This is a genomic window from Quyinboa ferrireducens, assembly GCF_042436675.1.
Lineage (GTDB): Bacteria > Bacteroidota > Bacteroidia > Bacteroidales > UBA5342 > JBHJHP01.
Genome location: NZ_JBHMVA010000009.1, coordinates 1 through 115,343, shown reverse-complemented (window position 1 = coordinate 115,343; position 115,343 = coordinate 1). Strand labels below are relative to the sequence as shown.

Sequence of the window (115,343 nt, the reverse complement as noted above, 5' to 3'; positions counted from 1 at the left end):
ATGCATAATTCCACCGGGTATGAACCAAAACATAACGTTGATTTACGATCAACAGGCTAATGTATTTATTAATAAAATAGTAGGCAAAGTTGATCTGAACCATATTCTGGATACCTGGCAGAATGCCCTTGAATCTATGAATATTCCTGGTAACTTTAAAGGGTTTATTATTGACTGTGAATTCGGTCATTTTGATTTCTCTCTGAAACATTTCGAAAAAATGGTTATGATTTACCGCGCACATGTTTCTAAACTAAGAAATAAAAAGGTGGCCATCGTATCGAACGATCCTCACGATGTGGTATTTTCTACCCTCCTTGAATTTGCCAATAAATACAATACCAAAACATTTTCAACCCACGAAGCAGCACTCCATTGGATGCACGCATAACAGGCCTTAATGTGGCGCTGTGATACGAATCGCCGGAATCTTCAGGGAAGCTGTGGGTCTTCCTCCTTTGCTGACAAAGGAGGTGGGTTTGTCGAAGACGAAGCCGGAGGATTTTAAAAAAACAGTATCCAATCTTTTGTCTTATAACGGTAAATTGTATGTTGTCGTAGCGATTTCGAAGCTCTTTCGTATCAAGCCGTTGCTGCCGTTTATAAAATGTTATGTCTTTCAAATTTAGCACAATCCATGCAATGTTTTATGACCGGCTGGTAGCACCAGTTATTTTGTCATTTTTTCAAGGTAATCTAATAATCCTTTTTCTTTGTCAGGTTTAAATCCAATCATTAAGTTTTGTTTGTATTTTTCTATTACCTCAGTATTTTTTTCGAGATCATTTTGTTCTTTATAATGGTTTGCTAAAATGAAATATGCAGATTGATAAAGTCCGATGATACCAGAAGCTCTTGGCTGGTCGTTGTCAATAATTGTCTTAAGTTTTGGAAGCTCTGTGACAAAAACTAAGGTTTCCAAAGCAGATACATTGATTTCAAATGGAGTATCTTTTGTATTTATAGGAGTTAATTTTGAGACTAATCCACAATTTTGAAAGTATTGATCTAGTCCTGCCAAATAGTATGATTCAAATGTATTGGTAAAATAAATTGGCCGTGTCCATTTGTTTGTTTCAACGATATTTAAGAGCATTGCTCTCGTTGAACTAAGATAAGCTTGCTTTTTTACATCAGCACCTTTAATCCTTGCAACAGTCCGTTCTGAATATAAATCGGGTTCAATTACCCAGTCCATTGTATAATTGGGAGGCATTGAATATTGATTAATTAGCGTAGAAGGAACTGTCAGGTTAACAGTAGTTGTATCCCATTTATAAGGATGCATGTCAAGTATCTGTTCTTTTGTTATCCCCAAATCAACACCTCGCAAAATATCTGAATTTTTATTTTCATTTATTACTAAATCAAAAGAGGGTCTATCGAGTAATGACAACGGAATAAGAGAAACATCTTTCCTATAACCATAATGTAACTGTACGAACAAACATATATTTAAAGAATAATCTCCATGTGTAAATAATATTGCGTCTTTATCACAAGAATTAAGTATTGTTTTCCCTAGTTCAATTGCCCATTCGGGAATTACTCCTTTTTGATAAGCTTTTTCAACCTGTTCTTTTACTTTGTCTATATTATTTCGTTGATACTCCGTAAATGCAACAGCGAAGCATTCAACAAAATAGAAATATTTTGCATCACCATAATTCGGGTTTAATTCTAAGGCTTTGTCTAAATAATTAAGAATTTTGTCTGAATAGTCGGAATTGTATCCTTTTAACGGTCTGCTATCGTATGCATTAAAATGATTAAAAAAGCCTAGATAATAATATACATCTGCATCATTGGGATTTTCATTTAATGCTTTTTCCATAAGTTCAATTGCTGATGCATAATTTTCATTTTTAAATTGCTCAATTGCCTGATCTTTAAAATTATTTTCTTGCGCAAAAATTGAATTTATAGTAAAGACAAATAGAATTAATAAGGTTATATGTTTCATTTTTTGTGAGTTAGTTGTTGTTTAATTGGTGCTAACGTTGATAATATGGGGCGTTTGGCATTTCAAAGCTCCATAGTATCAAACCGCTATATTTTTTATTAAATGTAACCATGTTCAAAATTAGCACTATCCGCCAAAATGAGCAATATTTATTGTTACCAACTGGGCGTTTTTATTACATATCTTAATTGCACTTTCTGTTCATAGCATAATCTATTTCATTCTTGAGAATATTTTCTGGAAATTCAGGGAAATTATTTATGTTAGTTTTAAAGATTTCGAGAAGTTTTGCTTTATAGTCATAATAGAAATTGTAGGTTAATAACTTAAAATTCTTTGGCAATATTATTTCACTTTTGTTTTCCTGAATATCAAGTATCTTTATATCATTCTCACAAGTAAAATTGTAATCATCTAAGTTTATTTTCCTAACAACCTTATTGTTGAGAGTTTTATAATTGATTTCCCGATTCTTAATGTCAAAAACAATACTCCACTGTGTTTTGTCTTCAGAACCAATTGCTTTAAGTATTTCGAAACTATAATCAATCGGATTATAAGAACTTCTATAATCCAAGATCATGGCATTGGCAATAGCGATTATATCCGGAATGTTATCCCACCTTTCGGGAATTTCCTTATCTCCTCCGAATGGTTTATATTCTTTGGTTGTAATTAATGATTGATAATAGGGAATATTACTGCAAACAGGTATTGAGAAATCTTTTCCTTTTACAACAACAAATTTTCCATTTAGAAATTCTATAACGCCTTTATTACCCAGACTATCACAAACTAAATAATGAACAGGCATGATTTCTACAGGATTGATATTTACTTTTTCACTATTTTGAATTACTTCGTCTAAAGTTGATGAATTGTCTAATTGGTACTGAATCCACTCTAAAACATTTACAACATTTTCACCTTTAATATCGGGATATTTTGTTTCGAACAATCCCATTTGGGCAATCACTAATCCCTTTTCATTCATACCACCCATTGGAGCGTCAACGCCAATCTGGTTAAAAGTTATGCTTCCATATTTGGATTCCCAACTTGCAGGTTTGTAGGGAGCTTCGACAATTGCATGTTTTTTTATTCCTCTATTATTAATTACAATGAAACCCCACCCAAGATCAAAATCGAAGTTTCTTCCAAATACTAAACTATTCGAATCACTTAAAACAAAGGTTGAGCATGCAAACAGAGAGTTTGCAACTAATAATCCAATTACTATAATCACGCTAATCTTACGATTGTTCTTTTTATTTAAAATCATGTTAAAATATTTAGAGATTAATAACCGTCTCAAAAATATTTTTGATTGTAAATAAGTGCAATTTTATGGGATGACCTGAAAGATTTTGTGGTGAATTGAAACCGGTTTATCAATCTTTTGAATTTAATCTATCTAATACGAGTTGGATTTTCGGGCGTGCTATTGGAATTGTAGATTCAGAATAAAGTAAAATACATCTTTTTGAAAGTGCATTTCCTTTTACATTTTCAACATGATTTAAGTTAATAAGATAACTTCTGTGACATTGAATTATGCTATCATAGCCAGACAAGGCAGAAATTGCAGAGTTAAGCGTAGCTCTTATCATGGATGTTATTACTTTGTCTTCGCTGTTTTTCCACTCTACTTTTATGTAATTATCCTGCGATTGAATATAAATTATATCATTTGATTTTACCATTAAACTTTTCTCTGGATTTTGGTCATGAAAAGTAATTAGCTTATTTACATCCTTTAACTTTTCAGAGTTTCCTGTTACTATTTTGAGGTAATAATTTGTTTCTATAAAAAGAATTAAATAAGCACTGGGAATGATACCCATCATACAAACTACAAATTGAAACTGTAGAAAGAATTCAAAATATGATGGATTTTTAAAGACAATATTGTTGTAAATCATATTGAATACACCAGAGAAAAACTGTATGATTAACAAAGCAATTAATATCTGCCATAGTTTTCCTTTATTAGATTTTAACAACTTAATTGAAATTAATCCTAAAAACCATACTAGGAACGCAATGAATCCATACCCCAGAGCAATAATAATTTTTTCAGAAAAAGACTTAATATTATGGAAACCAAAAGGTGAAAATAGCATTAACATTAGAAAAATTACAAAACCAAATCCAGCAGATAGAATCAATCTGATTTTCCTGGTTTTAGGTAAAAAATATTCTCTATTTATTATTGATAAAAAACTCATTGTTTATTTTGTGTACGATGTTTTTTCGCCTTGTTGGTAACGTTCCCGCGGTATGGTGTCGTGCGGTTGACTGTCCCACGCAGTGGAGACTGTCAAGCCGAAAACGACGCCAGAATGCATAGGGGTTTGCAAGTTAAAAGAACCGCATGCACTATACCGTGTGTTGGCAAACGTTATTTTTTTAATTTTCAAAATAGTCCGACAAATGAGATTTCCAATCAAATATCTCAAATCTGTCAACGATGCGACCTTTCGGATTAATAAGAAAGCACGTTCTGGAACAAAACTCCGGTCTGTAAGCCTTTTGAATTATTGAATTATTTTCGGCAATTATAAACTTCCCTGTAAGCTTTAAATCCTTAATATTTTGACGAAGCATATTTGGTGAATTATCTATTCCTAGAAAATAGAACTTTCCTTTATATGCTTCAGTTAAATCTTTATAACATTGATAACTACTCACTTTAGACCAGCAAGAAGAAACGTTAATCAGCAACAAATACCTGCCTTTATAATTCTGATAGGAAATCGTGTCTCCATCCATTGTTTGACCATTGAAAACAGGGGCTATCATACCAATCTGGGTTCCAATCAACGTATCGGGCCTATTATTTTTTGTTAATATAATTGTTCCGCTACCGTTGTAAAGTTTATGAAATTTGTAAAAATGATCTCCCAGTATTAGATACTCACCTAGCTCAAACTGATCATTCTTTAATAGTGTATCTTTCCTAACACTGTTGCTTTCCAATACACTTAAAACTGGGCTATAAAAACAAAAAGAAGATGGGCTATAATCATTTACAGCAATTTGATAGTTGACATTGTCAATATAAATATCTGCAAGTAAATGTTGAGCCCCAGATGCAATTATTTGATTATTAATCATTCCTATTTGAAACCAGCCTGAATCTTCAATTCTTTTATCACCATAGTCAATCCTATAAGTACATTCAATCAGATTATTTTTAAAGAACCTGTCAAATTCTCCCATTGTCCTAATAGAATCATCAGTTAAATCTTTATTATTGTTATTATCAACAATAAATACTTCCTTATTATCAACATTTCCGGTTATCATCAATATCTGACGATCGGCTAATGCTGTGTTTTTTTGTACAGAAATTTTATTTGATTTTTCATCAAAATAACGAAAGGGATAAAACCATATGTAATGAAAACCAAGCTTTAAATCTTTAATATTAGGAGGGTAATTTATTTTATAATCAGGATAGTCTTTAAACCATTCATTCTTTTTCCATTCATTGGTATCCAAAAAAGTAACATTATATGCATATTGATGAAATATACCAATTCCTTTTTGTTTAGTTGATTCGATTACCAGAGTGTCACTGTAAGTTGAGAAATGATTAATTTGATCGTGTTTCTCAATACAACTATGAACGATTACAATAAAAATAGCAACGTAAATTAATTGATTAATTTTCATAGGAATCATTTTTATCATTGGTTTAAATAGTTTTTTGAAATAAAACTAATCTCTTCAGAATTAGAATTAAATATTAAAGAATCCCTTACAAATATCATTTGTGTTATAACGATAACGAACTTCAAATTAATTTGTTACAATATTTTAATCCTTCACTGGTTAGAAATAATGATTTAGGTGAATTTATATAATGTTTGCCAACTAGTATATATACTTAACTTTATTCCGCTTTATCGCGCAAACAAGGTAATAATGCGGTATTTGTTTCAGCTTTATTTTTAGTGATTGCTATGTAAATCATGATATTTTCAGAATTATTCCAAACCAAGAACAGGCACATTTCAATTTTGGTGGATTAAAGATATGGAATTGAGGGGAATAAAGCAATAGTTTAGACACAAGACATAAGAGCCAAGATATAAGACTTGGTTTTTGTTTTTTGAAAAGTGAGGTGTAATAGTGAAAATCCTGTGATCCTACACTTCGGTCCGTACTGGATGAGACAGAAAAATAAATCCTCCGATCCCGACCGGCAAGTGCCCTGCGATCTGTGTTCCTTTGGAAAAGGAGGACATCAGGCCATTTGAACTTGCTACATCTGGATGGACATAAGGTTCGTTTTAACTTTTAACAGGAATCCTGTTAAAAGTAACCATACAATACTTCTTTGGTGTAGGCTGATTTTTTGTTTCGGATCTCGACCAATAATTTTTTAACGAATCCGCCAATATCATATTTCTCAATATCATTTAAATGCACCCATTTATATTCCTCCGCTTCATCGTTCAGAACAACATGATTCGAATCCGTTCTGCAGATAAAATCAATAAAAATAAAATGTTTCCGTTCATGAAATACTTTATTGAAAACGGTTTCCGTTAAGCTTACCAACTGAATATCGTAGATTTCCAGTCCGGTCTCTTCAAGTATTTCACGCTTCAATGCCTGCTCCATTGTCTCACCCAATTCAATATGACCACCTGGAATAACATATTGATCATTCCATTTATGCGATTTACACAGCAGCACTTTATTGTCGGGATTAAATATAACTGCACCTACAGTCGGTTCCGGATATTCCATAATTCAAGTCTTTGTTATACATAACATCTCTACAACTAAAATGGTTAGAATTACAATCTGCAATTCCAATATAATATTATGTAGTTAAAAGGGTAATCCCAGATAAATCTGCTTTACCGCTTTTAAGAAATTCGTATGTCATACGATCTGCCTGGCAATCTTTAAACTGAATGCCTTTTAAATTTCTGCCTTTAAAAAAATTATTTATCAGTAAGGCATGCTGAAATGTCACCTTTTTAAACGCGCAGTTTTCAAAAGCACAGTCCTCCAATGTACCTTCAAAAACGATATTCGTTAGTTGACTTGCATTAAACAATGTGCGGTTCCACACGGCATTACTTAAAGTGCTCTTTGAGAAATCGCACCCTTTAAATGTTGCGCCGGAAAAATCAGCCCCTGAAAAATCACAATCGCTCATATGATTTCCCGTAAATTCAGTATTCTTCAATGAGCAATCAATAAATTTATTATCAACCAGATGAGATCCTTTAATGTGACTGCCGGTTAGTTCGGAATCAGAAAAGTCGCAGTTCACCACATGATTACCCTTAAGCAGCAGGCCCGACAAATCTGAACCGACAAACAAACAGTTTTTCATGTTGGAAGCACTGAATTTTTCGTGCAGATTCTTTAGTCCGGAGAAATCAGCATCCACCCAGTTTCCATGCGACATATCCCAGCTGTTTTTATTTACCAGAACTTCATCATTCCGTTCTTCCTGCTTATCAACAACAGATATGTCCTGCGCGGAGGTTATTGGTTGATTGCTTTCCGAAAAATAATTCAGATCTACATTCAGCATCTCTGCCAGACGATTGAATGTTACGATATCAGGCATGGACTCTCCCCGCTCCCATTTTCCCACAGCCTGAGAACTGATAAACAAACCTTGTGCAAGTTGGGCCTGCGACATATTCATTTTCTTACGTGCTTCAGCAATTTTATTGCCAATGATCTTTGCGTTTAACATGATTGTTTTATTTAAGTATTCGACACAACAAAGATACCGGGTCCGGTTTTCGGCGTCAAAAAATTCCCTTTACCTTTAGTTGTATTTCCACTACTTATAGTTGTTTTCCGGTTACATAAGGTTGTATTTGCAGGATCACAAAATAACTGATTCACTTATGTCATAGTTTGAGCTTGAACCCCGGCAATGCACTCAGGCTTTGGTTTTAATTATGAATTAGCAGTTATTTCTGCATTCACTCTGCAACTGACTGCTTTCAATTTGAAATGTGGTATGTCCGATCCCGAATTCATGCGAGAGCTCATGTTGCAATTCACTGATAAAATCATCTTTATAGCCCTCAGGCATGATAAGGTGAACCGTCAGGGCAATCTGCGTTGTACTCATGGCCCAGATGTGCAAATCATGCACGTCGCGAACCCCCTTTTTACCCAAAAGGAAATTCCTCACTTTTTCAAGATTAATTTGTTTGGGAACCGCATCCAGTGCAAGATCAATGGAGTCTGTGAACAGTTTCCAGGTTCCCAACAATATGACCACGATAATGACACAACTGGTGACAGGATCGATCCATAACTTTCCGGTGAAATTTATAAGCAGACCTGCAACCACTACACCCAACGACACACCTGCATCAGCTGCCATATGCAAAAATGCACCTTTTATGTTCAGATCATCTTTCTGTCCTTTCATGAACAACAGTGCGGTTGACGTATTTATAAATACGCCAATGCCGGCTACTATCATTACCTGAGAACCTGCTACGGGTTCAGGATTACTGAATTTACGGAAGGCATCCCAGGCAATCAGGCCCACAGCTACAAACAACAATAAGGCATTCAGAATAGAGACAAGAATCGTTGTTTTACGTAATCCATAGGTATATTTTCCTTTAGGCTTCATGGTTGCCAATCGGGCGGCAACCCATGCAAATACAAGGCTCAGCACATCGCTGGTATTGTGACCGGCATCTGCAAGCAAAGCCGATGAATTTGCGATCAGCCCGTAAATAACCTCAACAGCAACAAATGCTATGTTCAGTCCAATTCCAATCGCAAAGGCTTTACCGTGATTGTTTTGATGCGCGTGTGAATGTGTATGCTGATGTGCCATAAAACTTTTCTGTATCTGTTATTCCCCTTCTGTCGTCTGCCTCTTTAACAGATGAATGCTGCCAACTGTTTTAAATTTTCTCTGCATTGCGTCATTTTTTTAAGATCAATACCCAGTCTGAAGCATGATCCGGTGCCATGAATTCAACAGGTGGTTCATCTTCCACGACAGTGATTAAATCCAGTTTTATCCTTTCACCAGATTCGGCATTGAGCCAAAAGTTATCCGCATAATTCCCCGGTTCAATGTTAAGCGCAAAAGATACACCATCAGGGTCAAATACCAGATACTGTTGTCCCGGTTCGGCCAATGCATAAACCCGCAACGCAGGATGGCGGGATAACAATTCATCGTGTGGCTCCATCCGGTAAAATTTAACATCTTCGAGCATGGTCCGGTTCAGGATTGAAATATACCTTTCTGAAAGACTGTATGGATTATCATCACTAAACGGAAGACCATCAGGTCCAGCCGCTACCAATTCATACTCACCGGCATGCCCGTTCCATGTAAAAGATGCACCAGCCGTTGCACAAGCCCAGGCCGAGCGCCGCAAATCGTCCTGAGTTGCATGTGTTCTTTCCTGCCAGAAGCGTCGCCAAAGTGCATTCCCTTCAATCATATAAACCGGTTTATCCCTGTATCCCAGTAAACATGCCATATGATGTGTCCATGGTTCCTTCCACAGATGCCGTTCCATATCTTTATCCGGTGCAGCAATCTCATGATTCTCCACCGCGGCAAAGGTATATTCTGGCAAATCATAATGATTTTCACGCGGGAACTCATCTTCATACGTTACCAGATGTTTAAAAATGTCGTATCGTTGTATGAGCCTGGCAAATCCCAGCTCCAGATCTTCCCTGTCTCCCGGAACTTCCCATACATAATTCCAGCCTGCCAGATTCGCAAAGGGAGCAAGCCGTGCCACCATATATTTTACAAAGAAATCTTTTTGCTGATTTGTAAGGTCTACCCATGCCGGACCGTCATTTTTGCTGCCATCCACACCCAGAAACATATGAACGCCAATATCATTGTTATTGAACCAGGCCAGATGCTCTTCCATCAAATGCCAGACCTTAAGATTCATGCTTTCATAGAGTTCTCCTTCGCGATACAACTTGAGATCCTGTGTTTCCGGCTCAGGGCCATCGTGATAATACTGCCCGAAACAGCACAAGGACAGTAACCAGTTTACCTGAACATGATTATATCCATTGTCCTGCAGCTTCTGATACACATTTTCCACAATCCATTCAAAGTCCTGTCCAATTGATCCATGGCCTGTTTCATAATATGATTTGAGCCAGACCGGATCGGTTTCGTTATATGCAAACCAGTGCGGATTATTTTTATAGGGTTGCAATATGCCTTTGCCGGCATTTTCAGCAATACACTCAAAAGATCCCTTACCTCCTTTGGTGCTGTCGGACCAACTGTATTCATAAGTCCATTCTCCGGTTTCATTTGGCATGAACCGGATCTTCCAGATATTTCCTACATTAAAATTACCGCCTCCCTTACCATCACCGTCGTAAAAACCCCAAAAGTTTTTAATCTCTCCAGAAGGCGATCTGAAGATTACGTTCAGCTCCACGTCCGTAAACTTGTTCTCATATTTTGTACGATTAATAACCCGGGTTTCGAACATACGGAAAAGGCTGACCTGTTCTGCAGCAAATAAAATGCCTGTGAATGAGCAAAGTATTATAAGAAATAAGAATCTTTTCATAGGAAATGTTTCAATTATTATCTGGGAAATGCTCCGTTATTAATGTCAATACAATGGCCGTTTACATATTCCGGACTTTCCGTTCCCAGCCAGAAAATAACTTTTGCCACTTCTTCCGGTTGCGCAAACCTGCCTGAATATACGTTGCCAAGGAATGCTTTCTGGCGGCTTTCAGGAATGCTGTTTTTCATTTCTGTTTCCACGATGGCCGGAGCTACCGAATTAATAAGAATACCATGCTTACCAAGTTCTTTAGCATAACTTTTTGTCACATTAATCAGACCTGCTTTAGAAATACCGTACCAGATATCAGGATGGCCTATATGACCCGCAATGGAAGCCACATTAACGATTCTGCCACCACCATTTTTTATCATATTTCCGGCAACACAGTTCATGAGTTCCACAGGCGCCTCAAGGTTCACTTTTAACAGATCGTTTTTAAGCGTTTCGGGATATGCGCTATAACTTACCGTATTCATTATGCCCGCATTGTTGATAAGCACATCTACCGGATCAAGGCCTTCTATTAAATCTTTAATCCTATTTGTTTCGCGAAGGTCAAAAGCCACATGAGTACAGTTTGCCTGTTCTTTCAATCCTGAAAAATCGCGCGCTACAATCGTAACGCGATATCCTGCATTCATAAAAAGCTTTGTGGTCTCCAGACCAATTCCTTTATTTCCTCCTGTAATAAGTACATGTTGAACATTCATATATCGTTTATTTTGGGTTCATGCCTGAGTCAATTCTGATCAAAAATTTTCGCAACACATAATTCAGTCACACAGATTGCTAAATTTAATCAAATTATATAAAACAGGAATTTCCCTTAAACAGAAAAAGAATGAAATGTAACTATTGGTTTAATATCCAATGCAGGGCAGCTTCCTCAGAAGAAAATGGTTTTGACTGGTAGCCGTCATCCATGGTTTTTACCAAGGTAGTTACTACAACATCATGAGGATTATTGGTAAGAATTGCTATTTTTTTTTCATAAAAATATTCCAGATTATCCTTGTAAAATTCAGGAATCTGATGATACTCATTCAGATTAAATGCAAAATGAGCCAAACGATAATCCAGAATGAAACCTTTAACATCTTCAGGAATCAGGCTTTTTCTGAAAATATTCTGCCATGATTCAAAAATGTTTTCAAGTTGGACAGTACCGGAATATCTTTTATAAAAGATTTTGTTCTTTACATTGTATTCAACTGAATATGTTGAATTTTCCTGCATAATTGAAGTATTATATGAGCTTATTCAGTGGCCCAAAATTAATAAATTTGGACAGAATCAATGCTAATCTAACTGTTTTAATTTTCCGACACAATAAAAGATACTTATCCCTTATATTTTCAAAAGATACTCTCTTAGTTTTTGATGCAGTATTTTTTTATTCACCGGTTTTGTGATAATATCCCTGCAACCGGCATCGATAGCTTTTTGCCTGTCAGTATCGAAATTATAAGATGTTAACGCCACAACCATAAGGTCAGGATGCCTGGCGCAAATTTTTTCTGTAGCCTCAAATCCATCCATCACGGGCATTTTAAGATCCATCAGAACCAGGTCAAGGTCATCAACCGAATCTGTTATTTCAAGAGCCATTCTTCCGTTTTCGGCAGTAAATATTGTTGCCGTTGTTTCTGAAATCAATCTGGATGCCAACTGCATACTACCAGGATCATCTTCCACCAGCAAAATGTTAAATCCGTGAAGGTCTAATTCCGGTTTTTTGCGTTTTTTCTCATTGTCCGTTTCTGCCTCTTCCACTTCAACAGGAAAAGAAAATGTAAACATGGCACCTTCACCATAAACAGACTCAACCCCTATACTTCCCTTCATGGCATCTGCTATTTTACGTGAAATAGCCAGACCAATCCCCACACCGCCAAATTGACGGCTGTGTGTTTCATCGGCCTGCCTGAAAAAGTCAAATATCATGTTGATCTTATCTGCAGGAATACCAACCCCGGTGTCTTTTACATAAAATGCCAGGTTTTTTGTATCTGTTTGATAAAACCCGAACTCAATGGATCCTTCCTCAGTAAATTTAACGGCATTCTTAAACAGGTTGACAATGACCTGTTTTACCTTGTTCTTATCACATTCGACGTATGAGCCTAATAATCCTGATTCAGGATTGAAACGCAGTTCAATATTCGATTCCTTTTCTGAAGCATTCAAAATCTCCTTTAACTGATCCTTAAGCTCTATATAAATATTCATTATCTTGTAGCTCTCAACCCTTAAATGAAGCTCACTCTGTTCGTAAAGTGCAAGATTGAAGATATCCTCAATAATTTCGAGCAATCCGGTTCCGCTTGAGTTTATTGTACGGGCAAATTCCACAATTTCTTCATCATCCGAAATATCCTGAATAATTTCACTGAAACCAATTACATGATTCAATGGCGTACGCAACTCATGGCTCATGGTGGCCAAAAAAGTTGACTTCAGTTTATTGCTCTCTTCTGCTTTTTCCTTTGCAACAACCAGATCCTCCCACATTTTTTTCTTTTCAGTAATATCTTCCCGGGTGAACACAAAATGTGTCATTTCTCCCTTATCGTCATATACTGGTGATACAATATTATTGATCCACACCTTTTTTCCATCTTTCGCAATGTCCAGCACTTCACCAGTCCAGCTTTTGCCTGCCATCAAATATTGCTTCAAATCCGTTATAAGCGCATCCCTTTTTTCTCCTTCATCTGCTAACAAAAATTCAGGTGTTTTACCTTTAATCTCATCCAAACTATATCCCATGGTCTTCGTAAACTGGGCATTGACATATTCAATCTCTGCTTTTGTATTATTAATTAATATACCAACAGGACTTTGCTCAACTGCCGCACTCAACAACCTGATCTCCTCCTGGTATTCTTTTTTATCTGTAATATCGAGCAGGGAGCTCAACAGGGCATAACCTGCTCCGGTTTCGTCTCTTAGAACTGTCTCTGTTACAATAAAAGTTCGGGTACAGGAATGCAAATTGAATGCCTGTTCATAAGTTCTGCTATCGCCGGTTTCGATAAATTCCTTTGTTCTTTTTATGATAACCTCAGCCTCTTTTTTTCCTAAATAATCTCTTATCGATAGTCCTTCAATATTTGCATTCTTATCACCTGTAGCTAAAACAGAGGCTTTTGTATTTGCAAGAATTATCTTACCCGATTTATCAACCACGGTTAGATAGGTGCCCGAATTTTCAAATAAAGTTTTATAGAACCGTTCTGAATCGGCCAGCTGTTTTTCCGCTTCTTTCTTTTCCGTGATATCAATGTTGGTACCTAAAAGTTTTACGAGTTTATCATTCTTAAATACAGGAACAATATCGTTCTGAAACCATTTGTAGGAGCCATCGGCTGTTTTAAACCTGAAATCAAATGTTATCTGCGTCTTTTCTTCTTCTATTTTAATACGGTTATCATTAAAAAGATGCCTGTCTTCTTCATGTACCAAACTCATGAAATTATCAAATGTCGGATCAAATTCTTCCATCTTGTAACCAACCAGATTAAAGAAATTTTCAGACCATTTATTCTCACTTTTAATAACATTGTATTCCCAACTACCCATCTTGGCAATTTGCTGTGCAAATTTCAGTCTGGATTCACTTTTAATTAAATCCTTCTCTGCCTTTTTACGTTCAGATATATCACGGATAACCCCAATTACTTTTAAGGGCTTTCTGTTTTCATCAACCATCATTCTGGCCGTTATGGCCACAGGGATATAGGATCCGTCCTTGTTCTTAAGGATCAGTTCATGATCCGAAATTCTTTCATTCTCTGCAAATTTCTGGTATAAAATATCCCTTTGCTTTGGTTCTGCATACATCTCAATAATTGATCTGCCAATTAATTCTTCCCGTCTATACTGACCTCTTGAAAGATGTTCAATGGATGGACTGATTTCCAGAATTTTCCCCTCTGCAGAAGATTCGTAATAGGCATCCTGAATATTATCGAAAATGGAGCGGTATTTCTGTTCCCTAACTTTTAGTTCTTTTTCAAAATTCACCAAATCGGTGATATCCTTGTCAGAACCTCTGTATCCAATAAACTTGCCTTCAGTATCAAATACGGGAGCTCCATTGGTTGTAACCCAAATCAATTCACCATCCTTCTTTACAATTTGGTTATGTAGATTATTGATTTTTTTTCTTTCAGAAAAAACCGCCAATGCTTCTTTTTTAAAATCATTCCGACCTTTTTCCGGATGAATGTCGTAAAAATATTTTTTCCCAATAAGTTCATATGGTCTGTATCCCCAGGAACTTTCGGCTAACGGACTAACAAAAGTATATAATCCGTTTTCGTCAACTTCCCATATAACCGTCTGACTCTGATCGGTAATTTGCTTGAACCGCTGTTCACTTTGTTCCAACTCGATTTTGTTAATGTAACGTTCGGTGACATCTGTAACGAAACCTTCAATGTAAATTAACTTATCATTTCTGTATACTCCTGCCCCCCTTTCCCAAACATGTTTTATGGCTCCAGCCCTGGTAACAATCCTGTATTCAAGCTCAAAAGGCAACTTATCCGCAAAGGCTTTTTCAACTTCCGATTTTACATAGCTTCTATCTTCGGGATGTATGACCTGATTATAAGAAATGTGCTTGTTTTTTAACAGATCCACCGTATCATATCCCGTAAGTTCTTTACATCCCTGACTTAAAAACAACATCGTCCAGTTCGCGTCATTTAAACAACGGTATACCAATCCGGGCAGGTTATTCATAAGTGTGGAAAGTTGTCGTTCTGATTCTTTGATGGTCTTTTCTGCCTGTTTGCGCTTTGTTATATCCAGATGAATACCTGCTGCTCCTAATGGTTTACCATCTTTATCAAATGAAGCGATTTTACCTGTCGAATGGATCCAAACCATACATCCTGTTTTGGTTTTCATCCTGTAATCTGCAGAATACTTATCTGCCTTGTCATGCAAATGCAGGTTCATAGCATCATTGACTAACTCCCGGTCTTCAGGGAAAATATGATCGTGCCATATCTGTACAGCATTATCACCCAACTCTTCCAGCGTATATCCAATAATGTTGGCAGATTTCTCATTCAGAACGAACTTACTCTCTTTTATATCCATTTCCCAGGTACCAAGATCGGCACTCTTTACAACATCATTTAATCTACCAGACAGATTAATCAATTGGATAGAGCTTTGTTTTAAATCTGTTACGTCATGTATAAATACAAATATCTGTTTAATTTCTGCTTCATATTTTCCTGATATCTCAAAGTACTTATCCCGCCACTTAACAACATCGGGAGATAAATTTTTACCTGCAAAAAGATGCCGGTACATCTTTGTCAGCTGTACTAAAAGTGAACCATCCGCTAATTTTTTAAATACATGTAACACATTTTTTCCGATAATCTCATTCGGACTTATGCCTGTTATCTCCGAAAAAATATTATTCACATAAACGATCCGTCCCTTCAGATTCACTGTGACAATCCCCTGGTCGATGGAAGCTACGATGGTTTGGTACTTAATCTCACTCTGCTCCAATTCTGCACGGGCCTTAATTTCCTCATCGATATCATTCATCACAACCATCTGTGATGGTTTGTTCCGGTAATTAATATTAGAAACTGCAACATCTACATTGATGCAACCACCTCCCTGCTTCAAGGCTTTACTTCTGTAACGATCTGGAATAGACATGCCTGCCAGGCGTTTCAGGTACATACCCCTGATTCTGTTTCGTTCAGATGGGTGTACAAATTCAAGGAACCTTTTACCTATAATCTCCTTCTCTTCATATCCTGCAATTTCCAGCAATACCTTATTAACATATACAATTCTTTTATCCTGAATTATCATTAATCCCGAATGCATATTATCAACAAGCGCCTTATGAATATTTTCTTTTTCCTGCAGACTTCGGATTTCATTTACCCTGTTCGAAATGTTCTTAATAACAATAACAAGCCTGCTCTTATCCTCATCCTGCTTATCCGGCTTCGGAGTGACAGAGAAATTAACCCATACTATTCTTTTTTCATTTTTATGTTGCAAACCAACGATTGCATCTTCAATAGATTCTCCTGTTCTCAGGGCTATTTTATGAGGACGTTCATTTTCCGGAACGGGGGATAAATCAGGCCTTAATAAATTCCATTCATCAAAAAACACATTGCCCGTGCTCGTGTTTCCACTATTTATACCAAGAATTTTATCAGCTTTGTCATTTCTTAAAACAAGTCGTTCTTTAAAATCCAGACAAATAATTCCTGCCGGTATTGCATCAAGCAAAATACTTTGTTCAGTTTTGATTTCAGTAAAATTCATGCTCCCCCCGAGTATAATTCATAACAAATATATGTTATTTTAGTGTTAATTAAAAATACATCTATTATTAATTGAGAAATTAATACCCAATATAAACAAACAAAAAAACCAGCAATTATGCTGGTTTAATTATTTCGTATGCAGTATGTTATGTGCTAACTCAGGAACTTCTTCCGCAGATCCTCTACCTGGTCATCATTTATTGGGTGCATTTCACCTAGCGGAGCACCCAAAGTAAGCGATTTGGCGCTGAATTCTGCTACTTCCAGGCGGTCAAAGGTATTCAATAATTTATCACCAGTCACAAGCACAGAATCGTTCTCGATGATCACTGCCGGTGTTTTACCCGATATCAGGTTCAGAATAGTTTCATTACCTTTAAAATGTGAACCAAAGGGCACACTGGGAACATCCTGTAAGAATATCCAACTCTCCGGAATGGTTCGCACATCGAATTTATTTCCGGTTACACCGAATGCCATTAAATAGGGTGATTGTGTAAGTATAATTGAGTTGATATTCGGATTGCGTTTATAAATTTCCTGATGTAACCAAACCGAACGGCTTGGAATTTTTCCCGGCTCACGCTTTCCGTCTTTTATCTGTACAATATCTTTTCGCTCAATATCCCATCGGTTCACGTTGGTTGGCGTTATCAGAAAATCATTACTGCGCCAACGAACAGAAACTGTTCCGTACGTACTGATCATCAAGCCCTGCTTACAGGCACGTCTTACAATCCTTACAATTTCATCACGAACAAATCTTTCATCAGAAGGATAGCTTACATGATCCAGTTCAGGTAGCAGTACCGGAATCTGTGAATCAAACGCTTCGATATCCTTATCGGACAAATATCTTGGGTCACCTATTGATTTGGCATTAATTAATGTTCTGGAGCAAAATTCCATAGCTTCGAAACGTTCAAATGCATCGACAAGATTGCTTCCACCAACCACAACACCGTGGTTTTCCATGATGACCGAATTATGACCTTTTGCAAATACATCGGCAATACTTTCTCCTAATGCTTCACTTCCAGGTAATGCATATGGCGCAAACCCAATAGGTCCACATACATGTTTAGCCTGAGGAATCACATTTGTGTTTGGGATCTGTCGTACAATGCTAAATGAAACAAGCCCCGGCGGATGAGCATGGACCACCGATTTTATATCCTTTCTGATCTCATATATGGCTTTATGGAACGGATATTCCGATGAGGGCTTATGCTTTCCGATGATCTCGCCGGTCTGTTTTACACAGATGATATCCGAAGGACGTAAAGATCCTTTATCTATGGCAGATGGAGTTACCCACATGTCACCATTATCATCCATTATCGAAATATTACCACCCGACGTAGTCGTCATACCACGGTTATATATACGGCTGATCACCAAAATGATCTGATCGCGGGGATGCATAAATCTGGTTTCCAGAGCTTCCATGTTACACGGTTTTTATTGTTTACATAATCGGGGCTAATTCCGGTCAATGTGCTTTAATGCTAAAGCATTTACACCACGTTCAAATTTACATCTTATACCATTACCAGTCAATAAATTCATATAGTAATTCCCGTTACATGAAACAGATAATTACTTTGTGGTTATGGCAAATCCCTCCCATCTTTTTAACCCAAGGTCCAGTGACGGTAAATCATCTGAAATTGCATTCCAGACTACCAGGGCAGCACCAAGTGCTGATGAGTTATCGATTTCTGAAGTATATACTGTTTTATCGGGAAATGTTGTTGCCATCTGCCTTACATAAATCTCATTGCGGGCAAACCCTCCTGATACGTAGATGTTTTTAACCTCATCGGTAAGAACCAGACTAAGTGCTTCACACTCTACATCTGTTAAATCCAGCATTAATTTATGATATGCCTCTTCAAAAGAATCAAAAACCTGTAGATCGGCCTCAATATCTGTAAAATCAGACGGAACACCTTCTTTGAAAAAATGTCTTTTGTGACCAAACTTATGATCCAGCTCATCCAGCACATCCTGATCGCAGCAAACGGTTTTATAACGGTTCGGATCAACTTCGAAATATGCATTTAAACGCTCTGTATTCACATCGTGAATATGTCCCATAAATAACCTTGAAGACTTGACAGGCTGCCGGTTAATACTCATAAAGCTCAGGCAATCACTTTCAAGTTGATCCATGGTTAATGGTTCAAAATTAAATGGATTCATGTTGATGCACCACGTTCCGGTTGAAATCAGCACGAACTTTTCTTTTGAAGCCAGAATATATGGTGCCAGAGACGCAGAACTGTCATGAATTCCTATTCCGCACCTGTAGTTTAAACCGTTTAATTCTGCATCAACCAACGTTTCGTTTGCAACGGGTTCAGGCAGCTTAAGTCCCTCATCCACGCACCACTGATGGTACTTCATATTGTCATAGTCCCAAAGAGCAGTGTGACAACCAATGGATGTATATTCAGAAAATACCTTACCTGTTAATGTATGGCAGAGATACTGCGGAAAATGAAGGATATGTTCAACCTGTTTAAATATCTCAGGTTTTGTTTTCTTCAACCATAATGCCTGCAAACCGGAATTCAGCATATCTAAAGCCGGAGAGGCTGTTTTACGACTGAATTCCGCAACACCCCCATACGTTTCGTATAAAGGCCCGGTAATACCTTCCGGCATTGGTTTTAAATAATTGTAAGCAGGTGTTAAGCGCTTTCCTTCGTTATTAAGATACATGAGGGTAGCACCATAGGTAGAAAAATTGACTGCTTTAACTTCGTATTTTTTATTAAGGTCGGTTAATGTGTCTTTCATCCAGGATTCAATTTTTTCAATATCATCACATTCGAAACCTTCATCATCGGTGATGCAATTAAATTTATGTTCCTGTTGAAAAACCAGTTTAAGCTGCTTATCAAAGAGTAGAACTTTTTTATTGGTTTTCCCGATGTCAAATACAACAATTACCTCCATCATATATGCGGTTAATTATAACGTAAAAATCCCCCGGGAACCAGGGGATTTTCTTATTATCGTTTACTTAAAACTTCTTTTTCGTATTTCTGTATTTCTCCGATATAATCCATTCCGGTCGGTACACCTTCCTTCAGACAATAAAAATCCCAAACAGCAGCGAAAGGCATAGTTTTTAATTCTTCCAACACAGCTAAACGTTCGAAATTTTTACCGGCTTCTTCAAGCGCTACCAAATCTTTAGTTGGTTCCAACATGGCAATTAAGAATGCTTTTTGTGCCGCACGCGTACCGGTTACATACGCACCAATACGGTTGATCGATGCATCAAAGAAATCGAGACCAACATTTACACGGCTCATAAAATCATTACGCACAATTTCTGATGCAATTAGCTGAATCTCTTCATTAAGTGTTACAACATGGTCAGAGTCCCAACGCACAGGACGGGTTACGTGTAGTAATAATCCGTCAACATACTGAAGAACAGCCGAAATTTTATCACCTGCAATTTCTGTTGGATGGTAGTGACCATTATCAATACACATCAAAATGTTATTCTTTACGGCATAGCCAACATAGAACTCATTGGAACCAACAGTCATTGACTCAAGGCCGATACCAAAAGTTTTACTTTCAACGGCATCTTTCATGTGTTCTTTCGGATATTTTGTAGCCATACCTTCATCCAATGACTTTTGTAACAATGTACGATATCCGTTTCTGTCAATCGGTGTATCTTTTGATCCGTCCGGCACCCAGGTATTGTGTACACAAGGAGTTCCCAGTTGCTTTCCGGCTTCTGCCGAAATTGCACGGCAACGTTTTAAATGTTCAACCCAAAACTGACGGGTTTCTTCATCTTTGCTGGACAGTGTAAATCCTTCTGCAGCTTTGGGATGCGCAAAGAAAGTTCCGTTAAAATCCATTCCAATTCCCTGTTCTTTACACCAATCTATCCAGCCTTGAAAGTGCTTTAATTCAATCTGGTCACGGTCAACAATTTCGCCCTGAAACTCGCCATAAATTGCATGTAGATTTACACGCTGTTTTCCCGGAAGTAATGACATTACCTTTTCAAGGTCCTGACGAACATCAGCAACCGATTTTGCTTTACCAGGATAGTTACCTGTAGTTTGAATCCCACCACCAGACAATGTTGCATCAGGAGTTTCAAAACCACCTACATCATCGGTTTGCCAGCAGTGGAGGCTTATAGCTAGCTTGTCCATATCTTTTAATACCTGCTCGGTATCAACGCCAATTTCGGCATACTTCTCCTTTGCTATTTGATAAGCATCATCAATTTGTTTGGCTTTTTTCATAATATTATTACTTTAAATAAAATACTTCACGCAGTGGTACAGATACAGGTGAATTATCCTCATTGACCTCCATAAGATCCTTATTATAATCCCACCATTTTTTCACCACAGGATTTGTACCTAAATCCTGTGAGTTGCTGTCGCCGCTGAGTAACTGGTAAGCAAAAAGTGTATGTGTTTCCTCGTCCAGAAAAATCGAATATTCCGAAATTCCAGCGTCTTTGAGCAGCTTCTTTAACTCCGGCCATAATTCATCGTGGCGACGTTTGTACTCCTCAACATTACCGGGCTTCAGAAACATTTTAAATGCGACTCTTTCCATTATCCTAAAGCATTAAGTTCCGGATACAACCATTTTGCGACACCAATAACTATTATAGATAACAGTATGGCTCCAATTCCAAAAAGAATTGTGTTATACGATTTTTTGGAAACCCCTTTCCATTCTTTACGATAGAAACCCCACATATTGGCAGTAAGAATAATGGTTGCCATATGCAAGGTCCAGGAGCTTGCTCCATTGCCTATTTTAGTTTCTCCCATGCCGTAGAAAAAGAACTGCAAAAACCATGTTGTACCGGCAAGTGCACAAAGCAGATAGTTACTCACAAGAGGTGTTTTCTTATCCACAAAGTCTTTACCTGTTTTGTTTTTAATAATCAATCCAAGCGACCAAATAAGATTGGTTGTCAAGCCTCCCCACAAAATCACAAAAAAGATAATATTATTTTCAAATAAATATTTGAATCCTCCGTTTGCCTCTGAAATAAAAGGATAATTTGCTTCAACAGCCAAAGCTCTTACGGCTTCTCCCATTTCTTTACCTGTATCTATACCAAAACTAAAGAATGCACTTAAAACACCCGACACAATGGCAATCAGCAAACCTTTGGCCAGTTTAAACTCCTTGTTTACACCTTCCTTGCTGCCACCCAGGTCTTTATCCTTTAATATTCCGGCACGACCACTCAGAATGATACCTACAAGCAGAATTAAAATACCCAACAATACTATTCTACCACCACCACTATTGAACAAGTCTGTAAATGCCAACCCTGACGGAAGAAGTTCCCCTAATCCCGGAATATTCCTTAATATTGGTAATCCTAAAGAACCTACTACAGAAGTTATCCCAAGCAGCACTGAATTTCCAAGTGACATTCCCAGGTAACGGATAGCCAAACCATAAGTTAAACCACCTACTCCCCATAAAAGCCCCATAATATAAGTGTTGCGAAGCACACTCCATTCAGCAGACTGCAATACTTCCTGCCAGTGAGGAACTGTTAAAGCAACAGCAATATACGGCATTATAAGCCATGAAAAAAGTCCGCCTGTAATCCAATAGATTTCCCAACGCCACTTTTTTACCCAGTTAAATGGCATATACCAACTCCCGGAAGATGCTCCTCCCAGCGAGTGAAAAATAATACCCAATAATGCATTCATAGTTACCGATAAGTATTAGTTGTGTTATGAGATTTTACAATGTTCAAAATTAGAATGAAAAAATTATGCAGACAATGAATATAATGGCTTTAGTTTTGCACTTTTTGATACTCTGTAAACATTTTTTTGTATTTTTCAGAAAACATATCACACTGTTATGTTGACATTTAAATACTTTCAATGTATTTGATTCGGTATTAATGTTTACATTTTTGATTTTAATTTATAGTTTTACTGACGAAAAAAATCAGCTGCATGACGGAGGTAAATGAATATTTCAAATATCTGACCATTAGTGATGAAGACAGAAACTGGGGTGTACACCTAAATGTTACCGGTTTTGCCATGATTAATCCAGGTATTGTGTACCCCCCATCGGGCCACCCTTCCGGTTATTTTTTCACGTGGGAACGTGGCAGGGTAATGGATGAATACCAGATAAACTATATTACAGAAGGTTCAGGAATTATAGAAACACGTCATGGAACTTTTCCAATTATACCCGGAACAATCATCGTGATCAGACCCGGAGAATGGCATCGTTACAGACCATCGAAAGAAACCGGATGGAAGGAACACTACGTAGGATTTCAGGGAGAATATGCGGATCACATATTTTCAAATGGCTTTTTTCATGATTCCAAACCTGTTATTCACATAGGATTTCAGGACCAGATATTAAAATCCTTCTACTCAATTTTTGATGTTGTACGGGATGAAAAAGCAGGCTATCAGCAGGTGGCATCCGGAATATTGATACAACTGCTTGGCAGTATCATATCGTGCGTAAAAAACAAGGATTTTGAAGGAAAAGATATTGAACGTAAAATCCGAAAGGCCAGACTGTATTTCAGGGATAACCTGAATAAAAATATTGATGTGGAGGAACTGGCTGCAGAGCTAAACATTGGTTATTCGTATTTCAGAAGGATGTTTAAAAAGTTTACAGGCATTTCTCCGGTACAGTATCATCTGATGTTACGATTGCAGCGTGCCAAGGATCTTTTGGTATCAACAGATATGAGTGTTAAGGAAATTGCACTTGGATTGGGATTTCAGTCCATCTTTTATTTCACCCGAATTTTTAAGAAAAAAATGGGCGTCCCTCCCACTGATCTCAGGAAAAAACTTTAATCAGAATCAAGAACCAGGATACATGAATCAGGCTTTTCGCGGATTATCGAAAAAGTCCTGTGATTTATGTTCTGTGACCGTAAAGAATATTTTTGTACTTTGGCTTTTGTAAACACACACTAATTATGAAGAACTTAATTTACATTTTAATTGCAGCAGTTATGGTAGCCTGTGGTAATGATGATAAAAAAGAAGAAAAACACGAGTCGTATAACAACCTGGAATTCAAAGTTCCTGCAAAAAAAATGACCCCTGAGACCCTGTGGGCATTGGGAAGAGTTGGGAATGTGACTGTATCTCCGGACAAAACGAAGGTATTGTATACTGTTTCGTGGTACAGCGTGGAGCAAAATAAAAGCTTTAGCGACATTTATATAAAAGACATTAATATCGGAGACATCAAACAACTTACTTTTTCCGACGATGTAAAGGAACAAAATGTCATCTGGAGACCCGACGGGAAGAAAATTGGGTTTATATCCGGGAAAAGTGGCCGGTCCCAGATATGGGAAATTGATCCCGATGGTAAAAATGCCCGAATAATAACAGATATTCCGGGCGATGTGGACGGTTTTATTTATGCACCGGATCAAACTCACATTGCTTATGCTAAAAAGGTTAAGGTTGAACCTAATGTGCACGACCTTTATCCTGACCTCCCCAAAGCCAATGCCAAATTAATGGATGACCTTATGTACCGTCACTGGGACGAATGGGTAAATGGAGAATTCTCACATATTTTCATAACTAATTACAATTACACAAATAAGGAATTAATTGGTGAGGGAACAGATATTATGAAAGGTGAACCATGGGAGTCACCTATGCGTCCATTTGGAGGTATGGAACAGCTAAGCTGGAGCCCTGATGGTAAAAAACTGGCATACACGGCCAGAAAAAAGAAAGGAATTGATTATGCCACATCAACAAACTCTGATATTTACCTGTATGATCTGGAATCCGCTTCAACTACTAACCTGAGTGAAGAAAACAAAGGATACGACAAAAATCCGGTGTTTTCCGGCAGCGGTAATATGATTGCATGGGAAAGTATGGAACGTGATGGTTATGAAGCAGACGTTAACCGGCTGGTGATACATGATTTTGTGGCAGAAACAGATTTTATATATGAAAACGACGATCTGAATGTTTCGTCTTTAACGTGGGATGCCAATGATGAAGGAATCTATTTTATTTCGGACTGGCATGCACGTGATCATATTTACAGATTTGACTTACTCAACAAGGAAAACACACAACTTACAAAAGGTGATTTCGATTATACCTCTATCCATGTTGGAGACGGGAACCTGATAGCAACCAGAATGTCTATCTCTCATCCTACAGATATCTACCTGATTAATAAGGAAACCGGTGAGGCGAAAAACCTTTCAAATATTAACAAGCCCATTCTGGATCAGCTGACCATGGGTAAAGTTGAAGAACGCTGGGTGAAAACTACGGATAATCAGGATATGCTGGTATGGGTTATTTACCCGCCAAATTTTGATCCGAATAAGAAATATCCAACCCTGCTTTACTGCCAGGGAGGACCGCAGGGAACTGTAAGTCAGTTCTGGAGTTATCGGTGGAATTTTCAGATAATGGCTGCTAATGATTATATCATTGTGGCTCCGAACCGCAGAGGACTGCCCGGCTTTGGCAAACGCTGGAATGAACAGATTTCTGGCGATTACGGAGGTCAGAATATTAAAGACTACCTTTCTGCCATCGATGCTGTTGCTAAAGAAAAATATGTGGATAATGATAAGCTTGGTGCTGTAGGTGCAAGTTACGGAGGCTATTCTGTACTTTATCTGGCAGGACATCATGAGGGTCGCTTCAAAGCTTTCATTGATCATGATGGCATGTTTAATTTTGAATCAATGTACCTTGAAACAGAAGAACTATGGTTTCCAAACTTTGATATAGGTGGCCCGTTCTGGGAAAAAAACAATTACAGGGCCCAACGTTCATACAGATTCTCACCTCACAATTTTGTGGACAACTGGGATACTCCGATTCTTATCATCCAGGGAGGCAAAGATTTTCGTGTTCCTGAAAGTCAGGGTTTTATGGCTTTCACTGCTGCTAAAATCAAGGGGATTCCTGCAGAACTGCTGTATTTTCCTGATGAGAACCATTGGGTATTATCGCCACAGAATGGCGTTTTGTGGCAGCGCACTTTTTTTAACTGGCTCGACAAATGGCTTAAATAGATTTACTTAGGTCGTTTTTAAAATTTTATGCATCCAGTCCGGGCCGGATTGTAAGTTGTCTTCTTTAGATTTATCCTTAATTACAGAAAAAAATCTTTAATCAAGGACACTCTCTTCAAAAAAGCATTAATTTTGCCCCCGCTAAACAAGGAAATATATTAAATAACTTATAATTATGGCTGATAATAAAATGAAGTTGTTTAGTGACTTTCCGCCCGTATCCACACAGGAGTGGATGGACAAAATTGTTGCCGATCTCAAAGGTGCCGATTTTGATAAAAAGCTGGTATGGCGTTCAAAAGAAAACGTTGTAGCCCGCCCTTTTTACCGGAATGAAGATCTGGATAATTTAAAGCATCTGGATGTTCTTCCCGGCGAATTTCCATTTGTACGTGGCGTAAAAGCACAAAATAACAGCTGGTATATCCGTCAGGATATCAGTGTTAAAGATGTAAAAGAAGCCAATGCCAAAGCATTGGAAATTTTAATGAAAGGTGTGGATTCACTTGGCTTTTGCTTTGATTCCAAAACACCCGTTACCGAAGAGAACCTTTCCGGCTTACTCAGGGATATTGATCTTGAGTCTGCTGAAGTTAATTTTAGTTGTCCTGACGGGTTTACCGAGCTGGCCAAACTTTTTGCGGCATATGTAAAATCCAAAGGGTTCAATGCTGAAAAGATTACAGGTTCAATAAATTTTGACCCTTACGGTAGATTATTGTGTACCGGAAAACTTTTCGGAATAGACGGTGACATTGAAACTGAATATGTAAAAACACTGATAGAAGCAACAGCTGCATTGCCAAACTTCAGAGTAATTACGATTAATGCCAAACATTTAAGCAATGCAGGCGCATATATTACTCAGGAACTGGGTTATGGCTTAAGCATGGGTAACGAGTACCTCGCAAAACTCACAGATGCCGGCTTAAGTGCTGATGTTGTAGCAGCAAATATTCGCTTCAATTTTGGTGTTGGATCCAACTATTTTATGGAGATGGCCAAATTCAGAGCTGCCCGTTATTTATGGGCTGTGATCGCCAAACAATTTGGTGCCGCTGAAGAAAACTGCAAAATGATTGCTCATGCGGAAACCTCAAAATGGAATATGACCATTTATGATGCACATGTAAACATGCTCAGAACACAAACAGAAGCCATGTCTGCATCCATAGCCGGCGTACATTCCATGACGGTTCTGCCGTTTGATAAGCCATTTAAAAAATCTGACAAATTCTCAGAACGTGTTGCACGCAACCAACAATTATTACTGAAAGAAGAATCTCATTTTGAGAAAATTGTGGATGCGTCTGCCGGATCATATTATATCGAAAACCTGACCGACAGCATTGCTCAGGAAGCCTGGAAATTGTTCCTCGTCACCGAAGACAAAGGTGGTTATCTGACTGCTGTAAAAGCCGGATTCATTCAGGAAGCAATAAAAGAAGCTGCCAACAGTCGACGTCAGTTTTTGGCTCAGCGCCGTGATGTGTTACTTGGAACCAACCAGTATCCAAACTTTAACGAAGCTGCCAAAGAAAAAATTGAAGTCGAAGGCGCTACAGGATGTTGTTGTGCCAACAAGAATAATGAACGTCTGGTTGAGCCCTTGAAATTTGGCAGGGGTTCTGAAGAATTTGAAGCATTAAGACTGGCTACCGAAGCAGCTGCTAAACGTCCGAAAGTATTTATGTTGAAACTTGGTAACCTGGCCATGCGTCAGGCACGCGGACAGTTTTCCGGTAATTTCTTTGCATGCGCCGGTTATGAAATAATTGACAATCTGGGTTATAAATCAGCTGAAGACGGTGTAAAAGCTGCACTGGATACCAAAGCTGATATTGTTGTAATCTGTAGTTCTGATGATGAATATGCCGAATTTGCTCCTCAGGCTTATGAAGGTTTAAAAGGCAAAGCCATTTTCGTGGTAGCCGGTGCTCCTTCATGCATGGACGAACTTAAAGCCAAAGGCATTGAGAATTTCATTCACGTGCGTTCCAATGTACTTGAAGAGCTGAAAAGTTATAATAGTAAATTGAATATTAATTAAAGACATAAGAACCAAGACACAAGAGCCAAGATTTAATCAATAACTCAGGATGCATAATTTTAAAGAATTAAAGATATGGCAAAAAAGTAAAGAGTTGGTCGTTGAAATTTACCGGCTTACTCAAAACTTTCCCAGTTCTGAACAATTTGGGATTATTTCTCAAATTCAACAAGCAGCTGTATCAATTCCGTCTAATATTGCTGAGGGTTCCGGCAGAAATTCGAAGAAAGATTTTATTCGGTTTCTGGATATTGCCAAAAGTTCATCTTTTGAACTCGAAACCCAAATTATTATTGCAACTGATCTTGGATATATTAACAATGAAGTTTCCGCTAATATCATAAAAACTATCAATGAGATACAAAAAATGATTTTCGGATTTCAGAAAAGTCTTGATTCTTGATTCTTGGATCTAAAATCTAAATATAATGCGACCAGATTTTAAACAAACAGATATAAAAACCGCTGAAGCCAAAGGCGTAACCGCAGAATGGCTTGAGGCGAACGGAATAAAAAAAGACTGGCTCACTCCGGAACAAATTCCGGTTAAACCGGTCTATACAAAAGAGGACCTTGAAGGCATGGAACACCTGAACTATGCAGCAGGACTTCCACCATTTCTTCGTGGACCGTATTCAGGCATGTATGCCATGCGTCCCTGGACAGTGAGACAATATGCAGGATTTTCCACTGCAGAAGAATCCAATGCCTTTTACCGCCGCAACCTGGCTGCCGGACAAAAAGGGCTCTCTGTAGCTTTTGACCTGGCTACGCACCGTGGTTATGATTCCGATCACGAACGTGTGGTTGGAGACGTTGGGAAAGCAGGTGTGGCTATCGATTCGGTAGAGGACATGAAAATCCTGTTCGATGAGATCCCACTGGATAAGATGTCAGTTTCCATGACTATGAACGGTGCTGTATTGCCGGTTATGGCATTTTACATCGTTGCCGGTCTGGAGCAGGGCGCAAGTCTTGAACAACTTTCAGGAACCATACAGAACGATATTCTGAAAGAATTCATGGTGCGTAACACCTATATTTATCCGCCGGAATTTTCCATGAAGGTCATCGCCGATATTTTCGAGTTTACTTCACAGAAAATGCCTAAGTTCAACTCTATCTCAATTTCGGGATACCATATGCAGGAAGCCGGAGCCACTGCAGATATTGAGATGGCTTATACTCTTGCTGACGGTCTGGATTACATCCGCACAGGTATTAAGGCAGGTTTAAATGTGGATGCATTTGCACCGCGTCTGTCCTTCTTCTGGGCAATTGGAATGAACCATTTTATGGAGATTGCCAAAATGCGTGCTGCACGTATGCTTTGGGCAAAAATTGTAAAACAGTTTGAGCCTAAAAATCCAAAATCCATGGCATTGCGCACACACTCGCAGACTTCAGGATGGTCACTGACAGAACAGGACCCGTTCAATAACGTAGGCCGTACTGTAATTGAAGCTATGGGTGCTGCATTGGGTCACACCCAGTCGTTGCATACCAATGCTCTGGATGAGGCGATTGCACTTCCAACAGATTTCTCTGCACGTATTGCGCGTAACACACAGATCTATATTCAGGAAGAAACCAACATTTGTAAAGCCATAGACCCATGGGCCGGTTCTTACTACGTTGAATCGCTGACAAAGGAACTTGCGGATAAAGCCTGGGCTTTAATTCAGGAAGTTGAGGAACTGGGAGGTATGTCAAAGGCCATTGAGACAGGTATTCCTAAAATGCGAATCGAAGAAGCAGCAGCACGTACGCAGGCGAAAATCGACAGCGGAGCACAAACCATTGTGGGAACCAACAAATACCGTTTGGAAAAAGAGGATCCGATTGATATTCTTGAAATTGATAATACTGCTGTTCGGTTGTCGCAAATAGAGCGACTGAATAAAATAAAGGCAACCCGTGACAATGAGGCTGTTCAGGCTGCCCTTGAAGCCATTACAAAATGTGTTGAAACAAAAGAAGGCAACCTGCTTGAACTGGCCGTTAAAGCGGCTCAGTTAAGAGCAACACTGGGTGAGATATCGTACGCCTGCGAAAAAGTCGTAGGACGCTACAAAGCAGTAATCAGAACTATTTCAGGCGTGTATTCTTCAGAAACCAAAAACGATTCAACTTTCCAGCATGCCAAAGAGCTTGTTGAGAAATTTGCAGAAAAAGAAGGCCGTCAGCCACGTATTATGATCGCAAAAATGGGTCAGGACGGACACGACCGTGGTGCTAAAGTGGTAGCAACCGGTTATGCTGACTGCGGTTTTGATGTGGATATGGGACCGTTGTTCCAGACACCAGCCGAATCAGCCAAACAAGCTGTTGAAAATGACGTGCATGTGCTGGGTGTTTCTTCCCTGGCAGCTGGACATAAAACGCTGGTACCTGCCGTAATTGAGGAATTGAAAAAACTTGGTCGTGAAGACATCATTGTAATTGCAGGTGGTGTTATTCCGGCTCAGGATTATGAATTCCTTTACAATGCCGGCGTGGCAGCAATCTTCGGTCCCGGAACTTCCGTGGCTAAAGCCGCATGCCAGATAATGGATATACTTCTTGATGAAGAAGAATAAGTAATCCTTTCATCCCTTGACTCCGGGTCATTGGATGAATAAAGCATATAGCGAGGGTTTCACTTAAAGTGAAGCCCTCGCTTATTTTATACCCTTAACCAAATTTCTCTAAATTTCTTAACTTTATTGATCATTCTGTTTTCAGACGGATGACTCAATAAATTTATAACCATGATTAAGAAAATAATTGGTGTCTATTCTGTATTTCTGGGAGTTTCAATTATCGGAATGTGGATAATGATCCTAAGTACTGAAGGTATAACTGAAGGTAATACCGAAATAACATTTCATCTTGCTTCCGAATTTACAATGGCCTTATTTTGTTTAATCAGTGGTATTATGCTTTTAAAAAATATGAGGCATTCAAAAGAAATCAATATTCTTGGCCATGGAATGGTATTATATTCAGTAATCAATGCAGCTGGTTACTACGGGGAACGTGGAGATTCTCCTTTCGTTGTAATGTTTCTAATTATTTTTTGTTTATCAACCGCATCTCTCTTTATCTCTGTCAAAAACTCAATATAAACAGGTTTATCAAGCGCATGTATTTATGTCCTTCAGTGAATCAACAAGAATATTAAAAATTAATCTATATTTGGACTTTTTAATTGCGGAAACAAAAGACAGGTTTTACACATCCATAATCCATAGATGGAACAATATATTAATATTAAAAAAGAAATCAGAAACAGCGAATCTGCATTTCTGAAAAAGCTTCCAGGCTTTATTATTACTCTAATTACAAAAATCATTAAACAAAAAGATCTTAATCTTCTTCTGAATAAATATGGACATTTAAATGCATATGATTTCCTGGGAGCCATGCTGGAAGAAATGCAAATAACAATTGATGTGAAAGGTCATGAAAATCTGCCGGACCACAGCAAGTGCTTTTTTGTGGCAAATCATCCTTTTGGTGTTGCTGATGGTATGATCCTGACATACCTTGTTTCACGAAAATATGGAGAATATCGCTCCATTGGTAACGATGTGTTCTTACTTATACCACCCTTAAAACCAACCATTGCAGCCATTAATGTTTTTGGCACCAGTCAAAGAGAATATTACAGGGAGCTTGACAAAGTTTACAATTCTGAACTGCCTATTACTCATTTCCCGGCAGGCATTGTTTCCCGTGTTATTAATGGCAAAGTTATGGATGGCCCCTGGCATAAAAGCATGATCACTAAATCTGTAAGTTGTCAGCGCAACATCGTTCCTTTGCATTTTCTGGGAAAGAACTCACAACTTTTTTACAGCATATACAGAATCCGTAAGCTTTTAGGGATCAAACTGAATATTGAACTCATGTTACTTCCCCGTGAATTCTTCAATAAAAGAGGAAGAACCCTCACTGTTCAAATAGGTAAAATGATTCCCCATACCACATTCGACAAATCCAGATCTCATGTAGAATGGGCGCAGTGGTTAAAAGAAGAAACATACAGACTGAAATCTAACAATTAGTTCCTTTATTGTTCCACCTCCTGAAACTTTTTGATTTTAAATATAGCCAGTTCTGCATTTTTTTATACTTTTAACAGGATTACAAATTGTATGACCTGTTTTACACATTGTGATATTTTATAGTTTAACTGAATTTTAATTTACCTGTTATGAAAAAGAATTTCCTATTAACCGTAGTTGCATTTTTATTTATTTCATCTTCCTTTCAGGGGCAAACCATACATCGTTTAACGCTTGATGAATGCGTGGAACTTGCCGGCGAACAAAGTTTTCAAATGCGTAAAAGCAAATCGGCATATGAAATTGCCAAATTCGGTTACCTGGTTCAAACCAGCAATTTAAAAACAAATATAGATTTTAGTTTTAACCCTGTTCTAAGCAAGACTTACAATCCACAAACTGATTTTACTAATCGTAATGGTGAAAACCTTTACAGATCAAATTACGTTACTAGCACTAATTCCTTTATCATAATAAGTCAACCGCTGCCAACGGGTGGATATATTGAATTCGAACCAGGTTTCTCTGCAACGACGAGAAACTATTTTACAAAATTCGATGATGATGTTATCGCCGATCCTGGTAATAAGACGCTTACATTTAATCCCTCATTTAAATTGACTCAACCCCTTAACTCATTTTATGTTTTTAATCGTTATAAATACATTCAAAAAAGTGCGGATCTGAATTTTGAAAGAGCAGAAATATCTTACAAACAGGTTAAGTTTTTAATCCAATATCAAATCGGGATACTTTATTTCCAAATCCAAAATATACTTCAGGATATTGAGGTTCAAAAATTGCTTTTGTCAACTAAAAAATCAGTTTACAATAAATTCTTGCCCTACGGAGAAACAGATAATTCAGAATTGATAAAACTTAAAATTGAAGTTGAAAGAACAGAAACAAATCTTAACAACCTATATTATGCTTATACAAGTAAAGTAAATGATTTAAAACAACAGCTTGCCCTCCCTGAAAAGGATAGTATACTAATAGACAATAAAATGGCAATAAATGAATATCTTATTAACACAAATAAGCTAATAAAAGTTGCTACGGAACGACATCTGCTAATAAAAAGGTACAATATTGACATAAAGCTTGATGAACTAAAATATAAAGAAATTAAAGCAGAGTCCTTACTTAAAGCAGATCTTTCACTCTACTTTAATCCTTACAGTTCAGTTGCCGGCGAAGCAGATATATCCTATATGGATTTGATGTCAGATGTCTGGGATCAATCTGCACGAAGAACAGAAACCCTCAATGATCTCAGCTTAGGATTAAGAATCAGCCTACCGATCTATGAAGCAAAACGCACCAAAAACCAGATGCTCATTAAAGATGAAGAAATCAGAATCAATAAGATAAATATTGAAGAGCAGGAGGAACTTATTCAAAAAAACATTCATACTTTAGTGGAACAAATTGCCTATACCCTGGAAAATATAAAGATTATTGAAACTATGATGGAATCATCTCAACAAAATATGGAAGACGGCATTCAAAAGTTTTATAATGAGGCAACAGATACTTACAGGTTAGCGTATGACCTAAAGTTATGGGAAGATGCCCGGTTAAACTATTCCGCCATGCAAATGAATTACAACCTTCTCATTAACAGACTGGAATACGAAATTCTTGATCATCTTGAAAATGTACAATAGCAGAATCAAATGTCTACAGTTCAACCGGCTTTTTTCGGAGTGATCTGAAACTCATTATTAAACCTGCACCCATTAACAGGGTTGCCAGAATGCTGAATGCAATATTAACCAGAGATAATAAATATATCATCCCAATCATTGCACCCATCAACGCCATGTAAACCATCATTCTCAATGTCATGCCACCTTTACGTTGCATGTCTCTGGGTTGGGTAAAAGGCAACGGGTTCTTCATAAATATTTCGCCAAGTACTGCATATAATGCTGTTCCTACTGCGCCCAGCAACAAATAAACCAGCACATTAACCGGCCATATCAAAACAACTATAATTGTAAACATCAGATAAATTGGAATGTAAAACTTATACAACATAGCTTTAATGGCACCGGTTTGAAGATGTTTTTTATCAGGAGCAGGCAAAGCCTGATAAATCCAGCCTGCACCGGCATTATCTGTATAGGGTAGTTGATAAATTGTGCTTACACCAAAAAATCCCATAAAAATAAAGACAAGATATTTGGGTGTTGTTGCCAGATTTTGAAGCGATCCGAAAAAATCTTTAAAGTCAGGTTTTAAAAATATAATTAACATGATCAGGATATATCCAAACGCAGGATAAACCGCCTGTTTAAATTTTCTGTCTCTTTTTGTTACAGACATTGTCATCTGCCATCCGGCTTTCTCCATATCCGATACGCACAATATGTTTCTGGCAAGATTCCTTATTTTTAATTTCACACCCGAGCCAGACCTTTCTTTATCTTTCTTTTTCTCTGTTTTATCATCCGTATTAAGTAATGAACTGAAACCGGACGACATGAAACGCACAACCAGAACTGATCCAAGGACTGTAAAAAGAATCGTAAGTCCAGCCATGATTAAATCGTATGACGAAGTAAATGAAGCGAACAGCCTGGTAAAACCTGCCAGCCAGATTGTAGGAACGAGATATGTCCACCAGCCGGTAGACATAATTGCCTGATCCGGAGAGACCATTTCAAACATCCGTGGCAACAACTGATAACCACCCATGATGAGAATAGCAATACCAATCTGCATGTAATTCAGTGCATCCTTAAAACGTTCCCCTGATATAAATTTAGAGAGTACCTGGAACAGCAACATACAAAACAACAGAGCCATCCATGAGGCTATGAGTACCGATAAAAGCATACCCAGAACCATTAAACCTCCGTGTATAAATATCACGAAAATAAGCCCTGGCACTGACATAGCACCTCCTATCAGTCCCATATACGTTTGCACATGAACCAATCGGGTCAGCAATAAAGTCCGTGAACTGACCGGCCGCGGCAAATAAATATCATTTTCGTTTTCATCAAAAATTACACTTGAAAATTCGGTCAGCAAAATGGTGGTCAACATCACAATCAGAATAGAATAGTAAATGGTAAAACCAAATATTACATCCTTTGTCTGTATAAATATCATTGCGGTAAAGATGCCAAACATGCCATAAAAAAGAAGTTGTCTCCCAAAGGTCATCTTTCTTTTTTTATTGGTATTCAGGGAACTTGGTTCTTTCCTGAAATCGATGCTTAGCTTGGCATTCATTATAGCCTCAAACTGCAAAACATCAGCGCCCATCATCCGAACTAAAGGTCGTAACAGGCGGATTAATTTCATCAGTAATTCAGCCATCCTATTCGCCTTTAAGTGAATTCAACAATTCTTCGGTTTCTGCCGTTGACATTCCATTACCGGTTAATTTGGCAAACAGCTGTTCCAGTGAAATAGCTTCAGTGGCTTTCAGTTCTTCAAAGCTTCCGTCAGCAACCACATTACCATTGTTGATCAGGATGATCCTGTTTGATATTTTTTCCACCACGTCCATAAGATGAGAACTATAGAAAATTGTCTTACCCTGTTTTGCCATTGAGGTCAGCAATTCCTTAACCTGAATTACCGAATTGGCATCCAGTCCGTTCAACGGTTCGTCCAGAAACAGAATATCAGGATTATTCAACACACCGGCAGTGATAAGGACCTTTTGTTTCATCCCCTTCGAAAAGGTATCCATACGCTGATCAATATTCTTCTCCAGCCCAAAGTACTTCATAAAATGATTGATCCGGTCGTCTGTAATTTCCGGTTTCATGCTGTACAATGTTCCAATAAGCGAAAGATATTCTTTAGGTGTCAGCATCTCATACAACGCACCATTTTCGGGCACATATCCGATATGCTTTTTTATTTCAGTAGCGTCCTTTTTCAGATCATATCCGAATACTTGAATATCACCCGTAAAATCGGATATCATACCACAGAGAATCTTTACGGTAGTACTTTTACCTGCCCCATTGGGCCCGATATATCCAATTATCTGACCATTGGAAATATCCAGGTTAATTCCCTTTAATACTTCATTGGCAGTTTCGCCTTTTCCATAAGTCTTATGTAAACTTCGGATTGTAATAATTCGTTCGTTGTTCATTTTAGGTGGTGGATTGAAATAAGGATATAAAATTATATATTATTGCCGGAAAAACAACCTTAATTAGAGGGTAAGTATAACTTTAAGCAGGAGTGCAACCAGAAGTCGCACCCCTTCTAAAATGCATATGAATTAGTTGTCAGTTTTACCGTAAGAATTTTTCCCTTCTCTGTAAATTAAGTAAGCCAAACAGTATAAAGATTACAGAAGCAGAAAGCATAAATATCCTGTTATACATAACGGTTTCTTCCCATAACAAGGCGGCGGTGCCCTCCAGTTGCCTGAACGGATTCAGAAATATGTTCCACATTGAATCGCGTAATACTCCCTGCATGATAAAATAGATAAGGCCAATCAATACAACAACTACTGCCGTTGCATTTCCATTCTTGATCCATGTAGAAAGGAAAAACGCCAGATTACCTACAAACAATACTACTACCATCAACTGCAGGATCATTGGGATATAGTCAAAATCAATCAGCAGTACCCGGGCCAGGTATGCCAAGGGAAATAACAGTGCAAAAACTATCAGAAATACCATTATCAGCCTTACAAACCAAACTTTATAACGGTAATCCGGTATACCGAAAATAATTTCCAGGGTCCGCATATCCGCGTCGTTCTGAATCCCAAAAACTGTAGGATAAAAAATCAGCAACAGTGATGGTAACAATAACAAGCCATATATTTCATCCTGTGTAAAATAATCATCATTAAAAGCCTGAACTGTACCGAAAATCAGGAAGAACAATAATGCCGATAATACAAACAGCCAGAATTTGCCACCGAAGACAATTTTAAGGTTATATGTAACCAACCGCCATGTGTTATTTAATGTATTTTTAAATGTAATTCCCATTTTTCTTCAGTTTAACGGGTTGATTTGATCAGCCACAGATAAGCATCTTCAAGTAACGGTGTCTCATTAACAGCATCTTCGTAAGGTTGTTGCGCAGACAAACACCTTACCCTGATACTTCTTCCCTCACGCATATGATGAACTACTATCAGATCTTTGGTTACTTCCTCAAATTTTTCAACAGGGACACTAAACCGCCATACCTTCCCTTCAGCCTCATCAGCCATAGCTTTCGGCGTTCCTTTATAAACCACATTACCGCGATTTATTACAGCCATGTAATTACAAGAACTTGAAATATCTTCGATGATGTGTGTAGAGAAAATCACAACACGCTCACGGCTCAGTTCCACCAAAAGGTTTCGGAAGCGGATTCTTTCCCTCGGATCCAGCCCTGCGGTTGGTTCATCCACAACAAGAATACGTGGCAGATGCAATAATATCTGGGCGATTCCGATACGTTGTTTCATACCACCCGAAAATGAACCGATGCGTTTATCCCTGTTTTCCAGCATATGCACCGCTTCAAGCACATACATAATGCGTTCTTTACGCAATTTAGTATCAGTTATACCTTTTAAAATAGCCTGATAATCAAGGTAAGCATAAGCCGTCATATTCTCGTACATGCCAAATTCCTGTGGCAGATACCCAATCAAACCCTGCAGTTCCTCACGGTTCAGCTCCGTATCGTGTCCGTTGATCCAAATCTTACCATAACTCTGATCTAGAATACCACAAATATTACGCATCATCGTTGATTTACCTGCACCATTTGGTCCCAGCAGGCCAAACATACCGGTAGTAATTTCAAGGCTTACACCCTTCAGTGCCTTGAATGGTTCCTTCTGGAAACCAACACCTGGAATTCGTGATACCAGTTTTACATACCATCTAAATATTTTGGGGTAGTTTTCCGGTTTTTTCCTGCCCGATATCAACGATGGTGATAAAGCCATTGCAGCAATTATTAGGTACCAGAAAATTGAAATAATAATTACCATGGCAAGATTATGCCAGCGCATGTAAAACAGTAAGCCATAAATGGCAGGAATTCCAAAAAACAGTATGGTCTTTACTTTATTAAGGAACCTGTACGCTTTCACCTGGGCACGAACAAATATCCCCATCAGTCCCAGGAACATGATATATATGATTACTGCAACGATAAATGAATATATATCCTCTGTCATGTGGAACCATCCCAGATAAATGAGAAAAATAAAAACCGGGATCTGCCATATCAGGTTCTGCCATAACTCTTTTTTGCTTTTCACATCATCCACTTCAACACCTGACATTGCCATCGATGAGCTCCACTCACGGCCAAACAACGACGGTCTGCCGTAAATTTTAACCAGATTCTGAATGGTAATAATGATAGGGTCATTGTCACCTATTAATTTCGTATTTGCGCGTTTAAAACTGCTGAGTGCCAGATATACCATTGCAGGAATCCCTGTGATCACTAAGAATCCGACTGCCAGCTGCCACAGGAATGTATTAATTTCAGTAATGGTTACCACCAAACCTGCCACAACCAAAATTCCCATAGGAATGGATATGGATAATTTCAGATGTTTTATCCATTGAACCACATTTTCAAGTGCAAGATAAAGTGTTGGAATAAAAACCAGTGTCAGAATTGTGCTCACCGATAAACCTCCAATTACAGTAATTGCAAAGGGAACACCTATTAGTGATACATATTCGGCATCGCCCATCGCCAGCGGTACCATAGCCACAATTGTGGTTATGGCAGTAATCAATATAGGCCTTACCCTTGAAAGACCGGCCGTAATTAATGCACGGGATGTACGGTTCCCCTGTTTTCGCAGGATATTGGTAAAGTCAATCAGTATAATTCCGTTATTGACCACAATTCCAAGTAAGATCAGAAAACCGGTTAAGGTATTGGCGTTGTACAGCGAGTTTCCTGACAACATCAAAAACAGGAATGATCCTATTGCTGCCATAGGCACTGAAAATAACAGAACGATCGGTGTGATGAAAGATTCAAAAACCGCTGCCAGTATCATGTAAATGAGCAGCAGTGCAATTCCGAATAAAGAATAAAATTCATTCAGATCCGATTCTTCATGTACCATTTCCACTGCAATACCCTGGGGGATATTATAGGCATCCACAACCTGCTCTACCTCCATTTGTGCTGCTTCCAGCAAGGTCTTGGATTCGTATATTTCGTTGTTAAACTGGTAAATAACCTCCAGGTGTTTGGTCTGATTTAAACGTGTAATTTCCCTTAAACCTCGGTCCGTATAAACATTGGCAAAAGAACCCAGTTCATGTCCTGCTCCCGACTGATCCGTTGAACTTGACACCTGCAACTCTCTCAGATCATCAAAGGTTTTATCCACATTTGTATCAACAGTGTCGCTATCATACGTTATCATGATTTCGTACTCCTCCCCACCCTGCTTAAAATTCACGTTGGATGATACCTGACGACTGAATGCATTTAGCTCGTTGGCCACATCCGTAAGAGAGAGGTTGTAATCCGACATCAGATGCCGGTCGAAATTGATGCGTGCTTCAGGTTGGTTTTCGCGGGCTGTTTCCCAGGCTCTACTCACATTATCCAGTTCCTCAAGATAATATTCCAGGTCATCTGCAATAGTTACCATCAAATCAAAATCCTGCCCTTTAATAACGATATAATCCTGTTCCTGACCTATTCCCATCATTCGAAGGAATCCTGTGTTACCACGGCTGCCCGAACCTCTGCCCGAATTACCTCCGGCAGAACCAAGTCCGCTGGACGAAGCTGTGCCTGAGATACTGATATCTGCCGGTTCCATTTCGCCAATCTTACGTTGGATGGATTCGGATAAATCCGCAAACGACAAATCGTTTATTTTTTCAAACTTGTCTTTCAGTTTCAACGTTATAATGGCATCTTCTTCCTGAATGCTGGAAATAACATCCTGTATTTCTGTCACATCCTTCAGCTTATCTTCAATTTGTGTTACCAGCTTATCCGTTGCATCCAGGGTTGAACCCGAAGGCATGGTAACTGTAACTCTCAGGTCGTTGGTCTGAACTTCCTGACTGGTGCTAATGCTTACCATATTCGCACCAAAAATGGTTACAAAAAACAGTACCACAGCTATAATAATCGTCGCCACCGGATTTCTGAAGGCCGTCTTCAAAAACAAAAGATAAAATCTTACGGCACGGTTCCTGATGGATACGGTTTTAAATGAATTTATTTTACCAGCCTGTTGTTTTTTTATCACCACATGTACTGCCATTGGAATCAGCAACATAGACACAATAAGTGAAATAGTCAGGGTTGAAATGATCGACACCCCAATATGTTTCCCAAATAATTTGATCAGGTAGTTTGAAGAAAACAGGAACGGCAAAAATACAGTCACAGTGGTGAGTGTTGCCGCCACCACTGATCGCCACACCTCTTTGGTTCCTTTTATCACCGAATCTGCCGCATTGTATCCAGCCGATCGCAACCGGTATATATTTTCAAGCACAACAATGCTGTTATCCAGCAACATTCCTACAGCCAGCGCCAATCCCACCAGCGTAAGACTGTTTATTGTAAGATCGTAAGCATAAAAGAAGTTAAACGCTGAATAAACTGAAACAGGTATAGCCAGTGCAACTATCGTTACAAGACTTATATTTCTAAGAAATACCCACAAAATAAAAATTGCAAGCAGACCACCGGTCAGCGCCAGATCAATAATCTGGTCTATGTTATTTTCCATGACCTCAGCAATATTCTGCTGCACTACAATTTCCACATCCAGATATGCATATTTCTCATTCTGTTTTTCAATAACATTCTTAACAGCATGTGAAACATCAATAATATTCGCCTGAGCATCGTTTAATACAACTATACTTACTGCATCCTTGCCATTGACACGGCTGATGGTAGTTTCATCCTTTTCGCCGTAAAATACTTTGGCTACATCCTTTAACCGGATATTATCCTGAATGACCAGATCCTCAATATCCGATACTTTCTGGTATTCCCCTTCAACATAAACAAAATAACGTTTTCCCCGCTCTTCTATCTTTCCGGCATAACTCCTGTCCTGTAAACTGGCTGATAACATCCGTCGAACTGATGCAGGCGTAATATGGTGCGCTTCGCAGGATTCCTTATTCAGAATCACCTCAACAGACTTTTCACGTCCGCCATAAACGGTAATTCCAGCCACACCGTCTATATTCTCAAGTTCAGGACCTATTTTCTCATCCACCACATTGCGCAATCTGTCAGTTCCTCCGCCACCTCTTACCTGGAGTTCCATCAGAACAGTGCTCATACTTTGCATCTGATCGCTGGCCTTTACAACGTTCACCTGAAATTCATCGGGTAGCGCCCCACGAACACTGTTGATACGTTCTTCCAGTTTCAGATACGCATATTTAAAGTCCACATCGTCCTGATAAGTTATATGGATCGATCCGCTGCGGGTTCCCGCTGTTGACTCAATCTCATCAATCCCTTCCAGACTACCTATAACACCTTCAAGCGGAATAACTGCTTTTTCCTCCAGATACTCAGGGGTAACTTCAAGAGAAGAAGAAACCTGAACATAAACATCCGGCAGCTCTGCACTGGGAAAAAGTTCAAGCTTGAGTTGCTTATAGGAGATAACGCCCAGCATTGTTACTGCCAGGAAAAGCATTGATATAAGTACCTTCCTGTTAATCACAAATCGCATTATCTGGTCTCCTTTTTTAAACCCAGTTTAATTAATCCTGTTTCCATCACATAATAAAAGCACGGGATAACAACCAATGTCAACAGCGTAGATGTTATCAAACCACCAATTACCGCCCATGCCATTGGAGAACGTAAGGAAGCACTCTCGCCAAACCCAAACGTTAAGGGCAACAATGCCAGAATGGTTGTTAATGTTGTCATTAATATTGGCCTTATACGTCGCTGTCCGGCTTCCACAATGGCATCTTTAAGCTTATACCCTTCCTTTTGCAACTGATTTATTGCATCCACCAGAATAATGGAATCGTTCACCGCAATACCCGCCAGCATAATAATACCGATGTAAGCCATGATATTCAGTGCAGCACCCTGGATATAGAATATCCCTATACCACCTACAATTGCAAGAGGAATTGTCAGAATTATCGTAAACGGATGAACCAGACTCTCGAATTGAGAAGCCAACACCATATAAACCAGTATCAGTGAAAGGATCAGGGCAAAAGTGAGGTTGTCCATGGACTCCTTACGTTGCGCCTCTTCTCCTGTTATTTCAAATTTATACTCATTCGGAAAAGCAATTTCACTCAATTCCTGAGTTATTTGTTGTGAGATCTTATCGAGCGGAATATCACCCACAATGTCTGCTGTAATTTTTACGATGCGGTTCTGATTATTATGCAATATTTCGCGCGGTGCTGCCGATGTCCTGATACTCGCCACATCCCTTACCGGGATCTCAATATCGCCAGAACTAACTTTTAAATCTTCAATCTGCGATAATGAAGTTTTATCCATTTTAATGGTGATATCACTCAGTTCCCCGGAGATATCCATTTGTCCTGCAGATGTGCCTTCCAGACGCTGGGAAATTACATTCACCACATCAGAGACACTTACATTCAGTAAACCGGCCCTGTAACGGTCTATCACGACCTCAACTTCCGGTGCACCTCCTTCCACAGACGATACAAGGTTGGTTATATTGGAATCCTGTTTTAGTTTATCCATGACCTGAACCGAAAGGTTTTCCAGTTCGTCCTGATCTTCTCCGGAGATCTCAACCACCACCGGCTGACTTTCATTTCCAAGAATGGACTGCAAAGCAGTTTGTTCCTGACGGGTGACAACATCAATCTCATCTGATGACGGATAGTACTTGTTGATTTGCTCCATAAATACATGAGCAGGAATGGTACTGTCCGGTTCAAGAATTACCTTGATGGTCGCCATATTCTGATCTTCAAAAGCTCCGTTTTCATTTGATGTCAGTCCGGATGATGGTCCCGTCTGAGCATAAATCATATACAGATCATCACCAACAACACTTCTGATCACGCGCTCAACAGACTCAACGGCACCGGAGGTTCGTTGTAGCTGTGTCCCTTCCGGCATTTTGATATCCACGTAAAAGTCCCGCGATTCAGTCTGTGGCATAAATTCACTTCCAAGATCTCTCAACATTAAATAACCGCCGCCCATTATTAAGAAGGCGAGAAAGATTATTAATCCCCTGTGCTTCAGAAATCCCGTGAGCATTTCACCATACCATGTCAGTTTTACGGATCTGTTGGTAGCCTGAACAAATGTTTTTTTCTTTCTGTACATCCAGTAATAAAACATAGGGATCATAAAGATGGCAGCTACCAGTGAGCACAACAGTGAATAGGTAACGGTTAACGCCTGATCCTTGAATAACTCACCCGATGCACCATGCAGATAAACGATAGGCAGAAATACAACAATAGTGGTCAGCGTAGAAGCAATAATGGCGCCACCAACCTGCGATGTTCCGTTAATGGCTGCATCTTTTGTGTTTTCACCGTTTTCATGCAGCCGGAAGATATTTTCGATTACAACGATGGCGTTATCAACAAGCATACCTGCACCAAGTGCCAAACCACCAAGTGTCATGATGTTCATGGTAAGGTTATCAAAATACATCAGTACAAATGTTGCCACAATAGATATCGGGATTGCAAACGATACAATCAACGTCGGACCTATTTTACGCAGAAATAAAAGCAATACAAACACGGCAAGGATAATACCGTAAATAGCGCTGTCACGTACCTCGTTTATGGCTGAAGAAATGAAATCGCCCTGATCCTGAACTATTTTTAATGTATATCCGGGTAAAGCCTTTTGTAAGGCCTTAAGTGCTTCTTTCAAATCATCGACGGCCTGAACCGTATTGTATTTGGTTTCTTTATATACTGATAAACCTAAAGCCGGAACCCCGTTAATGGTCACCAGATTTTCACGGTCCTTAGGTTTGTAATAGACTTTAGCTACCTCTTTCAGTAAAACTGGTGTTGCCTGAACCGATTCAGCGGACTGCTGACCAGTTGTGCTTTCCACAGTTGGCCGGGCCATTTTAACAATCACATTTTCCAGGTCACTCAGACTGGTCAGTTCGCTCATCCCTTTCACCACATACCGGCGTCCCATTTCTACCACGGATCCACCCGATACATTCTGATTAAAACTGTTGATGCGGCTTACCAGCTCACTGGTTGTTATATTATACGCTTTCAGCAGATAATCGTTGGTTTCAATGACGACTTCCAGTTCCTCGCCTCCGTCAATCTCCACGTCAGCAATACCTTCCAGCCTGATCAGCTCATTTCGGATATAGTTTTCAGCCACTTTGCGCAGGTCGTCCATGTCCTGATCCGTTTTGCGCTGGAACGCGATCAGCATCACAGGTTCAGCATTTGGATCATACTGGGTAATGTTCAGTTCATCCACCTCCTCGTTCTGGGCAATCACAGCTAAAGCCTTTGAAAGATCCAGAAAGGCTTCATCCATATCCTTTCCCCAGGTATATTCCACTTCAACACGGGCCTGTCCCACCCTGGAAACAGATGACACATTGGTTACTCCGGCCTGACGAATAGCAAGCGCCTCCACCCGGTCCACAAACATTTCCTCTATCTCCTCGGGTGGACGTTCTCCCGATTTGATTTCCACATATAACCGCGGATTATTAAGGTCAGGGAACAAGTCGATGCCTAATCTCTGAAAAGAGATATAGCCCAGTAACAATATCCCGGTTATCACCATGGTAACCGTTACCGGATAATTGACAGAAAACCCTGTTATTTTTTTTAGCATTACACTTCGGTTTAAAATGTTTACTCTACAATTTTCAGTTTAGATCTGTTACGCAGGGTTTCGTAGCCACGGGTGATCAGTTTATCTCCCATGCTCAATCCATCTGTCACTTCCACATAGTCGTTGTTTTCAATTCCGGTGGTAATTCTTCGTTCCTGAGAATAACCCGATTCAGCAATAAATACAGACTGCACACGACCTCTTCCCCTGATGATATCCTTTGGTATTACAATGGCATTTTCACTTCTCTTAGCCACAAGATCTGCCTTAACAAACATTCCCGGGAGGAGCAAGCCTTTTCCGTTATCAATGGTAATGAAGGTTTTAAAAGTTCTTGCATCAGGGTCAATGGCCGGAGCAATCTGGTTGATTACACCATGAAGTGTATCATCCGGAACATTGTAATTTGTAATATACACATCCATGTTTGTCTTTACTTCAGAAAAATACTTTTCGGGAAGATTGGCATCAAGATATAGTTCCTTGTTGTTGGTAATCCTGAGTACCTCTGTTCCACTTGCAACTTTTGTTCCGGGAGTAAAATAAGGTAAATCCACAATTGTACCACTAAAAGGAGCAGTAACCTTCATTTTGGCAAGGTTTAACACTGCACTTTCCATATTATATTCTGAATTCATCTCAGCAATCTCAGCATCCTTTAATTCACGTAAGGTCACACCACCTTTTTCATACAAACTCTTTTGCTTTTCCAGCTCCTGTTTTGAAATTTCAAGATCAAGTTTTGTAGATTCAATATGAATATTGTTTTCGTACTCTTTATCCTCGATCCGGATAATAATATCGCCTTCTTTTACTTTATCTCCCAGGGCGTAGGGTTTTCCCGTTGACGGATTGGTCTGCAACCGGTATTTCCCTGCAAGTTCGGTAGAAAGGGTTGCATCCATTAAAGCATAAACCGAACCGGTTGTGTTAATGAATGACTCTATTGTAGATGGCACAATTTCCTTTACTGACACAGGAACTTCCAGTTCAGCTGAATAACTCTGAACAGATCTCTTACAGTTGGTCAGCAAAAGAAGAGCAAAAGCAAATAGTGTGAATTTTAAAAGTGCTGATTTCATGGTGTTATTTTTTATCGTTATTTATTACTTCAGGTATAACAGGTTTGTTATTTACAAAATCATATAAAGTCTGAATTTTCAGATTCAGCAGTTCCAGATTATAGTTGATGATGGTATTGGTCAAAGAGTTTTTCTGACTGGTTAACTGGTTCTGAAATAAACGAAGATCCATACTTGTCAGGTCCCCGTTTTTATAGCGTTCCAGATTAATATCATAGGTTAGCTGAGCATTCTCCACACTCTTTCTGGCAATTTCCACCTGGTTGTACAGGTTGGTCAGATTGCGGATAATCTCCCGAATTCCCAACACAATCTCAGATTGTTGAAATTCCATGCTCATTTTACTGTTATCCAATGCCAGTTCCGCCGATTTTATGGTTGCTTTACGTTCTCCCCAGTCAAACAAAGGAATATCGAAAGAGAAACTTAAGTTAGGCTGAACCCTTGTATTCTGATCATTAAACATAGTATTAATATCTCCAGAATTGCTGTATACTCCAACCGTTGCTGCAACACTTCCTGAAAATTCATTCGTTGTTTTAGCCCGGATGAGAGAAAATGTCGAATTTTGAATATCAATTTCGCGTTGCCTTAATTCCAGTCTGTTCTTCAATCCCATTTCCACTGCTATCTTCGGATCAACATCTACCTTATTTACCGTAATATCGGTTATTACCATAATGTCTTTATCAATATCATCTCCGATCTGATACAGGAAATTATCCTTGGCATTTTGCAACTGAACCTGTTGATTGTACAAATCAGATTTTGATGTGGCTACATTTAGTTCGGCCTGATAAAGTTCTTCCAGTGCCGAAAGTCCACCATCAACCTTATTTTTAATAATATCATAACTTTCTTCATTATTCTTCAGATCCTCCTGTGCAATCAGTAAACTTTGCTGTTGCTGATATACATTATAAAACAATTGTCGTACCTGACGTTCTAAATTCATTTTTGTCAACGCAAATTGAATTGCAGAATTTTCATAATCAAGCTTAAGTTCTTCATATTGTACTTTGAGATTATTATATGTAAATAGAGGTTGATTGAATGACAAACTCAAATTATTTGAAAAATTATTTGTTTCATTCCAACTTCCGTCGACTGAGTTATTATTTTTATTATAACCATATCCAAAGTTATTGGATAATAAAAGTTCACCGCCGGTTGCAACTAAAGGTTGCAAAACTCTAAAATCGGCATTACTCCCAAAATTCTGATCGTCATAATAATTATCTCCTCTCGTGTCATACTTATTTTCATAAGACATAGTGAGAGGCGATGTCCTTAGTGAGAATTGTGATTTCTGTCTTGCTTTTTGTGCATTCAGATTCTGAAGACTCCGGTTCATTGAATTCTCAGCCTGTCTGATATCAGGACTGTTCTTCATGGCGATATCCAATGTCTGATCAATGGTTAACATTTCCTGTGCACTCAGGAAAGATGCCATTAATAATGTGATTGTGAATAGTGTTAAGCGTTTCATATTTTAATTTCGTTTTACCCATTTAACTGCATCTGCAAATACTCTGCGGGCATCTGTTTTATTTGTAAGTACAATTTTTGCTGTTCCTTTCTGAAAAAAGAATGACCCCAGTTTATTCCAGCCATTTTCAGTACTGTTATTCATCTGAAATTCCACTTCTTCCTTGTCCTGACCGTTATACACAAAATACTGGTACTCTTTTCCTGCTTCTTCAAACTGGGGACCTCCGCCACCACCGGGGCCTCCACCTCTTCTTCCCCTGCCACGACCAAGCATGGCATCGCGCGGAATGTATACGTACACATCATATACCCCTTCTGCAGGCAGATCCTTTTGCCATGTTACGGTGCGCTCACCATTTCCCTCATGCGTATAATAGGCCGATTTTATGATGGCTCCGTTAAAGGCTGTATGCGCAACACTTCGCCACACATGCGGTATGCGCCAGGGTTCTATAGAACCGTATTTAGGTTCTTCTTCATTTTTCAGTTTATCAAAATACTGTTTGATCCTGGTGTCGGTATTTTCCTGTTCCATTGAGAATCCAGGATCCTCATTATCAACTACATATTCATTATCATTGTATAAGGTGACCGGATCGGATACCGTTTTTGCATATTCTTCAGGAATAATCCTGTAATTCGTCTCCGGCGATCTCATAAATTCATTATACGATGCAGGAATATTTTGTGACAACACTGTATTGACCATCATCATTCTTGGCATATCAAACAGCATTATCTGTATTTCTTTTGTTTCATCAGGTTTAAACAAATAGATCCGTTCTTCACTCTGATTGCTTCCACCACCAAAACCGCCTCCTCCCATTCGGAAGTCGACATCCAGTATGCCATCCACATCCGAAATATTAGTTACTTTAAATTTTACCAGGTAAACAGGTCCTATATCATCTCTGGTTTCTATATAAAATGTTTTACCAAACTCAAAAGCAGGAATGTCTCCCCTGTCGCCCAACTGAGCAAGGAAGGGTGAAATATCCACATTAAATTCTTTCTGAAATGCCGATTTTAGCGAATCCGTTTCAATAATATGAAACCGGTTATCCATAAGGAAATCATAAAGGAAATTATCAAAACCTGTTATCCCTGCACTATACTTGAGCCCGTCAAGCAGGAACGCCCCTTTTTGGCGAATGACGACCGGGATAATGCTTTTCTTGTCCGGATCAGAAATAATGTCCGAAACAGAATTATTCTGCAGTAAAAGATTGGCCTCTTCTTCTTCTCCTATTCCTCCTCTCATGGCGCCACGAAAATCGAAGTTGTCGGATTCCCGCAAATAACTTTCCAGAATAGTTCCCATTAAAGGATAATCTTTTGAATCTACCCCTTCAACCAGGCTGAAATAGTATGGGAAAAAGGAAAACGGATTTAACGTATACTGAATTCCTGAATAGGAAACAGGACCGTTATTAAACCGTCTGTTATCCGAGCTTAGCTGAATTCCAGAGTTAGAGAAGAACGTACTACCAATAAATCGTCGGAATACATTTACTTCAGCGTCAATAGGTCTTACCGCTTGTCCACGGTTTCTAAAACTTTCATATTTTTTAAATCTTCTGAAATCAGCCAGTTGCATCCCTATACCACGTTCAGGATAAAGAAAAATATCAGGCTGAGTCGTCTCAAAGGAATTATCCAGCAACCGTTGAAAAAACATAAAATGTGCAGGAACCTCTACAAAATTAACCTTATGATACGGAAACGTATTTATGAAACTGTTGTTATCGTATCTCGATTTTTCATTCTGTATTATATAACCAACCGTATCTTTTAAATTGGACAGGTGATACGAGAAAAAGTCATCGCCGGGCTTATAAAAGAGATTATATTCCACAGAATCCACACTCACACCAACGCTGTCAAATTTACCTATAACCAGGGTCAAACCTTTTGCCGGATATGATGTTTCAAAACTGTATTCATCTCCGTTCATATTCATTTCTCCCTGGGATAAAGGCCTTAATCGTTTTGATGTCTTAACGGTTAAATTGTAATCCGAAAAGTAACCTGTTCTGGTTCTTAATGTCTTTGTATTAAAACTTACACCCGGAACAGGATACCAGAATGTTTCAGGAGTTAGCAGAACAAAATCGCTACCGATATACGAGAATTTATTATCCAGTTTGACGGGTCCCACATTACGGTTCTGTTTATATTCTTCATCCGAAATATCAAGGTAACAAAAGGCATCGTCAACCGAACCGGAATAACTGAAGTTATATATTAAGGTATCGTTATCAGGGATTTTAAGTACAGGAATCCTGATAATCTGCTTCTCTCTGGTAAACGAAACAGGCGATCCTGTTTTATCCGTAACACCCTTAATTTTAAAACCCGGATTCAGCGAAAACGTTAGCGTATCATTTGCTTTAAGCGCATTAACAGATCCTTCGATTTTAGCGCTTACTGTAATACCATCGCCTTTATGCGTCACATTAATGGCATTGTCCGTAACATCGAGATACTTGCTTTCTGCATATTTATTATTAAGGGTCAGATACGCGTGTCTGTTTTTAAATACAGCATTTGAGTTCAAAAGATACCATCCACCTGCTGTCCCTCCTATTCCCAGTAAAATCAGAAACAGGAAAAAATAGAATACTTTCCCATACACCCTGTTAGGCAACCTGTTAAAACTGGTAATTGTAGCTGCGATAAAGGCCATGCCCAGGAAAAAATAAAACATCCGGTGAGCAAGCAGCATGGGCACATCGGCAAATCCCGTAATTCCGGAATATGCCATAGGCGTATAAAACGCCATATAGTCAAAAATACTAAAATACTTGTTCTGGAAATAAAACAGTGTCAGTGCCACATAACCGATCAGAATTAAAAAAGTAACAGACTGATTCTTGATGAGAATCATAAGAACATATGCAAATCCTAAAATAAATACGAGAGTCGGCAAGGTAATAAGCAGTGGATAATACAGGTATGCTATCCAATCCACCTTTGTATCAGGTACAATCAGATTAAATACGAGTGTGACCACCAGAAAAAACAGGGTCATTCCGAAAAATACGGACAGGGTTCCCCATGTTTTGCCAATAACATACTCATTGTTCGAAATAGACCGGGTATAAATAACCTCGGCGGTATCCATTTTTTTATCCCGCTTTAAAAAATCTGAAGCCAGAAAGATTGCAATAACGGCCTGTGCAACATTAAGCAGTAAAATATTAATAAGTGGCAGATTGGCAGGAACAGCCCTGTAATCCCACTGAGCTGCAGCCGGAATGATAAAAAATGCCAGATCGACAAATACAATTATTAATAAGGCTATGATAAAGAATATCCTGAAAAACCAGCTGCGAAGCAGAGTCTTTCTTTCGTAATGTGCAACATTTAATATATTGGGTATAGATATCACAGCGACCAGTTATTTAATTTGTATTCCATAAAATAAACGTAAGCATGTTCAAGGTTCGGATAAACCGGCTTTGGATTATATGCTTCCACATCATCTCCTACCAGCTGCAGTTCCCATCCCGATCCTGCCGGTATAGTAGATATAACAGGATACTTAACTTTTAATTCGTCATATTCCTCCTGCGTAGCCTCAATCTGCCAGACATGCCCCTTGGTCATTTCGATCAGATCCTCCGGCGCACCATTAAAGGCCAGTTCACCTTTATTTAAAAGCGCCATTTGATTACACGTACTGGAAATATCCCCTACGATATGTGTCGATAATATAATTATGGTATCACCCTGCCCTATATTCGACAACAAATTTCTGAATCTTATACGTTCTTCCGGATCAAGTCCCGTGGTAGGCTCATCGACTATAATTATTCTTGGTTCGCCAATCAGGGCCTGTGCAATACCCAGCCTGCGCTTCATTCCACCGGAAAGTTTATTCGCCATCCGGTTTCTGAACTCATATAATCCAACATTCCCTAACATTTCATCTACCTTTGCCATCCGCTCCTTTCTGTTTCGCATTCCGGCAAGACGCGCAGAATAATCAAGAAATTCCCATGTTTTCATTTTAGCAAAGAACCGGAAATCCTGTGGCAAATACCCTAACATCTCCCGAACTTCCTTGCGTTGCTTTACCAGATCCTTCCCATTCAGAAGCACTTCACCTTCAGAAGGATTCATAAGCGTGACCAGAATTCGCATGAGTGTTGATTTTCCGGCACCGTTTGGCCCTAATAGCCCAAACATACCTTCTTTAATGGTAAGGTTAACACCTTTCAGGGCTTCAAATCCGCCCGGGTATATTTTTTTGAGATTATTTATTTTGATTTCCACAAGAGCTTTTTCAATTTTCATTTAGACACAGACCAAAGAATGTTTATTCCAGCATCACAAAAAAAAATTAAAATTTAACATATATATCTTAAAAAGGCATTATTCAGGTATGTAAACAACAAACACACTTATACACTATTAGTATTTTTTCTGTTTACGACAAGCCTCTTAGCCAAAGGACTTCGTAACTAATTTTTAATCAGTTTAAATACATATTTTTATATATCTAATTATTTATATTAATGATTTTTTTAGTTAATTAAAATTGCACTACCTTAGTGCCTTAATTGAGAATTTATTTGAATTCATTTTAAATAACAGCCAATATATTTTAAAACTATTTAACAAGTATTACAACATATGTTTAAACCTGTAATAACAGTCATATTAACAGTAGTTGCGCTTTTGGTTTTACTTAATGTAACACAAAGCAACGAATACTACAACCTGAAGCTGGAGAAGCTTAAACAGGAATATGCCATCAAACCGGTTCCTTCCATTGATCACAGTAAATTACCTGAGCTCAACAAGGAATTTAAAACGCCTCAGGAAGTGACGGAAGCATGTAACGGCTGTCACACTGAAAGTTACAAAGAAGTAATGAATTCTTCTCACTGGAACTGGGAACGAATTTCTTACGTAGAGGGAAGAGGTATTACGGCAACCGGTAAAAAAGATGTATTGAACAACTTTTGTATCGGATCGAACACCAACCAGCAGGCGTGTGCCAAATGTCACATTGGTTTTGGTATGTCTGATGACCATTTTGATTTTAAAAATGCACGTAACGTGGATTGTATGGTTTGTCATGACAACAGTGAAGATTACCACAAGGGTGCTTCTCTGGCAGGATATCCCGACAGAAGTGTTAACCTGAAGGAAGTGGCACAGAGTGTTGGCAATCCCAAGAAAATGAACTGCGGAAGCTGTCACTTTTATAGTGGTGGTGGCAACAACGTTAAACATGGTGATCTGGAAGAGTCTCTTCTGGCCTGTACACGCGATGTGGATGTTCATATGGCTGCCAATGGAATGGATATGAACTGTGTATCATGTCATACTGCAAAGAATCACAAAATACTTGGAAGATTATATTCGGTATCATCTACAAATACTCAGAGGGCAACGTGTGAACAGTGTCATACGTCAACGCCCCACTTTAATGAACTTTTAAACCGGCATAATGCAAAAGTTGCCTGTCAGACATGCCATATCCCGGAATATGCAAAAGTTAATGCTACAAAAATGGAATGGCACTGGTCTTCTGCCGGTAAGTTAAAAGATGGTCAGCCTTATTTTGAGGAAGATTCTCTGGGCAACCACACTTACCTGTCAATTAAAGGTGATTTTAAATGGGAACGTAATGTAAAACCGGATTATATGTGGTTCAACGGAACAGCTGACCACTATGTACTGGGCGATACCATTAAATCTGTTCCGGTTCAGATGAATACACTGTTTGGATCACACGATGATCCTGACTCAAAAATTGTACCGGTAAAAATTCACCGTGGGGATCAGATCTACGACAAGAAATACAATATGCTGATCCAGCCAAAACTTTACGGACCTGAAAAAGGAGACAGTGCATTCTGGAATGATTTTGACTGGAATGAAGCGGCTAAAGCTGGTATGGAAGGCGTTGGATTGCCATACAGCGGCGATTACGGTTTTGTTAAAACAGAAATGTACTGGCCTATCAACCATATGGTTTCGCCAAAAGAACAGGCACTGAAATGTTCGGAATGTCACACACGCAGCAGCAACGGACGTCTGGCAAAACTTAACGATTTTTATCTGCCGGGAAGAGATTATAACAAACCTCTTGAAACAGGTGCACATTTTCTTATAGCTGCGGCATTGTTAGGCGTTTTAATTCATGCGCTCATCCGTATTATTATTGTCATTCGCAAGAATAGATATAAAACTGAGATCATAGACTACGAAGAAGAAGATAACCAATAAAATTTAAGACATTGAAACGCGTATATATTTATAAAGGTTTTGAACGCTTCTGGCACTGGACACAGGCTTCATTAATTATTTTCCTTGCTGTTACAGGCTTTGAAGTACACGGATCTTTCACCGTATTTGGATTTGAACATGCTGCCATGTTTCATCGCGTGGCATCTTACATGTTAATCGTTCTGATCGTATTTGCAATATTCTGGCACATAGTAACCGGAGAATGGAAACAGTACATTCCAACGACCAAAAAGCTGAAAGCTCAGATTATGTATTACAGCTTCGGTATGTTTAAAGGCGAAAAGCATCCAACCAAAAAGACTGAATTAAGCAAAATGAATCCTTTGCAAAGACTCACATACCTTGGATTCAAACTTGTTTTGATTCCAGTAACCGTAATTTCGGGTATTATTTATATGACCCAGAAAACACTCGATAAAAACAATATCGTGGTGATTAAGGATTTTTCGCTGGATTCAATAGCATTCTGGCACACGCTAGGTGCCTTCCTGTTAATTGTCTTCCTTATTATTCATGTTTATATGACCACTACAGGTCATACGCCGACTTCAAATATTCAGGCTATGATTACAGGCTATGAGGATTTAGAAGATGAAGAAGACGAAACAACAGAAGTTAAAGCTGAGAATAAGGACAAAAAAGTTAAACCCGTAAAAGAAACAAACTCATGAAAGAGAGACCATATATGAATCCGTATTTAGCCGGATTCCTTCTCGGATTAGTTTTACTGGCCACAATATATATTTCAGGCCGTGGCTTAGGAGCAAGTGGCGCATTAAAGAGCGTGGTTGTGGAAGCCGTAAATAATGTTGCTCCGGCTCATGCAGAAAAAGCATTATTTTTTAAGGAGTACAACGCAGCGCATAGCGGATCACCGATGCACAACTGGCTGGTATTTGAAATGGTCGGTGTGGTAATCGGAGCATTCTTTTCAGGTGTCATGTCCAACCGGGTTGGTTTAAAACTTGAAAAAGGCCCTAAAGCAACTAAAACAATGCGTATTGTTGGTGCGATAGTTGGCGGCGCATTATTTGGTTTTGGTTCACAGCTGGGAAGAGGTTGTACCAGTGGTTCCGCCCTGAGTGGAATGGCGGTACTATCGTTTGGAGGTATAGTAACCATGATGGCTATTTTTGGAATGGCGTATGGTGTAGCGTATTTTTTTAGAAAACTGTGGTTAAAATAAGATATTATGGGACCTTTAGTACCTTTTGTATTTAGTCCGGAATTTGGATTATTGCTGGCCGTTTTTATCGGTATCGGATTTGGATTTGTTCTTGAACAAGCCGGTTTTTCTTCTACAAAAAAACTGGTAGGATTGTTTTACGGTTATGACTTTACCGTTCTCAGAGTGTTTTTTACCGCAGGTGTAACAGCAATGATAGGTGTTTTGCTTTTAGGGCATTATGGCCTTTTAAACACAGACGTAATCTATATTAATCCAACCTTCCTGCGTTCTGCCATTGTAGGTGGTTTAATAATGGGTATCGGATTTGTTCTGGGAGGATTTTGCCCTGGAACAAGTGTGTGTGCAGCTTCTATTGGCAAACTGGATGCCATGGCCTTTATACTCGGATCCATACTGGGTATTTATGCGTTCGGAGAAGCATATCCTATGATTAAGGATTTTTACATGGCCGATAAAATGGGACCACTGAAGATAAGTGACTTCTTCGGAATGTCAGATTCTTTGTTTGCCTTTGTACTGACCTTTATTGCGATTGCAGCATTTTACTTTACCTGGAAAATTGAAAATAAGGTAAATCACAGAAGCAATTACATTGATCCGAAAACAAAGCTGCGCTACCAGATAAGTATGGTGGTACCGTTTTTATTCGTTGCCATTATTGCATTCCTACCAGGGAAATACGATATTATTCAGAATCGCATTGCCAAAGCCAAGGAACAAAAGAAATGTGTGTTTCATGAAATAGCCCCGGACAAACTGGCCGACGAAATTGCCAACCACTATTACGAGTACAATATTATCGATGTCCGCTCTCCTGAAGAATTTGAAGCATATCATCTTCCCCTGGCAATCAATATTCCATTTGAAAATATTCAGAACCGTGAATGGGAGCAGATATTCAAACAAAAACTGAAAAAGAACGTATTCTATGCCGATAACGACACTCTGGTTAAAATGTCGTGTCTGAAAGCCAAATACATTGGCAGTTCAACCAACATGATCCTGAATGTAAGTTCACAGCACTTCCGGAATATGTTCTTTGAAATTGCACCTCCACCGGACAATGCAACCAAGGAGGAACAGCAAACATACGTTTACAGGTCGCAGACTGCCAAAAAGATGAATAACCTGGTAGAGGCACTCCAGAATATCGGAAAGCCCGTTAAACGCGAAGTTAAAGCCGTATCGGGTGGTTGTTCTTAAACAACATCAACTTATATAAAATAAAAAAGGTGGAGAAATCCACCTTTTTTATTGCGCTTATTTTTTATTCTTTTAGTCGAAAAGTTCTTTACTCAATGCCTGAAGTGCTTGTTTTTTGTATTTGGCATCAACCAGTAAGGACATGTTGTAACTGCTTCCTCCGTACGATATCATTCTCATCGGAACATCCTTTAGGGCACTTGTAATTTTAGCCGCATAGCCGCTCTGTTCAGCTGACAGGTCTCCTGCCACACAAATAATCACCTGATCGGTATTAACGAACACAGAACCAAATTCCTGCAGCTCTTCCACTATTTTAGCCAGATTCTTATCCTGATCGATAGTTATTGAGACACCAACCTCCGATGTGGTAATCATATCAATAGGTGTTCTGTATTTCTCAAATATCTCGAAAACCTTTCTCAGAAAACCGTAGGCCAGTAACATCCTGCCACTTTTTATTTTTATAACGGTAATGCCGTCTTTGGCTGCCACAGCTTTAATTTTATTCGGCTCACTGTAAGCACTTATCAACGTTCCGTAAGCTTCAGGATTCATCGTATTCAACAAGCGAACCGGAATATTGGCTTTACGTGCCGGAACCACACTGGTAGGATGTAAAATCTTAGCTCCAAAATAAGCGAGCTCAGCTGCTTCCTCAAACGACAGATTCTTAATCGGTTTGGTATTTTCAACGATTCGTGGATCGTTGTTATGCATCCCATCTATATCCGTCCATATTTCTATTTCATCAGCTTTTATGGCTGCTCCTACCAACGAAGCTGAATAGTCACTGCCACCACGTTGCAGGTTATCAATTTCACCTTCAATATTCAGACAAATATACCCCTGAGTGATCAGCAGTTTCTCATCCTTGTATTTATCAAGCTGTATGGCAATTTTTTCTTCTATATATGCGGCATCAGGCTCCTTATCAGCATCGATTCTCATATATTCCAGCGCCGGCAATAATGCTGAGCTACGTCCTGATTCCAACAAATAGTAATGCATCAGTTCCGTTGAGATCAGTTCCCCCTGAGCATGAATAATTTTTTCTTCCTTTTCAGAAAAATCAGTTTGGGCAAAAGAACGCAGAAAATCAAATTTATCTTTAATCAAAGCATGTCCCTTTTCATTGTATTCGCTGGAACTTAAAAGCTCATTCACAACGTCTTTATACTTATTTTCAAGCGCGTCAATAACATCTTTAGCACCCTGAATATCCTTTTTAAAATAGTGTTTACAAATTTCAACGAGTGTATTTGTGGTTCCGGACATGGCAGAAAGAACAACGATTTTCTGATCTCCTGTATCAATTAAATCAGCAACGTGTTTAATTCTTTCTGCGGATCCTACTGATGTTCCGCCAAACTTTAGAACTTTCATTTTAGAGGTATTTATACGTTATAATTCTATTAATAATCTGCTTTTTAATTTGGCTGCAAATATAATATTTTATCAATTTATTTAATATTTCAACAATAAAATGATACATCTGTTTATTATACTTTATTATTGTGATTATATAAGCAGACAGAAAATTTGAATGAGAAACATATCTGATATACCCTTTAATCCCTCAAAATTTAAATTCTTTTATGGCTGGATCATTGTTTTTGCCGGAACCGTAGGTGTAATATTCAGTATACCGGGCCAGACTATGGGCGTAAGTGTTTTTACAGACCATTTAATTGAAGCACTTAAACTGGACCGGGATACATTAAGCATCGCCTATATGCTGGGAACCATAGCGAGCTCATTTTTATTGACGTATGCAGGCGTTTTATACGACAGGTTCGGTGCCAGATATGTAGCGATCGGTGCTGCAGCATTCCTGGGCATTTCATTAATTTTTGCATCCTACAGCCCTGCCATCAGTAACGCAGTATCGTCATTTCTTAACATCCGGTTCTCTATTGTATCGTTCACAGTGATCAGCATCATTTTCTTTCTGATCCGGATAAGCGGACAAGGTGTGCTGACCATGGTTTCACGCAACATGATCATGAAATGGTTTGACAAGCTTCGCGGTCGCGCCAACGCCATCAGCAGTGCTTTTGTATCGTTCGGATTTGCGATCTCACCGTTGATATTCAGTATTCTGATTCAAAACAACAGCTGGCCTGTTGCATGGAGAATCATAGCAGTAGCATTAATGGCTTTTGCTGTTTTTGCATTTATTTCTTATCGCGATAATCCGGAAGAAAGCGGAATGAAACCGGATGGTAAAACTATGAAAGTTAAGAAGGAAACCGTGGTTCAACGCAGACAGTTTACATTAAAAGAGGCTCAAAAAACCTGGCCATTCTGGGTATTCACATTTGCCCTGGCATTTTATAGTTTTTTCGGCACAGGCTTCACTTTTAACATCGAGTCTATATTTGAGACCTTCGGATACGATAAAACCGCAGGAATTAAAATACTGATCCCCATATCCGTTGTTTCAATTGCCGTATCATTAATCGGCAACTTCATAAGTGATTTTGTCAGGTTGCAATACCTGCTGTTTGTATTAATATTCGGGCAGTTACTGTCAACTATCGGGATTGTGCTTCTTGGAAGTTCACTGGGATATTTCCTTACCGTTGCCGGCTTCGGAATAATGGGCGGCATGTTCGTTGTACTTGTTTCGGTTACATGGCCACGGTTTTACGGACGAAAACATCTGGGAGCGATATCGGGATTCAGCGGTTCCATACTCGTATTCTCCAGTGCGACAGGTCCGTTCTTTTTCAGTAAGATTCTGACGCTTACCAAAGGATATCAATTGACCGGAATCATTGGCATTGCCATGGTTATTATCCTTGCCGGGACTTCCTTAAAAGCTAAGAACCCACAATAAAAAAGCAGCACTTTTAATTTTAAGGCTGCTTCTTTAATTTTTTACGGTAGTGTTTACACTAATTTCTCCTGTTGTTCGGCCAAAATGTGCTGTGCCATTTCGAGAATCGTTGTATCGTCAAGCACAACAATACCTCCATCTGGTCCCGGTTCATAATGTACCCCGGCGCTTCTCCCTTCCTTAAAGTTGTAACCACCGAAATAATTACGTACAGTTTCTACCTTTAAATCGAGTTCATCCGCAATGCGATGCATACTGCCGTGAGGCAGACTATCTTTTATCTTGCGAAGTTCATTAAATGTGAGTGTTTTCGTCATAGCCCAGGAAATTATAAATTATTTACTCTGATTAATTGCATGCATTAAAGATAAAGAAATTTGCTCTTTATCAAAATTTTTACATGTCTAAAAAATGTTAAGCCTGTGATGTTTAATGTACTTTAACAGACTTAAAACCTTTGTTGATAACAGTATAAAAAAGAAAGGTGTTTTACGGCATAAAATCTTTCACAAAACCTGACAGCAGAATGAAAAAGAATATACTTAGCAGAAACACAAGCACCACACTTAAAAGTTGTGCTTTTTTAAATCCTGTTCTGGTATGACTGCCAATGATACGCTCTGTGGTTATGGAAGAAAAAGCCGGAAGTTTCATCCGCAGAAAATCCAGTCCCTTATATGTGGCCCAGCCGATAAGGATTCCCAGCAATCCACCAGCGATAATATCAAACGGGAAATGCACCCCCAGATAAATTCTTGAAAAACCGTTCAGAAAAGCCCAGGCAAACATGGTAAGCGAGAACCAACCGTTTTTTACAATTAGTGATAACAGCATGGCTACACCAAAGGTATTGGCTGCATGCGAAGACACAAAGCTATACAAACCGCCCCTGTATCCGTTCACAATATGAATATCATACATCAGCAATGGATTATGCGATGGCCGTAACCGTCCCACAAGATCTTTTATCAGACCGGAAAGCTGATCAGCCAAAAGTACGGTTATAGCAATGGAAACTATGATAAGAATACTTTCTCTGCCTTTATTGGCAATGATCACGTAAATAAGGATCAGAAAAAATGGCAACCACGACATCGTATCCGTAACTGCCCACCAAAACCCGTCTGCCATAGCAGAATGTGTTCCGTTTAATACATTAAAAAACCGGATGTCAAGATTATTCACCCAATCAAAAAAGGCCATATCAATTGTTTTAGGAGCTCTAATATACTATGTTTTAACGCAATGACAAATTACTTTGTTGCTTTTCTCTTTTAAAAAAAGCCGCTATCTTTGAGAATCGTAAAAGAATAAGATACAATGCAATTAAAACAGGCCGTTTTTCAACTCATTATAATCGTATCACTCAGTTTTTTTTCTTCGCTCAAGGCACAAACTAAACTAAGTGATGAAGCTGAAGAAATGTACCGCACCGAAAATTACCGGGAAGCTGCTTCCTTGTATAAAGAAATCCTTAAAAGTTTTCCAACAAACGCCATATATAATCATCGGTATGGTGTGTCGGTTTATGAAATAAACGGTGATCTGGATGTGGCTAAAAAGCATCTTGAATTTGCGGCAAAAAAAGGCATACGTCTCTCCGGTTTTTATCTGGCAAAGATTTATTTCAAACAATACGAATTTGATAAAGCCATTGAGTATTATAATCAGTTCAAAGCTTACATCCGGAATAGCGATCCGCGACAGGAAGAAATTAAAAAAGGCATTGCCCAATGCGAAGAAGGGAAAGAAATGCTGCAACGTGTAGAAGACATTCAGGTTACAGATACACTTGTTGTTCCGTTTGAGCTCTTTTTTAAACACTATGATATCAGCCACGAAACCGGAAGCTTTTCGAATATTCTGCCAAATGATTCTGTGGCAAAAGACTCTCTGTATCTCCTCTACCTTCCGGAAAAAGCAGACAGAAGTTTTTACGATGAATTTGTGAATGCCACTGAAAAAAGAAATCTTTTCAGAAAAGATAAACTTCTGGATGCCTGGTCTGAACCAAAGGCAATAGATGCCATCAATACCACTTACAACGAAATATTTCCCTTCCTGATGAGCGACGGACTAACCATGTATTTTTGCTCTGACCGACCGGAATCGTTTGGGGGTTACGATATTTTTGTGACACGTTATAACCCGTCCATTAATGATTTTCTTCCACCTCAACCTATAGGTATGCCGTTTAACTCTTATGGTAACGACTACCTGTATGTGATTGATGAGTTTAAAAACACAGGCTGGTTTGCTTCGGATCGACATAATAAAGCAGGATTTGTAACCATTTATAAGTTTGTTCCCAATCCAACAAAAAAATTCCTTAATACAACTGATATTGACAAACTAAGGAGCGCAGCTTTAATCCACGAGGTAAAGTCAAACACGGGCGAACTGTCAGGCATGTCAGATACGGAAGATACAACATATGATGCGGTTGTTCCTGAAGACATGGAGGATATTGGCATGATTGATATCCAAAGACCACGGCAACGCGAATTTACCTTTATTATTAACGATACTACAGTTTATAAAAAGATGTCGGACTTTAAGAACAGGGATGCGCTGACAACTTTTAAAACATATTTGAACTTCAAAGACAAAACTGATTCACTGTCGGATGCCATTACGAATTACCGGATCAAATATGAGTCAGAAGGCAATGAAGCACAGAGAAGCTCTTTAACAGGTAAAATTCTCAATGCTGAAGAAATGCTGCAGAATTATCAGTCGAAAGTAGACTCGTTGGAACAACGCACGCGAAAGCTGGAAATTGACGCCCTGAAAGCCTATACCAAAATGATAAACGAAGACGAGGCTTATCTGGCTCCATGGAAACCTGAACCACTGGAAATTGATATCCCCAAAAATATTATTCCTTCGTTTTATAATCCGTATTTAAAGCAGAACTATAAAGAGATATTTACGCCTGCTGAAATTGAACGGCTGAAAGATGTTGAAAGAGATAAACTCACAGCTGATAACCTGGTACTCGACTGGCAGGAGATTCTGATGAAACTGAACAAAGATCCCAATGCCGACCGCATTATTGTAGAAAAGTTGATAGAACGCGATTCTGCATTTGCTGAACCAATGACCCGGGAACAGCTGGCTAAGATTTCGGATCAGATGCGACAGGAAAGCACGGATTACTATTTTAAAGCGCTGACAGGGAAATATGACATCCTAAAAAACAAGAACCTGTTCCTTGCCCGGATGACTCCTGATGCAGCAACTCAGAAAACCATGAAAAAGTTGCAGCAGGATGCTGAATTCAGCTATTACAACGCATCGATGAAAACTCAGAATTTTACCGACTATCAATACCTGAACTTTGACGAAGTTCAGCAAACCACAGGTAATCTTGAAAGTTCCATTGATCTGCTGGAACGGGAAATAATCACCTACGACAAAGCGAAAAAGGCGGCTGAAAAACAGGCTCCTGAAATGATTGCGGAAAAAGTTCCGGAAAAGAATTCAACCGGGCATGTGATAACATATAAGGTACAGATTGGGATCTTTAAAAATAAGCCCAACGCATCTGCACTTTCTAAAATTCCTCAGGTCACTACAGAAACTATTGACGGAGCACTGATCCGTTATTATTCGGGTGAATACAACTCAAAGGAAGAGGCGGAAGCAGAAGCAAAAACAATTGAAGCATCCGGTTTCCCCGGAGCATTTGTTGTGCCGTTCGTTGACGGGAAAAAAAGTACATGGGAAGACATACAGAAACTTAATTCAAAATAAGATGAACCTCCTTATTATTATTTTGCTCATCGTAACAGGAATTTTCCTGTTCGCCGTTGAATTTCTTCTCATCCCCGGTATTACCATTGCCGGTGTCGGCGGATTTTTATTCATTGCCGCCGGAGTTTATTTCGGTTATGCGGAATACGGTACCCCTATTGGTCATTATATCTTTGCGGCATCATTGGTTCTAACAGCCAGCGGGCTCTATTTTATGCTTCGCGGGAAAACCTGGAAGCGAACCATGCTGAATACGAATATTGAAGGTAAAGTCCCTGAAATTAATGCACTGGAAGTAAAAGTTGGTGATCATGCCATTACCACTTCGAGACTGGCTCCCATTGGAAAAATTAAAATAAATGATACCTTTATGGAAGCAAAATCTCAATCCGGTTTTATTGATCAGAAAACCGAAGTTGAGATTGTAAAAGTTTTTAAAACGAATGTCATTGTAAAACCCGTAAAAAAATAACATTATGAGCAACCCCGGATTATTTGAATTGATGGCTCCTGCCACGGATATAAGCAACCTCGGATTTATTGGATTGATTGCTGCCGTAGTCGTTCTTTTCATTATCATTTTATACTACGTACCTGTACTGTTATGGTTTTCTGCATACGTATCAGGTGTTAGAATCTCACTCATCCAGATGGTGCTTATGCGCATCAGAAAAGTTCCGCCACCAATTATTGTGCGGGCTATGATTGAAGCTCACAAAGCTGGTCTGAGAGATATAAAACGTGATGATCTGGAGGCACACTACCTTGCTGGCGGACACGTGGAACAGGTTGTTCACGCATTGGTATCGGCCAGCAAAGCAAACATCGATCTTCCATTCCAGATGGCAACAGCCATTGACCTTGCAGGTCGTGACGTATTTGAAGCCGTTCAGATGTCGGTTAACCCAAAGGTGATTGACACACCACCGGTAACTGCTGTGGCCAAAGACGGTATACAGTTGATTGCCAAAGCCAGGGTAACCGTTAGGGCAAACATCAAGCAACTGGTTGGTGGTGCAGGTGAAGAAACCGTTCTGGCACGTGTTGGAGAAGGTATTGTATCATCCATTGGTTCTTCTCAAAGTCACAAGGCAGTACTTGAAAACCCGGACTCCATTTCGAAAGTTGTGCTTGACAAAGGTCTGGATGCAGGGACTGCATTTGAGATCCTTTCCATTGATATTGCCGATATTGATATTGGTAAAAACATTGGTGCCGTTCTGCAGATTGACCAGGCTGACGCCGATAAAAATATTGCGCAGGCCAAAGCAGAGGAACGCCGTGCCATGGCTGTTGCCCTTGAACAGGAAATGAAAGCCAAAGCACAGGAAGCCCGCGCCAAAGTTATTGAAGCGGAAGCCGAAGTACCAAAAGCGATGGCGGAAGCATTCCGCTCAGGAAACATGGGTATCATGGATTACTATAAATTCAAAAATATTGAGGCTGACACCAACATGCGCGATTCCATCTCGAAACCGGACAGCAGCAACAGAAAGAAAAAGGATTAATCATACATAACATTTTAAAGCAGGGGCATTCATTGCCCCTGCTTCTTTTTATGAAAGAACTACCGGATAAACTGGAACAATATATTCTGGATCATATTGATGAAGAACCGGAATACCTTCAGAAACTGAGCAGGGACACCTTTGCCAATATGCTTTACCCGCAAATGCTAAGCGGACATTTGCAGGGACGCCTTCTGAAAATGCTCTGCCGCATGATTAACCCTGAACGCATACTGGAAATAGGTACATTTACGGGGTACTCTGCTTTGTGCATGGCCGAAGCACTTCCTGAAAACGGTACTATTGATACCATTGAAATAAATGATGAACTGGAAACCTTTATCCGGGACCATTTTTCAGCGACAGAATACGGTTCAAGAATAAACCTGATCATAGGTGATGCCCTTAAGGTTGTTCCTGAATTGCCCGGAACATGGGACCTGGCCTTTATTGATGGAAACAAACGGTATTATCCTGAGTATTATAATCTGATATTTGACCGCATAAAAACCGGTGGCCACATTATTGCCGATAACGTGTTATGGAGCGGCAAAGTAGTTGAACCTGCCGACCCCAGAGATACCCAAACCAAAGGGATACTTGAGTTTAATAACCTGATAGCTGCCGACAAGCGCGTTGAAAAAGTGATATTTCCTGTACGTGATGGGTTTACAGTGATACGAAAGCTGTAACATCCATAACCATATCTTGCGTCTCTTTACTTACGTTTCTTGCTTTTAATCAATTATTTACTTACTTTTAAAACGGGAACAACCTAATCAGGATTTATCTGATCAACATTACTTGCCTTAAAAATCTGTTTTAAAATCGTAAAAGGAATATATGTATATGGCGTATATAAGTTGGGCTGCATAATAAAGAGTTATCCATATTACATAAAATTGGATTAAAAATTTTGAAAATGTTATCTTTTAAGATAACTTTACATCGTGAATAGAACGATAATATTCTACAAAGAATACTTCATTGACTTTTATAAAACACTTGATCAGAGTGTTAAAGAAAAATTTCAATATGTATTTGAACTAATAAAGCAAGTTGAAATGGTGCCGAAAAAGTTCTTAGCTCCAATGACTGGTTATGAAGGACTTTTTGAAATACGTATTGAGTTTCAATCAAATATTTACAGAGTGTTTTGCTGTTTTGACAAAGGCAAACTGGTAATTCTTTTTAATGGGTTCCAGAAAAAAACACAAAAAACACCTAAGAAAGAGATTGAAAAGGCAATGAGATTGAAAGATGAATATTTTAACATTAAGAACAAACGAGCATGACTGACTATAAAGGAATTAAAACTTTCGATGAATTAATTGAGAGAGAACATGGCAAAATTGGAACAGAGACCAGAAATGCATATGAGGAAAAAGCTCAAATGTTCATTATAAGTGAAATGCTCAAAGAAGCCAGGAAAGAAGCAAAATTAACACAACAACAACTAGCTGAAAAAGCTGGCACAAAGAAAAGTTACATCTCAAAAATTGAAAACGCAAAAGGGAATATTCAGCTCTCTACTTTAATTAGAATTTTTGAAAAAGGATTAAACAGAAAGATCGGACTTACTTTTCTTTGATTTAAACCTGACTGAAAAACTATGCCGCCTAGCGCGCGGTCATAGTGCATAGAAATATTAATAAATAAGGTATTGCCAGGTTCACCATCTGTCACTTTCGTCGCAAAATAATGTTGCAGGAACATTGGCGTTAGGCACGACCCGCTTAAATTTCAACAATGAAGAAAAAATTAACAGTCAATCTTAAAAGTACCGTTCTTTTTTTATCCGGTATGATTTTTCTATGTACATCCCTGGTAACTGCTCAGAATGTAAAAGACTCTCTTCCCCTGCACTGGCACGAAAGTGGTGGTTTTGGTACCAATACGCAGGGAGGGCTTGGAGGAACAGTTTACAAAGTAACCAATCTGAACAACAGCGGCGCCGGATCCTTTAGAGATGCTGTGTCGGGTGATAACAGGCTGGTGGTTTTTGAGGTTGGCGGGGTTATTGACTTAAATGATAACGATATTGATTTGGGGAGCAATCTTACGATTGCCGGTCAAACTGCTCCTTATCCCGGAATAACACTTATTCGTGCTAATGTATCTGCAGACGGTAATAATACGGTAGTCTCACATATTACAATTATGCTTGGAGATAATACTACCGGACAAAAGGATGCTGCCAATATCAGGGGTAATAATGTTGTATTCGATCATGTAACAGCAACATGGTCAATAGATGAAGTTCTCTCAATACATGGGGTAGATAATGTTACCCTTTACAAATGTATTATTGCAGAGGCCTTGCAATATGCCGGCCATGCAGATGAGGAACATTCCAAAGGCAGCCTCATAAATAACCACCCTACCAATCTTTCCCTGATTGGATGTCTTTATGCTCACAACGCCATGAGAAATCCACGCTGTGACAGGGGCGAGATATTCATCGCCAACCAGGTGAACTACAATTGGTCAACCGGCTGGGACGAGCCGGAACCGCATTGGTTTAATTATGTGGTGTGTACCTATTTTGCAGATATCACGTTTGTTGGTAATGTGGCTCTTCAAGGACCTGAAAGCATCGGAGAGATTTATCTTGATGGTTATAACAGCGCATCGAATATTCCTTCAAAGAGCAATGCTTATATTAACGATAATATTATTCTGGATCAGGCAGGAAACAATTTACAGGTTTACGATCCGAACGAACATATCCTTTTTGATACCCCACAACTATGGCCATCTGGTTTTGTAGCAATACCTGCACACGAAAGCCTCTACGAAAATCTAAGGACGGTTGGATCACGCCCCGGTAACAGGGATGTGCATAACGCCCGAATCGTACGGACTGTTGCAAATGGCGGCGGCGCAGTGATTGACTCACAGGATGAGGTTGGTGGCTATCCTGACTATGAACAAACAAGTCATTCGCTTACCGTGCCCGATGGTGCAGAAGCAAGGCAGAAATGGCTTGATTCGCTGGAAGACGAAATAGCTGTAGACACTTTAATTGATGTTTCACGCCTATACTCCATGGTAGGATCGCAGGCCAGCGATAAATTTAAGCCGGACCTGGGGCATACCTCATCAAAACATGAAATTTATAATTCCGGCGTTTCCAATACCGGTATCATCGCTTATCCTAACCCGGTAACCGCACAACTAAACATCACCCTCCTGAATGAATTTTCAGAAGGGGCATTGATTCAACTGTTTAATTACACAGGGCATATTGTTCTTCAACAGGAATTAGCAGGCACAGAGAATTCAATTAACGTAAAAAACCTACCGCCGGGCCTGTACATTATCAAAGCATTATGTAGCACGAAATGTACCGTTCAGTATGTATTAAAAAAGTGAAACTGAAAGAAACAATAATGATGAAATAAATACAATTTCTCAAAGCGTATATATTTAGATATACAATGTGCCATATTGCCCTTTCTGTGAAAATTGTCTATCCATCGACGACGTTTGTCCATTTTAGAAAGCTTTAATAGTCCCAATCTTTGTAGTGTCAATATTGACAAGCAATATTTAAAAAAGATTAAGATGGAAAACTTAGTTAAAACAGAATTTAATGTCCCTACAAAAGAGCAGGTTTCTACAACAAACCAGGAGATTTTTGATGGCTTAAATAAGGCTTTAGGGTTTGTCCCTAATCTTTATGCAACAATAGCATATTCTGACCATGGGTTAAAACGGTATTTGGATTTCCAAAATGCTAAAACGTCATTATCGAATAAAGAAAAAGAAGCCGTTAATCTGATTGTAAGTCAGGTAAATGGTTGTATTTATTGTCAGAGTGCACATATTGTGCTGGGAGAAATGAACGGATTTGATAAGGATCAACTTTCTGATATACGCAAAGGTAAAAGTGAAAATATCAAGCTAAACGCCTTAGTGAAATTGGCTGCAGACCTAACCGAAAACAGAGGTAATGCGAGCACTGATAATGTGGAAGACTTTTTCGCTCAGGGTTATACCAAAGAGAACTTAGTTGATCTGATTCTTCAAATTAGCGACAAAACCGCAATGAACTACTTACACAATCTTACTAAAATACCGGTAGATTTTCCCATTGCACCTTCATTATAAATTACAAACAGAAGAAGGAGAAATATTTAAGGTACTATTTCTCTTTCTCTGTAAAACTTAACCAAAATGAATAACGAAGATAAACGATATCCACTTCCACCGTTTACAATGGAAACTGCCGTTGAAAAAGTACAAAAAGCAGAGGATGCCTGGAATAGCAAAGATCCTTTAAAAGTATCTAAAGCTTATACCATCGATTCTGAATGGAGAAACAGAACTCAATTCATTAATGGACGTGAAGAAATTATTCAGTACTTAACAGAGAAATGGAAAAATGAAAGAAATTATAAACTTAAAAAGGAACTTTGGGGTTTTAGAGAAAACAGGATTGCCGTGAAATTTGAATATGAATATAAAGGTAAAAACGACCAATGGTTCAGAGCATACGGAATTGAGCTTTGGGAGTTCGACGAAAATGGATTGATGCAAAAGCGTTTTGCAAGTATAAACGATATGATAATTGAGGAAAAAGATAGAAAGTTAATGTAACAACAGGCTTATGATTCAGGAAAATAATTTCACCCTTATAAATCCCCAAACAGGAAACCTGGCTTTTAGGTTATTCTATTTTGAAAAGAATAACCCGTTTAACCATATTCAAAGAATGAATTATTATTCAATGATTTGGTTAAAAACCGGTAACGGAACAGCAAAAGCAGATTTCTCAGAATATAATTTCAAGGGAAATGTATTATTTTCATTTTCACCTTATCAACCTTTTATGCTTAATCCGGATGGAGAAATAAGCGGATGGGTAATCAATTTTCATCCTGATTTCTTTTGTATTCATAAGCATCATAAGGAAGTGGCGTGCAATGGTGTATTGTTCAATAACATTTACAATCCTCCCTTAGTACACATTGATGAAAAAACATCTGTACATTTCGAAACAGTAATTGAACAACTTAAAACTGAGATGCAAAACCCGGCTCTGGCGCAATATGAATTGTTAGTTTCGTACCTGAAGATATTTTTGATTACTGCATCAAGACTTAAAACAGAACAGCACACAAAAGCCAGTGAAGTAGCATTAGAAAAGGATAAACCATTTATTTTACAAAACCTGAAAAACGCTATTGAGTTACATTATAAAACAAAACATACGGCTCGTGACTATGCCGATATTCTGGCAATTACCCCCAAAGCGCTGACAAGACTAACCAGGACTCATTTCAATAAAACCCTGACCGATTTAATTGCAGAACGCATAATTATAGAAGCTAAAAGAGAATTATACTTAACGAATAAAACGGTGAAGGAAATTGCTTATGAATTAGGCTATAACGATGAGTATTATTTTAGCAGATTTTTCAAAAAAAATACGGATGTAGCGCCACAACTTTACAGAGAGACAGTTGGCTTTGATAAAGGGAATGCCGGGTAGAGTCCATAAAAAAATCAACCTGATTCCTGGCGATGCCCTTAAAGTTATTTCTGAATTGCCCGGAACATGGGACCTGGCCTTTATTGACGGAAACAAACGGTATTACACTGAGTATTGCAACCTGGTGTTTAACCGCATAAAACCGGTGGCTATATTATTGCCGATAACGAGTCATGGATCGGCAAAGTAGTTGAACCTGCAGAACCCGGAGACTCCCAAACCAAAGGCATACTTGAATTTAATAACCTGATAGCTACCGACAAGCTCGTTGAAAAAGTGATACTCCCGTACAGGATGGCTTTACGTTGATACGAAAACTGTAACATCCATAACCCTATTTTGCTTCTCTCCACTTACACTTCTTGCTTTTAATCAATTATTTATTTACTTTTACTACTAAATTAACCTGGTTAAAATTTATCTGATAAGTATTGCTTCCTTCAAAAATTATGATGGAATTTAAAAAATTAAATAACCCAAACTATGAACAGCTTTTTTCTGCGCCCTTTTACGATTATAACACAGAGACTTTTAAAAAATTATCTCCCGCTATTATTGTTCGGTTCACTTCTGGCATTTATATCATGTGATTCTGAACCCGATGAACCGGTTGGATTACGCATATCAAATTCTGAGATTTCAGTCAGTTATAATGATTCTGTCTTCACCGGTGCACAATCAGACTACGAAATTTATTATGACATTGATAATCAGTTTATTGCGTCAATCAGTGGTGATAATGTCATTGGTGAGCATGTTGGCAAAACTACTATCACAGCCATAAGTAATGGCGTATCTGAGAATATTTTAGTGAATGTTCAATCTGTTAACCATCTGTTTGAATATCCCATTAATGATTACTCAAACGGAAAGGAATTTTATAAAGATAAATTTTCAAACTTCAATCGTGAATACGAGGATGATACAACCCTGGTCTTTTTTATTATAAACTATGAAGAAAGAGAGGGATATTATCTACAATTGGATTTCACCTCTGAGAATAAGACAAAAAATGCCATTTTAACATTCCGGATTGGTAATTCAGTTAAAGTTTTTGATTCTCTTTCCGAGTACTTTGAATTTTTTGATGATCCAAACGATACTACAGCAATTCTAATCAACGCTTATGATCCATTAATTGCTTCTGAATTGTCTGTTATAGTACTTGACAAACCCAATCAAATATGCATGGCTCTTATAACTGAAACATCACCGGGCATTACGCTCGCCAATAAAAATACAAAAATGAAATATACAGAGAAACAATATTATCAAATGCCTCAAAATATAATTCGAAAAAGTTTCGTCAACAGTTTCAAAATAACTACAATAGATCAATGAATCTAAAGTAGAACCAACTATTTGCCAATTCAATTTATATCCACTAAAACCTGACTTATAATTTAGTATTGCACAGCATCATACATAAAATACTGCCAGCGGATCAAATCCCCATATCCCTTGCCTGTCGGGACGATTTGGCCGGGTTCCACGGATCTTTGTAGGACGAATACCAGAACATCTCCAGTACGTAAGCAAAGGTTCGGACAATGCGCATAAACACACCCACATAGAAAAACATTAAGGGCACATAGATCCAGTATTTCCACTCCTCACTTTTACGTTCCGAAAAGCCCATGGCCACAGCAAACTGAATAAAGTTTTTTATAATGTACAGGAACAGTTTGAAAAAAAAGATCTGCCAAAAAAATTCAATATTGGTTATGATCAGTCCGATGATATAGTAAAACCACAGAAAGTCCATAACCAGGTTGAAGAAGATATTTTCGAAGCTGGCAAAGAAGTTGAGAAAATTAAAATTGCCCTGCGGCAGTAACACATCAAAGTGTTTTCTCAGCCTGAACCGCACCAGTGATTTGGACCAACGCAATCGTTGCTTCGTAAGCTTCCATGGCGTATTGGGAACGCTGGTCAGACAAACCGCACGGTCGGCAAACGCAATTTTATACCCTCTTTTCCGCACTTTCACGGTAATGTCACCATCCAGACCCGGTCCGATATCCCAACCGCCAAGAGATGAGATTACCTCACGATCGAAGGCACCAAATGCACCGGAAACAATTTTATAGATACCCAGGAACGAGGTTACAATCCGTCCCATGGATATGGTAAACAAATATTCAATGGCTTCCAGGGTGGTCAGCACGTTTTCGTTATGATTGCGAACCTTTACGTTCCCCCCCACGGCTTTAACCTTGGGGTCAATATAAAACGGCAACAGCACCTGCTCAATGGCATCGCGGTCCATGCTACAGTCAGCGTCCAGATGAACGATATACTTCCCTTTGGTATACCGCAAACCGAAATTAGCAGCACTGGCTTTTCCGCCGCGATTTTCGTTCCGCAGAAAACGGTCAATCATTTTCTGCTTCTCAAGATTCCGGCAAATGGTAGGCGTATCATCGCTGGATCCGTCATCGATTATAATCAACTCATAGTTCTGCCAGGTTTGTTCCTTTAAGCTCAGTACAAGCTTATAAATGTGCTTGCCTTCATTTTTACCCGGAACAATAATGGAAACCAAAGGATTATCGAGCCACAACTTGTTTTTGGCCATATCAAATTTCCGGTTCCGGCGTTTCTTGCCCAACACAAAAATCAACAGAACAACAATTTCAAAAAAGATATATCTCGGGACTTCCAGAAAGAAAAAATACCAGAATAACCGGACTATCTTTTCAAAGCCCATATTATACCAGTATTCAAAAAAGTTGTCCCAAAGTGTTGTCATAGGCTACGATGATAACATCTCATTCACGATAACATCTACCGTATCATCTTCTTCTATCTCGTGAATTTTAAAACCAGTTAATATCCTGCCCTTGTAAGTATCGTTACTGTCAATAACTTTTGACAGGGAATCCACATTTTCAGATAACTGTTTTTCAATCTTAAACTGGAACTCATCCGGAACAATGAACATAAATGTATTATTCTTAAACGAAAATATGGATGATGGCGGCGAAGATTTTAAAATAATCTCTGATATTTCATACTGCAGTTTATTCAGCTGTTGTTTACTCAACACATCTTCCTGTGTAAACCTCAGGTTGATTGAACCAACAATAGTACACGAACTGTACCGTTTTGTCCTGTCAATTTCGAATTGCAGATATGTTGTAAATATATTGTACGGAATAAATCCGGGGAAGAATGTCTCGTCTTTCAGTGTGGGGCTGCTGATGCCTGATTTTGCGATCTCCTTACCCAATGAAGTAAGTTTAAAAGAGTGGATATCGTAAGGCATCAGATCCTCCAGCTTATTATGCGATTTGCAGTTCATGCAGAACGCTTCCATAACCGGCTCCTGGAAAAACTGTTTGCAATCCTGACATTCGTATGCAACCGATGGTTTATCGTAATCCACACCAATATGACGGCATACCTTTTTACATTTCGGACAAACCAGTGATCCTTCTACCATAAAATCGCTCTCGGGTCCCACATAGGCACACACAAAATGGTGCATGATGTTTTCGGCCTTTAGCTGAGCCGAGGTACAACTGGGGCACAATTCACGAATGTTGTGATATACCGAAAAACAATCCGGGCACAGATGAACCCTATCCATAAACGTGCTGGATAAATATCCCTCGGAAACCGAATCTGTCAGCAACGGCAGAATTTCCTGCGCGGACTGATCATTCGAAATATGAATATCGATGAACGGATATACATAACCATATACGTTACCAATATCAATAATGGGTCGCAATTCCCTTTTTCGGGTATACAGAAACCGGAAAGCCTTGGTTATGATGCGTGTGGAATATGGCGGCAATGAAATATTCGGAAGTTCATCAATGCTGTTATTGATACGTTCTGAAATAACGCCCAGTTTGGGATCGTTGGGAGAACGCACGATTCCGTCGGTCAGCTCAAGGTAGCGTTCGGGTATTTCATCGGGATCATTAAACAGGAAAACCGGAGAAAGATAGGTTTTCTTTGCATTGCTCGTACGGATCTGCTCTATGACTTTCCCTGTTTCATACGTGAACTCAACATGCAAATCGATGGCCACTGCATCAACTGCGTTATCCTCAATATCTGCAAGGTTAAATGAGGCTGCATCGGTAACCAGCAATATCAGTCTTCCTTCAGAATTTGATAAAATGGCATTTTGTTCGTTTGATCCCATAGCTTAAAACAAAAAATCAAGAAACCGTTTGGTTTTAAACACCTTAACTCCGAGATTACTGTAATGCAACGGCCATTCCTTCCGGTGCTCCTCGTCCCAGGGCTCAACAATTATCTTTAACCGCATATTATTCGGATCGGTCGGATTTTGTAAATACAGCGGCATTTCCTGGGCTGTATAACTTATAAAAGAAACCTTGCCTGCTGACATTTCTCCTCCGGGAAATTCTATCCGTACCTTCGACCCTATTTTAAAGTCACCAATATCAGACTGTTTGACATAAGCCGCAATCGTAACATTTTTCGGATCAATAACCTCCATTACGATTTCCCCTTTATAATTTATTTCTCCCGGGCGCTTGTGGATCAGATTTACCTTTCCAGCCACCGGAGATGTATAATACAGGTTACGAGACATCAGGTTCCGCTGGTGCAATAACTCGCCCTTTTCGACCATGCGTTGCTCCAGTTGCTTTTTATAATTTTCGAGGTATTCAACTTCTTTCTTCAGACCCGATATTTCACTGGAAATACCGTCTACAACAATTTTCTTCTTATCTACCTCACTCTGATTCGAAATATCGAGATAAACTTCTTTTTCCAGTTTACGCAGATCGGCTCTTGCGCTGCTGTATTGCTTTTGCTTTTCCTGAATCTGTGTATTTTTCAGTCCGATGGACTTTTCGGTATTTATAATCTCACGGTTATACCAGTCATCAGCCAGAAAGTTATCCTGCTCGTCCTGCAACGTATCATAATCCTCACTGGGCGTAAAATAAAACAGGGTATCACCCACATTTACAAAATCGTCCTGGTTCACATAAAAACGCGATACCTTAACATCCTCCATAAATTTAACGTTGAATCCTTCTGTGACCAGTTCTCCAGAACTGAATACCAGCAATGTTTTTTTACCCACATAAAAAATAAGGCTGCCCAGTATGGCCCAAAGTATAACAAGATAAACAATACGGTCCCAGTTTTTGCGCTTTTTCATCTCTATCTCAGCGATGCTGCGCAAACTGCTTCCTCTGTTGTTATATGAAAATTTCTTCATGCCTGACTGATTAATAAACCATATAAATCCATGGTTTTGGGAGATCCGGCCATCGTTCCGAAAAGTTATTCAATGTTTTCTGTGCTGCGTCAAAGTTATTAAAATAGCCCAAAACAACACAATATGTTCCATTCCTTTTCCAGGTTACCTGACCATCAAAATTAAGCTTTTTAAATTTATCTGAAAGCACCTTAGCATCCGCCTGATTTCTAAACGCACCAGACTCAACCCTGTACGGCTGATAATGCGGGTCACTGCCCGATTCGTCCGAAAGATCAGATGTCATCCGGTTCAGTCCTCTCAAATCGCTGAAACAGTAGTTCTGAATGCCCGTGTTTTTGATGATGTGCAGCAAGGTATAATCCAGATCCTGCAAGGTTGTAAAATCCGAAGGACGAATGGAAACAACCAGTTTATTCCTGTATTTATCTTTTGTAAATCCGTTTAAACGCTCTATCAACTGGTTTTCATTCTTCGCATTATAATTCATAATGTAAACCTGATCACAAATATCAAAGGCCTCTTCAATAATATTTTCAGGATAATAAAACGGTAATGAAACAGACAATCCCATTCCGTTGGTATGGCACCATTGTGCTGTTGTTTTGTAAACAAAGATCAGTTTAGCCAGGTAGCTTTCCTCATGCGTTTTAAAATCATCAAAACTATGCGGTTCCACATCCAGATGAATAGCTTTCAGTCCATACGCTTTAAAAGGCGCAAGATAAGCTGTTACCTCTTCCGGGTTTTTATTTACAAGATCATTATTCCCGATCAGGCCGATAGACTGGATGCCATAACGATCTGCCTTACGGATAAAATCCTTTAGTTTTTCATCATCATTCAGTCGGCTTAGTGAAATTAGTACGTGATCAATCTCGCGATCACGCATAAAGGTAATAAGATGGTCATTATTCATCACGTTAAACAAGGTTGACCACAAATAAACCGAACGCGTTCCGGGATAATTTTTATACGACAGGTCATAGCCCAGTTTATCGAGATATTTTGCCGGATCCTCTCCTTTTGTGGCATAGCTTACATCCAGCAATCTCAGGTATATATCTTTCTTTTTATCAAGAATTCCCGCTTCATAATCCAGAAATTCATCAAAATAACCGAGTGCTTTTATTCCGTTAAACCCCAGCAGGTTGATCTCACGTTTTTTTAATTCCCTGCTGATCCGTTCTTTCAGTAAATCTCTCTGATATACCAGATAAACAAAATCCTGGATTTTTTCTTCGTATAAACGGGTCAGATTCAGAACATCGGTATACACCTGATCTTTTTCCTGATTGTATTCATCTGTCAGCATCTGCCTCTCAACTTTCACAAGCTCCTTTTTACCGGTTGACTTTGAAACCGGAAGATTTAAGGTTACCCCGGCAGACGGATATTGCCGGGCCGTTGTACTTAAAAAATCATACATATTGTAACGCACATATGGTCTTACACTTACGTTATCCATGTAATCATCATAGGTATTATCAAGATTATTAATTTTCAGGGCATATTTCAGACTGTCATATTCCTCCATGGGAATACCGTTCAGTATATTATCTGTATTGATCCCAAAAACAGACAAACCTTCAACATTCAGCAATTCTTTCTTATCAAATCCGGCATTTTCAATAATCTGCTGATTACGCTTTAACAAAAGCTCCACCTTTTTTATTTCACCTTTTATCTTTAATAAACGTTCCCATTCTACACGTTTCAGATAAAATAATTCCTGGTAAATATCAAAAAGACCCCAAAGCACTTCAAGACGCTGCTGCAGATAAGGATTCTGAGCATTCACAAACGACGCTGTAATATACTGGCGCGTAAAGAAATATTCCTGCTTTATGTTCTTTTCCCTAAGCTCAATCAGGTCAATCTGCTTTTGATTTTCCAGAGAGGCCAGCTTCTTCCGGTTTCCTATTGATCCGGTTTCCATTATATTCCATTCCAAACCAAAATAAGTACGCTGATTGTAATAAATATCTTCTTCAGCAGCAAAACCTCCCTTAAGGTTATTATTATAGTTTCCGGTGAACCGGATTCCTAAATCAGATTTTAAATATTTCTGCTTTAATGCATAATATTGTTCTGCCAGATCACTGTTGCTTTCTGCTATTTCATCACCTGACAAAAACAAAAAGCCCGGAATATCATTATTTTCTGGCTTAACGGAATTTGTTAATAAAAAAACGTTGGAGGAATCCAGCAATTGATTAACCCTGGTTATAGACTGTTCAAGAACAGATTCAAACTTATCCTGAGCGCTTAGCACAAAGCCCGGACAAGTCAGTATCAGTATTAACAGGTATGCTTTGAAAAATTTAACCATTGGTCAACTTTTGAGTGATAAAGATAGAAATCTTTTTTAAAATAACATTACAAAATCGAATATTTTTTAACATTAAATTAATTTTAAAACACTAGAACTCAGGCCATGATACAAAAACTATATATTATTTAATTTATTATCAATTATTTAAATATTATTAATTTAATATTAACAACACTAAATCCATCAGAATTCCAAATGATTTTCATTGAAACAACAATTAGTATCTGCTTTCAAACTTTTTGGTTTAAACAATTTTTTTAAATTTTTTACAAAGCACAAAAAGTCATTTTTTACAAAAATGGAATAAAAGCATCGCATATTTTAAATTAACATACAAACCTTAAAAACAAAACAATAGTCCAATTACCTTCTTGTTAATCCGTAGACAACACCCTGTCAATTTACACTTTTTGTCACTGGAATAATATGTATTTTTTTTGTATATTCGAACCATTTTGAGGTAAATTTCAAACGAACATTAAATCAGGCTGGCTAACATCCCAAAATCAAGATGAACGCAATTAATTTATTTTCCAAAAACACTATGACAAACAACGCATTAAGAAACCTTTTCACGTTTTTTCTTCTTATTTTTTTCACTACGGTTTCATTTTCCAGTGAAATAAAGAGACCAGACTGGACAAATGATGTAGGCGCCCGGACGTTTCCGGATAAGTCCCTTGTTGTAAAAGTTAACGATTACGGCGCGTTTAAAAACCAGTTTATAGCTTCAACCGAAGCCATTCAGAAAGCAATTGACACCTGTTCTGCCCAGGGAGGCGGCACCGTTGTTTTTGATCCGGGCGTATACCATACCGGTGCTTTATTTGTAAAGAATAATGTGAATCTGAATATTGGTGAAGGCGTTGAACTTCGCGCTTTAATCGGACTGGAATACTATCCTGAAATTACCACACGTGTTGCCGGTATCATAATGAAATGGCCATGTGGTGTAATCAATATATTGGACCAACACAATGTTGCCATAACCGGAAAAGGCGTGTTACATGCCCAGGGTATGATACACTGGGAACGCTACTGGAACCTGCGCCATGAATACACGCCAAAAGGATTACGCTGGGCATCCGATTACGACTGCAAACGCGTGCGGACCATAGAAGTCTCAAATTGTAAAGATGTTACCATTAAAGACATTACCATTAAACAATCCGGTTTCTGGACAGTCCACCTGTTTTTCACTGAATATGCAACCGTGGATGGAGTCATCATTCGCAATAATATTGACGGATTTGGTCCCAGCACCGATGGTGTAGACATTGACTCATCGTCCAAGATTGAAGTTATGAATTGCGATACAGATTGCAACGATGACAATTACTGCGTAAAAGCCGGTCGTGATGCGGATGGCATTCGTGTAAACAGACCATCAGAATATGTTTATTTTCACGATTGTATCGCAAGACGTGGCGGTGGCGCACTGGTGATCGGAAGTGAAACGTCTGGTTGGATAAGGCATGTATTTGTGGAAAATATGAAAGCCATCGGTTCTCATAATGTCATTTACCTGAAATCAGCAAAAACACGTGGCGGTGGCATTGAAGATATTATTATGACCAATGTAAAAGCCACTGGGGTGCGCGATTTTTGTGGTGTTACGGTAAACTGGAACCCTGCCTACAGCTATGCTAAACTGGAAAAAGAAATGGATAGCATTCCTGCGCACTGGAAAGTCATGCTACAGGAAGTTCCGGAAGAAATAGGAATTCCCCATATCAGAAATGTAAGTATCAGTAACATTAACGCAGACAGCATCAGAGGTTCAGCTTTTAACATACAGGGCATTGACAAATCCATCATCGAAAATTTCACTTTCAGCGACATAAAGCTTTCATCAACAAAAACAGGAATCATAAACTGGGCAGATGGTATTAAATTTGATAATGTAACACTTAAAACAGCCGGAAACCCGGAACTGACGATAAAAAACAGCAAACACATTTCTACAAAAGGATTGAAAATTGAACGTGTTAATTAAAAAATAAATGGAAAAAAGATTCTACATCAGGCTCTCACTGCTACTTGCATTGGTTGCCGTTTCCTTTTCCTGCAAAGAATCCATGGAAAGGGAAATAAAAGTTTCTCTTCAGGATGAATATCCCGCGTTTTTAATCCCCAATGGCACACACAGTATTGCCATTGTTCCTGAAAATGAGTCGACCGGCAGTATCGGTTTTATTAAAAACAACGATACAACCTGGGTTAAGGGAGATCCTGAGGTTGATGCATCTATTAAGAATCAGATCGAGTTCAGCTGGCCTTTGGATGAGGAAACAGAAGTCACATTCAGAATCAAAAGAGACAGTGTAAATTTCGATCTGAATTTATCCACCACCACACCGGAACCTCCGTCTGAATGGCTTTTAAATATAAAATCCGTGCCCAATGAATACTTTACCGGTGTATTTGAGCGCGTAGTTGATGGAAATCAAAGTGCGTCATGGGCAGATGGAATTCAAACGGCATTAAACCTTCGGGGAACCAAAATGGATGTTAAACTGAAACCAACAGTTTCTGCCTATGCTACGTTTTATGTATCATCAGAAAACTATGGCCTCTTTGTTAAAGGCACATGGCCCGGGGTATTTGATTTTTGCAAAAGCAATCCGAAACTCGTGAAAGTAGCTTTTGAAGGACCTGAACTGAATTTCAAACTTTACGTGAACGGAAATCCAATGCAGGTTGTACAGCAACATGCACGCGATGCGGGACCTTCCATTATTCCTCCACAGTGGGCATTTGGCCCGTGGAGATGGCGTGACCAGCATTTTAATAAAAAGACCTACTATGACGGCACCACAAAAAAGGCACCTTACAATACCGACATGGTGGAAGACGTACTGATGATGCAAGCGTTTGACATACCGGTAACCGCACAGTGGATCGACCGTCCGTGGGGACCGGGCCCGAGAGGATTTGATGATTATAAGTTTGATACCAAAGAATTTCCCGATCCGGAAGGCATGATCAAATGGATCAACAGCAAAGATCAGGAACTGATGCTCTGGATAGGACCTTTTGTAATGGGTGATATGGCTGATTACGCTGAAGAGCACCACTACGGACTGGTGAGTAAACCATGGTTCAACACACCTTCCGTACTGATGGATTTTACCAACGACGAAGCTGTGGAATGGTGGGGAAAGAATGGCCCTGGCAAACTGGCTAAAATGGGCGTTAAGGGTTTTAAACTTGACCGGGCAGACGGTGAAAAACTGGCCGATTCACTGCACTTACGTACCAGCATTGAAACTACATATCGCGAAAATTATAACGATTATCCCAGGCAGTATGTGAAAGCTACATACGATGCTGTAAAACCTGTACTGGACGACGATTTTGTGTTATTCCCGCGGGCAGAATATACGGGCAGTTCCAGGTATGGAGCCATGTGGGCAGGAGATACCAATGGTAAGCCCGAAGGATTGAGATCAGCTATTATCGGCGTACAACGATGTGCTGTAATGGGTTATCCAAACTGGGGTTCAGATATTGGTGGTTACTGGGGACAGTTCTCGCGTGAAACAGCATTACGCTGGCTGGGATTCGGGTGCTTCTCTCCTATTATGGAAGTAGGCCCGACCAACAACCTGGCATTCTGGAGCAACCCTACTAAACCCTCCTATGATTCGGAACTGATTGCCACCTGGCGTTTGTATTCAAAAATTCATTACAAACTTGCACCGTATATCCATGAGCTATCGGCTAAAGCTAACGAAGAAGGAACGCCTATAGTCAGACCCCTGTTTCTGGTTTATCCGGAGCAAAAAGAAGCATGGAACGGCTGGCAGACTTATATGTTCGGACCGGATATTCTGGTTTCAGCCATATGGCAGAATAAAGATGTGGAACACAAACTCTACCTTCCGGCAGGAGAAACATGGGTAGATGCGTGGAATACAGGGAAAGAATACAAGGGAGGTTCTTACATCACTGTTCAGGCTCCATTGCATAAAATACCATTCTTTATCCGCAAAGGTTCAACCATTGAACTTGGAGATTTGAATGCACTTTACGAAGAATCATTAACCATAGCATCAAAAAAACCTGATCTGAAAGCACTTGAAGCTGCTGAAGGTTGGAAATAAACAAACGTTAAATTTCTGAATTATGAGACTTATTAAAATTGCAAGCCTCTTTTTTCTGTTCGGTTCTTTAATGGTAACCGCACAGAATATTCCTGACAGGAATGAAGTGTTAAAAACCATGATCCTGACCAACAAATACTTTATGGACAAATGGCCGGATGTAGGAAAAACCATTATCACAAACCGCGAAAGACCCAGTAATATCTGGACACGTGGCGTTTACTATGAAGGACTGATGGCATTGTATTCCATCTATCCAAAAGAAGAGTATTACAAATATGCGCTCGACTGGTCAGAGTTTCATCAATGGGGATTCCGCAATGGAAATACAACCCGGAATGCAGATGACCAGTGCGCAGGGCAAACCTATATTGACCTTTATAATATTGAACCGCACCCTGAACGCATTAAAAACGTTAAAGTGTGCATTGATATGGTGGTCAATACACCGCAGAATGACGACTGGAGCTGGATTGATGCCATTCAGATGGGTATGCCGATTTTCGCAAAACTAGGAGTTCTCTATAACGACGACCGCTATTTTGAAAAAATGTACGACATGTACATGTATACAAAAACCCAGTTTGGATTAAACGGCCTTTATAATCCCAAAGATAAGCTTTGGTGGCGCGATGCAGATTTTGATCCTCCATATAAGGAACCAAACGGCGAAGACTGCTACTGGTCCCGCGGTAACGGATGGGTATTTGCAGCATTGACAAGGGTTCTGGATATTATTCCTGATGATGCACCTCACCGCAACGAATACCAAAAAACATTTTATGAGATGGCCAGTGCTTTGGTCCCGATCCAACGCGAAGACGGATTCTGGAATGTCAGCTTGCATGACCCGGATCATTTTGGCGGAAAAGAAACAACTGGTACAGCACTTTTTGTGTACGGTATGGCCTGGGGCATTAACAATGGTTTACTGGACAGAAACACATATCTCCCGGTTGTCACAAAGGCATGGAATGCCATGGTAAAAGAAAGTGTACACAAAAACGGATTTTTAGGCTTTGTCCAGGGAACAGGTAAAGAACCCAAAGATGGTCAGCCTGTAACCTATGACAGTGTCCCTGATTTTGAAGACTACGGCTTAGGCTGCTTTCTTATGGCCGGATCAGAAGTGTATAAATTGGAATAGACACAAGTATCAGGTATCAGGACACAAGCCAAAGCGGTTTGTCCCTCTTTAGCTGCTGAGTAGTCCTTGTTTAGAAGGACGTATCGAGGCAAAAAGGAGGTGGTCCCGATGGCTATCGGGACGGAGGATTTAACTAATGATAACCACAGCACAACATTAATATCCAAAAAGAAATCAGATAAATTACATCCAATGAATAAAATTTTTAAGGCACTTATTATTGCAGGAATAATAACAATGGGAATTTCCTGCAACTCTTCCTCATCACAAAAAGAAGACGTAAAAGCCGGCTGGCCGGAAGTCACCAATATTACCAAACCATGGGCCAGATGGTGGTGGATGGGCAGTAACGTAAAAGATGATGACATATCTACGGCTATGTCAACCTATGCCAAAGCCGGATTAGGAGGCATGGAAATAACTCCGATTTATGGCGTTAAAGGTCAGGAAAGTGAGTTCATTAATTTCACTTCTGACAAATGGATGCAACGTTTGGAACATACGCTGAAAGCAGCTCAGGACAACAACATGGGCATTGATATGGCTTTGGCTTCAGGCTGGCCGTTTGGAGGTCCGTGGGTTGAACCCAAAGATGCGTGTAAGTATGTCACGTTTAAGACATGGGATCTTCCTGCAGGCACAAAACTGGAAGAAAAAATAGAAATGCAACAGGCTCCTATTATGAGGGCCGTTGGAAAACGTGCTTCATTCAAGGATTTGAAATACCCCATTGCAAAAAACGACAGTCTGCAGGTTTATGCTTTCGACCAGGTCAGATTTCCGGTCACATTAAAACCGGTTACAGTGATGGCCTTTGCTAAAGATGGTGAAGTGTTTGAGGTAACTGATAAGATTGATGAAAATGGCATGCTGAACTGGTCAACAGATAAAGACTGGACCATTATAGCAGCCTTCCCCGGAATGCATGGTAAAATGGTGGAACGTGCCGGACCGGGTGGCGAAGGCGATGTGATCGACCACTTTTCAAAACAGGCCATTGGTGATTACCTGAATCATTTTGATGAAAGTTTTAAAGGTCATGACATTTCGGGTTTACGTGCATTTTTTAACGATTCGTACGAAGTGGATGATGCCCGCGGAGAAGCAAACTGGACACCGGAATTTTTCAGCGAATTCCAGAAAAGAAGAGGTTATGATCTGAAGGAAAAATTACCGGCACTGCTTGGAATGACCACCAAAGAAGAACAACAGCGGATCCGTTGCGACTACCGCCAGACTATATCTGATATGTTGTTGGAAAACTACACTGTTCCATGGGAAGAATGGGCTAAAAATAAGGGTAAAATTATCCGTAACCAGGGACATGGCTCTCCGGCGAATATTTTGGATCTCTACGCAGCCAGCGATATTCCGGAAACAGAGGGAACCGATATTCTGAACATTAAATTTGCTTCATCGGCAGCTCATATTACCGGTAAAAAACTAACGTCTGCAGAAGCTGCTACATGGTTGCGTGAACACTTCCTGGCAAATCTGGCAGATACAAAAGAAAATGTAGACCGTTATCTGATTGGAGGAATCAACCACATTGTATACCATGGTACTGCTTTTTCGCCCGAGAGCGAAGGATGGCCCGGAAGAATGTTCTACGCTGCCGTACACTATGCTCCTACCAATCCGCTGTGGCGTGACTTCCCGGCTTTCAACACATATGTAACAAGGGTACAATCCTTTTTACAGAGAGGGACTGCTGATAACGACATCCTGGTTTATTTCCCCATTGAAGATGACTGGATGAAATACGATCACACAGGCATGCAGCATTATCATGGCGCACAACACGGATCAAACGTTTACAACCTGGCAGAAGAACTCCAGAAAGAAGGTTACACTTTTGATTTCATTTCTGACAGAATGGTAAAAGATCTTTCAGCAGACGGCAAACTGATTAAAACCGGCGGTGATGCCACATACAAAACGATACTGGTTCCTGAACTGGATTATATATCCCTTGAAACATTCAAAAAGCTGACCGATCTTTCCAAACAGGGTGCTACCGTAATCTTTATGGGGGCTCTTCCTGATGATGTTCCGGGGCTTGGAAACCTGGAATCCCGCCAGAATGATCTCAACCTGATTGTTGATGAATTGGGCCCGGCAACAGATGTAGATGGATTTAGCAGTTATAATTCTGAAAAAGGTAAAGTTTTAGTTGGATCCGAACATCAGCCAATGCTGAATGAAGCCGGAATAGTTCCTGAAGAGCTGGCTGCTGATAATCTGGGATTCATTCGTCTGAATGACGGTCATGCCAAAACATATTTTGTGACCAACTGGTCGGGTAATGCTGTAGATAAATGGATCAACCTGAACGCGAAAGCAAAATCAGTTTTGATTTACAACCCTGAAACCGGGGAATACGGTAAAACACAACTAAAGGAAGATGGCAATAAAACAACGGTTCATCTTGTGCTTAATCAGGGTGAATCACTGATTCTGCAAATATGGAACAAAGATGTGGCAGCCGATCCTTATCCCTACTGGACAGAAGGCAGCGCAGTCGTTGCTCTGGATAAAAACTGGAACCTGGTATTTAAAGATGGTGGACCTGAAATTCCGGAATCAGTACAAAATGTTGGTTTAGGCTCCTGGACAAGTCTTAGCGAACCAGCTTCGTGGTTCTCAGGAACTGCAGTTTACAGTACCGAGTTCAGTAAGCCGGAAGCTTCTACCGATGCATGGAAACTGGATCTTGGAACCGTGAATGAAACAGCAGAAGTATTCCTGAATGGAAATTCATTGGGCACGTTAACCGGTCCGGATTTCACCCTTGTGATAGATTCCTCTTTAGTTCAGGATCAGAATAAGCTGGAAGTTTATGTTACAAACAAAATGGCAAACCGAATCATCTATATGGATAAACACCACATGCCATACCGGATATTTTACAACATTAATTTTGCAGCTCATCTCAGGGAAAATATGGGACCTGACGGAAAATTCACTGCTATCAACTGGGAGCCGGTTCCATCAGGACTGACGGGCCCCGTGGTTTTAACATCCTTGAAAAAACAATAATATATGAAGTACCTTAATATAGATGCACTTATGCGTTTCAGAAAATATGCCATTGCCACACTGATGTGCGTGTTTTTCATCCCAACCCATGCTGGTAATACAAAAACAGAATTTCAGTATCTTTCAGGGAAAGGATACCTGGATACCAAAACCTGGGACTTTTTCTGCACCGGTGGAAGAAACAGTGGCGTTTGGACAACTATTGAGGTTCCTTCGCACTGGGAACAGCAGGGATTTGGAAATTACGACTATGGCCGCGATTATATGACATATGGCAAAGACTTCCGTTTTGCTGATGAAAAGGGGCTTTACAAATACACATTTAATGTCCCTGCGGACTGGAAGAACAGGGATGTCAGTATTGTTTTTGAAGGTTCAATGACCGACACAGAGGTAAAGATCAACGGCAAATCTGCCGGTCCTATACATCAGGGCTCATTCTACCGGTTTAAGTACGATATCTCAGACCTGTTGAATTACGGGGCAGATAACCTTCTTGAAGTAACGGTGAGTAAAATGTCATCCAACAAATCGGTAAACCGGGCTGAGAGGTATGCGGATTACTGGATATTTGGAGGAATTTACAGACCGGTTTATCTTGAATCGGCGCCAAAAGAACACATTGACTACGTTGCTGTAAATGCCAAAGCAGATGGAAGTTTCGCAATGGACGTGTTCACAAAAGGCCTGACTAAAAAACGCACTATAAAAGCTATCATCACTGATTATGACGGCAATGAATATGCTGTACTGAAAGGCAAAATTTCGGCGGACGATTCAAAGACGACATTGACCGGTAACGTAAAGAATATCAAGCCATGGACACAGGAAACTCCTGCTATTTATTTGGTTAATATTGAATTACTTGACGGCAAAACCGTGTTGCATAAAACCACCGATAAATTTGGGTTCAGAACCATTGAGATCCGAAAGGAAGACGGCATCTATATTAACGGTACCAAAATTAAAATGAAAGGCATCAACCGTCATGCCTTCTGGCCGGAATCAGGGCGTTGTCTGAATGACGAACTGAATCTGAAGGATGTGAAAATGCTGAAAGATCTGAACCTGAATGCTGTGCGTTGCTCACATTATCCTCCGGATAAAGTATTTCTGGATTATTGCGATTCTCTGGGATTGTACGTCATTGACGAACTTGCAGGATGGCAGAATGCATACGATACAAAATCGGGTGAAATACTGGTGGAAGAAATGGTAAAACGCGACTTGAACCATCCTTCGGTTATATTCTGGAGTAACGGTAATGAAGGCGGTCACAATTTTGACCTGGATGACGATTATGGCAAATGGGATCTTTCCAACCGCCCTGTTATTCATGCACACCATAAACCGGGCAATGACTTTAACGGCATCGATTGTAACCATTACGAAGACTATTACAGCTGTAAAAACATTCTGAAGGGACCCAATATTTATATGCCTACCGAATTTTTGCACGGACAGGATGACGGTGGTATGGCTGCCAGCCTGTACGACTTCTGGGAACTTTTCTGGAATGAAAAACTTTCGGGTGGTGGTTTTCTCTGGACTTTTGTAGATGAAGGTATTTCACGCACAGATTTAAACGGATATATTGATGTAAACAGGGTCAATGCACCAGATGGCATTGTTGGGCCACACCGCGAAAAGGAAGGAAGCTATCCTGCGATGAAGGAAATCTTCTCTCCCATTAAAATCAGTATGAAAACATTGCCGGATGATTTTAATGGTACTATTCCGGTTGAAAACAGATACCATTTTACGAATCTGGATAAATGTACATTCAACTGGAAACTGGTTGATTTTAACAAGCCTGCAAACAGAAGGTACGGATACGAAACAAAATATGCATCCACAGCCACTTCGCCTGACGTGGCACCGGTAAAAAGCGGATCGTTGCAACTGGATCTTCCTTCAGACTGGAAATCGTACGACGGATTATTGCTGGAAGCCATCGACCCTGCCGGAAACAAAGTGCTGGACTGGAGCTGGATGATCAAAACCAATAATGACGTCAGAAAACAATTGGTAATATGGGAAAACGGATCAGTTGATGTAAGCGAAGATGATGAAACCATTAGTCTTCATGGCGGTGAAGTAACGCTGATCCTGAAAAAATCAGACGGAACTATACAGGCACTGAGGAACGATCGAAGCCTTCCGTTATCGTTTAAAAACGGTCCGGTTTCTGTAAGCGATGTTCCTCAGACGCTGAAAGAAATGAAACAGTATAAATCGGACGATGGTTACAGCGTTGAATTTCTGTTTGAAGGCGACCTGAAAATGATCAAGTGGACCATGAACCCAACCGGTTGGGTAAGCCTTGACTATGAATATATGCAGGATGGTAAGCAGAGCTTTACAGGTGTATCTTTCGACTATCCTGAGTCCAGAATCATGGGCGTAAAATGGTTGGGACACGGCCCTTACCGTGTTTGGAAAAACAGGCTTCAGGGTGGAAACTATGATGTATATGAAGCCTTCTATAACAATACGTACACCGGATCATCACCGTGGGATTACCCGGAATTCAAAGGGTACTTTTCAAACATTGCATGGATGGATTTTAACACCGTTGAAGGCCATTTCCTTGTAGTAGCTGAGCAGAAGGATCTTTTTGTACGCCTGTTCGATTTTTGTTCACTCTCGGCACCTGAAACGTTGCCACGTTTGCCCAAAGGAGATATCTCCTTCCTTGACGGCATTCCTCCAACCGGAACCAAACTCTGGATAAACATCAGTATGAATACAGAGCGATTAGGTCCTTCAGGAGAACTGAATGTGATGCAAAAACCAGTTAAACGGAAATTATATTTCTATTTTGGATTACCACAATAAAACGCAACAAACGTGAAAACACTTAAATTTTTAGCTTTAATTTTTATTCTTACAGCTGGTACATGCAAAGGGCCTGATAAGGTAACGGAACCCAAACTGGCGGATAAGCCTTTATACCGCGATACGATATTTGACGGAGCAGCAGATCCGTCAGTCATATGGAACAGGGAAACCAAAAGCTGGTACATGTTTTATACAAACCGTAGAGCAACACTCGCGCACGGCAATGATGTCAGCTGGGTACATGGTACTCCGATCGGCATTGCAGAATCAAAAGATGGTGGCGCATCCTGGCATTACGTTGCAGATGCAGATTTTAAATCAGACAAGGACAGCATCACATACTGGGCTCCTGAAGTCGTATGGCACGACGGCCTGTATCATATGTTCATAACCCTGGTTCCGGGAATATTTACCAACTGGAGTCATCCCCGACACATAGATCACTACACCAGTAAAGATCTGCTTCACTGGGATTTTGATTCTCAGTTAAAACTGGCAACCGACAAAGTTATTGATGCCTGTGTGGTTCAACTATCGGATGGCACATGGCGCATGTGGTATAACAATGAAAAAGCCGGGAAATCTATCTGGTATGCAGACAGTCCTGATTTATACAACTGGACAGATAAAGGTCTGATCACCCTCAATGGAAAGCAACGTGGTGAAGGACCGAATGTATTCCAGTGGAAAGGTGAATATTACATGTTAGTAGATGAATGGCGCGGACTGGGAGTATTCAAATCTGACGATGCTTTGAACTGGATAAGACAGCCTAACCGTATTCTTGATGTGCCGGGAACTGGTAAAGAAGATCAGGTTATCGGGCAGCATGCCGATGTTGTTGTTAATAATGACCGTGCGTATATCTTCTACTTTACCCATCCGGGAAGAAATAATCCGGGTGGCAGTGACCATGAGAAAGCACGCTCCTTAATTCAGGTTGCTGAACTTGAAACAGATGAAGATGGTAACATTATTTGCGACAGGAATAAGCCGGTGTATATCAACATGACAGAGCCAAAATAACAACTGAGGGTTTCGCTTGAAACGAAGCCCTAAGCAGAAAAGTGCCCTAACATAGCGAACTAAAATCTTAAGATTTTAGTCACCGGGTGAATAGTTACATTATTTTTTTTATTCACCCGGTGACTATCTTGAAACCAGTGAAGATTTCTTTTGGCTTTATTTCTCCAAATCAGAAGAGTTGGATTTAGTTTTATCCTGCTTCAATCGTCCTGCGTCTTTTAAGCTTTTATGTATAATCCATTCCAGCTGTCCGTTAGTACTTCTAAATTCATCTGCGGCCCATTTCTCCACTGCTTTCATCAAATCAGCATTTATCCTCAATGCAAATGATTTTCTGTCACTCATAAATTAAAATCTTTAATGATTTAATGTTCCGGTATTTATAACCGGTTCAACATCGCTGTCGCTGCACAATACCGTTAAAAGATTGCTGACCATCGCAGCCTTTTTATCTTCATCCAATTCTATAATCTTTTTCACAGAAAGTAAATCCAGTGCACTTTCCACCATACCAACTGCACCTTCCACTATTTTAGCCCTGGCTGCAATAATTGCTGTTGCCTGCTGTCTTTTAAGCATCGCCTGCGCAATTTCCGGAGCATAGGCCAAATAACCTAAACGTGCCTCGATAACCGTAATACCTGCAATACTCAGTCGTTCCGAAATTTCTTCTTCCAGACTTTTATTAACCTCCTCAAAATTTGAACTTAATGTGATGGAACTGTTCTCATCTTCAAATTGATCGTAAGGATATGAACCGGCCAGTTTACGTACGGCAGCATCTGTTTGAATCTTTACAAAGGCCTCATAATTATCTACATCAAACATGGCCTTATAGGTATCACTTACCTTCCATACCAATATAGCACTTATCATAATTGGATTGCCCAGTTTATCATTCACTTTTAAACGCTCACTTTCAAAATTCCTGGCCCTTAACGACACCCTGGTCTTATAGTAAAAGGGAATCACCCAGCCAAAACCGTTCTTTTTAACTGTTCCGTAATAGGAGCCGAACAGCAGTAGTACTCTTGAACTGTTGGGATTGACCACAAAAAACCCTTTTAAAAGAAATATGGTCAGTGCAATCAGAATAAGTCCTATCCAAACCATGTCGTAAATAAATACATACACTCCGGCAATTATAACTGCCAGTACAACGGTCGACATAAGGTATCCGTTAACGGCCAATACTTCCTTATCTGTTTTCATCAGTTCAAAATTTATGATATTAATATGATATCAAATATACATCATATTTATCAGAAAGACAATACGCTTTTCCTGAAATTAAGAAAGCTCCATGGTAAATAAATCTTCTACAGAATAACCATGCGATCTTTTTATATTATCTGCATTTACAGCTATAATAGTAGTAGCAATCTTGCTTATAAGAAAAAATGTGACTGAACCGGAATAAAAAAACTTTAACACCAAAAAGGGAGTGCAACTTTAAGGCGCACTCCCTTTTTGGTGATTTACCGGAAGAAAGGTTCTCAATATGAATTTTTCTTTATTGCTTTTAAATCTTTAATACTCTCATAAGCAGCATGCTTACCAATTTCAATTAGTTCTTCTGCCTTAAAAAAATCATATGTCCCGCAGGTATCACGAGAAATATTGATTAATACATCAACGGGATGACGCTCCAAGGAAGTTTCCACATTATGGTTCAACATAATTCCGATAGTTTTACTAATCAAATCAAAATACCCCATTGTTTCATGGTGGTTTTGCTGTCTGATTTTTTTCAAATGTGCATTAAAACCTTTCACCTTCTTCAGATATACCGACTCTTGTAATGCACTTTCTTCCTGTGTCATTCTCGGTCTATAAACCGGAATACTGGCATTTACATTAACTGCAACCAATAAATCGCCATTCGTTCGTTTTGCCCGATTAATGGGAAGGTTATTCAGCAAACCTCCATCAACTAACAGACTACCATCATTTTTAACAGGAGTGAAAACCGTTGGAATAGCTATCGAAGCCCGGATGGCATCATATACACTTCCTTTGGTAAAAACAACTTCCCGCTTTTTTATAATATCAGTAGCGACAGCTGCATAATGGATCTTCAGATCCTCAATATTTGCATCAGGAATAAAATCTTTCATCTTATTCAGCAGTTTGTCCCCTTTTACGAGGCCTTGACTGCTTAACGTAAAATCAATCAGACTGAATATCTTTAGTTTATCAAGGGTAATAATCCATTCTTTAAATTCATTCAGCTTGCCAAGAGCGTAAATACCACCTACCAGTGCCCCCATAGAAGTACCTGTTACAGATGCAATTTTGAATCCTTCTTTTTCCAAAACCTCAATGGCACCAATATGAGATATCCCCCTTGCTCCACCTCCTGACAAAACAAGTGCAATATTCTTTTCCATACAATTAGATGTTTAACACAACTAATGTAATAAAAAACCACCTCAAAAAGGGTGGTTTTCACGCATTATTATGAGAAGTAACAATCTAATAATAGTCCAGCTCCCAACGTTCTGCCGGATCATGCGGTATGGCCACTGTCTTCCATGAAAACCTAAATACCTTTGGATTTACCAACCGTTCATAATCTTCGTAATTCATAACGATCAACTCCGTATGTGTTCCCGCATTGAATGCTATTTCATCATCTTCGGTCAGGGATTCAGCCACAAATACATCCATTCCATAAAGATTACCGAACGGAGGCATTGCACCAATCTCACAATCCGGAAACATCGCTTTGAACTCTGATTCGGTTGCCAGTTTTATATTTGTTGTTCCAAGCATGATTTTAAGAATGTCAAAATCAACCTGATAAGATGCGGGTAAAACGGCCATTGCCATTTTATTATTAATTTTCAGCATAACAGTTTTTGCAAACTCTTTTCCCGAAATATGTACTTTCGCTGCTTTCTCCTGCGATGTGTTGGCCATCGGATGAAACAATATATCGTATCGTATATTATTAGCGTTCAAAAACGCTTTTAACTTTTTTGCAGGCATACTATAAACTTTAGGATTATTATAAGTGATACAGGACCTGTGCCCTTCTTTATTATTGTAGCTGATTAAAGACCTGAGTCAAATCAGTTGAGAGAAGCCGGGAGCTCTGAACGTTTACCAACCGGATAATCCAAGCTAACAGATTGATAAAGGAATACTTGCATACAGAACAAATCTGACACTTACAATTTAAAGAATTAATTTCAAAAAAATAAGTGTCTGCAATCTAAAAAATTATGTTGTGCAATTATAAAAGGATACAGAATGTAATTTAGAATTGGCTACGTCAAATGTTTTGATAATTTTGTGTTACTTTTAATTAAATCGTGTCACGAATTATTATGAAGTTTCTCAATACTGAATTACAGGAAAAACTCAATGCCCTTAAAATATGGTTTTCACACTATAACGGATCCATTGTTGCATTTTCGGGTGGGATAGATTCCACACTGGTGTTATACCTGGCAAGAAAATTTCAGGGGAAAGAAAATGTTATTGGCGTAATTTCAAACTCTGAAAGTCTGAAACAAAAGGACTTTATGCTTGCTCAGGATTTCTGCAATACGTTTGATATCAACCTTGAGGTGATAAAAACCACGGAATTAAACGATGAGCGTTATAACTCGAATCCTGTTAACCGTTGCTTTTTTTGTAAGGAACATCTGTTTACTGATCTTTCAAATATGGCAGCGAAATATCCGCTCTTTAAAGTATTAAGTGGAACCAATTATGATGATCTGGGTGATTATCGCCCTGGTATTGATGCAGCCCAAAAACTGAATGTCCTCTCTCCCATGGTCGACTGTAAAATAACCAAACAGGAATTGCGTGAGATTGCCCGCTATTTCGAGTTGCCTAACTGGGACAAACCTGCCAGTCCGTGTTTAAGTTCCCGTATGCCATACGGACATAAAGTGACAAAAGAGAAACTCCTTCAGGTTGAGATGGCCGAGAATATTTTAAACGACCATGGTTTCAATGATGTCAGGGTCAGGCATTTTGAAACCTATGGAAAAATTGAGGTTTTAAAAGAAGATATGGAAAGACTAAACGACCAAAAAGATGAAATTGTAAGTAAGATTACGGCTCTTGGCTTCAATCAGGTTGTGATCGACAGCGAAGGTCTGGTATCCGGAAAGTTAAACAGGGCAATTGGAAAATAAGACTATGACAATTTAGATATATCTGCACATGAAAATATTATACTATGACTGCTTCGCCGGAATCAGCGGAGATATGAACCTGGGCGCATTAATTGATCTGGGTGTTGATCCGGACTATTTAAGACAGGAGCTTCAAAAATTAAATATTGAAGGCTTTCAGCTTAAAACAGAAAAGGCTGCCCGAAGAGGCATTAACGGAAGCCTGGCCACAATCATCATTGAAAATCCTGAAAATGAAAAGCACCGGCATTTGCGCCATATAGAGGAGATCGTAAACAACAGTACCCTTTCGGATCAGGTCAAAAAGACAGCGCTGAATATCTTCAACCGGATTGCGGTGGCAGAAGCAAAGGTGCATGATATTGATATTCAGAAAGTGCATTTCCATGAGGTGGGCGCGCTGGATTCCATTGCGGACATAGTTGGTGCAGCTATTTGCCTGGATTACCTCAAAGTCGATAAAGTTTTATCGTCACCGGTTCAGCTCGGTGGAGGAACCGTAAAATGTGCCCATGGCATAATGCCTGTGCCGGCGCCGGCCACTGCTCTGATAGTAGAAAATATTCCGGTCAGAACCGGTTTGGTTCAGCACGAGGCAACCACACCAACCGGAGCTGCTATTCTGGCTGCAACCGTAGATGAATTTACAAACAACATAGAATTTCCGATCAGCAAAACAGCTTACGGCATTGGTCAGCGGGATGTTTCTGAAGTGGCTAATGTTCTCAGAGTTTACCTCCTGGAATCATCACAACCTGACAAGGATGTAAAATCTGAAAACGCAACAGTCCTTGAATGCAATATAGATGATATGAAGCCCGAGCATTTTGAGTTTTTAATGGATATCCTGTTGGACAAAGGTGCAAGTGATGTGTGGTTTACGCCGATCGTGATGAAGAAATCCAGACCGGCGCAAATGATCTCAGTGCTTTGTGTACCTGATAAAGCAAAAATTCTGAAAGAAGTACTTTTTAAACATTCCACCACGCTCGGAATTCGGGAGCAACATATTATTCAAAAACACCTGCTGACAAGGGACGAACAGATTGTAACAACAGAGTATGGCGATGTCCATATTAAATTGAGTTATTATGGCGGCAAAGTACTGCACAGTAAACCCGAGTTTGAAGACTGCAAATTACTGGCCGTGCAAAATAATGTTTCGGTTTCTGACATCGAAAAAGCTGCATTAAACGCATTACAAAATGGAAATTAAAGATATTCTGAACCTTTATAAGGATGGCAAACTGGATCTAGATCTGGCTGTTAAAGAGCTATCCGGCAAAGGTATCGAAGAAATGGGATTTGCTGCCCTGGATACTGACCGTCTGAAACGCACCGGTATCCCGGAGGTAATATACGCTGAAGGCAAAACAGTGGATCAGGTTGTAAAAATTGCTGAACGGCTTCACCAGAAAGGCATCAATATCCTGGCGACTAAGGCAACGGAAGAGATGTATGAATTTGTCCGGAGTGTAATCCCGCATGCCTCATACAACAAATTGGCAAAAACCATAACTTACAAGCACAAAGTGGAACCCTTAAATAAAGGATACATTGCCATAGTTGCAGCCGGAACTTCTGATATGCCGGTAGCTGAAGAAGCTGCCGAAACGGCTCGCTTTCTGAATAACCGGGTTGAAACAGTTTATGATGTGGGTGTTGCAGGAATTCACAGGCTTTTCAATAAGCTTAAAGTTATTCAGGATGCCCGGGTCATTATTGTTGTAGCCGGAATGGAAGGAGCTTTAGCCAGTGTTGTAGGTGGTCTAGTCAGCAAACCTGTTATTGGCGTACCAACCAGCGTGGGTTATGGGGTATCCTTCAACGGCATTTCTGCTTTGCTCACTATGCTGAACAGTTGTGCCAGCGGAATAAGTGTTGTGAATATTGATAACGGGTTTGGAGCAGCCTGCCAGGCATCGCTTATTAATCAATTATAACCATGAGTGAACTGTATTTATTACTTGGAACAGCTGCCTTTCTGGGTTTCTTTCATACAGCAACAGGACCGGATCATTACATCCCTTTTATTGTGTTAAGTAAAGCACGTAACTGGACCCAAACGCGTACCATGTGGATTACATTCATCTCTGGTGTTGGTCATATTTTGGGTTCTGTTGCACTGGGTGTTATTGGCATTGCATTGGGAATCAGTTTGTCAAAACTGGAACTGATAGAATCACACCGGGGAAATATTGTAAGTTATATGCTGCTAACCTTCGGATTGCTTTATACAGCTTATGGAATCTTCAAATTTATAACCCGGGGGAAACATTTTCATCTCCCAAAATTTCTTGTCCCCAAAAAAATACGGCGTCTGCAACATATGGTAACACACAAACCCTATTTACTCAATAAAGAAGTAAAGGTAAATGACAACACAGAAGATGTGACTAAAATAACGCCATGGATTCTGTTCCTGATTTTTGTGTTTGGACCATGCGAGGTACTGATCCCTCTGCTGATATTTCCTGCAGCTAAATTCAGTGCAATGGGAATTGCATCCGTAAGCATTGTTTTTGGAATAGCTACTATATTGACCATGCTACTGGTGGTTTATTTAGGATTTAAAGGAACATCAACAATAAAAATCAAAAACGGAGACAGGTATTTTCACCTTATTGCCGGTTTGGGCATATTAATCTCAGGCCTGGGAATGCAGTTTTTTGGTTGGTAAAAATTTAATATTATGACAGTTACACGTTTTGGAGTATCGCTGGAAGAAGATCTGTTAAACGATCTGGATCACATTGTTACAGAACAACGCTTCCCGAACAGATCAAGGGCGCTGAGATATCTTATCAGTAAGTATAAAAGTGAAAAAAATATTGAAGACAACAAGCTTGTTACAGGCGCCGTCGTTCTGATTTATGATCACAGGATAGCTCGTTTGCACAGTGAAATTGCCAGCTTAAAACATGAATATAACTGTCTGGTGCTATCAAGTCAGCATATTCATCTTGACGAAAAAAACTGCATTGAAACAGTAGCAGTAAAAGGACCGGCACAAAAAATTATCAAAATCAGTAATAAACTAATGGCAATTAAGGGGATTCAACATGGAGATTTTGTCATCTCCTCTATTGAATAACTCAATACGTAACCTCCTGTAAAGCAATTAATCTTATCATTAATCAATTTATCCCATGAAAAAACACCATCTGGCAGTTGCTATGCTCCTGTTATTCATAAGCAGACTACATGCTGAAAACCTAAAGGACACCATAAAAATCAACGAAATAGTTGTAACAGGATCCAAAAAAGAAGTCTCACGAAAACTTATCCCACTTTCGGTAAGCCAGATCTCAAACGAAGAAATTGAAAACACAGGTGAAATAAATATTTTGCCAACATTGAGCACTTATTCTCCCGGAATATTTGTCACGGAACGTAATATTCTGGGGTTTGGAGTTTCAAGCGGTGGAGCCGGAGCCATTAGCATACGTGGGGTAAGTGGCACACCAAATACCGATGTTTTAGTCCTGATTGATGGTGATCCTCAGTACCAGGGAATATTCGGACATCCTCTACCCGATGCTTATGTGGCCTCTGATGTTAAGAAAGTGGAAATTATCAGAGGACCCGGTTCTATTCTGTATGGATCAAATGCCATGGCGGGCGTTGTTAACATCATCACAAAACAGCAGAATGACGAAGGTTTTAAAAGTAATTTAGGAGCATCGTACGGATCATACAATACAAAAAAATTATACGGAACACTGGGTTATAAAAAGGATAAGCTCAGTGTATTTGCCTCTGTCAATCACGACCAGACCGACGGAGTACGGGAGAACAGCGATTTTAAAATATTCAACAGTTATTTAAAACTTGGATACCAAATAAATAAACATTTCAACCTTACCGCAGACCTGAATATGGCCAAATTCATAGCCCACGACTCAATATACGGTGGTGAACCGGAACTTTTCGGCATTAATATTTTAAGAGGAAAAGCAGCTGTTTCACTGGAGAACAAGTTCGATAAATCCGAAGGAGCCATCAAACTGTTTAACAATTTTGGCACACACGACTTATCTGACGGCTGGTACTCCACCGACCGTAACAGTGGTATGATGATTTACCAGACGTTCAAAGCATTTAAAGGCAATTCAATTACTGTTGGCATCGACGCTAAACAATACGGAGGGAAAGCCAATATGGGAATGGCGAGGGACAGCCTCATCCTTATAACTGAAGTGGCCGGTTATGCTTATGTGCAACAGAGTATTTGCAAACAACTTTCATTAACGGCCGGATTACGCATAGAAAATAACTCTGATTATGGCAATGAACTTGTCCCAATGGCCGGATTAACCTACAACCCTGGCAGTAATACATCGCTTAAAGCTTCTGCATCCAAAGGATTTCGAAGCCCTACCATGATGGAAATGTACCTTTTTGCACCAAATCAGGATCTGAAACCAGAAAAACTTTTCAATTACGATATTAGCTGGATACAACAATACAGGGAAGGAAAACTGAATACAGAACTAACATTATTTCTTGTAAATGCAAAAAACATGATTCAGACAGCTAATTATGTGAGAAGTAATTCCGGTTCGTTTACAAATAAGGGAATTGAGTTTGCGATAAACTACAGGGTTGCAAAAAACCTGCACCTGCATGGCAACTACAGCTATTTAAACCTTAGCAAACCATTGCTTGCAGCTCCTGAGCACCAGTTTAATGTAAGTGCCAATTACGACTACAAGATATTTAATGTAAATATTTCAACGCAACACATTCAAAATCTTTATACATCTTTAAATCCTGATATAAAACAATCTTACACCTTACTGAATATGCGTGTTCAGGCACAGGTTCAGAAAAACGCAAGTGTATTTGTTATGGCCAATAACCTGCTGAACCAGAAATACGAAATTAATTACAGGTATCCAATGCCGGAAATTAATTTTTCAGTGGGGATTAAACTAACATTATAGTCAGGTTATAAAACAAAAAGAGCGGCTTATAAACCGCTCTTTTTTATCATTTTCTAAATCTGTATATTTATTTTTATACATCGTATGTAGATGCAGAAGTATCACCTCCTCTACCTGTCCAGTTGGTATGGAAAAACTTACCTCTGGGCTGATCCACTCTTTCGTAGGTATGTGCTCCGAAATAGTCACGTTGCGCCTGAAGCAGATTTGCCGGTAAACGTTCTGTACGGTATCCGTCAAAATATGCCAGTGCAGTAGAAAATGCCGGTACAGGAATTCCCTTGCTGGCTGCGGTAGCTACCACATTACGCCATCCGGCCTGCGCCTTATTAACTTCTCCTTTAAAATAAGGATCGAGCAACAGGTTTTCAAGTTTTGGATCGTTATCAAACGCTTCTTTAATACGTCCCAGAAATGCTGAGCGGATGATACATCCACCACGCCACATCAACGCAATACCACCGTAATTAAGATCCCAGCCATATTCTCTGGCTGCATCCTGTAACAGCACATAACCCTGTGCGTACGATACTATTTTGGATGCATATAAGGCCTGCATGATATCCTGAACAAATGCCTTTTTGTCTGCATCAAATGATTTTTCAGGACCTGTAAGAATCTTAGATGCCCTTACTCTTTCATCTTTCTGAGCCGATAAGCAACGTGCAAAAACCGCTTCACCAATCAACGTCAACGGGATACCCTGATCCAAAGCAGCTACACCGGTCCATTTTCCTGTACCCTTTTGTCCTGCAGTGTCCAGTATTTTTTCTACCATTGGTTCACCATCCTCATCTTTGAATCCAAGAATATCACGGGTAATCTCAATGAGATAACTATCCAGAACGCCGGTATTCCATTCCTTGAATACTTCATGCATTTCATCAGCACTCATACCTAACAGATCGCTCATTATCTGATAGGCCTCGCAAATCAACTGCATATCGCCATACTCAATGCCATTATGCACCATCTTTACAAAGTGCCCGGCGCCGTTTGCTCCTACCCAGTCACAACATGGTGTGCCGTCTTCCACTTTTGCAGAAATAGACTGGAAGATTGGTTTCACATGTTCCCATGCCTTAACTGAACCTCCCGGCATGATTGAAGGACCTTTCAACGCACCTTCCTCACCACCTGAAACACCGGTTCCGATATAAAGCAGTCCTTTGCTTTCCACATACTTTGTTCTGCGTATCGTATCCGGAAAGTGTGTATTACCACCATCAATGATGATATCTCCTTCTTCAAGATATGGAATGATTTTTTCAATAAAATCATCCACCGCCTGACCCGCTTTAACCAACATCATTACTTTACGTGGTCTTTTAAGGGATTTTACGAGATCTTCGATACTGTGTGCGCCGTAGAATTTTTTACCTTTTCCACGACCTTCAATAAATTTGTCAACTTTTTCTACAGTCCGGTTAAATACGCTGACTGTATAACCATGGCTTTCCATGTTTAACACAAGGTTTTCACCCATTACAGCCAGGCCAATTAACCCGATATCTGATTTAGCTTCCATAGTGTTTTATATTTCTATTGTTTAATAAATCTGCTTTTTTCTGCCCATAAACCGATAGCCGGATTGGAGATGTAGTATATTTCTTCACCATCAACCAGATTGAATCCGTCTTTCAGTTTTTCAGGATCATATTTCTTCATGGCTTCATCAAGCTTCCCGTAGTTATAATTTACCGAACGGATTTCCTCTTCAGTAAGGTGACCCGGACAATACGTTACACTGAACCGGTTTTCGGTTGATCCATGAATCAGGTGAGCCGCCGCACTCAGGTTATTCTGAATGTCTTCGTTGTTCTTTACAAAGTCAAGCACTTCCGGAGTGGTACGGTAACCGTATTTCCGAATCAGCCGGTCAATTTCTTTGTCTTCCCCGAATTCTTTCAGTGCGGGAGCAAGGACAATCAACTCACCTTCATCAGCAATGGCCATGCGCGTACGGTAAATACTTTTATTGCCAAGCCAGGTGCTTTTAAATTCTGTAGGATCAAGATAGACGACCACTTTTTTCAGTGGTTTATCCAGCATGGTAAAGTTCACTTTCAGCGACAGGTCAGCTGCCAGCGTAAACACATCCAGATCGTCACCGATATAAAGACCACGCGTTACCAGTTTGCCACTGTCATCGCGCCCAACAACCGTATGAATATACACCACCGGCAAATCCTTTATAAAATGATCCGAAGCATAATTCAGAAGCTTACGAACCGGATTTATGGCACGTCCCATAATACGTTCCATGCCGTAAACTGCTCCGGCAAAATGGCTCTTATTAATGCCTTCAGGACCACCCGTACCCACAAAAAGATTTTTATTGTAATTGGCCATTCCAATTACCTCGTGAGGTACCACCTGACCGATGGACAGGATCAGATCATGGCCACCATTCAGAATCATCTTATTAAGCTGTGCGGGCCATTCATAATCCAGCATCCCATCTGTATATTCTTTTACAACTGCCCCCGGAACGCGACCAACTTCAACCACATCGTTACGCCAGTCGTGTACTTTGAATTTATCCAGTGGAATTCCGGGATACATCTGCGTCAGTTCTGCTTCTGTCATGCCTGCATGTGTACCCAATGCAGGTAGTACGTCGGCAAGCTTATCACCTACTTCTTTATATATAATAGATGTGATTTCACCGGCACGGGAATGATACCGTGTAAAATCCGGCGGAATAGCCAGAATCTTTTTGCGGTCACCAATCTTACCAAATGCCTCCAGAATTCCCTGTTTCAGGTCTTCTGATGTGAGTACATCTGTTTCTGAACCTCTTTGATAATAAAGCATAGAATTTATTTTATCGTTTTACGCGGGCATTGCCTTCCCATATACTCCAGACCATTTCCTCATCTGCAGGTTGCGCATAGTCAGTAAGGAATGTGGTTGCCATGGCACCCGTTGCCCATCCGAACTGAATCCATTTTTCAGGATCCCATTGTTTTAAAATACCATATAACAAACCGCCTACGAAACCATCGCCTCCACCAATACGGTCCAGCACATGAATATCACGCAGGTTCACCACATGCCAGTTTGTTCCTTCCAGCATAATGCCTCCCCACATGTGATGATTCGCATTGACAACCTCACGCAAAGTGGTAGCAAATACAGATGCATTCGGAAATGCCTGCTTAACACGGCCAATCATTTCCTTGAATCCGTCAATTTTTTCTTCGATACCTTTTCCGCCTGCATCAGGACCTTTAATGCCAAGACACAGCTGGAAGTCTTCCTCGTTTCCAATCAGAATATCAGAAACAGAAGCTATCTCCTTAAAGGCTTCGCTCAATTCCTTTTCACGACCTTTCCAGAAAGATGCCCTGTAATTCAGGTCGAACGAAATGCGCGTACCATGTTTTTTAGCCGCTCTTGCCAGTTGCAGACAGAACTCGCTGGTATCAGGAGATAATGCTGCAATCAGACCAGACAGGTGTATAATTTGTACACCTTCTTCACCAAAAATTCGTTCCAGATCAAAATCTTTCACATTGAGGGTCCGGCCCACTTCACCGGCACGGTCATTATGCACCCTTGGTCCCCGTGATCCATAACCACTGTCGGCAATATTAAACTGGTGACGATATCCCCAGGGATCACCCTGTTCAACCTCAGGACCTTCATAATCCATGTGACGGTTTCGAAGGTTACCCTTAATAAATTGTGCAATCGGACTCCCTTTCACAAATGTTGTCAGCACCTTTACCGGCAGACCCAGAAAAGAAGGAATGCTGGCCACATTGGTTTCTGCACTTGTAGCCTGCAGCTTAAATGTATCGCTGCTATGCACAGGTTGACCATTTTCGGGAGTTATTCTTACTCCCATACTTGTTGGAACAATAAGAGAATATTTACAATTATCTTTTAATGTCAGGCTCATTTTATAAATTTTATCGGTTTTCTTTATCAATTTATTTGGATCATTTCAAGGTAAAGAGATTCCTGCAAAAGCACATAATAATTTTATGTGTTTTACAATTATTTATGATATGATCGTATTCCTAAAACTAACTGTTAAACGCCACCAAATGCACTGTAACCGCCATCTACCGGGATAACGATTCCTGTAACGAACTGTGCTAAATCTGAAACAAGATAAAGGCAGGTTCCGATTAATTCGTCTACCTCGCCATAACGTCCCATAGGCGTATTATCGATGATCTTTTTACCTCTTGGAGTCATCTCGCCGGTTTCTTTATCAGTCAGTAAGAACCTGTTCTGGTTTGTCAGGAAAAATCCGGGGGCCACAGCGTTCACACGTACACCTGTTTTGGCAAAGTGAACCGAAAGCCATTGCGTAAAATTGTTAATGGAAGATTTTGCAGCAGAGTATGCCGGAATTTTTGTCAACGGACGATAAGAGTTCATGGATGACACATTAAGAATTGATCCTTTTCCGCTGCGAACCAGTTCTTCACCAAATACCATGGTCGGTAATAAGGTTCCCTTAAAGTTCAAATCAAAAACCCAGTCAAAACCTGATGAATCCAGTCCGAAAAACGAATCCTGAAAATCTTTTTCCACGTTCTCTATGGTTTCCACTTTAGTAGTCGCCTTTGGAGAGTTTCCACCTGCCCCGTTGATCAGGATATCTACAGGTCCTAATGTTGCGTGTACTTTTTCTTTTGCCTGAATGAGAGAATCCTTATCAAGCACATTGCAGGCCAGACCAACACAATCTGTTCCTGTTTTTGCTTTAATGTCTTCAGCTACTTTAACGGCTGCTTCTTCATTGATGTCAAGAATAGCCATTTTAATGCCCGATTCTGCCAAACCTGTGGCAATAGCTGTTCCAATTACTCCGGCGCCGCCGGTAAGCACAGCTACTTTGTTTTTTAAGTGTTCAAAACTATACTTCATAATAAAAGTAATTTGTATTTAATTCGTTAATTAATGATCCGTAATTTAAACCTCCCTCTTTAAAAACAGATGTGGTACAAGTAAGTTTTATACATCAGAAATCAATGAGGTCACCATAACAAATAAACAATTTTTTTTTGAAAAATGCAATCGATTGCATTTTTATTTTTCTTTTCTTATATTTGTTTGATTAAATTATATTATGTCTGCAAAAAAAACCACCATACATGACATTGCCCGTGAGCTTGGAATAACGGCAAGCACTGTATCCAGGGCACTGAATAATCATCCTTCTATAAGTAAGGAAACCAAGAAAACAGTGACAGCCAAGGCCAGGGAGATGCATTACAGTGCCAACAGTCTGGCCTCCTATCTGCGCAAGGGCAAAAGCAACACCATCGGGCTGATCGTTCCAAGAATCAACCGGTTCTTTTTTGCGGATATTATTGCAGGAATAGAAAGCATCACCAATCCTGCAGGCTATAATCTTATTATATGTCAGTCGGACGAAAGCTATAAAAAGGAAGTTGAAAATATCAATACCTTATTCGCTAATCGTGTGGATGGCTTACTGTTATCAGTTTCAAAAGAAACGATATCGACTAAACACCTGGAACTTTTAACGGATAATAACATTCCTCTGGTTTTAATTGACCGTATTATTGAAGGTATTGATGTGAGCCGTGTTACAAATGACAATTTTTCAGGAACCTATGAAGCCACAACTCACCTGATTAAGCAGGGTTACAAAAACATTGCGCATTACGGTGGTGATTTCAGTTTGTATATTTATGAAAGGCGACTGGAAGGTTATAAAAAAGCGATGCATGACCATCATCTGCCCATTAAAGAAGAATGGATTGCAGAACATATGGTTTCGCGTGAAGATGCCTTTGATTTTACAGCAAATTTGCATAACTTGAACCAATTGCCGGAAGCATTTGTATGCGCCAGTGATTACGCTGCACATGGTGTATTATTATATCTGATCCAACATGGAATACAGGTTCCCCGGGATGCTGGCATCATCGGATTTGCCAATGAACCATTCACGCAATATGTGCAGCCTTCGCTGTCATCCATACATCAGTTTGGAAATGAAATGGGGAAGAAAGCTGCCAATGTTTTATTAAACGAAATTGAGGCGAAAAGTGAAGATAGCTTAAACCCGCAAACAATTTATATCAAACCGGAATTATTAATCAGAGAATCATCTAACAGAAATATTTAAAAAGTTAAATTAAATACCATTACAATGAAATTAGTAAAATATTCTATGGGAGTTGGCGACCGTTTTGGCCAACAAGGTAAAGCACAGTTAAAAGCCCTGATGAAAGCCCACAAAGAGCTTGGTCTTGAAGTTGCACCAGTATGGAACAAGTCGAACCGTGAACATCAGATTATTGGCACACAGCCGGATTCTGTTCGTACTGAAGCTGATAATGCCGTTAAAGCGCTTGGGTATGATGGTCCTTATTATGTAGATGCCGATCATATTAACGCAAAAACTGTTCATGGTTTTATTGCGTCTTCTGATTTTTTCACTCTGGATGTGGCTGATTTTATCGGTGAAAAACCGGAAGAATCAGAACTGAAAGCATTTGTAGAAGCCAACAAAAAATATGTTGGTGATTTCAAAATTCCGGGTATTGATCACACATTTAATGTAACAGAAGACCTTTTGGTTGAGATTGGCAGCAAATTCCTTTTTGCAGTAAAACAGGCCAAAGAAGTGTATACCATTATAAAAGATAACAAGGGTGATTTTATCGCTGAGCTTTCTATGGACGAAGTGGATGTACCTCAAACTCCGCTGGAAATGTTTTTCATTCTCAGCGCCGTTGCTGCCCAGGAAATTCCTATTCAGACTATCGCACCGAAGTTTACCGGTGATTTCTTTAAAGGCATCGACTATGTAGGTGATATTGACAAATTCACCCAGGAATTCGAAGAAGATATCCTGGTACTCAAATATGCCGTAAAGGAATTTGGATTACCAGAAAACATTAAACTGAGTGTGCACTCAGGAAGTGATAAATTCAGTATTTATCCGATCATGGGTAAAATCATCAAAAAACAGGGCGCAGGTATTCATATAAAAACTGCAGGTACAACCTGGCTGGAAGAAGTTATTGGTCTTGCCATAGCCGGAGAAGACGGATTAGCAATTGCCAAGGAAATTTATCGCCAGGGCTATGAAAAACGTGAAGATTTTATGGCGCCTTACCGTACAGTTATCGACATCAATGAGGACAACCTTCCTTCGCCTGATGAGGTGGATTTGTGGTCGTCTGAAAAATATGCCAATACCTTGCGTCACGATCAGGAGAATGCAGATTACAACCTGGATTTCAGGCAGTTGATCCATATCTCATATAAGATCGCAGCAAAAATGGGTGATAAATACCTGAGCATGGTTCAGAAATATGAAGATATTGTGGGTAACGAAGTGACCACCAATATTTTTGACAGACACATTATGCGTGTTTTTAACTACGTGGTATAAAACCGGAAAATAAATTAATAATGAAACCATTTTTAGACAACGATTTTGTTTTAAACAGTGATGCAGCAAAAAAACTGTATCACGACTATGCTGTTCAGATGCCAATCATCGACTACCATTGCCATCTTATTCCCCAGCAAATTGCAGAGAATAAGAAATTCAAAACCATTACCGAGGCGTGGTTGTATGGTGATCACTATAAGTGGCGTGCCATGCGTACGTTTGGTGTGGATGAACACTATATTACAGGCGATGCCAGCGATTGGGAGAAGTTTGAAAAATGGGCGGAAGTTGTGCCATTCACACTACGTAACCCGCTCTATCACTGGACTCACCTGGAATTAAGAAGATACTTCGGTATTGAAGAACTGCTTTCACCGGCAACTGCCAGATCCATATACGACCGCTGTAACGAATTGCTGAACAGCGATGAATACAGAGTTCAGGGTCTGCTGAAAAAAATGAAAGTGGAGATTGTATGTACAACTGATGATCCAATAGACGATCTGAAATTCCATACGCAGCATAAGAATTCAGGGGCCGAACTGAAGATGATCCCTGCATGGAGACCCGATAAGGCAATGGCTATAGAAACAGAGCAGTTTAACGAATACCTGGATAAACTGGAAAAAGTTTCCGGTGTTAAAATCTCAGCGTTTAAACATCTGATTGAAGCCATAGAGGTGCGTCACCAGTTTTTCCATGATAACGGATGCCGTTTATCGGATCATGGCATCGAAGAATTTTATGCTGAAGCGTACACTAAAGATGAGATCAAGGATATCTTCAAGAAAGCAAGAAAAGGTGGAGAAATCAGTGATCCGGAAGTGCGGAAGTTCAAAACGGCGATGCTGTTCGAATTCGCAAAAATGGATCACAAGAAAGGCTGGGTTCAACAGTTCCATTATGGTGTGATCCGAAATAACAACAGCCGGATGTTTACGCAAATGGGACCGGATACCGGTTGGGATTCCATCGGTCAGTTCAACGTGGCCAGAAACATGCAGTTATTCTTCGATAAACTGGATCAGGAAGATAAACTGGCGAAAACCATTCTGTACAACATCAATCCATCTGATAACGAAGTGATCGGAACGATGATTGGTAATTTTAACGATGGTTCCGTTGCCGGTAAAATGCAGTTTGGCTCCGGATGGTGGTTCCTGGATCAGAAAGACGGTATGACCAAGCAGATGAATGCATTGTCGACCCTTGGACTGCTGAGCAAATTTGTAGGTATGTTGACCGACTCAAGGAGTTTCCTATCCTACCCACGCCATGAATATTTCCGCAGGTTGCTTTGTGATCTGTTGGGAACCGATATGGAAAAAGGTGAGATTCCTACAGATTTTGATCTGGTTGGTAGCATTGTTCAGGATATTTGTTACAACAATGCAAAGGAATACTTTCCGTTTGCACACGATTAATCTTTTTTAAGATCAAATATTTCAGAGGCCGTTCGAAAGAATGGCCTTTGTTTTAGGTGCTTACCGGTATTGATTTGTATCTCAGTTCAACTGCAAACCAATAACCGACAAAAACGATAGCACGACAATATAGCTATTGCACGGTTATAACGAAGGACTTCACTTCTCTACCCCGGATTGCATCCGGGGTTACAAATCTGTCACTCCTTCGGAGTTGATTCTTATTTGCATATGCATATATTTTTTCAGGATTTTAATGCAACCTCGAAGAGGTGACAATGATATTGAAGACGACTTGTCCTTCCAATGAAGCCAAATTAAAGCTACAAGATCATCTTATCCGACTCACCCTGATTCATATAAATTTGCAAATCCCTTACAACTGATCCCTCTCTATCAATTCACTTCGTTCATGACAAAGAGGGATGATTCATATCAGGCTGAAAGAAACAAACTAAAATTTTATTATTCTGATTCCCATTCATCAGCTCCCAATAACCGACAGAAACATTATCACGACATCATAGGTATTGAACGGTTATAACGAAGGACATCACTTCTGTACCCCGGATGGCATCCGGGGTTACAAATATGTCACTCCTTCGGAGTTGATTCTTATTTGCATATGCATATTTTTTCAGGATTTCAATGCAACCTCGAAGAGGTGACAATATTGTAAAAGTCAATGAAATATAATTAAACCTGGCCGCGCAGAGGTGAGCAAAAATGAGATAATGTTATTGCCGGCCATTTGACGGAAGCTGAATAATGTAATAGGATTCTGACAAGATCATGAACAAATCTTATTTTTTCATACTTCATCAGATCATTATGGTTAGAATAGTGGTGAAGATGCTCCATATGCTGATACCATTGATAAACAGAATCTCCGTAATGCCATTGACACCATTTAATACCACGGATACAAATACGGAAATAACGATGACAAACACTATCACTAAACCGGCAATGCCCAAAAAATAATTATCCGGCAACACAGCTACCTGAAAAGTAATGATCATAACCGGTAAGGTGAGAAAGACCAGGGCTGCAAATACATTATGAAAAAAACGCTGAAAAGTAGTCCCTAAGTGTTTAAAACTGTACGGATAAATATTGTGCGGTATAAATGCCAGAATAGTGAGAAATGCGAAACTGTAATCGATGTACCTCATGTAGTCGGCATGTTCACCAAGATCGTAATGTTTCGACAAGAGCCAGAAAAAACTGTAATTCAACAAGGCAGCACCAAGCAGCAGACGTTTATATCCTTTTTTAAATTTTTCGCCATACAACACCTTATTGCTCAGGAAGCTCAGCGTCTGTCTTTCGGGATCAAAATCAACATGCTGCAGAGTTTTTCTTACCGTGTGAGGCAACAAGCCTGCATACAAAAAGCCGGTGAGTAATATTCCGAGTTTAATCCAGAACATAAGCAGAAATACCGGATCAACAAATATTCCTATTGCTTAACAATGCGGAATACTTCTGATCTGTTTTCAGTAAACAATTTTACGAAATAAATTCCGGAACCTAACTGCGACATATCAATTGATTCTCCAACCAGATGCCCTGCTTTAACTTCTTTTCCGCTCACATCCATAATACTGAAAGACAGATCCGATGCAAAAGCCTGATCCGAAGAGATAAACAGCTGACGGCTTACCGGATTCGGGTAAACGCTCAGGTTCAACCGTGATGTATGAGGTGCCAATCCCGATGGAATGCTTTCGATTTTTTCAAATACCCATTGCTGATTCAGATTGGATGTGATATGATTATCCCATTCAATGCAATTTGTGCCATTTGATGTCCCTCCTCCGGAATTATCGATGGCGTTTCCTGTTCCTACATTAACAATTCCAAACAGATTTACAGATCCGAGCGGTTCAAGAGTCCAACGCAGTGAATCGTTAGTTTCAGAAATATCACTAAGCGCCAGGCTGTTGCCAACACCCATTCCCTTGATGGCCAAACCAGACAGTCTGTTTTCGAATCGAACGGTTCCATCGCCCAAATCAACAATCTGCCATTGCTGGCTAAACTGATCCTCCAGGAATTCCCACATATTCAGTGCATTTGGATCTGTTTCCTTAATATCAATCACAAGGCTGGAATTCTTATTCCGGATGGCGTAATAGTAGTTTTCAATCACAAATGGTTCCACATACTTTGCAAGATTATCGTTCAGAAAACTTACACGCTCTGTCATATAATCCCGAAGAAAATCAATATTCTCTTCCCAGGTATCAAATAAAAACTGCTCAAGATATACCTTGTCAGGCAATATATTCCAACGTTCAAAGTTTCTCACCTGCGACTGGTCAATCAGATTGGCTGCATCATTGATATAATTCTGAACCGAATCGGAAATACCGGATTCAACAAGGTTTTCCCAACGCTTCCCTACAGCTCTTACAAACCAGTCGTCCTGCCACAATCGGTTGATCCATACTCTTGGATTATACGCACTTTCACGCATAAGTTTGTATTGTGCATCTTCCTGACGGCTGTCGTTGTTGAACGCAATATCATAATCCCACATTGGCCCCCAGAAGAGCTTATCGTTCGAACGCTTCTTATATATGTTAGTGCTCCAGAAACAATCAGGGTTCCCTGTGAGTTCGGAAGCAATATACCAGTTTACCAGCGTGGCGGAGTCATTGTATGCACGATAACCCGTCTCCGGATTTTTATAATTTTCTGAGAACAGCACATCTTCATAATGCTGTATGTATGTTTTAATATAATCCAGTTGCTCCGGATTTATATCATCATCATCAGGGTATTTAACTGTTGTTTTAACACCACGGTCCGTCTGAAACCATACCGGTTCACGATCCGCAAAACCGTCTACTTCCAGCAGGTAACCTCCTGAAAGGTCAGGTAAAGCAACAACAGAGGTATCCTGTTTTTCAACAGGCACACGATTCTTAGCCACCTCCACCTGGTCGGTCAACATGTAATTCCCCACATAATCGCCATTAAGGATCACGTCCACAAATCTGAAGTCGGGATTATATTCAAGATTCACCCACTCTCCTATTTTAAACGCCAGTGCATTACGAATCAATGACTTATCTGCATAATTGGCCAGCAATACCCAATCACGGTTTTTCGCTCTCATACCCAAAAGGTGCTTATCATCATCCAGTTTAATACGGAATGGTTTTTTGGGCATTCCCCATGTGGAATTACCGCGTCCGCGTATCTTCATGGGTAAAGTATCGTTTTTTATTTCCGGATCACTACTTAAAATATAAAGTGTTCCCGGGATGTATGTATCTTTACTGTTGATGGCTGCTCCATCGGTATCAATAATCAGCGTTGTAAGATTAGTGACCTGTTGTTGTGAATTAACAGATACCGCAAGGATCAGTGCAAAAATCAGAAATATACTACGCATTATGAGTAAAGTATTGGCATTAAAACTTTTTGTTCCCAAAGCAAAAACAGCGTTAAATTAAACTTTAAAACCGATAATTAAGAATAATGTCCGATTTTTTATATCATATTTAAAATTTGTATTGCTTCTGCTTCTCTTAAGAATGTAATTACCGAACATTTAAGTTACTTTGTGGTTTATTCAAAGAACACAATTCAAACAAATGAAAAGCATTGTTCCATTTATTTTCCTGACCATTTTTCTAGGCATCATCACAGGTGCGGTAATCTATCTGACACACCGGTTTAACTGGTATTTCAGCATACCATATACACGTATGCTTTATCCCGTTTTTGCTGTACTGGCATTATTTATGATGTTTGGTGTGTTTACTACAGCCAATTCCGTTTCGCTGGCAGGACATATTATTTATATCCTTGCGGCCATGACCATGGGATTGATGCTTTACCTGTTGATTTCGGTCATCTTAACGGATATCCTCAGACTATTTACCGGCTTTAAACCGCTCACTTACGGGCTTATCGTTGTGATCCTGACATTGGTCATCAATCTTGCCGGCACACTGAATTCATGGAACACCAAAGTCACGCATCATACCATTCCAATTAAAGGATTGACTCAAACTGTCCGGGCTATGCACCTGTCTGATGTGCACCTGGGGCATTTCAGGGGAAAACGCTTCCTGCACAAACTGGTCAGTAAAACCAATGCACAAAATCCCGATATTGTCTTTATCACCGGAGACCTGTTCGACGGCCGTTACCGCTTATCGAAAAAAGATCTGCAACCGTTGACAGACTTAAACGCCCCGGTCTGTTTTATTGAAGGAAATCACGATAAATATACTGGCGTACAAACCATTAAAAACATGTTGCGTGAATTGGGAATCCAGGTGCTTGAAAACAACATGACCGGTTTCAAAGACTTACAGATTATCGGGCTGAACCATATGGCTGCCGACGATCAAACATTTAATGTGCACACTCAAAATGGTCATGCCACTATAAAAAGTACCCTGGACAAACTTTCTCCTGACAAAAGCAAACCAACCGTATTGCTGCACCACAGTCCTGATGGTATAAAATATGCCAGCAAACATGGTGTGGACCTGTACCTTTCCGGCCATACGCATGCAGGACAACTGGTTCCCATAAAATATATTGCCGCCCTGATGTTTCAGTTTAACCAGGGCCTGCATCACTACAGCGGCACTACCATGTTTGTATCACAGGGCGCAGGAACCTTTGGCCCTCCCATCCGTTTGGGCACCATCAGCGAAATCTCCCTGCTGACTTTGCAGCCGGAATATCTTCAAGCTGAATAACATACCTTCATGGTTGTTCTTTATATTGCCTTTCCGTAATTTTATTAAAAAATATCTCTTCATACTAGCTGCAAAAATATATTCTGGTTATATGCACAGATAATTTTGCACTATAGAAAAAAATAAATGCTCTTTTAGGCAATATTCAAAATAAACGGGTCATGAAAAGCCTCACTATAATTTCAATATTGTTTGTTGCAACAACTATATCCAGGGGACAGGTTGGTGTTACATTTCAACTTGATCTTGACAGCCTGATAAAACTGGAATTATTTTCTTCTGAATCAAATGACAAAGTGTTTGTTGCAGGGTCATTTAATAACTGGGAGGGTACTAACTATGAGTTGAAGAAATTACCTGAATCAAACATATATTCCGGCATATTTAAATTAGGAAACGTTGGAGATACAATATCATACAAATTTGTGATTAAAAAGGGAGACTATTCCTTCTGGGAATGGAAACCTGATCCTAAAAATCAAGATAATGGAAACAGAAAATATAAATTAAAAACAGAAGAAAATGTAATTCCCGTTACCTGTTTCAGCCATAATGAGTATTTCAGCTATCCGGTTATATTCAGTAAAAAGAAATTACAGGAAGATTATCTGCAGTTTCGAAACATTCTTGAAACTACACATCCTGCATTATATGATTATACAGAAAAAGCCGTGCTCGACTCCATATTCGACAAAAACTTCATAAGGATTGATTCTGATCTGAATTTCAGAAGTTTTCTGATTCAAATGACTGAAGTAATATCAAAAGTTGGTTGTGGCCATTCAAGCTTATGGATTCCTGATGATTACTGGAAGGTTGCACCGGAAAAACTTTTTCCTTTAGAACTCTGTATTTCAAGCAATAAGGTATTTGTAAAGGGTAGTTATGATACAGTACAGCAAATTTCTGTCGGAAGTGAAATTGTAAGTATCAACGGAACCACGATGCCTGTTTTGGTAAACAAACTCACGTCGCTCACTTCTGCAGACGGATTTAACCCATCCTATCGTTTATCCAAAGTAAGTGGAAATTTCTCCGTCAAATATGCTCTTTATTATGGTTATCCTGATTCTTTCGCTATAGAATACATTCCTCCTGAAAGTCAACGTAAAATGCAGGCTAATCTTAAACCTGTTGCCAAAAAAGATATTGATAACGCAAAACAAAGTGTCTCAAAACTGAATTTTGAGGAATTGGAAGCCAGCCAAACCGGCATACTCACAATTAATTCTTTTGGATACTATGGGCAGGTAGATATGTTTAAAAAGTTCATTGACAGCGTTTTCCTGGTTATCAATCAAAATGACATTAAAAATCTTGTTCTTGATGTACGTGGTAATAGTGGTGGAGATCCCTTTTGTGCTTCATATTTATGGGCTTATCTCGAACCAGAGCCCTTCCCCTATTTTGAAGACCATTACGGAAAATATGACACACTTGCCAATCCTGTTCCTAAACCAGTTAATCACTACAAAGGGAGATTGTTTACTCTAATTGATGGGAACGGATTTTCAACAACTGGACATTTTTGCGGGTTATTGAAATATCACCGGGTTGGAAAGTTTATAGGTTCAGAAATGGGTTCAACCTATACCTGCACGGGAAACGCAACTTATCCTCCGCTGAAAAATACCGGCATTATGGTAGGAACAGCTCGTGTTAGAAGATATACAGCTGCCGTAAAAAACATGAATCCCCGAAGAGGAATTATGCCCGACTACCCGATAGAACAATCTCAGGATGACATAATAGAAAACAGGGATGCTATCATGAACTTTACCCTTAACTTAATTAAAACAACAAAATGAAACTGAAGTTAATGAAAGTGTTGTCTATGGAATTGATCATTAAAAGTGGAAAACAGCATTGATCTGTAACAATAATACAATATCAGCTACGCACTATTTTTCAGGCTCTATAACATATTTTCCGGATTGCCATTCATCCCTGATTTCACTACTTTTATTCTAATAAACCGAAACGACTTAGAAATGATTAAAATGACCTGAATTCCGGTTTATAATATGATTGGTACTTTACACGGAATACAGGTTGTAACATTATTTAGTTGTAATCGAACTAAACATGAAAGGTAAATTATTCTGCATTGTTAGTATATTGTTATTATCATCTTGCGCACTTTATACTCCGCAAGTAGCCCCGCCCATTTTAATTGAAGAAAAAGGTGAAACAGAATTAGATTTTGGAGCCAGTATCTCCAGCTTTCTAATCACTCCTGGCGCAGACGTAAGTGTTGCTTATGGTTTTACTGATAAAATACATGCACAAGCTTATGCCAGTTATATATCCAGCGGAACTATACATCTGCAGTTGCTTACAGGCTACAGATTTAATATAAATGAAAGAGCAAACATTAGACTGCTTGGTGGATATTTTTATGGTAATGGGAATGTGAAATATCAGGAAGGATTTAATGAACCAATGAATTATAAAGGTTTTTACCAATCAATACTAGGTAAATTTCAATATACAAATACGTTTAAAAATCATAATAAAATTTGGGGACTTTCTTTTACCATTGGAAATTTCACACCGTATTACAAGGTATATTATGTTGAGTCTTCAAACGATATGGATAAATTAATAGACCAAAAAGGAATTTTATTTGAACCATATCTTTTTTACCATTATAAAATTTCAGATAAGTTGGGGATAACCTTCTCATACTCTAACACATGGATAAAACCAATAAATCAATTAAATAATGATTATCCCAATCACTATGAATTAGACTATAATAAGTATGGAAATTTTGGAATAACGTTAAAATATACCTTGAAAACAGGTAATAAAAAACGTTTAAACAAAACCCAGTAAAAGGTAACAAATTCATGCATGTAATTGAATAAATGCAGTAAATTATAACACAAAAGATGAATGAACGATCAGATTATTTACGGAAGCGAAGTTTGGTAACTTGATTACAAGAGGAATTGGAAACGCATGAAATAGCTTTGTTCATCAAAAATGATTTTCATTCCTCTAAAACAGCAGGATATATGCCATCTGCCATTGATCTTTATGTTGAAAGTGCAGATGTAGAAAAAGCAACTGCAATTGTAGATGACCTGATTAGGGATATGGAATTGAAGAAAAACATTAGTTATAATGTGCAATCCCATTGAATTTAAGTCTTCAGGATAGATAGACAATGATATTACATTAACTAACTTAACGTGAGTTCGAGCTAAGCATTTTTTGTAATTCTATGTTCATCAATAACTTCCGTATTAATTGATGGCTTTTTA

86 protein-coding genes and 1 pseudogene are annotated in these 115,343 nt (G+C 39.4%); 45 read left to right on the top strand and 42 right to left on the bottom strand.

Annotation, left to right across the window (positions count from 1 at the left end; all coding sequences use genetic code 11):
- The first annotated feature begins 19 nt into the window (after positions 1-19).
- On the top strand, positions 20-391 hold the full coding sequence (locus ACE01N_RS13335) for a hypothetical protein (protein ID WP_380589771.1): 372 nt from the start codon (positions 20-22) through the stop codon (positions 389-391).
- Between the two features lie 279 nt (positions 392-670).
- Here ACE01N_RS13335 and ACE01N_RS13330 read toward each other — a convergent pair whose 3' ends face one another.
- From ACE01N_RS13330 to ACE01N_RS13255, 16 genes are all read right to left on the bottom strand, one after another.
- Complete coding sequence (locus tag ACE01N_RS13330) at positions 671-1,963, bottom strand: tetratricopeptide repeat protein (RefSeq protein ID WP_380589768.1); 1,293 nt, start codon at positions 1,961-1,963, stop codon at positions 671-673.
- Between the two features lie 184 nt (positions 1,964-2,147).
- Positions 2,148-3,245 carry a linear amide C-N hydrolase gene (locus tag ACE01N_RS13325; protein WP_380589765.1) on the bottom strand — a complete coding sequence of 366 codons (1,098 nt, stop codon included), beginning with the start codon at positions 3,243-3,245 and terminating at the stop codon, positions 2,148-2,150.
- A 109-nt stretch (positions 3,246-3,354) separates the two neighbouring features.
- Entirely contained in the window at positions 3,355-4,191 is an 837-nt protein-coding gene (locus ACE01N_RS13320) for a LytTR family DNA-binding domain-containing protein (protein WP_380589762.1), read from the bottom strand.
- Between the two features lie 181 nt (positions 4,192-4,372).
- Positions 4,373-5,641 (bottom strand): TlpA family protein disulfide reductase, encoded by a 1,269-nt coding sequence (locus tag ACE01N_RS13315; protein WP_380589759.1) that lies wholly within the window; start codon positions 5,639-5,641, stop codon positions 4,373-4,375.
- 642 nt (positions 5,642-6,283) lie between these two features.
- Positions 6,284-6,724 (bottom strand): NUDIX domain-containing protein, encoded by a 441-nt coding sequence (locus ACE01N_RS13310; RefSeq protein ID WP_380589756.1) that lies wholly within the window; start codon positions 6,722-6,724, stop codon positions 6,284-6,286.
- A gap of 76 nt (positions 6,725-6,800) precedes the next feature.
- Positions 6,801-7,694, bottom strand: coding sequence for a pentapeptide repeat-containing protein (locus tag ACE01N_RS13305; RefSeq protein WP_380589753.1), 894 nt, complete (start codon positions 7,692-7,694; stop codon positions 6,801-6,803).
- Positions 7,695-7,910: 216 nt separating this feature from the next.
- Positions 7,911-8,807 (bottom strand): cation diffusion facilitator family transporter, encoded by an 897-nt coding sequence (locus ACE01N_RS13300; protein WP_380589750.1) that lies wholly within the window; start codon positions 8,805-8,807, stop codon positions 7,911-7,913.
- A gap of 91 nt (positions 8,808-8,898) precedes the next feature.
- Entirely contained in the window at positions 8,899-10,542 is a 1,644-nt protein-coding gene (locus ACE01N_RS13295) for a DUF5060 domain-containing protein (protein WP_380589746.1), read from the bottom strand.
- A 17-nt stretch (positions 10,543-10,559) separates the two neighbouring features.
- Positions 10,560-11,258 carry an SDR family NAD(P)-dependent oxidoreductase gene (locus tag ACE01N_RS13290; RefSeq protein ID WP_380589744.1) on the bottom strand — a complete coding sequence of 233 codons (699 nt, stop codon included), beginning with the start codon at positions 11,256-11,258 and terminating at the stop codon, positions 10,560-10,562.
- Between the two features lie 142 nt (positions 11,259-11,400).
- A complete protein-coding gene (locus ACE01N_RS13285; protein ID WP_380589741.1) occupies positions 11,401-11,784 on the bottom strand; it encodes a hypothetical protein in 384 nt (127 codons plus the stop codon).
- 111 nt (positions 11,785-11,895) lie between these two features.
- A complete protein-coding gene (locus ACE01N_RS13280; RefSeq protein ID WP_380589738.1) occupies positions 11,896-16,869 on the bottom strand; it encodes a PAS domain S-box protein in 4,974 nt (1,657 codons plus the stop codon).
- 155 nt (positions 16,870-17,024) lie between these two features.
- Complete coding sequence (locus tag ACE01N_RS13275) at positions 17,025-18,320, bottom strand: class II aldolase/adducin family protein (protein ID WP_380589735.1); 1,296 nt, start codon at positions 18,318-18,320, stop codon at positions 17,025-17,027.
- A gap of 150 nt (positions 18,321-18,470) precedes the next feature.
- On the bottom strand, positions 18,471-19,838 hold the full coding sequence (locus tag ACE01N_RS13270; protein ID WP_380589733.1) for an FGGY-family carbohydrate kinase: 1,368 nt from the start codon (positions 19,836-19,838) through the stop codon (positions 18,471-18,473).
- A gap of 53 nt (positions 19,839-19,891) precedes the next feature.
- Positions 19,892-21,160, bottom strand: a complete 1,269-nt coding sequence (locus tag ACE01N_RS13265; protein ID WP_380589731.1) for an L-rhamnose isomerase — start codon at positions 21,158-21,160, stop codon at positions 19,892-19,894.
- Positions 21,161-21,167: 7 nt separating this feature from the next.
- Entirely contained in the window at positions 21,168-21,482 is a 315-nt protein-coding gene (gene rhaM, locus ACE01N_RS13260; protein WP_375727316.1) for an L-rhamnose mutarotase, read from the bottom strand.
- Positions 21,482-22,609, bottom strand: a complete 1,128-nt coding sequence (locus ACE01N_RS13255) for an L-rhamnose/proton symporter RhaT (protein WP_380589727.1) — start codon at positions 22,607-22,609, stop codon at positions 21,482-21,484. The genes rhaM and ACE01N_RS13255 overlap by 1 nt, the downstream gene beginning before the upstream one ends.
- Positions 22,610-22,864: 255 nt before the next feature.
- Between ACE01N_RS13255 and ACE01N_RS13250 the strand changes: the two genes are divergently transcribed.
- The 8 genes from ACE01N_RS13250 (at position 22,865) to ACE01N_RS13215 (ending at position 33,731) form a co-directional block, all read left to right on the top strand.
- Positions 22,865-23,743 carry a helix-turn-helix domain-containing protein gene (locus ACE01N_RS13250; RefSeq protein WP_375727314.1) on the top strand — a complete coding sequence of 293 codons (879 nt, stop codon included), beginning with the start codon at positions 22,865-22,867 and terminating at the stop codon, positions 23,741-23,743.
- A gap of 125 nt (positions 23,744-23,868) precedes the next feature.
- A complete protein-coding gene (gene dpp5, locus ACE01N_RS13245) occupies positions 23,869-25,962 on the top strand; it encodes a dipeptidyl-peptidase Dpp5 (protein WP_380589724.1) in 2,094 nt (697 codons plus the stop codon).
- A 175-nt stretch (positions 25,963-26,137) separates the two neighbouring features.
- Positions 26,138-28,012, top strand: coding sequence for a methylmalonyl-CoA mutase small subunit (mutA, locus tag ACE01N_RS13240; protein WP_380589721.1), 1,875 nt, complete (start codon positions 26,138-26,140; stop codon positions 28,010-28,012).
- A 49-nt stretch (positions 28,013-28,061) separates the two neighbouring features.
- Positions 28,062-28,415, top strand: coding sequence for a four helix bundle protein (locus tag ACE01N_RS13235; protein ID WP_380589718.1), 354 nt, complete (start codon positions 28,062-28,064; stop codon positions 28,413-28,415).
- Between the two features lie 25 nt (positions 28,416-28,440).
- Entirely contained in the window at positions 28,441-30,591 is a 2,151-nt protein-coding gene (gene scpA / locus ACE01N_RS13230; RefSeq protein WP_375727310.1) for a methylmalonyl-CoA mutase, read from the top strand.
- Positions 30,592-30,762: 171 nt separating this feature from the next.
- A complete protein-coding gene (locus ACE01N_RS13225) occupies positions 30,763-31,119 on the top strand; it encodes a DUF8058 family membrane protein (protein WP_380589714.1) in 357 nt (118 codons plus the stop codon).
- A gap of 126 nt (positions 31,120-31,245) precedes the next feature.
- Positions 31,246-32,061, top strand: a complete 816-nt coding sequence (locus tag ACE01N_RS13220) for a 1-acyl-sn-glycerol-3-phosphate acyltransferase (RefSeq protein WP_380589711.1) — start codon at positions 31,246-31,248, stop codon at positions 32,059-32,061.
- Between the two features lie 149 nt (positions 32,062-32,210).
- Positions 32,211-33,731: a TolC family protein gene (locus ACE01N_RS13215; protein ID WP_380589707.1), complete on the top strand. Its 1,521-nt coding sequence runs from the start codon at positions 32,211-32,213 to the stop codon at positions 33,729-33,731.
- Between the two features lie 13 nt (positions 33,732-33,744).
- Here the strand turns inward: ACE01N_RS13215 and ACE01N_RS13210 are convergent, their stop codons facing one another.
- From ACE01N_RS13210 to ACE01N_RS13170, 9 genes are all read right to left on the bottom strand, one after another.
- On the bottom strand, positions 33,745-35,394 hold the full coding sequence (locus ACE01N_RS13210) for a hypothetical protein (RefSeq protein WP_380589704.1): 1,650 nt from the start codon (positions 35,392-35,394) through the stop codon (positions 33,745-33,747).
- 1 nt (position 35,395) lies between these two features.
- Positions 35,396-36,187 carry an ABC transporter ATP-binding protein gene (locus ACE01N_RS13205; RefSeq protein WP_380589701.1) on the bottom strand — a complete coding sequence of 264 codons (792 nt, stop codon included), beginning with the start codon at positions 36,185-36,187 and terminating at the stop codon, positions 35,396-35,398.
- Positions 36,188-36,332: 145 nt separating this feature from the next.
- Entirely contained in the window at positions 36,333-37,049 is a 717-nt protein-coding gene (locus ACE01N_RS13200; RefSeq protein ID WP_380589698.1) for a hypothetical protein, read from the bottom strand.
- 11 nt (positions 37,050-37,060) lie between these two features.
- Positions 37,061-41,764 (bottom strand): efflux RND transporter permease subunit, encoded by a 4,704-nt coding sequence (locus ACE01N_RS13195; RefSeq protein WP_380589695.1) that lies wholly within the window; start codon positions 41,762-41,764, stop codon positions 37,061-37,063.
- Positions 41,764-44,883, bottom strand: coding sequence for an efflux RND transporter permease subunit (locus tag ACE01N_RS13190; RefSeq protein ID WP_380589692.1), 3,120 nt, complete (start codon positions 44,881-44,883; stop codon positions 41,764-41,766). Before ACE01N_RS13190 ends, ACE01N_RS13195 begins: the two co-directional genes overlap by 1 nt.
- A 20-nt stretch (positions 44,884-44,903) precedes the next feature.
- Positions 44,904-45,965, bottom strand: coding sequence for an efflux RND transporter periplasmic adaptor subunit (locus ACE01N_RS13185; protein ID WP_380589689.1), 1,062 nt, complete (start codon positions 45,963-45,965; stop codon positions 44,904-44,906).
- Positions 45,966-45,969: 4 nt separating this feature from the next.
- Positions 45,970-47,454 (bottom strand): TolC family protein, encoded by a 1,485-nt coding sequence (locus ACE01N_RS13180; RefSeq protein WP_375727294.1) that lies wholly within the window; start codon positions 47,452-47,454, stop codon positions 45,970-45,972.
- Between the two features lie 3 nt (positions 47,455-47,457).
- Positions 47,458-50,847: a hypothetical protein gene (locus ACE01N_RS13175; protein WP_380589685.1), complete on the bottom strand. Its 3,390-nt coding sequence runs from the start codon at positions 50,845-50,847 to the stop codon at positions 47,458-47,460.
- Complete coding sequence (locus tag ACE01N_RS13170) at positions 50,844-51,755, bottom strand: ABC transporter ATP-binding protein (RefSeq protein ID WP_375727292.1); 912 nt, start codon at positions 51,753-51,755, stop codon at positions 50,844-50,846. The genes ACE01N_RS13175 and ACE01N_RS13170 overlap by 4 nt, the downstream gene beginning before the upstream one ends.
- Before the next feature lie 339 nt (positions 51,756-52,094).
- On the opposite strand from ACE01N_RS13170, the gene ACE01N_RS13165 reads away from it, so the two are divergent.
- Genes ACE01N_RS13165 through ACE01N_RS13150 form a run of 4 tightly spaced genes read left to right on the top strand, consistent with a single transcriptional unit; the run spans position 52,095 to position 56,112 of the window.
- Complete coding sequence (locus ACE01N_RS13165; RefSeq protein WP_375727291.1) at positions 52,095-53,699, top strand: tetrathionate reductase family octaheme c-type cytochrome; 1,605 nt, start codon at positions 52,095-52,097, stop codon at positions 53,697-53,699.
- Between the two features lie 11 nt (positions 53,700-53,710).
- Positions 53,711-54,391: a cytochrome b/b6 domain-containing protein gene (locus ACE01N_RS13160; RefSeq protein WP_380589680.1), complete on the top strand. Its 681-nt coding sequence runs from the start codon at positions 53,711-53,713 to the stop codon at positions 54,389-54,391.
- Entirely contained in the window at positions 54,388-54,906 is a 519-nt protein-coding gene (locus tag ACE01N_RS13155; RefSeq protein ID WP_380589677.1) for a YeeE/YedE thiosulfate transporter family protein, read from the top strand. Before ACE01N_RS13160 ends, ACE01N_RS13155 begins: the two co-directional genes overlap by 4 nt.
- 6 nt (positions 54,907-54,912) lie before the next feature.
- Positions 54,913-56,112: a YeeE/YedE thiosulfate transporter family protein gene (locus tag ACE01N_RS13150; protein ID WP_380589674.1), complete on the top strand. Its 1,200-nt coding sequence runs from the start codon at positions 54,913-54,915 to the stop codon at positions 56,110-56,112.
- A 72-nt stretch (positions 56,113-56,184) separates the two neighbouring features.
- Here ACE01N_RS13150 and ACE01N_RS13145 read toward each other — a convergent pair whose 3' ends face one another.
- Positions 56,185-57,498: an aspartate kinase gene (locus tag ACE01N_RS13145; RefSeq protein ID WP_380589672.1), complete on the bottom strand. Its 1,314-nt coding sequence runs from the start codon at positions 57,496-57,498 to the stop codon at positions 56,185-56,187.
- Positions 57,499-57,658: 160 nt separating this feature from the next.
- Here ACE01N_RS13145 and ACE01N_RS13140 point away from each other — a divergent pair, with 160 nt between their 5' ends.
- Positions 57,659-58,954 (top strand): MFS transporter, encoded by a 1,296-nt coding sequence (locus tag ACE01N_RS13140; RefSeq protein WP_380589668.1) that lies wholly within the window; start codon positions 57,659-57,661, stop codon positions 58,952-58,954.
- A gap of 53 nt (positions 58,955-59,007) precedes the next feature.
- Here the strand turns inward: ACE01N_RS13140 and ACE01N_RS13135 are convergent, their stop codons facing one another.
- Positions 59,008-59,271, bottom strand: a complete 264-nt coding sequence (locus tag ACE01N_RS13135) for a DNA-binding protein (RefSeq protein WP_375727285.1) — start codon at positions 59,269-59,271, stop codon at positions 59,008-59,010.
- A 172-nt stretch (positions 59,272-59,443) separates the two neighbouring features.
- Positions 59,444-60,157, bottom strand: coding sequence for a phosphatase PAP2 family protein (locus tag ACE01N_RS13130; protein ID WP_375727284.1), 714 nt, complete (start codon positions 60,155-60,157; stop codon positions 59,444-59,446).
- Positions 60,158-60,274: 117 nt separating this feature from the next.
- On the opposite strand from ACE01N_RS13130, the gene ACE01N_RS13125 reads away from it, so the two are divergent.
- The 12 genes and pseudogenes from ACE01N_RS13125 to ACE01N_RS13070 all read left to right on the top strand — a co-directional run bounded on the left by ACE01N_RS13125 (position 60,275) and on the right by ACE01N_RS13070 (position 71,056).
- Complete coding sequence (locus tag ACE01N_RS13125; protein ID WP_380589664.1) at positions 60,275-62,710, top strand: SPOR domain-containing protein; 2,436 nt, start codon at positions 60,275-60,277, stop codon at positions 62,708-62,710.
- Between the two features lies 1 nt (position 62,711).
- Positions 62,712-63,182: an NfeD family protein gene (locus tag ACE01N_RS13120; protein WP_380589661.1), complete on the top strand. Its 471-nt coding sequence runs from the start codon at positions 62,712-62,714 to the stop codon at positions 63,180-63,182.
- A 4-nt stretch (positions 63,183-63,186) separates the two neighbouring features.
- Entirely contained in the window at positions 63,187-64,218 is a 1,032-nt protein-coding gene (gene floA / locus ACE01N_RS13115) for a flotillin-like protein FloA (RefSeq protein ID WP_380589658.1), read from the top strand.
- A gap of 50 nt (positions 64,219-64,268) precedes the next feature.
- Complete coding sequence (locus tag ACE01N_RS13110) at positions 64,269-64,910, top strand: O-methyltransferase (protein ID WP_380589655.1); 642 nt, start codon at positions 64,269-64,271, stop codon at positions 64,908-64,910.
- Positions 64,911-65,168: 258 nt separating this feature from the next.
- On the top strand, positions 65,169-65,513 hold the full coding sequence (locus tag ACE01N_RS13105) for a type II toxin-antitoxin system RelE/ParE family toxin (protein ID WP_380589652.1): 345 nt from the start codon (positions 65,169-65,171) through the stop codon (positions 65,511-65,513).
- Positions 65,510-65,809: a helix-turn-helix domain-containing protein gene (locus ACE01N_RS13100; RefSeq protein ID WP_380589648.1), complete on the top strand. Its 300-nt coding sequence runs from the start codon at positions 65,510-65,512 to the stop codon at positions 65,807-65,809. Before ACE01N_RS13105 ends, ACE01N_RS13100 begins: the two co-directional genes overlap by 4 nt.
- A gap of 158 nt (positions 65,810-65,967) precedes the next feature.
- On the top strand, positions 65,968-67,593 hold the full coding sequence (locus tag ACE01N_RS13095) for a T9SS type A sorting domain-containing protein (protein WP_380589646.1): 1,626 nt from the start codon (positions 65,968-65,970) through the stop codon (positions 67,591-67,593).
- A gap of 192 nt (positions 67,594-67,785) precedes the next feature.
- A complete protein-coding gene (locus ACE01N_RS13090; RefSeq protein WP_380589643.1) occupies positions 67,786-68,331 on the top strand; it encodes a carboxymuconolactone decarboxylase family protein in 546 nt (181 codons plus the stop codon).
- 66 nt (positions 68,332-68,397) lie between these two features.
- A complete protein-coding gene (locus ACE01N_RS13085) occupies positions 68,398-68,820 on the top strand; it encodes a DUF1348 family protein (protein ID WP_380589640.1) in 423 nt (140 codons plus the stop codon).
- 10 nt (positions 68,821-68,830) lie between these two features.
- Positions 68,831-69,715 (top strand): helix-turn-helix domain-containing protein, encoded by an 885-nt coding sequence (locus ACE01N_RS13080; protein WP_380589637.1) that lies wholly within the window; start codon positions 68,831-68,833, stop codon positions 69,713-69,715.
- A pseudogene (locus tag ACE01N_RS13075) lies at positions 69,705-70,024 on the top strand (O-methyltransferase). The gene ACE01N_RS13080 and the pseudogene ACE01N_RS13075 overlap by 11 nt, the downstream one beginning before the upstream one ends.
- A gap of 174 nt (positions 70,025-70,198) precedes the next feature.
- Positions 70,199-71,056, top strand: coding sequence for a hypothetical protein (locus ACE01N_RS13070; protein ID WP_380589634.1), 858 nt, complete (start codon positions 70,199-70,201; stop codon positions 71,054-71,056).
- A gap of 103 nt (positions 71,057-71,159) precedes the next feature.
- Here ACE01N_RS13070 and ACE01N_RS13065 read toward each other — a convergent pair whose 3' ends face one another.
- From ACE01N_RS13065 to ACE01N_RS13050, 4 genes are read right to left on the bottom strand one after another with little or no spacing between them, the layout of a single operon-like run.
- Positions 71,160-72,467, bottom strand: a complete 1,308-nt coding sequence (locus tag ACE01N_RS13065; RefSeq protein ID WP_375727273.1) for a glycosyltransferase family 2 protein — start codon at positions 72,465-72,467, stop codon at positions 71,160-71,162.
- A gap of 3 nt (positions 72,468-72,470) precedes the next feature.
- Complete coding sequence (locus ACE01N_RS13060) at positions 72,471-73,874, bottom strand: TackOD1 domain-containing metal-binding protein (protein WP_380589630.1); 1,404 nt, start codon at positions 73,872-73,874, stop codon at positions 72,471-72,473.
- Positions 73,875-73,877: 3 nt separating this feature from the next.
- Complete coding sequence (locus ACE01N_RS13055) at positions 73,878-74,930, bottom strand: HlyD family secretion protein (RefSeq protein ID WP_380589627.1); 1,053 nt, start codon at positions 74,928-74,930, stop codon at positions 73,878-73,880.
- Between the two features lie 10 nt (positions 74,931-74,940).
- On the bottom strand, positions 74,941-77,262 hold the full coding sequence (locus ACE01N_RS13050; RefSeq protein WP_380589624.1) for an SPOR domain-containing protein: 2,322 nt from the start codon (positions 77,260-77,262) through the stop codon (positions 74,941-74,943).
- A gap of 547 nt (positions 77,263-77,809) precedes the next feature.
- Between ACE01N_RS13050 and ACE01N_RS13045 the strand changes: the two genes are divergently transcribed.
- The 6 genes from ACE01N_RS13045 to ACE01N_RS13020 all read left to right on the top strand — a co-directional run bounded on the left by ACE01N_RS13045 (position 77,810) and on the right by ACE01N_RS13020 (position 89,424).
- Complete coding sequence (locus ACE01N_RS13045) at positions 77,810-79,261, top strand: glycoside hydrolase family 28 protein (protein ID WP_380589621.1); 1,452 nt, start codon at positions 77,810-77,812, stop codon at positions 79,259-79,261.
- Positions 79,262-79,268: 7 nt separating this feature from the next.
- Entirely contained in the window at positions 79,269-81,371 is a 2,103-nt protein-coding gene (locus tag ACE01N_RS13040) for a TIM-barrel domain-containing protein (RefSeq protein ID WP_380589618.1), read from the top strand.
- A 22-nt stretch (positions 81,372-81,393) separates the two neighbouring features.
- Positions 81,394-82,518, top strand: a complete 1,125-nt coding sequence (locus ACE01N_RS13035; RefSeq protein ID WP_375727267.1) for a glycoside hydrolase family 88/105 protein — start codon at positions 81,394-81,396, stop codon at positions 82,516-82,518.
- Between the two features lie 192 nt (positions 82,519-82,710).
- Positions 82,711-85,557 (top strand): glycosyl hydrolase, encoded by a 2,847-nt coding sequence (locus ACE01N_RS13030; protein ID WP_380589615.1) that lies wholly within the window; start codon positions 82,711-82,713, stop codon positions 85,555-85,557.
- A gap of 3 nt (positions 85,558-85,560) precedes the next feature.
- A complete protein-coding gene (locus ACE01N_RS13025; RefSeq protein ID WP_380589612.1) occupies positions 85,561-88,395 on the top strand; it encodes a glycoside hydrolase family 2 protein in 2,835 nt (944 codons plus the stop codon).
- Between the two features lie 12 nt (positions 88,396-88,407).
- Positions 88,408-89,424 (top strand): glycoside hydrolase family protein, encoded by a 1,017-nt coding sequence (locus ACE01N_RS13020; RefSeq protein WP_380589609.1) that lies wholly within the window; start codon positions 88,408-88,410, stop codon positions 89,422-89,424.
- A 156-nt stretch (positions 89,425-89,580) separates the two neighbouring features.
- On the opposite strand, the gene ACE01N_RS13015 is transcribed toward ACE01N_RS13020, so the two are convergent.
- The 4 genes from ACE01N_RS13015 to ACE01N_RS13000 all read right to left on the bottom strand — a co-directional run bounded on the left by ACE01N_RS13015 (position 89,581) and on the right by ACE01N_RS13000 (position 92,415).
- The gene (locus ACE01N_RS13015; RefSeq protein WP_375727263.1) at positions 89,581-89,769 is read right to left on the bottom strand and encodes a type II toxin-antitoxin system antitoxin; all 189 of its coding nucleotides are present in this window, start codon (positions 89,767-89,769) and stop codon (positions 89,581-89,583) included.
- 12 nt (positions 89,770-89,781) lie between these two features.
- Positions 89,782-90,636, bottom strand: a complete 855-nt coding sequence (locus ACE01N_RS13010) for an SPFH domain-containing protein (protein WP_380589606.1) — start codon at positions 90,634-90,636, stop codon at positions 89,782-89,784.
- 284 nt (positions 90,637-90,920) lie between these two features.
- Entirely contained in the window at positions 90,921-91,814 is an 894-nt protein-coding gene (locus ACE01N_RS13005) for a patatin-like phospholipase family protein (RefSeq protein ID WP_380589603.1), read from the bottom strand.
- A gap of 85 nt (positions 91,815-91,899) precedes the next feature.
- Positions 91,900-92,415 carry an aminoacyl-tRNA deacylase gene (locus tag ACE01N_RS13000; RefSeq protein WP_375727261.1) on the bottom strand — a complete coding sequence of 172 codons (516 nt, stop codon included), beginning with the start codon at positions 92,413-92,415 and terminating at the stop codon, positions 91,900-91,902.
- A 326-nt stretch (positions 92,416-92,741) separates the two neighbouring features.
- Here ACE01N_RS13000 and larE point away from each other — a divergent pair, with 326 nt between their 5' ends.
- From larE to ACE01N_RS12970, 6 genes are read left to right on the top strand one after another with little or no spacing between them, the layout of a single operon-like run.
- Complete coding sequence (larE, locus tag ACE01N_RS12995) at positions 92,742-93,578, top strand: ATP-dependent sacrificial sulfur transferase LarE (RefSeq protein ID WP_380589599.1); 837 nt, start codon at positions 92,742-92,744, stop codon at positions 93,576-93,578.
- Between the two features lie 28 nt (positions 93,579-93,606).
- A complete protein-coding gene (larC, locus tag ACE01N_RS12990; protein WP_380589596.1) occupies positions 93,607-94,794 on the top strand; it encodes a nickel pincer cofactor biosynthesis protein LarC in 1,188 nt (395 codons plus the stop codon).
- A complete protein-coding gene (larB, locus tag ACE01N_RS12985) occupies positions 94,784-95,521 on the top strand; it encodes a nickel pincer cofactor biosynthesis protein LarB (protein WP_380589593.1) in 738 nt (245 codons plus the stop codon). The genes larC and larB overlap by 11 nt, the downstream gene beginning before the upstream one ends.
- Before the next feature lie 2 nt (positions 95,522-95,523).
- On the top strand, positions 95,524-96,258 hold the full coding sequence (locus ACE01N_RS12980; protein WP_375727257.1) for a hypothetical protein: 735 nt from the start codon (positions 95,524-95,526) through the stop codon (positions 96,256-96,258).
- Between the two features lie 12 nt (positions 96,259-96,270).
- On the top strand, positions 96,271-96,672 hold the full coding sequence (gene nikR / locus ACE01N_RS12975) for a nickel-responsive transcriptional regulator NikR (RefSeq protein ID WP_380589590.1): 402 nt from the start codon (positions 96,271-96,273) through the stop codon (positions 96,670-96,672).
- A 55-nt stretch (positions 96,673-96,727) separates the two neighbouring features.
- Positions 96,728-98,524 carry a TonB-dependent receptor plug domain-containing protein gene (locus ACE01N_RS12970; protein WP_380589587.1) on the top strand — a complete coding sequence of 599 codons (1,797 nt, stop codon included), beginning with the start codon at positions 96,728-96,730 and terminating at the stop codon, positions 98,522-98,524.
- Positions 98,525-98,597: 73 nt separating this feature from the next.
- On the opposite strand, the gene gnd is transcribed toward ACE01N_RS12970, so the two are convergent.
- The 4 genes from gnd to ACE01N_RS12950 all read right to left on the bottom strand — a co-directional run bounded on the left by gnd (position 98,598) and on the right by ACE01N_RS12950 (position 103,411).
- On the bottom strand, positions 98,598-100,052 hold the full coding sequence (gene gnd, locus ACE01N_RS12965; RefSeq protein WP_380589584.1) for a decarboxylating NADP(+)-dependent phosphogluconate dehydrogenase: 1,455 nt from the start codon (positions 100,050-100,052) through the stop codon (positions 98,598-98,600).
- Positions 100,053-100,066: 14 nt separating this feature from the next.
- On the bottom strand, positions 100,067-101,341 hold the full coding sequence (locus ACE01N_RS12960) for a nickel-dependent putative hexonate epimerase (protein ID WP_380589581.1): 1,275 nt from the start codon (positions 101,339-101,341) through the stop codon (positions 100,067-100,069).
- A gap of 10 nt (positions 101,342-101,351) precedes the next feature.
- Entirely contained in the window at positions 101,352-102,431 is a 1,080-nt protein-coding gene (locus tag ACE01N_RS12955) for a sugar kinase (protein WP_380589578.1), read from the bottom strand.
- A 134-nt stretch (positions 102,432-102,565) separates the two neighbouring features.
- Positions 102,566-103,411, bottom strand: a complete 846-nt coding sequence (locus tag ACE01N_RS12950) for an SDR family oxidoreductase (protein ID WP_375727251.1) — start codon at positions 103,409-103,411, stop codon at positions 102,566-102,568.
- Between the two features lie 202 nt (positions 103,412-103,613).
- Between ACE01N_RS12950 and ACE01N_RS12945 the strand changes: the two genes are divergently transcribed.
- From ACE01N_RS12945 to uxaC, 3 genes are read left to right on the top strand one after another with little or no spacing between them, the layout of a single operon-like run.
- Complete coding sequence (locus ACE01N_RS12945; protein ID WP_380589574.1) at positions 103,614-104,642, top strand: LacI family DNA-binding transcriptional regulator; 1,029 nt, start codon at positions 103,614-103,616, stop codon at positions 104,640-104,642.
- Between the two features lie 24 nt (positions 104,643-104,666).
- The gene (locus tag ACE01N_RS12940) at positions 104,667-105,917 is read left to right on the top strand and encodes a tagaturonate epimerase family protein (RefSeq protein WP_380589571.1); all 1,251 of its coding nucleotides are present in this window, start codon (positions 104,667-104,669) and stop codon (positions 105,915-105,917) included.
- A 20-nt stretch (positions 105,918-105,937) separates the two neighbouring features.
- Positions 105,938-107,344: a glucuronate isomerase gene (uxaC, locus tag ACE01N_RS12935; RefSeq protein ID WP_380589568.1), complete on the top strand. Its 1,407-nt coding sequence runs from the start codon at positions 105,938-105,940 to the stop codon at positions 107,342-107,344.
- An 821-nt stretch (positions 107,345-108,165) separates the two neighbouring features.
- On the opposite strand, the gene ACE01N_RS12930 is transcribed toward uxaC, so the two are convergent.
- Together ACE01N_RS12930 and ACE01N_RS12925 are read right to left on the bottom strand one after the other, a co-directional pair.
- Positions 108,166-108,777 (bottom strand): hypothetical protein, encoded by a 612-nt coding sequence (locus ACE01N_RS12930; RefSeq protein WP_380589565.1) that lies wholly within the window; start codon positions 108,775-108,777, stop codon positions 108,166-108,168.
- A gap of 29 nt (positions 108,778-108,806) precedes the next feature.
- A complete protein-coding gene (locus ACE01N_RS12925) occupies positions 108,807-110,750 on the bottom strand; it encodes a CotH kinase family protein (protein ID WP_380589562.1) in 1,944 nt (647 codons plus the stop codon).
- A 202-nt stretch (positions 110,751-110,952) separates the two neighbouring features.
- Here ACE01N_RS12925 and ACE01N_RS12920 point away from each other — a divergent pair, with 202 nt between their 5' ends.
- The 4 genes from ACE01N_RS12920 to ACE01N_RS12905 all read left to right on the top strand — a co-directional run bounded on the left by ACE01N_RS12920 (position 110,953) and on the right by ACE01N_RS12905 (position 115,220).
- Complete coding sequence (locus tag ACE01N_RS12920) at positions 110,953-112,074, top strand: metallophosphoesterase (protein ID WP_380589559.1); 1,122 nt, start codon at positions 110,953-110,955, stop codon at positions 112,072-112,074.
- A gap of 161 nt (positions 112,075-112,235) precedes the next feature.
- Entirely contained in the window at positions 112,236-113,882 is a 1,647-nt protein-coding gene (locus tag ACE01N_RS12915) for a S41 family peptidase (RefSeq protein WP_380589556.1), read from the top strand.
- 277 nt (positions 113,883-114,159) lie between these two features.
- On the top strand, positions 114,160-114,912 hold the full coding sequence (locus ACE01N_RS12910) for a hypothetical protein (protein ID WP_380589554.1): 753 nt from the start codon (positions 114,160-114,162) through the stop codon (positions 114,910-114,912).
- 182 nt (positions 114,913-115,094) lie between these two features.
- Entirely contained in the window at positions 115,095-115,220 is a 126-nt protein-coding gene (locus tag ACE01N_RS12905) for a hypothetical protein (protein ID WP_380589551.1), read from the top strand.
- The last annotated feature ends 123 nt before the right edge of the window (positions 115,221-115,343 follow it).

What these genes read in the sequence shown, in the direction of transcription:
- ACE01N_RS13335 (WP_380589771.1), top strand. Translation starts at nt 20, where the DNA reads ATGAACCAAAACATAACGTTGATTTACGATCAACAGGCTAATGTATTT.
- ACE01N_RS13330 (WP_380589768.1), bottom strand. Translation starts at nt 1,963, where the DNA reads ATGAAACATATAACCTTATTAATTCTATTTGTCTTTACTATAAATTCA.
- ACE01N_RS13325 (WP_380589765.1), bottom strand. Translation starts at nt 3,245, where the DNA reads ATGATTTTAAATAAAAAGAACAATCGTAAGATTAGCGTGATTATAGTA.
- ACE01N_RS13320 (WP_380589762.1), bottom strand. Translation starts at nt 4,191, where the DNA reads ATGAGTTTTTTATCAATAATAAATAGAGAATATTTTTTACCTAAAACC.
- ACE01N_RS13315 (WP_380589759.1), bottom strand. Translation starts at nt 5,641, where the DNA reads ATGAAAATTAATCAATTAATTTACGTTGCTATTTTTATTGTAATCGTT.
- ACE01N_RS13310 (WP_380589756.1), bottom strand. Translation starts at nt 6,724, where the DNA reads ATGGAATATCCGGAACCGACTGTAGGTGCAGTTATATTTAATCCCGAC.
- ACE01N_RS13305 (WP_380589753.1), bottom strand. Translation starts at nt 7,694, where the DNA reads ATGTTAAACGCAAAGATCATTGGCAATAAAATTGCTGAAGCACGTAAG.
- ACE01N_RS13300 (WP_380589750.1), bottom strand. Translation starts at nt 8,807, where the DNA reads ATGGCACATCAGCATACACATTCACACGCGCATCAAAACAATCACGGT.
- ACE01N_RS13295 (WP_380589746.1), bottom strand. Translation starts at nt 10,542, where the DNA reads ATGAAAAGATTCTTATTTCTTATAATACTTTGCTCATTCACAGGCATT.
- ACE01N_RS13290 (WP_380589744.1), bottom strand. Translation starts at nt 11,258, where the DNA reads ATGAATGTTCAACATGTACTTATTACAGGAGGAAATAAAGGAATTGGT.
- ACE01N_RS13285 (WP_380589741.1), bottom strand. Translation starts at nt 11,784, where the DNA reads ATGCAGGAAAATTCAACATATTCAGTTGAATACAATGTAAAGAACAAA.
- ACE01N_RS13280 (WP_380589738.1), bottom strand. Translation starts at nt 16,869, where the DNA reads ATGAATTTTACTGAAATCAAAACTGAACAAAGTATTTTGCTTGATGCA.
- ACE01N_RS13275 (WP_380589735.1), bottom strand. Translation starts at nt 18,320, where the DNA reads ATGGAAGCTCTGGAAACCAGATTTATGCATCCCCGCGATCAGATCATT.
- ACE01N_RS13270 (WP_380589733.1), bottom strand. Translation starts at nt 19,838, where the DNA reads ATGATGGAGGTAATTGTTGTATTTGACATCGGGAAAACCAATAAAAAA.
- ACE01N_RS13265 (WP_380589731.1), bottom strand. Translation starts at nt 21,160, where the DNA reads ATGAAAAAAGCCAAACAAATTGATGATGCTTATCAAATAGCAAAGGAG.
- rhaM (WP_375727316.1), bottom strand. Translation starts at nt 21,482, where the DNA reads ATGGAAAGAGTCGCATTTAAAATGTTTCTGAAGCCCGGTAATGTTGAG.
- ACE01N_RS13255 (WP_380589727.1), bottom strand. Translation starts at nt 22,609, where the DNA reads ATGAATGCATTATTGGGTATTATTTTTCACTCGCTGGGAGGAGCATCT.
- ACE01N_RS13250 (WP_375727314.1), top strand. Translation starts at nt 22,865, where the DNA reads ATGACGGAGGTAAATGAATATTTCAAATATCTGACCATTAGTGATGAA.
- dpp5 (WP_380589724.1), top strand. Translation starts at nt 23,869, where the DNA reads ATGAAGAACTTAATTTACATTTTAATTGCAGCAGTTATGGTAGCCTGT.
- mutA (WP_380589721.1), top strand. Translation starts at nt 26,138, where the DNA reads ATGGCTGATAATAAAATGAAGTTGTTTAGTGACTTTCCGCCCGTATCC.
- ACE01N_RS13235 (WP_380589718.1), top strand. Translation starts at nt 28,062, where the DNA reads ATGCATAATTTTAAAGAATTAAAGATATGGCAAAAAAGTAAAGAGTTG.
- scpA (WP_375727310.1), top strand. Translation starts at nt 28,441, where the DNA reads ATGCGACCAGATTTTAAACAAACAGATATAAAAACCGCTGAAGCCAAA.
- ACE01N_RS13225 (WP_380589714.1), top strand. Translation starts at nt 30,763, where the DNA reads ATGATTAAGAAAATAATTGGTGTCTATTCTGTATTTCTGGGAGTTTCA.
- ACE01N_RS13220 (WP_380589711.1), top strand. Translation starts at nt 31,246, where the DNA reads ATGGAACAATATATTAATATTAAAAAAGAAATCAGAAACAGCGAATCT.
- ACE01N_RS13215 (WP_380589707.1), top strand. Translation starts at nt 32,211, where the DNA reads ATGAAAAAGAATTTCCTATTAACCGTAGTTGCATTTTTATTTATTTCA.
- ACE01N_RS13210 (WP_380589704.1), bottom strand. Translation starts at nt 35,394, where the DNA reads ATGGCTGAATTACTGATGAAATTAATCCGCCTGTTACGACCTTTAGTT.
- ACE01N_RS13205 (WP_380589701.1), bottom strand. Translation starts at nt 36,187, where the DNA reads ATGAACAACGAACGAATTATTACAATCCGAAGTTTACATAAGACTTAT.
- ACE01N_RS13200 (WP_380589698.1), bottom strand. Translation starts at nt 37,049, where the DNA reads ATGGGAATTACATTTAAAAATACATTAAATAACACATGGCGGTTGGTT.
- ACE01N_RS13195 (WP_380589695.1), bottom strand. Translation starts at nt 41,764, where the DNA reads ATGCGATTTGTGATTAACAGGAAGGTACTTATATCAATGCTTTTCCTG.
- ACE01N_RS13190 (WP_380589692.1), bottom strand. Translation starts at nt 44,883, where the DNA reads ATGCTAAAAAAAATAACAGGGTTTTCTGTCAATTATCCGGTAACGGTT.
- ACE01N_RS13185 (WP_380589689.1), bottom strand. Translation starts at nt 45,965, where the DNA reads ATGAAATCAGCACTTTTAAAATTCACACTATTTGCTTTTGCTCTTCTT.
- ACE01N_RS13180 (WP_375727294.1), bottom strand. Translation starts at nt 47,454, where the DNA reads ATGAAACGCTTAACACTATTCACAATCACATTATTAATGGCATCTTTC.
- ACE01N_RS13170 (WP_375727292.1), bottom strand. Translation starts at nt 51,755, where the DNA reads ATGAAAATTGAAAAAGCTCTTGTGGAAATCAAAATAAATAATCTCAAA.
- ACE01N_RS13165 (WP_375727291.1), top strand. Translation starts at nt 52,095, where the DNA reads ATGTTTAAACCTGTAATAACAGTCATATTAACAGTAGTTGCGCTTTTG.
- ACE01N_RS13155 (WP_380589677.1), top strand. Translation starts at nt 54,388, where the DNA reads ATGAAAGAGAGACCATATATGAATCCGTATTTAGCCGGATTCCTTCTC.
- ACE01N_RS13150 (WP_380589674.1), top strand. Translation starts at nt 54,913, where the DNA reads ATGGGACCTTTAGTACCTTTTGTATTTAGTCCGGAATTTGGATTATTG.
- ACE01N_RS13145 (WP_380589672.1), bottom strand. Translation starts at nt 57,498, where the DNA reads ATGAAAGTTCTAAAGTTTGGCGGAACATCAGTAGGATCCGCAGAAAGA.
- ACE01N_RS13140 (WP_380589668.1), top strand. Translation starts at nt 57,659, where the DNA reads ATGAGAAACATATCTGATATACCCTTTAATCCCTCAAAATTTAAATTC.
- ACE01N_RS13135 (WP_375727285.1), bottom strand. Translation starts at nt 59,271, where the DNA reads ATGACGAAAACACTCACATTTAATGAACTTCGCAAGATAAAAGATAGT.
- ACE01N_RS13130 (WP_375727284.1), bottom strand. Translation starts at nt 60,157, where the DNA reads ATGGCCTTTTTTGATTGGGTGAATAATCTTGACATCCGGTTTTTTAAT.
- ACE01N_RS13125 (WP_380589664.1), top strand. Translation starts at nt 60,275, where the DNA reads ATGCAATTAAAACAGGCCGTTTTTCAACTCATTATAATCGTATCACTC.
- ACE01N_RS13120 (WP_380589661.1), top strand. Translation starts at nt 62,712, where the DNA reads ATGAACCTCCTTATTATTATTTTGCTCATCGTAACAGGAATTTTCCTG.
- floA (WP_380589658.1), top strand. Translation starts at nt 63,187, where the DNA reads ATGAGCAACCCCGGATTATTTGAATTGATGGCTCCTGCCACGGATATA.
- ACE01N_RS13110 (WP_380589655.1), top strand. Translation starts at nt 64,269, where the DNA reads ATGAAAGAACTACCGGATAAACTGGAACAATATATTCTGGATCATATT.
- ACE01N_RS13100 (WP_380589648.1), top strand. Translation starts at nt 65,510, where the DNA reads ATGACTGACTATAAAGGAATTAAAACTTTCGATGAATTAATTGAGAGA.
- ACE01N_RS13095 (WP_380589646.1), top strand. Translation starts at nt 65,968, where the DNA reads ATGAAGAAAAAATTAACAGTCAATCTTAAAAGTACCGTTCTTTTTTTA.
- ACE01N_RS13090 (WP_380589643.1), top strand. Translation starts at nt 67,786, where the DNA reads ATGGAAAACTTAGTTAAAACAGAATTTAATGTCCCTACAAAAGAGCAG.
- ACE01N_RS13085 (WP_380589640.1), top strand. Translation starts at nt 68,398, where the DNA reads ATGAATAACGAAGATAAACGATATCCACTTCCACCGTTTACAATGGAA.
- ACE01N_RS13080 (WP_380589637.1), top strand. Translation starts at nt 68,831, where the DNA reads ATGATTCAGGAAAATAATTTCACCCTTATAAATCCCCAAACAGGAAAC.
- ACE01N_RS13070 (WP_380589634.1), top strand. Translation starts at nt 70,199, where the DNA reads ATGAACAGCTTTTTTCTGCGCCCTTTTACGATTATAACACAGAGACTT.
- ACE01N_RS13065 (WP_375727273.1), bottom strand. Translation starts at nt 72,467, where the DNA reads ATGACAACACTTTGGGACAACTTTTTTGAATACTGGTATAATATGGGC.
- ACE01N_RS13060 (WP_380589630.1), bottom strand. Translation starts at nt 73,874, where the DNA reads ATGGGATCAAACGAACAAAATGCCATTTTATCAAATTCTGAAGGAAGA.
- ACE01N_RS13055 (WP_380589627.1), bottom strand. Translation starts at nt 74,930, where the DNA reads ATGAAGAAATTTTCATATAACAACAGAGGAAGCAGTTTGCGCAGCATC.
- ACE01N_RS13050 (WP_380589624.1), bottom strand. Translation starts at nt 77,262, where the DNA reads ATGGTTAAATTTTTCAAAGCATACCTGTTAATACTGATACTGACTTGT.
- ACE01N_RS13045 (WP_380589621.1), top strand. Translation starts at nt 77,810, where the DNA reads ATGACAAACAACGCATTAAGAAACCTTTTCACGTTTTTTCTTCTTATT.
- ACE01N_RS13040 (WP_380589618.1), top strand. Translation starts at nt 79,269, where the DNA reads ATGGAAAAAAGATTCTACATCAGGCTCTCACTGCTACTTGCATTGGTT.
- ACE01N_RS13035 (WP_375727267.1), top strand. Translation starts at nt 81,394, where the DNA reads ATGAGACTTATTAAAATTGCAAGCCTCTTTTTTCTGTTCGGTTCTTTA.
- ACE01N_RS13030 (WP_380589615.1), top strand. Translation starts at nt 82,711, where the DNA reads ATGAATAAAATTTTTAAGGCACTTATTATTGCAGGAATAATAACAATG.
- ACE01N_RS13025 (WP_380589612.1), top strand. Translation starts at nt 85,561, where the DNA reads ATGAAGTACCTTAATATAGATGCACTTATGCGTTTCAGAAAATATGCC.
- ACE01N_RS13015 (WP_375727263.1), bottom strand. Translation starts at nt 89,769, where the DNA reads ATGAGTGACAGAAAATCATTTGCATTGAGGATAAATGCTGATTTGATG.
- ACE01N_RS13010 (WP_380589606.1), bottom strand. Translation starts at nt 90,636, where the DNA reads ATGAAAACAGATAAGGAAGTATTGGCCGTTAACGGATACCTTATGTCG.
- ACE01N_RS13005 (WP_380589603.1), bottom strand. Translation starts at nt 91,814, where the DNA reads ATGGAAAAGAATATTGCACTTGTTTTGTCAGGAGGTGGAGCAAGGGGG.
- ACE01N_RS13000 (WP_375727261.1), bottom strand. Translation starts at nt 92,415, where the DNA reads ATGCCTGCAAAAAAGTTAAAAGCGTTTTTGAACGCTAATAATATACGA.
- larC (WP_380589596.1), top strand. Translation starts at nt 93,607, where the DNA reads ATGAAAATATTATACTATGACTGCTTCGCCGGAATCAGCGGAGATATG.
- larB (WP_380589593.1), top strand. Translation starts at nt 94,784, where the DNA reads ATGGAAATTAAAGATATTCTGAACCTTTATAAGGATGGCAAACTGGAT.
- ACE01N_RS12980 (WP_375727257.1), top strand. Translation starts at nt 95,524, where the DNA reads ATGAGTGAACTGTATTTATTACTTGGAACAGCTGCCTTTCTGGGTTTC.
- nikR (WP_380589590.1), top strand. Translation starts at nt 96,271, where the DNA reads ATGACAGTTACACGTTTTGGAGTATCGCTGGAAGAAGATCTGTTAAAC.
- ACE01N_RS12970 (WP_380589587.1), top strand. Translation starts at nt 96,728, where the DNA reads ATGAAAAAACACCATCTGGCAGTTGCTATGCTCCTGTTATTCATAAGC.
- gnd (WP_380589584.1), bottom strand. Translation starts at nt 100,052, where the DNA reads ATGGAAGCTAAATCAGATATCGGGTTAATTGGCCTGGCTGTAATGGGT.
- ACE01N_RS12960 (WP_380589581.1), bottom strand. Translation starts at nt 101,341, where the DNA reads ATGCTTTATTATCAAAGAGGTTCAGAAACAGATGTACTCACATCAGAA.
- ACE01N_RS12955 (WP_380589578.1), bottom strand. Translation starts at nt 102,431, where the DNA reads ATGAGCCTGACATTAAAAGATAATTGTAAATATTCTCTTATTGTTCCA.
- ACE01N_RS12950 (WP_375727251.1), bottom strand. Translation starts at nt 103,411, where the DNA reads ATGAAGTATAGTTTTGAACACTTAAAAAACAAAGTAGCTGTGCTTACC.
- ACE01N_RS12945 (WP_380589574.1), top strand. Translation starts at nt 103,614, where the DNA reads ATGTCTGCAAAAAAAACCACCATACATGACATTGCCCGTGAGCTTGGA.
- ACE01N_RS12940 (WP_380589571.1), top strand. Translation starts at nt 104,667, where the DNA reads ATGAAATTAGTAAAATATTCTATGGGAGTTGGCGACCGTTTTGGCCAA.
- uxaC (WP_380589568.1), top strand. Translation starts at nt 105,938, where the DNA reads ATGAAACCATTTTTAGACAACGATTTTGTTTTAAACAGTGATGCAGCA.
- ACE01N_RS12930 (WP_380589565.1), bottom strand. Translation starts at nt 108,777, where the DNA reads ATGTTCTGGATTAAACTCGGAATATTACTCACCGGCTTTTTGTATGCA.
- ACE01N_RS12925 (WP_380589562.1), bottom strand. Translation starts at nt 110,750, where the DNA reads ATGCGTAGTATATTTCTGATTTTTGCACTGATCCTTGCGGTATCTGTT.
- ACE01N_RS12920 (WP_380589559.1), top strand. Translation starts at nt 110,953, where the DNA reads ATGAAAAGCATTGTTCCATTTATTTTCCTGACCATTTTTCTAGGCATC.
- ACE01N_RS12915 (WP_380589556.1), top strand. Translation starts at nt 112,236, where the DNA reads ATGAAAAGCCTCACTATAATTTCAATATTGTTTGTTGCAACAACTATA.
- ACE01N_RS12910 (WP_380589554.1), top strand. Translation starts at nt 114,160, where the DNA reads ATGAAAGGTAAATTATTCTGCATTGTTAGTATATTGTTATTATCATCT.
- ACE01N_RS12905 (WP_380589551.1), top strand. Translation starts at nt 115,095, where the DNA reads ATGCCATCTGCCATTGATCTTTATGTTGAAAGTGCAGATGTAGAAAAA.